This is a genomic window from Salinarimonas sp. (genome assembly GCF_046292825.1).
GTDB lineage: Bacteria > Pseudomonadota > Alphaproteobacteria > Rhizobiales > Beijerinckiaceae > Salinarimonas.
Genome location: NZ_JBKBQG010000011.1, coordinates 1 through 101,405 on the forward strand (window position 1 = coordinate 1; position 101,405 = coordinate 101,405).

A 101,405-nucleotide genomic window follows, 5' to 3' on the forward strand; every position below is an offset into this window, starting at 1 on the left:
CCCTCCCCTACGGGGAGGGATTCGCGCCCATCCCTCCCCGTAGGGGAGGGTGGACGGGCGCGCGCAGCGAGCCCGGCCGGGTGGGGCCCGGGTGGTGGATAGACTGCAGGCGTCGGGCCCCACCCGACCTCCGTCGCTTCGCTCCGGAGGCCACCCTCCCCTACGGGGAGGGATTCGCGCCCATCCCTCCCCGCAGGGGAGGGTGGACGGGCGCGCGCAGCGAGCCCGGCCGGGTGGGGCCCGGATGGTGGATAGACTGCAGGCGTCGGGCCCCACCCGACCTCCGTCGCTTCGCTCCGGAGGCCACCCTCCCCTACAGGGAGGGATCTCCCTCAGCGCGTCTTGCCAGGCACCCAGAGCACGTCGGCGCGGCCGTCGTCGTTGGCGATGCGGGCGGCGACGAAGAGGAAATCGGAGAGGCGGTTGAGATATTTCACCGCATTCTCCGAGACGCGCTCCTCGGGCCTGCCCGCGAGCGCGACCGCGAGCCGCTCGGCGCGGCGGCAGACGGTGCGGGCGAGGTGGAGGGCGGCGGCGGCGGGCGATCCGCCGGGCAGCACGAAGGAGCGCAGGGGCTCGAGCCGCTCGTTGAGCGTGTCGATCTCGGCCTCGAGGCGCGCGACCTGAGATTCGATCACGCGCAGGGGCTCGTAGGGCAGTGGCTCGCCGGTGTCGGGGGTCGCGAGATCGGCGCCGAGGTCGAACAGGTCGTTCTGGATGCGCGCGAGCATGCCGTCGAGCACGGGATCGGCGCCCGTGTGCAGGCGCGCCATGCCGATGGTCGCATTGGTCTCGTCGACCGTCCCGTAGGTCTCGATGCGCAGGTCGTTCTTCGGCCGCCGTTCGCCCGAGGCGAGCGCCGTCGTCCCCTTGTCGCCGGTGCGGGTGTAGATGCGGTTCAGGACGACCATGCGGCGCTCCTCGGTTGATCGGGCGAGCGGGAGATAGGCCGTAGCCGTGCCGAGAAAAGACCCGCTCGCGAAACAGCCCGGCTCAGAAGGAATAGCCGAGGCGCGCGCCGAAATTCGTCATGCTCGAGCGCTCGGCGCAGACGCCGGAATTGCTCAGATGCTCCACGCTGGCGACGAAGCTCCAGCTCTCGTTGAGGCGATAGCCGATCGCGGCGGCCTCGCGCAGGCTCGGCGCGCAGCCCGCGGGCACGCCGCGGCGCACCGTGTCGGGGGCGAAGGCGGAGGCGCGGGTCTGCTGGAGAGCGCCGCCGATCGAGGCCTCGACGAAGATCGCCGGCGTCAGATCGAGCGTCCAGGTCAGGCCGGCGAAGGCGTAGTTGATGCCGCCCGACAGGTTGAGCGCGCCGCCGAGATGGGGGCGGGGGACGAAATAGCTCGCGAACAGCTCCTGCGTCGTGATCGGGCGGGCGAAGAGCACCTCGCCCTGGACGGCGACGGCGTCCCAGCTGTTCTCGGCGAAGGGGGAGACGGAGAAGACGCCGAAGCGCGCCTCCGACAGGAAGCCGCCCCGCAGACCCACGGGGATCGGAGGCTTCTCGCCCTCGAAGCCGGTGCGCGCGAACGGAGCGTCGACCGCCTGGGCGGCGCCGTGGCCGGCCAGCAGGATCAAGGCGGAAGCGACGACCTGCGCAACGCGCATCGTGGTGAACTCCTCGTTAACGTTTCCTAGCGCCAACGCCGGCAAAAGGGAAGCAGCGTGGCGGTTTTCTTCACACTTTGCTGCCGCGCAGCCCGAAGGACTCCCGAAATGTGGCGACAATCCGGCAAAAGCGGAGCGGCCGTCAGACGGCCCTCCACCAGATGACGCCCATGATCACCACGATGGCGAGGAACTGGAGCAGGACGCGCCAGCGCATGAGGCGCTGCGACGTGTTGGCGCTGCCGCCCCGAACCATGTTCAAGAGGCCGAGCAGCAGCACCACGCCGACCGCGATCACCGCGATCGGCACGAGCAGCGAGACGAAGCCGTCCATCGATTCGTTCTCCTTTCAAGCCTTTTCGTTCGGCATGGAGAACGGCTCCTTGCCGTGAAGGCGGGCATTGCACCGGCGGCGCGGCGGCTCGCTCAGGCATCCGGCAGCGCGCGCGGTGCCGGATCGACCGTCGCGGTGGTGCCGCCGCGCACCTCGAGCACGGCGAGGCCGCGATCGTTGAGGCCGTCGGCCCGGAAGCGGAAGACGCCGTCGACGCCCGCGAATCCCGAGCGATTCGTGAGAACGGCCTCGGCGAATCGCTGCGTGCCCTGCGTCCGGTTCAGCGCGGCCGCGAGCGAGATCGCGTCGTAGGCGAGCGATGCGATGCGGATCGGGCTCTCGTTGAAGGCGGCCTGATAACGCTGGGCGAAGGAGGCGAAGCCGGCCTGCTCGGGCGCCGCGAACCAGCCGCCCTGGAGCGCCGGCAGAGCGAGCGCCGTGGGCTCGTTCCAGATGCCGGTGCCGAGCGGGCGCACGCGCGCGGGATCGAAGCCCGCCGCCTGCAGCGCCGCCGACAGCGCCGCGAGCCCGTCGGGCGTCTCCGGCATGAACAGGGCGTCCGCCTGCGGCGCGGCGCCGGTGATCACGGGCTGCAGGCGCGCGACCGCCGCCTGCGGCTGGCCCGCCGCGTAGCGCTCGATCTGGACGACGCGGATGCCCCGCTGCGCCGCCGCCTGCCGGAACTGCGCCTCGACCACGTTGCCGTAGGTCGTCTGCGGAATGAGCGCCGCGATCGACCGCCGCCCCTGGCGCGCGGCGTAGTCGATCACGCGGTCGACTTCCGGCTGCGGCAGGAAGCCGATGAGATAGACGCCGCGTTGGGCGACGCTCGCATCGGTCGAGAAGGCGATCACCGGCGTGCCCGAGGGCCGGGCGATCTCGCCCGCCGCCGCCACGGACGCCGCGAAGAGGGGGCCGACGACGAGCTCGGCGCCCTCCGCGATCGCGGCCGAGACGGCCTGGCGCGCGCCGTCGGCCGTGCCGCGATCGTCGTAGAGGACGACGCGCAGATCGGGATCGCGGAACTCGCGCAGGGCCAACGTCGCGGCGTTGCGCAGGTCGCGCGCGGCCGCGCCGCCCTGGCCCTGCCCCGACAGGGGCAGGACGAGGGCGATCGACACGCTGCCCTCCGAGAGCGTCTCGCCCGTCGGCAGAGCCGGCCCCGCCGGTGCGCCGAAGGGCCCGCCCGCGCCGCCGCCGCCTCCGCCTCCCGCGAAGGGGGTCACGCAGGCGGCGAGTGCGAGGGCCGCCGCACCGGCGACCGCCGCGCGCGCGATCCGCGCCGCACCGCTCCAGAGAGACCCGCATTCACCCCGCGTGCGCTCCGTCCTCGCGAAGTCTTCGTCCCGCGCGTGCATACGCCACCCTTTCCTCGATCCGCCTCCTCGGCCATTGTCCGGCCGAACCCGCCGCGCCGTGGTGACACGAGAGCGGCGTTTACGCAAACTCAACACTTTCGACGCGGCTCCTGGCAAGGGGGACCTGGGACAGGGGCCACCCGCGAGGAGCGGCGTCGCGCGGGCACCGGCGAGGTCGCGGGGCCGCGATCGCGAAGCGAGGACGCACATGGCGCAGGAACGTGGCAGCGGCAAGACCGGGGGCGCCAAGACCGGGGGGAGCAAGACCGGGGGCGGCGCGGGACGCGGCGAGCGCGGGCGATTCACCGCCTTCGGGCTCGCCGCCGAGGCCGAGCCGATCGCGGCGGGCTTCTACGTGGTCGCGACGCCGATCGGCAATCTGCGCGACATCACGCTGCGCGCGCTCTCGACGCTCGCCGCCGCCGATGCCGTCCTCGCCGAGGACACGCGCGTGACGAAGCACCTCCTCGCCCATTACGGCATCACGACGCCGCTCTATTCCTATCACGAGCATTCGGGGGAGGGGGTGCGCGCGCGGCTGATCGAGCGCGTGCGCGAGGGCCAGGCGCTGGCGCTCGTCTCGGACGCGGGCACGCCGCTCGTGTCCGACCCCGGCTACAAGCTCGTCGAGGAGGCGATCGCGGCGGGGCTGCCGGTGACGCCGATTCCCGGCCCCTCCGCCATCCTCTCCGCCCTCGTCGTATCGGGTCTGCCCTCCGACCGCTTCTTCTTCGAGGGCTTCCTGCCAGCCAAAAGCGCCGCGCGCCGCACGCGCCTCTCCGCGCTCGCCGAGATCCCCGGCACGCTTCTCGTGTTCGAGGCGCCCCATCGCCTGCCGGAAATGCTCGCCGATGCCGCCGCCGTGCTCGGCGAACGCCCCGCCGTCGTGGCGCGCGAGCTCACCAAGATGTTCGAGACGGTGCGCCGCGGCAGCCTCGCGACGCTCGCCGCGGAATTCGCGGAGGAGGGCCCGCCCAAGGGCGAGATCGTCGTCCTGATCGGCGAGGCCTCCGGCGAGACGCGCCGCGCCCGCGCCGAGAGCGATCTCGACGCCGCCCTCGTCGACGCGCTCGCCACCCATTCGGTCAAGGACGCCGCCGCCATCGTCGCCGCCCAGACCGGCTTGCCCAAGCGCGACGTCTACGCCCGGGCGCTCGAGCTGGGCAAGCGGGGAAGAGAGGGGTAGGGGAGCGGCGGGAGAGGAGAGGGGGAACCCTCACCCCGTCAGCCGCGCGACGAGCTTGCGGATGGCGGGGGCGAGGAGGAGCAGGCAGGGGAAGGCGACCGCCCAGGCGACGAGCCAGGCGGTGAGCCACATCCGCGCGAAATCGTCGACGAGCCCGACCGCTCGGAACGTCGCCACCGCCGAGACGATGAGCGACATGATCCCCGACAGGAGGAGGCTGAACAGGTAGGGGGCGGAGGCGGCGGGCAGCATCGCGGGGGGCTCTCCGGAGGGGGCGCGGCGACGCCGACCTTGCGCGGGCGCTCGCGCGGCGGCAAGAGGGGATGCGAGAACGATCGCCACGCGCCCGAGCGAGAGAGCCACCGTGTCCCGAACCCTCGTCACCCTGATCACGCCCCCAGTCGCCGAGCCGGACGCCCTCGCGCCCCTCCTCGCCGCGGCGACGGAAGCGGGGGAGGTCGCCGCCGTGATCCTGCCGCTCGTGCCCGCCGACGAACGCACTCTGGTGCGGCGCGTGAAGGCGCTCGCGCCGATCGCGCAGGCGGGCAACGCGGCGCTCGTGATCGCGCTCGCGGGTCCGCCCCCGGCCGGGCTCGACCTCGCGACCGTCGCCACCCGCGGCGGCGCCGACGGCGTCCATGCGGCGAGCCTCGCGGAGGCGCGGGACTTGCGCGAGCGGCTCGGGACGGAGCGCATCGTCGGGATCGGCGCGCTGCGCACCCGCCACGACGCGATGAGCGCGGGCGAGATCGGCGTCGACTTTCTCCTGTTCGGCGAGCCGCGCGCGGACGGATCGCTCCCGCCGCTCGCCTCGGTGATCGAGCGCGCGGGCTGGTGGGCGGAGATCTTCGAGACGCCCTGCGTCGCCTTCGCGCCGTCCCTCGACGACGTCGAGACGCTGGCGCGCACGGGTGCGGAATTCGTCGGCCTCGGCGAGGCCGTGCTCGCGGCGCCGGACGGTCCGCGCGCGGCGATGGCGCGGGCGAGCGCGAGCCTCGAGCGGATCGCCGAGGAGCGCGCGGCGGCGGAGGCGCAGGCGCGGCGGGCGGCGAGCCCCGAGAGCGGGCGATGAACCGGCCTCCTCGCCGCCGCTCGGCGCTCTGCGCGTCGGCCGCGCTCGCGCTCGCGCTCGCGGCCCCCGCCGGCACGCTTCGCGCGCAGACGTCGGACGCGCCCGAGCCGCCCGCGATCGACGGCGCCACGCCCGCGCAGCCCTCCGACGCGACGCCGGGCACCGAGACGCTCGCGCCCGGCGATGCCGACGCGCCCGCCCTCGCGCCCTCGCGCGCGTTTCGCGACACGACGCTCGCCGCGCCCCCGCCGGTCGGCGCCGAGGTCGACCCGAACGCGGATCTGCCCTACGGCGCCTATCAGCGCGGCTATTACCTCACCGCGCTCCACCGCGCGATGCAGCGGCTGGAGGAGGTGCCCGATGACACGGCGGCGATGACGCTGATCGGCGAGCTCTACAAGGAGGGGCTCGGCGTCGTGCAGGACATTCCCCGCGCGCTCGACTGGTACCGGCTCGCGAGCGAGCGCGGCGACGCCAACGCCACCTTCGCGCTCGCCATGGCGGCGGTGGAGGGGCGCGGGCGCGAGCGCGACCTCGACGAGGCGCGCCGGCTCCTCGAGCGCGCGGCCGAGGCGGGCCATCCGCGCGCGGCCTACAATTTGGCGCTGTTTCTCCTGGGCGATGGCGGGGGCGCGGCGCGGACGCGCGCGGCCGAGCTCCTCGAGGCCGCCGCCTTCGCCGAGATCCCCGCCGCCCAGCACGCCCTCGGCGTCCTCCTCGCGGAGGGCATCGACGGGACGCCCGAGCCGATGCGCGCCGTCGCCTGGCTCTCGCGCGCCGCCCGCAACGGCGAGACGGATGCGATGGTCGAACTCGGGATCGCGCTGTTCAACGGCGACGGGACGCGCCCCGACGAGGCGGCCGCCGCCGGGTGGTTCCGCCGCGCGGCCTTTCGCGGCCATCCGGTGGCCCAGAACCGCCTCGCGCGCCTCCTCGTCGCCGGCCGCGGCGTCGCGACCGATCTCGTCGAGGCCGCCTCCTGGCACATCCTCGCCGCCGCCCGCGGCGTCCCCGACGCCTGGCTCGACGAGCGCCTCGGCCGGCTCCCGGCCGAGGACGTCGCGCAGGCCGACGCCCTCGCCCGCGAGCGGGCAGCGTTCATGTGAGAAGTGTCACAACCCCTGCTGCGTCACGAACTTCGTCGTGACATAGGCCTCGAGCGCCTCCATGCCGCCCTCCGAGCCGTAGCCGGAATCCTTCATGCCGCCGAAGGGGGTCTCGGGGAGCGCGATGCCGTGGTGGTTGATCGACACCATGCCGGCCTCGATCCGCGAGGCCAGCGCCGAGGCGCGCTGGGCGGACTTCGTATAGGCGTAGGAGGCGAGGCCGTAGGGGAGGCGATTGGCTTCCGCGAAAGCCTCCTCGTCGTCCGAGAAGCGCTGGATCGCCGCGATCGGGCCGAAGGGCTCCTCGTTCATGATCCGCGCCGACATCGGCACGTCGGTGAACACCGTCGGCTCGAAGAAATAGCCCTGGTTGCCGATGCGCTTGCCGCCGGTGCGCAGGCCCGCGCCCTTCTCGACCGCGTCGGCGACGAGCGCCTCCATCGCCTCGATGCGCCGCGAATGGGCGAGCGGACCCATCTTGACGCCGTCCTCCAAGCCGTTGCCGACCTTGAGGTTCTTCGAGATGTCGACGAAGCCGTCGACGAAGCGCTCGTAGATGCTGTCGTGGACGAGGAAGCGGGTGGGCGCGACGCAGACCTGGCCGGCATTGCGGTACTTGTTGGCCGAGAGCACGGAGAGCGCCTTCTCGACGTCCGCATCCTCGAACACGATCGCCGGCGCGTGCCCGCCGAGCTCCATCGTGGCGCGCTTCATGTGCGCTCCGGCGAGCGCCGCGAGGTGCTTGCCGACGGCGGTGGAGCCGGTGAAGGAGATCTTCCGGATGACGGGATGGGGCACGAGATATTCGGAGATCTCGGAGGGCACGCCGAAGACGAGCTGCAGCGCGTCGCCCGGCACGCCGGCATCGAGGAAGCAGCGCACCATCTCCGCGCAGGAGGCGGGCGTGTCCTCGGGGCCCTTCAGGACGATCGAGCAGCCGACCGACAGCGCGGCGGCGACCTTGCGGACCGCCTGGTTGATGGGGAAGTTCCACGGCGTGAAGGCCGCGACGGGGCCCACCGGCTCCTTCATCACGATCTGCATCACGTCGCCCGCGCGCGGGGGAATGACGCGGCCGTAATTGCGCCGGCCCTCTTCCGCGAGCCAATCGCAGGTATCGGCGCCGCCGAGCGTCTCGACCCGCGCCTCGAAGAGGGGCTTGCCCTGCTCGATCGTCACGATCGTCGCGATGCGCTCGGAGCGCTCGCGCAGGAGATCGGCCGCCTTGCGCAGGATCTTGTAGCGGTCGAAGGCGCCGACCTTGCGCCAGGCGGCGAAACCGCGATCGGCGGCGGCGAGCGCCTCGTCGAGATCGGCGGTCGTCGCCTTGGGCAGATCGCCGATCGTCTCCGCGGTGGCCGGGTTCACGACCGGGATCGTGCCGCCGTCGGAGGCGCCGCGCCAGGTGCCGGCGATCTGGAGGGCGAGCTTCGGATAGGTCTTGTCGGTCATCGCGTCTTCGTCCTTCTCGGGCGGGCGTTCGTCGGGCGTCGTGACGTGATTTAGGCCACAGACCCCCCGAGCGCCAAGGGGCAGGCCCGCACATCCCCTCTGCGGGGAGGGATCGCAACACGACCTTGGCGTCCCGCCCGTCATCCGCACCTTGCGTCCGCGTGCGGGCCGGGACACAACGGGATGCGAGCGAGGGGCACGCGCATCGTGGCCCCTCTCGAAACCGCGAGGAGACGAGCATGACGCGCGACTTTCAATCTCCCGGCCGCTCGGCGGTCTACGGCACGCGCGCCATGATCGCGACCTCGCATCCGCACGCCTCGCGCATCGGCCTCGAGATCCTGGCACGCGGCGGCAGCGCGGTGGACGCGGCGCTCGCCGCGAGCGCGATGCTCTGCGTGGTCGAGCCGCACATGACCGGCATCGGCGGGGATTGCTTCGCGATCGTCGCCGCCCCCGGCGCCGCCCCGCGCGCGCTGATGGGCTCGGGACCCTCGCCGCGCGGCGTCTCGCGCGAGGCGCTCGTCGAGAGCGGCCTGACCGAGATCGCCGACGACAGCCCGCATGCGATCAATCTCCCCGGCGCGGTGGCGGCCTGGGTCGCGCTGCACCAGGCCCATGGCCGGCTGCCGCTCGCCGAGCTGATGGAGCCGGCGGCCCGCGTCGCGGAGGAGGGCTACGCCATCGCCCCGCGCGTCGCCTTCGATTTCGCGGCGAATGCCGAGCGCGTCGCCCGCCACGAGGCGACCGCGCGCCTCTTCCTGAAGGACGGCGCGCCGCTGCGCGTCGGCGACGTCCACCGCCAGCCGGCCCTCGTCGCGACGCTGCGCGCGATCGGCCGCGAGGGCCGCGCCGGCTTCTACGAGGGGGCGGTCGCGCAGGACATGGTCGAGACGCTGCGCGCGGCGGGCGGGACCCACACGCTCGACGATTTCGCCGCCGTCGCCCCCACCTGGACCGACCCGATCCACGGCCGCTTCGCCGGGCGCGAAATCCTGGAGACGCCGCCCAACGGGCAGGGCGCCACCGCGCTCCTGATCCTCGCCGCGCTCGAAGGCTTCGCTCCCTGGACGGCCGCGGGCCCTGCCGAGCGCGCGCGGCTCCTCGCGGAGGCGACGCGCGCGGCCTATCGCCTGCGCGACCGCGGCCTCACCGACCCCGCCGCGATGCCGATCACGATCGCCGATTTCCTCGGCGAGCCCTCCGTGCGCTTCGTGCGCGAGGCCTGCGCCGTGGCGCGCCCGCTCGGCGCGCCGGTCGAGGCGGCGGGGCGGGTGCCGTGGGAGACGGACACGATCTGCCTCTCCGTGGTGGACGGGGACGGGCTCGTCGTCTCGTTCATCAATTCGCTCTTCCACCCCTTCGGCGCGACGCGCGTCGCCGAGCGCTCGGGCGTTCTGTTCAATTGCCGCGGCGCCTCCTTCAGCCTCGAGGCGGACCATCCCAACCGCCTCGCGCCGGGCAAGCAGACGATGCACACGATCATCCCCGGCCTCGTGATGGAGAACGGCGCGCCGCTGATGCCCTTCGGCGTCATGGGCGGGCAGTACCAGTCCTGCGGGCACGCGCACCTGATGATCCGCCTCTTCGAGGAGGGGATGGACCTGCAGAGCGCGATCGACGCCCCGCGCCTGTTCGGCTATGGCGGGCGCACCGAGGTCGAGCGCGGCGTCGACGCCGAGACGATCGCGCATCTGCACGCGGGCGGCAGCAACCCGCAGACGGTCGCCGCGCCGATCGGCGGCGCCCAGGCAATCCTGATCGACCGCGCCCGCGGCATCCTCGTCGGCGCCTCCGACCCCCGCAAGGATGGCTGCGCGCTGGGAATGTGAGGAGCGGCGACCCGCTTCTTTCGCGGGGCGCAGAACAGACCTCTCCGTGTCATCCCCGGCCGGAGCACGCGTAGCGTGCGCAGGGGAAGGGGACCCAGCACGGAATGGTGCGTGCGGAGCACGCTCGTGCGGCGGCGTCCAGCCGCCTCGTCGGCGGCAATTGGAGCGCCTTCGGCGCAGAGTCGGGCGCTGGGTCCCCTTACCCTGCGCGCCTTCGGCGCTCCGGCCGGGGATGACACCGGCGGTCGGCTCGACTCGCTCGACGACCGGCGAGAGGACTCGGGACCCGCTCACGCGAGCAGGAACAGCCCGACGAGCCCCGCGGTGCCCACCACGATGCGCCAATAGCCGAACAGGGCGTAGCCGTGCTTCGACACGTAGTCGAGCAGCGTCTTGACGACGAACAGAGCCGCGACGAAGGCGGTGACGAAGCCGATCACGATCTTGAGCGTGTCGGAGGCGTCGAGCGTGCCGAAGCTGCGCGCCGTCTCGTAGACGAAGGCGCCCGCCATGGTCGGCATCGCGAGGAAGAACGAGAACTCGGCCGCCGAGCGCTTCGAGGCGCCCATCAGGAGCGCGCCGACGATGGTCGCGCCCGAGCGCGACACACCGGGGATCATCGCGAGGCACTGGATGAAGCCGATGCCGAGATACATCCGCATCGAGAATCGCGTCGCGTCCGTGTGCGTCTGGGCGAGATTGGCGCGGTCGATCAGGATGAGGACGATGCCACCCGTGATCAGCGTGATGCAGACGACGAGCGGGTCGAACAGCACGCCCAGGATGAAGTCGCGCGCGAGCACGCCGATCAAGGCCGCCGGCAGGAAGGCGACGAGCACGCCGATCACGAAGCGGCGCGCCTTCGGATCGTAGGGCAGCGCCTGCGCGATCGCCCACAGGCGGGTGAAATACACCGACAGGATCGCGAGGATCGCGCCGAACTGGATCAGGATCGCGAAGGTCTTGTCCGCATCCGCATCGAGGCCGAAGACCGCCTGGAGGAGAATCAGGTGGCCCGTCGAGGAGACGGGGATGAATTCGGTCGCACCTTCGAGCACGCCGAGGAAGAAGGCTTGCGCCGCCTCTGTGAGGGTCATCGAAATCCGATCCTGATCGACGGCTCGCGAATCGCCGCGAAAGGCTTCTATACGCTGGCATCGCGGGAGGCCAGTGCAGGAAGGTTACTCCGCGTTAAGTCATCGAAGCCTTAATGTCGCCTGCGTTTCGCGCGTCATGGGACAACATGTCGACCCTTCACCATTATCCGCTCTGCCCGCAATCCCGCTTCGTCCGCCTCGCGCTCGCCGAGCTCGGCCTCGCCGCCGAGCTCGTGGAGGAGCGCCCGTGGGAGCGCCGCGCGGAGTTCCTCGCCCTCGACCCGACCGGCCAGACGCCGATCCTGGTGGAGGGGGCGCTCGTGGTGCCCGGTCCCGCGACGATCGCCGAATGGCTCGACGAGACGAGCGGGGCGGGGGCCGGCGAGCGCCGGTTGATGCCGGAGGATCCGGCGGCGCGGGTCGAGGTGCGCCGGCTCATGAGCTGGTTTCTCGGCAAGTTCTACGACGAGGTGACGAGCTATCTCGTCAACGAGAAGATCTACAAGCGCTTCGTGCCCCCCGCCTCCGGCGGCGGCCCACCCGACATGGCCTCGATCCGCGCCGCGCGCGCCAATGTCCGCTACCACCTGCGCTATGTCGGCTTCCTCGCCGCGCGCCGGAATTTCCTCGCCGGCGATCGCCTCACCTATGCCGATCTCGCCGCGGCTGCCCATATCTCCTGCGTGGATTATCTGGGCGATGCGCCATGGGCCGAGGACGAGCACGCGAAGACGTGGTACGCGCGGGTGAAGAGCCGGCCCTCGATGCGCGCGCTCCTCGCCGACCGCGTGCCGGGGATGGCGCCGGCGGATTCCTACGCGGATCTGGACTTCTGACGCCCGAGCGCCTGAAGGACGCGCTCGTCGCGCGGGCGGGCGCGCTCGGCTTCGACGCCGTGCGCATCGCCCGCGTCGCGGACGTGCCCGATCTCGCGGAGCGGCTCGCGGCCTGGCTCGATGCCGGCTATGCCGGCACGATGGACTGGATGGGCCGCGAGGCCGCGCGCCGCGCCCATCCCGGTCGCCTGTGGCGCGAGGCGCGATCCGCGATCGTGCTCGCCGTCGCTTACGGCCCCGACGAGGACCCGCTCGCGGCGATCGCGCGGCGCGAGCACGCGGCGATCTCGGTCTACGCGCAGGGGCGCGACTATCACGACGTGATCAAGGGCAAGCTCAAGGAGCTCGCGGGCTTTCTCGCGACGCGCGGGGCCTGCGACGTGAAGGTGTTCGTCGACACCGCGCCGCTGATGGAAAAGCCCCTCGCGCAGGCGGCCGGGCTCGGCTGGCAGGGCAAGCACACGGTCGTCCTCTCGCGCGATCTCGGCAATTGGCTCTTCCTCGGCGCGATCCTCACCGATGCCGATCTGCCCCCGGACGCGCCCGAGAGCGACCATTGCGGATCGTGCCGCCGCTGCCTCGACATCTGCCCGACGAACGCTTTCCCCGAGCCCTACGTGCTCGACGCGCGCCGCTGCGTCTCCTACCTGACGATCGAGCACAAGGGCCATATCGACCCGGATCTGCGCGCGGGGATCGGCAACCGCGTCTTCGGCTGCGACGATTGCCTCGCGATCTGCCCCTGGAACAAGTTCGCGAAGGCGGGCCGCGAGGCGAAGCTCGTCGCGCGCCGCGATCTCGCCGCACGGCCCCTCGCCGAACTCGCCGCTTTGGACGATGCCGCCTTCCGCGCCCTGTTCGCGGGCACGCCGATCAAGCGCACGGGGCGCGATCGGTTCGTGCGCAACGTGCTGATCGCGATCGGGAATTCCGGCGCGCCCGATCTCGCGCCCGCGGCCGAGCGGCTCTTGGACGACGCCTCGCCGCTCGTGCGGGCGATGGCGGTGTGGGCGCTCGCGCGGCTCGTGTCCGCCGACCGCTTCGCGGCGTTGGCCGCCGAGCGGGCCTCGCGCGAGACGGATCCGGAGGTCGCACGGGAATGGGAGATGTCATGAGCGAGACGCGCGAGATCGTCGTCCTCGTCGATGCGGATGCTTGTCCGGTCAAGGAGGAGATCTACGCGATCGCCCATCGGCGCCGGGTGCGGGTGGTCGTCGTGGCGAACGCGCCGATCGCGGTGCCGCGCGACCCCCTGATCGAGCGGATCGTGGTGCCGGCGGGGCTCGACGTCGCCGACGACCGAATTGCGGAGGAGGCCGGGCCGGGGCGGATCGTGGTGACGGCCGACGTGCCGCTCGCGGGACGGGCGGTGAAGGCGGGCGCGGTCGCGATCGCGCCGAACGGCAGCGTCTTCGACGAGGCCTCGATCGGGATGGCGGTCGCGATGCGCGATCTGATGACCGATCTGCGCTCGGCGGGGGCGACGACGAGCGGGCCCAAGCCCTTCGCCCCGCGCGATCGCTCCCGCTTCCGCTCGGCGCTCGACCTCGCGATCGTGCGCCTCGAGCGGGCAGGGTTCGGCACGTCGGCGGGCGGCGCGCGCCCGCCGGGATGAGGTGCCCGCGTCGGCCAGCGCTCAGCGCAGGGAGGCGGTCTGCACGTTCGCCATCGTCGCCATCACCTTGCGGCCGTAGCCGGTGCAGGGCGCGGAATTGCGGTGGATGCCCATGTTGTAGGCCGAGATCGCGCCGCAGCCCTCGCCGTGGCGGGCGATCGCCTCGCGCAGATAGAGGAGGCCGGCTTCGATCCCCGTCTTGCAATCGCGCAGATTGCCGGTGACGCCGACGCTGCGCGCGGTGGCGGGCTTGACCTGCATCACGCCGAGCTCGCCGGAGCGGCCGACGGCGTTGCAGCGGAAATTGCTCTCCACCTTGGCGATCGCGAGCGCGAGGCTCGGGTCGATGCCGTGAGCGCGGGCGCGCTCGACGACGATCGCCGCGACGCTGCCGGTGGGCACGCTCGCGCCGCTCTCCGGGGTCGTGGTCGCGGCGGCCGCCGGATCGGCCGGCAGCGCGACGGGCTCGACGCTCGCCTCCGTCTCGGCCATGCGGGCGGCATCCTGCAGGATGAAGGACAAAGCATCGTTGCCGGCAAAAGCGGGCGCGGCAAGGCAGAGCGCAAACGCGCCCGCGAGAGCGATTCGCATCGTCTCGTTCTCCTCGTTCTTGTCTGGCCCGCTATTGCGGGTCCGTGGGGGCACGCGAGACCGGGGCGCGTTCGGCGGACCGGCTCGCTTCGAGGTGCGCTGGGAGTCGGGGCGCACCCGTATGTCCGCGCCGAGGGCGCGGCAGATCGCCACTTCGGCGGCGTCGGAACCTATCCTTGGGAGTCGACCGGGACGAGAATGTGGCGACGCTCGGCCCGCATCAGGAGTTCTCCTCGTTCTTTCGTAGACCGTGGAGAACGTGCAACACCTTGCGCGGCCTGACTTTCGCGCCTGGCGCGCGCGGCGGGACCGCCGATCAACGCACGGTCGCTCCGCCGATCGTCTCGAAGCCCGCCGCCGTGCGCTGCTGGCCGATCACGCCCGCGCGCGGGGTGCGCGGCGCCTCGCCGAAGCCCGAGCTCGGCTCGCGCGCGGTCTCGAACAGCGAGCCGATGCCGTTGATCACCTCGAAGGAGCGCCGCGAGAGCGCGTTGCGGTGGAGCGCGAGGACCTGCGGGTCCGTGCTCGAGGTCACCACCGGCTCGCGCGCCTCCGGCGGCAGGATCTCGCCGTCCAAGCCGGGGATCGGGCGCAGCTCGATGTCCTGGTGGGCGAAGGCCATGATCTCGTGGAAGGTCATCGCCGGGAGCGAGCCGCCGGTCATGCGGTTCGTCGAGGTGAAGTCGTCGTTGCCGAACCAGATCGCGGCCACGTAATTGCCGGTATAGCCCGCGTACCACGCGTCGCGATACGCGTTCGTCGTGCCGGTCTTGCCCGCCGAGCGGATGCCCGGCAGCGCCGCGCGCCGGCCGGTGCCGCTCTCGGGGACGGCGGCGAGCATGACGTTCATGTCCTCGACGACGCGGGTGGAGAGCACCTGCTCGGGAATGTGGTCGCGATCGCGGCTGTAGAGGACGCGTCCGAGCGGGTTCGTCACCTCGAGCGCCGCGAAGGGCCGGGCGCGCTTGCCGCCGTTCGCGAACACGGCGTAGCCGGCGGCCATGTCGAGCACGGTGATCTCGGAGGCGCCGATCGGCATCGAGGAGGAATCCGCGATCGGCGTCTCGACGCCCATGCGCTGCGTCGTCTCGATGATCTTGGCGCGACCGGCGCGGGCATTGCCCTCGCCGAGTTCGACCGAGAAGCGCACCGGGATCGTGTTGATCGAGCGCGACATCGCCGTCGTGAGGGTCATCTGGCCGGCGAAGGAGCGGTTGTAGTTGTTCGGGCACCAATTGCCGAGGCAGATCGGCCTGTCGACCACGATCGAGTTCGGCCGCAGGTTGAGATGCGACAGCGCCGCGGCATAGACGAAGGGCTTGAAGGCCGAGCCGGGCTGCCGGCGCGCGTGCGCGGCGCGGTTGAACTGGCTCTGCCCGTAATCGCGCCCGCCGACGATCGCACGCACCGCCCCGTCCGGCTCCATCAGGACGGCCGCCGCCTGGCGGACGCGGAAGCGCTCGCCGTTCTGGCGCAGCATGTCCTCGACCGCGAGCTCCGAGCGACGCTGCAGCGCCTGGTCGAGCGGCGTCTTGACGACGAGCACCCGCTCGTGGCCGAAGGTGCCCTCGCGCGACATCCGGCGGACCTGCTCGAAGGCCCAATCGAGATAATAGTTCGGCGTCGTCTCCCGGCCGCGATCGACGGCGGAGGCGGGGTTGCGGCGGGCGATCTGGACCTGCCCCTCCGAGAGGAAGCCGCCGTGCACCATCGCCGAGAGGACCTCGTTCGCGCGGGCGCGCGCGGCGGGCAGGTTGACGTGCGGCGCGAAGCGCGAGGGCGCCTTGAACAGCCCCGCGAGCATCGCCGCCTCCGCGAGCGTCACGTCCTGGATGCGCTTGCCGAAATAGAAGTCCGCCGCCGCGACCACGCCGAAATTGCCGCCGCCCATATAGGCGCGGTCGAGATAGAGCTTGAGGATCTCGTTCTTCGAGAGCTGGAACTCGAGCCAGATCGCGAGGAACGCCTCCTTGATCTTGCGGTCGATGGTGCGCTCGTTCGAGAGGAAGAGGTTCTTGGCGAGCTGCTGGGTGATCGTCGAGCCGCCCTGCACCACGCCGCCCGAGCGCGAGTTCGCCGCGATCGCGCGCAGCGTGCCGATCGGATCGATGCCCCAATGCGAGAAGAAGCGCCGGTCCTCGGTGGCGAGCGCGGCCTTGATCATCACGTCGGGAATGTCGTCGAGCGCGACGGAATCGTCGTGGCGGATGCCGCGCCGGCCGACCTCCTGGCCGTAGCGGTCGAGAAAGGTGACGGCGAGCTCCTCGGTCTGAAGCCAATCGTCGTGGGTGTGATAGAAGGCGGGGATCGCGAGCCCGAGCATCACGAAGGCGCCGACGAGGCCGAGCGTCGTCGCCTCGCTCGCGAGATCGAGCGCGACCCGCGCGGGCCCGCGGGCGCGGAACATGTCGGTGAAGGCGGTGAAGCGGCGCCAGAACGCGGACAGGTCGCGCCCGCCGTCGAAGGCGGACGCCGACAGCCAGGCGTCGAGCGCGAGCATACGGCGCTTGACGCGCGTCCACAGGCTGATCTCGCGATCGAAACGCAAGGCCCCACTCCCCCGAAGGTGCCGCACCGGACCCGCCCGTCCCGACGCCGCGAACTCGACAATTAGCAGACCGGACCCCGCGCGGCGATACCTCTCGCGCACGCGATCCCGGGATTGACCGACCCACCCACGCCTGGCAAGCCGTCGCGCGGGCATGGAGAACGCGCCGAACCGGTTTATGTTCGATAGGCAGCCGGCGCAGGATCGGCGTTCCCCGACCCTGTCCCGCAAGCCTCGTGCCGGGCTTGCCGTCGCAAATCGAGACGCGGGCTTTACGTTTCGTTCACCATGGGAGTGGGTTCTTGGCCGCGGTCGACGCAAAACGAGACGACGAGAGCGAAAGCGTGCCGTTCTGGCGCAGGAAGTCCCTCGCGCAGATGAGCGATGCCGAGTGGGAGAGCCTGTGCGACGGCTGCGCGCGCTGCTGCCTCGTCAAGCTCGAGGACGAGGATACGAGCGAGGTCGCCTACACGGACGTCGCCTGCACCCTCCTCGATGCCGGCACCTGCCGTTGCCGCGACTACGAGAGCCGCCAGGCGAAGGTGCCCGATTGCGTGCGCCTGACGCCGGAGGTGGTCGAGGGCCTCACCTGGCTGCCCCATACCTGCGCCTACCGCCTGATCGCCGAGGGCCGCGACCTCCCCGCCTGGCACCCCCTCCTCACCGGCGACCCCGACAGCGTCCACGCGGCCGGCATCTCGGTGCGCGGGCGCGTCTCCGCCTCGGAGGACGAGGTGGGGCTGGTGGAGATCGTGGCGCGGGTGGTGGAATGGCCGTGGGAGGAGTGAGGGAGCCGCTTGCCCCCGCCCGCGCGCGGCGCTAAAGGCTGCTGCGCGAGGAGCGCTTCATGGCAAACGACATCGTGGCAAACGACCCCGTCACCGCCGCCTTGCTCGTCATCGGCGACGAGATCCTCTCCGGCCGCACCAAGGACAAGAATATCGGCCATATCGCCGAATATCTGACCGGCATCGGCATCGACCTGCGCGAGGTGCGCGTCGTGCCCGACATGGCCGAAGAGATCGTCGCGGCGGTGAACGCGCTGCGCGCCCGCTACACCTACCTGTTCACGACCGGCGGCATCGGCCCCACCCACGACGACATCACCGCCGACTGCATCGCGCAGGCGCTCGGGCGCGGGATCGACATCGATCCGCGCGCGGTGGCGATGATGCGCGAGCGCTACGCGGAGGGCGAGCTCAACGAGGCGCGGCTGCGCATGGCGCGCATTCCCGAGGGCGCGGATCTCATCGAGAACCCGATCTCCAAGGCGCCGGGCTTCATGCTCGAGAACGTGATCGTCATGGCGGGCGTGCCCTCGATCATGCAGGCCATGCTCGACGCCGTCGCCCCGCGGCTGCGGGCGGGCGCGCGCATGATCGTCGAGACGATCGACGCCGCCGGTCTCGCGGAGGGGCACTACGCGAACGGGCTCGCGGCGCTCGCGAAGGCGCATGAGGGCGTCTCGCTCGGCTCCTACCCGTCCTTCACCGGCAGCGGCTTCCGCAACCAGATCGTCGTGCGCGGGCGCGACGCGCAGGCGGTTGCGGCGGCGGCCGAGGCGGTGCGCGCGCTCCTCGCGAGCCTCGCCGGCGACGCCGCCCCGATCTGACCTCGACCACCGATCCGCACTTCTGCCCACCGAGAGGCGACCCTCATGAGCCCCGTTCCGCCCAAAGCCTTCCCCGTGTCCTGGGACCAGTTCCACCGCGACGCGCGCGCCCTCGCCTGGCGGCTCGCCGAGAGCGGGCCCTTCGAGGGGATCGTCTGCATCACCCGCGGCGGCCTCGTGCCGGCGGCGATCATCGCGCGCGAGCTCGAGATCCGGCTGATCGAGACGGTCTGCGTCGCGAGCTATCACGACTACCAGAACCAGGGGCAGCTCGTCGTCCTCAAGGACATCGCCGAGAAGGTGCGCTCCCTCGGCGAGGGCGGCGGCAAGGTGCTCGTGATCGACGATTTGACGGACACCGGCAAGACCGCGCGCGTCGTGCGCGAGATGATGCCGAACGCCCATTTCGCCACCGTCTACGCCAAGCCCGCCGGCCGTCCGCTGGTCGATACCTTCGTCACCGAAGTGAGCCAGGACACCTGGATCTACTTCCCCTGGGACATGGGCCTCACCTTCCAGCCCCCGATCCGCGACGGCGCGCAAGGCTGAGGGGGGACGGGGCGGCTCTCCCTGCGCGCCGAGCGACGGTCCGGCCGGGAACGAAGCCTAACCGGTCGTCGCGTCCCCCTTCGCCGCCTGCCAGTGCCGCTCCATCTCCTCGAGCGTGGCGTCGGCGAGCGTGCGCCCCTGCGCCGCGAGCGCGTCCTCGATCGCGGCGAAGCGGCGGGTGAACTTGACGTTCGTGCCCATCAGGGCGGCTTCGGGGTCGATGCCGCTGTGGCGCGCGAGGTTCGCCACCGCAAACAGGAGATCGCCGATCTCGTCCTGAACGCGCGCGCGATCGCCGCTCGCGAGCGCCTCCTTCGTCTCGGATAGCTCCTCCTCGATCTTGGCGATCACCTGCGCCGTGTCCGGCCAATCGAAGCCGACGCTCGCGGCGCGTTTGGAGAGCTTGTCGGCGCGCGCGAGCGCCGGGGCGTGGCGCGGCACGTCGTCGAGGAGCCGCTCGGGGGCGAGGCCGCGACGGGCGGCGCGCTCGGCCTTCTCGGCGGCCTTGATCTCCCCCCACATCCGCTTGATCTCGTCGGGCGAGCGGGTGCGCGCCTCGCCGAAGACGTGCGGATGGCGCCGGATCAGCTTCTCGGTGATGGCCTGGACCACGTCGCCGAAGGCGAAGGCGCCCGCCTCCTCGGCCATGCGCGCGTGGAAGACGACCTGCAGGAGGAGATCGCCGAGCTCGTCGCGCAGATCGGCGAGATCCCCGCGCGCGATCGCGTCCGCCACCTCGTAGGCCTCCTCGATCGTGTAGGGCGCGATCGTCTCGAAGCTCTGGGCCACGTCCCAGGCGCAGCCGCTCTCGCGGTCGCGCAGGGCGGCCATGATCGCGATCAGGCGCTCGATGTCGGGGGAGGGGGTCACGGACGGCTCCGGGAGGGCGCATGGTTCACCCCCTCTTAACGCGCTCTTGCCAGGATGACGAGGATTCGTGTCGTCGAAGTAGCGTTCCATGAACCATGACAGCGCCGAGATCCTGCCCTTCGGCAAGGCCCGTTCCCACCACCGAGCCTTCGCTCCGCGCTTCCGAGAACCCTGCCAGAAGTCCCTCCTCGACGCCGCCTATGGCAGCGGCGGCCTGCCCGTCGCCGCCGCCGACGGGGCGACGAAGCGCGTCGCCGCGCGGCTGACATTGATGGGCCTCCTCGACATCGCCGAGATCGACGAGGCGGGCGGGGCGCGCCGCCTGCGGGCGTCCGAGGCGATGCTCGCCGACCTCGCGCGGCCCTGGCACCTCGCGCGCCCGCGCACGGCCTTCTAGGCACGCATGCCCCAGCGGAGGGCTTCCCCCCGCGCCTCCTCCGCGCTTTGATCGGGGCCGACCGACCCGAGAGCGCGAGGGATGCGAGCATGAGGAAGCTGACCCGAGACGAGATGGCCGCCCGCGTCGCCGCCGACATTCCGGAGGGCGCCTACGTCAATCTCGGCATCGGCCTGCCGACGCGCGTCGCCGACCATCTGCCGGCGGATCGCGAGATCGTCCTCCACACCGAGAACGGCCTTCTCGGGATGGGTCCCCGCCCGCCGGCCGGCGAGGAGGACCCGGAGCTGATCAATGCCGGCAAGCAGCCTGTGACCGCACGCACGGGGTCTGCCTATTTCCACCACGCCGACAGCTTCGCCATGATGCGCGGCGGCCATCTCGACATCTGCGTGCTCGGCGCCTTCCAGGTCTCGGTGGCGGGCGATCTCGCCAATTGGCACACGGGCGCGCCCGACGCGATCCCCGCCGTCGGCGGCGCGATGGACCTCGCCATCGGCGCCAAGCGTGTCTTCGTGATGATGGAGCACCTGACGAAGGACGGGCGCTCGAAGATCGTGCCCGACTGCACCTATCCGCTGACCGGCCGCGCCTGCGTCTCGCGCATCTACACCGACCTCGCGACGATCGAGGTCACCCCCGAGGGGCTTTTCGCACGCGACCTCGTGGAAGGGCTCGACATGGGGGCGCTGGCCGAGCTGTCGGGCGTGCCGATCCGCGGGTGAAATCCCTCCCCGTAGGGGAGGGTGGCCTCCGAGCCGAAGGCGACGGAGGTCGGGTGGGGCCCGAGGTTCGAAGGACAATCTCCACCCGGGCCCCACCCGGCCTTTCTCGCTTGCGCTCGAAAGTCCACCCTCCCCTCCGGGGAGGGAGGGGGCGGCGAATCGCTCCCCGTAGGGGAGGGTGGCCTCCGAGCCGAAGGCGACGGAGGTCGGGTGGGGCCCGAGGTTCGAAGCACGATCTCCACCCGGGCCCCACCCGGCCTGTCTCGCTGACGCCAGTCCACCCTCCCCTCCGGGGAGGGAGGCCCATTGCACCGACGCGCGCAGCGCCTATGTCGGCTCGATGCGATCCCTCTTCCCCGCCGCGCTCCTCCTCGCTGCCCTCGCCCTGCCCGCCGCAGCGTCCGCGCCGCCGGAGCCGGTCCTGCCGGCCGCGCATCCCCTCTCGGGCACGATCCTCGACGCGCGCACCGGCGCCGCGATCGAGCCGGCGGAGGTCGCGGCGCGGATCGGCGCGGCCGATCTCGTCCTCCTCGGCGAGCGCCACGGCAATCCGGATCATCACGCGCTCCAGGCCTGGGCGACCGGCATCGCGGCGGCTGCCGCGCCGGAGGGCAGGGTGGTGCTCGAGATGGTGGCGCGCGCCGACGACGCCCCGCTCGTTCGCGCGCGCGCGCCGGAGGACGTCGCCGGCCTCGGCGAAGCGCTGGCCTGGGAGGCGCGGGGCTGGCCCGAATTCGCGCTCTACGCGCCGATCCTCGACGCGGCGCTCGGCGCCGGCTGGCGGCTGTCCGGCGGGGACGTCTCGCGCGAGCCGCTGATGGCGGTCGCCCGCGACGGCCTCGCCGCGCTCGATTCCGAGATGCGCGCGGCGCTCTCCCTCGACGCGCCGCTCGCCGCGCAGGAGCAGGCGCGGCTGTCGCGCGCGATCGCGCTCGGCCATTGCGATCTCCTGCCGGCCGAGCGCATCCCGCCCATGGCGGACGCGCAGCGTCTGCGCGATGCGACCCTCGCCGACGCGCTCCTCGCGGAGGACGGCCCGGCCGTGCTGATCGCGGGAGCGCTGAACGTCGATCGCGGGATGGGGGTGCCTGCCTACCTCGCGCGGCGCGCGCCCGAGCGGAGCGTGCTGGCGATCGCCTTCGTGGAGATCGGCGCGGACGGGCCCCTGCCGGAGGAGAGCGTCGCCGGCTTCGGCTCGCCGCAGGCCGCCTTCGACATCGTCTGGCTGACGGGCGCGCCCGCGCGCGAGGATCCGTGCCTCGCGCTCGCCGAGCGATTCGGCCGAAGCGGCGCGTCGTCGCGGGAACCCTGAGCTCTGCCTCTCGCGTTCGCCACCCGGAGCCCCGAGGGGGCACGATGGAGACGAACGAGCGATGAGCGATCACCCCATTCCGCCTCAGGACATCGACGCGCGGCGGCTCGCGGAGACCCGCTCCCGCCTCGCCGAGGAGGCCCGCCGCCACGAGCGGGATCGCCCCGCGATCGACGCCCCGGGCCGCGACGATGCGCCGAGAGGCGGCGGGGACATCGTTCGCGAGGGCAGCGAGCGCGCCGATTCCGTCGCGCAGACCGGCAAGCCGATCCCCTGAGGCGTGCCGGCGGCCCGCGCGCCACCGATCGCTTGAGCGAAATGCCGCCTCAGGCGAATTTCCGCGCCGCCGCCGAATGCGCCTCGACGAGGGCGCGCAGGTCGAGGCCCGGCGGCACGCCGTCGACGACGCGCCAGGTGCCCGCGACCATCACCCGGTCGGCCCGGTTCGCCCCGCACAGGACGAGGGCGGCGATCGGGTCGTGCGCGCCCGAGTAGCGCAGCTCGTCGAGGGTGAAGAGCGCGAGATCGGCCTGCAGCCCCACCGCGATGCGCCCGATGTCCTTGCGCCCGAGGCAGCGCGCCGAGCCTTCCGTCGCCCAGCGCAAAGCGTCGCGATGCGTCACCGCCGAGGCCGAGCCGTAATGCAGGCGGTTGACGAGGACGGCGTGGCGCACCTCCTCCATCAGGTTCGAGCTGTCGTTCGAGGCCGAGCCGTCGACGCCGAGACCCACGGGGCTGCCGGCGGCCTCCAATTCCCGCGTCTTGCAGAAGCCCGAGGCGAGCGTCGCGTTCGAGGTCGGGCAATGGCAGACGCCGACGCCCGCGCGCCCGAGCCGCTCGCATTCCTCGCAGGTGAAGTGGACGCCGTGGGCGAGCCAGGTGCGCGGCCCCATCCAGCCCGCCTCCTCCAGCCAATCGAGCGGGCGCAGGCCGAAGCGCTCGAGGCAATAGGCCTCCTCGTCCTTGGTCTCGGCGAGATGCGTGTGCAGGCGGCAATCGTGCTTCTCCGCGAGGCGCGCCGATTGACGCATCAGCGGCAGGCCGACGACGAAGGGCGCGCAGGGGGCGAGCGCGATCTGCGTCATCGCGCCCTCCGAGCGGTCGTGGTAGCGGTTCAGGAGGCGCTCGGAATCGGCGAGGATCGTGTCCTCGTCCTGCACGCAATGGTCGGGCGGCGCGGCGCCGTCGCTCACGCCGAGCGAGAGCGAGCCGCGGGTCATCACCGCGCGGATGCCGATGGCGCGCGCCTCCTCCACCTCGATGTCGATCGCGTCCTCGAGCCCGCGCGCGAACAGGTAATGGTGGTCCATCGCCGTCGTGCAGCCCGACATCAGGAGCTCGGCGAGCGCGAGCCGCACCGCGAGGCGGAACATCTCCGGGTCGATCCGGCCCCAGATCGGATAGAGGCTCATGAGCCAGGGGAAGAGCTCGCGGTCCATGCCCTTGGGATGAGCGCGCGCGAGCGTCTGGAAGAAATGGTGGTGGGTGTTGATCAGCCCGGGGATCACCACATGGCGCGAGGCGTCGAACGCCTCGTCGACCGGCGCGGACGGCGCCCGCCCGCTCGCGACGAGTTCGACGATGCGGGTGTCCTCCACGACGATCCCGCCCCCCGCGTCCTCGGCGAGGATCGCGAGCGGGTTCTTGATCCACAGACGCATGACGGTCCCTCCGAGCGGCGACGACGACGCCTGCTCAGCAAGACTCGCGCCAGCGCGCCGGCACGGGGGGCTCTTCGAGGAGAGGATGGATGCCCTTTGCGGGCACGGTCGTCGCGTCGCCCTCGGAAACGGGCGGGAAAAGCGCCGCCCTACACCGCGAGCGCGCGCTCGGGGACGTCGTCGCAGGCCGGGAGGCGGAAGGTGCAGACGAGACCCTCGCGCGCGAAATCGAGGCGCACGTCGGCGACGTCGCGGGAGAGCTCGCTCGCGATGAGCCGAAGGCCGAAACCCCGGCGCGTCGGCTCGCTGACGGGCGGGCCGCCCTCCTCGCGCCATTCGACCCGCAGATGCGCCCCCTCGCTCCACCAGGCGATCCGGACCCGGCCGCCGGGCGCGGAGAGCGACCCGTGCCGGATGGCGTTCGTGGCGAGCTCGTGCAGCGCGAGCGACAGGCCGAGCGCCGTGCGCGGGGCGAGCAGCCGGTCCGGCCCTTCGATCGCGAAGGCTCCGCCCGCGCCGCCGCCGAAAGGCTCGACGGCCGCGCCGACGATCTCGCCCAGCGGCGCCGCCGACCAGAAGCCGCGGGTGACCACGTCGTGCGCGCGGGAGAGCGCGAGGAGGCGCCCTTCGAAGACGCGGCGCGCAGCCGCGACGTCGTCCCCGCGCAGGCTCTGCTGGGCGATGCCCTGGATCGTGGCGAGCGTGTTCTTCACCCGGTGGTTCAGCTCCGCGATCAGCACCGTGCGGTGCCCTTCCGCGTCCTTGAGGCTCTGGATGTTGGTGCTCGCGCCGAACCAGCCGGTCAGGCGGCCCTCGCCGTCGAAGACGGGCTCGGCGCGCGCGAGGAACCACTCGTATTCCCCGTCCGCGCGGCGGAAACGGAACTGCCCCTCGTAGGGCGTCCGCCCCGCGATCGCCGCGCGCCAGGCGGCGACGGTGAGCTCGCGGTCCTGCGGGTGCAGCAGCGCGGCGATGTCGCCCGGCGCGATCGGCGATCGCGTGCCGGTGAAGGCGAAGAAGCGCTCGTTGGCGTATTCGAAGGTGCCGTCCGGCCGCGCGAGCCAGACGATCGACGGCACGAGCTCGGAGAGGGTGCGGAAGCGCTCCTCGCTCGCGGCGAGCGCGAGGCTGCGCGCCTCGATCTCGGCGGCCATCCCGTCGAAGGCGTCGCGCAGGCGGCCGAACTCGTCCGTGCGGGCGATCCCGCCCCCGACGCGCGCCGCGTAATCGCCCGCGCGCCAGCGTCGCGCGGCGGTCTCCAGCGCGGCGACCGGCGCGCCGACGAAGCGCCGCCCGCCCCACCACGCCGCCCCGAGCGCGAGGCCGATGCTGCCGACGAGGAGGACGAGCGCCTGCCGGTCGGCGGCGTCGATCGGCGCCATCACCCGGTCGCGCCGGACGCCCGTGCCGATATAGACGTCGAATCCGGCGCCCGGCTCGCCGAAGGCGAGGCCGTTGATCGCGCCGATCCGCCGCACGCCCTCCTGGTCGACGCCCTCGATGGCGCCCTGCTCGGCGAGGGTCGCGAAGGCCCGCTGCGCGGCGCTCGCCTCCTGCCCCACGACCGTGCCCGGCCCCGGCACGCGCAGGAGATAGACGAAGTTGCGATCGGCGACGGAGACGACCGTGTCGTCGTCGGCGAAGCGGCTCGAGAGCCGCTCGGCGAGCCAGTCGAGCCGGATGCCCACGAGGACGGAGCCGATCGGCTCTCCCCCGGAGGCGCGCGTCAGCGGGTAGGCGGCGGTGAGGAACGTCGCCCCGCTCGGCGCGCGACCGTAGCCGCCGAGAGCGAAGCGTCCCGTCGCCATCGCGCGCGCGTGATGGTCGCCCGTCACGCGCACGCCTTCGGGCATCGGCGCCTCCGAGCAGACGATCGTGCCGTCCCGGGCGGCGACCGCGAGGCCGATGCCGACGGGGTAATTGCCGGCGAGTTCGGCGAGGACGCGCGTGCAGGCGGTGGCGTCGGCCTGCGGGCTCGACACCGCGCTCGCGACCGCCGGCACGCGGGCGAGGGTGATCGCGAGGCGCTCGACGCCCTCGACGATCTGGCGCAGCTCCCCGGCGACGCTCGCGCCGAGGCGCGCCGCGGAATCGTAGACTTCCGCCTCGCGCAGCTCGCGCACGGTCCATTGGCCGTGGACGGCGACCGCGAGGCCGGGCAGGAGCGCGACGAGGACGATCAGGAGGAGGCGGGCGAAGATCGGCATCAGGAGGCCCGCAGCGGAAAGACGCCGGGGCGCGCGACCGCTTCCGAAACGGCGCGGGCGAAGGCTTCGGCACTGAACGGCTTCTCCACGACGATCGGATCGCGGAGGCGCGCGCGCACCTTCTCGCCGTTCCCGGTGACGAAGACAATCGGAATCTTCTTCTCGCGGCAGAGTTCGAGCGCGGCGTCGATGCCGCAGCCCTCGGCGAGGCGCGCGTCGGCGGTGATGAGATCGGGCTCGAACCGCCCGCCGACCGAAACGGCCTCGGAGAACGTCGCGGCGGTCGCGAAGACGCTATAGCCGAGTTCCCGCAACGCGTCCTCGATCATGAACGCGATCAGGACTTCGTCCTCGATGATCAACGCGCGCAAGAGACCGACCCCCGTCATCCGCTCTCGTCTCGGCCAGCACGACAGGCCGAACCGTCCGAGAGGCGGAGCGGCGCGGGCTTCGAATACGGCCGCGGTTCATACTCTCGGCGAGTATGAACGCGCCTGAATGCGAATTGGTTCCGCTTTTCGCGCTCGCCGATGTCGTCGGCGGCGTTGCGATGCACTACGCTCGCGCGGAGCGGGCGGATTCGCGCGCCCGATGGAGCCGATCCGTGACGACCATCGCACTCGCCGCCATCGCCATCCTCTGCGCCGGGGCGCTCGGGGGAATGGCGCGCGTGTGGGTCGCGAGCGCGGTCGCGGCGCGGTGGGGGGAGGGCTTCCCGTTGGGGACGCTCCTCGTCAACGTATCGGGCGCCGCCGCGCTCGGCCTGTTCGCGGGCGCGCACGGGCTCGGCGGGAGCGGCGGCCTCGTGGCGGCGGTCGTCGCCGTGGGCTTCCTCGGCAGCTACACGACGGTCTCCTCCTTCGCGTTGCAGACGCTCGCCCTGGCGCGGGCCGGCGATCGCGCCCGCGCGGCCCTGAACGTCGTCGCGACGCTCGGTCTCGGGCTCGCGGCCGCGGCGGCGGGATTCCTCCTCGGCGGGCTCGTCTGAGATGGGGGCGGTGCGCCCGCCGGCCTTGCGGGAGCTGGCGATGGTGGGGCTCGGCGCCGGCCTCGGATCGCTCGCGCGCGCAGGCGTCGCCTGGCTCCACCTCGCGACGCTCGGTCCGGGCTTCCCCTTCGCGACGCTCGCGGTGAACGTGGTCGGCTCGTTCCTGATCGGCCTCGCCGCGGCGACGACGGCGCCGGGCGGACGGTTCGCGGCGAGCGCGGACGTGCGCAATCTCCTCCTCGCCGGCTTCTGCGGCGGCTTCACCACGTTCTCGATCTTCGGGCTCGAGACGATCCTCCTCGTCGCGGCGGGGGAGGGGGTGCGGGCGGGCCTCTATGTCGGCGGCTCGATCCTCGGCTGGCTCGCCGCCGCCTGGTTCGGCACGCGCGCGGGGGAGGCGCTCAACGCGCGGCCGCCGTCGCGGCGGGAGCGGGGGCGGGACGCAGCCTCGTGAGGGCGCGCTCGGTCGCGCGGCGCGCGAGGAGCGCCCAGCGCGCGCCCTCGCCCAAATCGCCGACGCCGAGCGCCAGCGCGGTGCCGGCGAGCGTGCCGACGAAGCGGCCCGTGGCGAGCGCGTCCTCGTCCGGGCTCGCGCCGAACCAGGCATAGCCCGAGCGCACGAGCTCGGTCCCGCCGAGACTGCCGAGACCCGCGCAGGCGCCCGTCGCGAGCCCCGCGACGAGCGGCCCACCGGGCGAGGCGATCGCGCCGCAGGCATAGGCCGCGGTGCCGACCGTCGTGCCGATGCCCATCCCCGCGATCGCGGCGTCCGTCCACCAGCCGATATCCTCCGGCATCAGAGCCGCCCCGCGCGCGAGCGCCGCCTCCACCCAGCCGATCTCGGGCTCGGGAGCGGCGATCGGCTCTGGGGCGATGGGCTCGGGGGCGATCGGCTCGGGAGTGCCTGCGGGGGCGGGCGAGGCGAACGCGGCGCCGACGACGAGCAGCGTCGCGGCGGCGAGGAAGAGGCGTCTCATCGTGGTCTCCCGTCGAGGCGTCGGGCGCGAGCGTGCCATGCGCGCGCGGCCACGCTCAATAGAGCGGGCGCAGGGCGATGCCCGGCAGCGCCACCGGCCCGACGAAGACCCGCCCGTCCTGGAGGCGGACCGGGGGGAGCGGCGTGAGGGGCGCCTCGGCCTGCGCGTCAGGCGCCGCGGCCCCGCCGAGCGCGGCGACGAGGGCGGCGCCGGCAAAGCCCGGATTGTCGCCGACGAGCCGTGCCGCGGCGGGCCCGAGACCGCGCGCGCTCGCCTCGATCTGGCCGAGCGGCCGGCGCTCCTCGTCGAGGGCGATCGTCCCCGTCGTGCGCACCCGCGTCCCGCCTGCATCGAGTTCGAGCACCTCCACATCGACCGAGCCGCCGAGGCCGCGCCACGTCTCCAGATAGTCGAAGAGGCTCGATCCGCTCGCGGCCCGCACGCCGTGCGCGCGCAGCTGCAGCTCGATCGCGGCCGGGCTCGTCAAGGCGAGCGCCTCGGCGAGCGCCGGCGCGTCGAGCCCGTCGGCGCGCAGGACGACGTCGACCGTCCCGTTCGTGCTGCCGGGCATCGGGCGGGCGTAGAGCTCGACGCGGTCGGCGCGCGCCTCGACCGGTCCGACGGGGCTCTGCGATGTCTCGGCCACGAGGCGCGTGCCGCTCGCGACGAGGGCGAGCTGCTCGGTGCCGCGGCCGAGATCGCGGATCGAGGCTTCGAGGCTCTGCCATTCCCCTTCGAGCCGCCCGTCGCCGCCCTGCGCGCGCACGGGCCCGGCCGATTGCACGATGACGTGGCGCGGGTTGTAGATCTGCGCGACGGCGCGGGTGGGGCCGAGCTCGATCGCGGTCCCCCGCGCGTCGGCGACGCCGAGGCTCGCGCAGGAAATGTCGATCCGGAAGGGAAAGCCGCCGACGCGGCGATCCGCGCAGGTCCATTCGCGGCCGAGCGTCGCCTCGACGCCGAGCGCGCGGTCCATCTCCGTGACGACGCGGTCGCGCACGAGCACCCAGCCGATCGACCAGCCGATCGTCACGAGGGCGACGAGCGCGAAGGGCGCGATCCGCCAAGCCCGTCCGCTGCCCCGTCCGCTGGGGCGCGTGCGCCCCTCGTCCCCCGTCCCGCCGTCTTCCGCCATCGCTCGTCGCTCCGTTGCTGCCCCGCGCGAAACCTGTTAGGAGCCCCGCCGACCGAACCGGCCCGCCGGACGGGTCGTTTCGTCGCTTCGCCGCCGCGCGGCGGCGATGCTCCGGAGCGCTCCCCGAACCGATGCGGTCGGGTCGCGCGCCTCGGGTCTTCGCCGTCGAGCACCCGTGTTCCACCGCCCGGCATCGACGCGGTGGGACGATGGTCTAGCGGCATAATCGTGCCTCGGCAAATTGGCGCGCCTGTGGCGGAAGGCGAGGGGCGGCGGGCGACGCGGGCCGTGCGCGACGCACGAGCGGCGACGCCTTGACGCGCGGCGCGCGACCGGCGGGATCGCGCAGCGCGGCGAGCGCGGAGCGCGGGGAGGCGCGGAGCGGCGGGACCGTCGGGCGCGGCTCGTCGCGAGGGGGCGTCGACATGCGACGAGAGCGGAGCGCGAGGGGGCATGCGGATCGCGGATTGGGGTAGCGACGATCTCTGGGTATTCGGCTACGGCTCCCTGATGTGGCGCCCCGGCTTCGCCTTCGTCGAGCGGCAGCCCGCGCGGGTGCGGGGCTATCACCGCGCCTTGTGCGTCTATTCCCACGTCCATCGCGGCACGCCGGACCGGCCGGGCCTCGTGCTCGGGCTCGATCGCGGCGGCTCCTGCCGCGGCATCGCCTTCCGCGTCGAGGCGGCGATCGCCGCCGACACGATCGCCTATCTGCGCGCTCGCGAACAGGCGACGAGCGTCTACCACGAGCGGCGGCTCGAGGCGCGGCTCGCCGACGGGCGCACCGTCCACGCGCTCGCCTACGTGGTCGACCGCGCGCATCTGCAATATGCCGGGCGCCTCGACGAGGACGAGCTCCTGCGTCTCGTCCGCCAGGGCGTCGGCGTCTCCGGCGCGAACCCCGATTACGTGATCTCGACGCATGCCCATCTCGTCGAGATCGGCGTGAGCGATCCGCGCCTCGCCCGCCTCGCCGGCGCCCTCGCCGAGACCGGCGGCAGCGCCACCGCCGAGGCGCTCGCGCTCTCAGGCGCGGCGCAGGACGGGCTCGACCCGGTCGCCGACGCGGTCCGGGAGGCGGGATCGCGCAACCGCTCCGCCCGCTTCTGACCCGCTCGCCGTGGGCCCGGTTGCCGCCGCCCGGCTCGCAGTAGGCCCGCTCCCCGTGGGCCCGCTCGTTTTTAGCCCATTCTCTGTGGACCCGTTCTCTGCAACCTCCGGCGCATCCGCCCCGCGCTGACGAATCCCCCGCGCGTCGCCGCCGCGTCGGCGCGCCGCCTCGCGCGCGCGCTCCCGACGCGGCGCGAGATCGGCGGCGATGGCGCGCCGCTCGGCCTCGCTCGCGGCGAGCCGGTGCAGGTGGAGCTCGACCGCCCCGCGATCCGCGAGCGCCGTGAGCCAGGCCCGGCGGCGGCCTCGCGCGAGGAGCCGACCGGCGCTCGCAACCGCCACCACGTGGCCGGCGCCGTCCTGCCCGCGGGCGACCGCGATCAGGACCGCGTCCCCGAGATCCGCGTCCGCGAGATCGGCGTCCGTCGGATCGGCGCCCCCGAGATCGGCTTTCCCGACATCGGCGCGGCCGCGATCGGCCCCGTCGAGCTGCCGGACGCAGACCACGTAGCGCCGCCCGGAGCGGCCGCGCCAGGCGCCCAGCGTGCGGGCGAAAGCGAGGCCCGCGACCGCGCGCAGCGGCTCTTCCCGCACGCGGGCGTCGGAGCCGAGGGAGAAGGGAATCGGTTGCTCGTTCTTCATATGTTCATTATGGCAGACGGGTCTCCCGCGTCAAGATGTTCGCGCCCCGTTCTCGTGGCGCGCTACCCGCCCGGCGTGGCGTGCGGCGGTTCCCAGAAGCGCTCGCGCGACCCGGTGAGCAGGAAGGCGAGCTCGTCGATATTGGCGACGATCTGGTCCGCCCCCGCCCGCGCGAGCGAGCGCCGCGGCATCGCCTCCGCCGCCCGCACGAGCGCGTTGCGCGCCTGCGCGAGGCTCTCGATGAGCCGCGCCTGTTCCGCCTCGTCGAAGACCCGCTTGCGCACCACCATGACCGGCTCCGTAGAACTGTTTCTGGTTTGTTCTATGCAGCGGATCGGGGCGGGAGGCAAGGCCCTCCCCGCCGGCGCCTCACCCGATCGGCGTGCCCCGATAATACCTCTTGGGTGGGGCGCGGGTCGTCTCGAGATGGGCGACGAGGTTCTCCATGCAGGTCGAGGGGCGGTGGATCAGGTAGCCCTGGGCGAGGTCGCAGCCGTGCAGCCGCAGGAAGACGAGCTGGTCGTGCGTCTCGATGCCCTCGGCCACCACGCTCATGCCGAGGGAGTGGGCGAGGTTGACGATCGTGCGCGCGATCACCGCGTCCTCCGGATCGAGCCCGATGTCGCGCACGAAGCTCTGGTCGATCTTGAGCCGGTCGACAGGGAAGCGCTTGAGGTGGGTGAGCGAGGCGTAGCCGGTGCCGAAATCGTCGAGCGCGATGGCGAGCCCCTGGGCGTGGAGCGCGGCGAGGGTGGCGCCGATCTTGTCGCTCGAGCGGTCGAGGAGCACGGTCTCGGTCACCTCGATCTCGAGGCGCTCGGGCGGCAGGCGGTAGAGCGCGAGGAGCTCGCGGACGGTCTCCGGGAAGGCGGGGTCCTTGAGCTGCCCGGCCGAGACGTTGACGGCGACGTAGCCCGGCTCGTGGCCGGCATCGACGAGCGTGCGCATGCGGGCGAGCGCGCGGGCGATCACCTGGCGGCCGAGCTGGGGCGCGAGCCCGGTCTCGTCCGCGAGCGGCACGAATTCCGCCGGCGAGACGGGGCAGCCGTCGAGGTTCCAGCGCACCAGCGCCTCGAAGCCCGCATGCCGCCCGCTGCCGGTCTCGACCTGCGCCTGGAAGGCGACGTCGATCGCGTCCTCCTCCGCGAGCGCCCGTCGCAGCGCCTCGGCGAGCGCGTGGCGCCGCTCGACGCGCAGGCGCAGCGAGGGGTCGAAGAAGCTCCAGCCGTTGCGACCGCGCGCCTTGGCCTGGTAGAGCGCGATGTCGGCGTTCTTGATGAGGTCGCCGGCATGCACGCCGTCGGCGGGAAACAGCGTCACGCCGATCGAGACGCCGGGGCGCAGCGTGTGCCCCGCGATCGTCATTTCCGCGTTCACCGCCCGATGCAGTGCCGCGATGTGCCCCTGAGCGATGCGCGGATCGCTGAGCCCGGGCAGCAGGATCGCGAACTCGTCGCCGCCGAGCCGCGCCACCACGTCGCTCCCGCGCACGCCCTGGCGCAGCCGATCGGCGACGCCCTTCAGGAGCTCGTCGCCGATGTCGTGGCCGAGCGTGTCGTTGACGTCCTTGAAATGGTCGAGGTCGAGGAGCGCGAGCGCGCCCGCGCCGTCCTCCGCGCGCTTGCCCGCCAGGCGCCGCTCGAGGCTGTCGAGGAGCACCCGGCGATTGGCGAGGCCGGTGAGCGCGTCCTGCTCGGCGCTGCGCTTGATCGCGGCCTCGGCGAGCTTCAGGGAGGTGATGTCGGTGCGCACGCCGACCACGTTGCCCGAGCGCGAGCGCCGCTCGCGCACCTGCAGCCAGCGGCCGTCGTCGAGCTCCTGGATCAGGCGGCCGTTGCGGCAGGTCCGGTGCGCCTCGAGCCGCTCGGCGATCCACGCCTCGCGCGTCTCCGGCGTCTCGCCGGCGTCGCGATACTGCCCCCGCTCGACGCCGTAGCGGAGCATCTCGCCGAAGGTCGCGCCGAGGCGGATCGCGGGGGCGGAACTCGCGTAGAAGTCCTTGTAGGCCTCGTTGAAGAGGATCAGGCGGTCGTTCCGGTCGAAGGCGGCGACCGCGTCGGGGATGGTGTCGAGCACGTCGCGCAGGAGGAGTTCCGCGTCCGCGCGCCGCGTCATCTCCGCCTCGACGGCGGCCTGGGCGCGCTTGCGCTCGCTGATGTCGTAGCAGATCGCGACCGCACGGGCGCCGAGGCTGCCCGCTTTCGCGTCGCCCATCGGCACGAGCGTGGTGTCCACCCACAGACAGGTCCCGTCCGCGCCCCGCGCGCACAATTCGCCGCGCCAGGAATCGCCGCGTGCGAGGCTGCGCAGGGCGTCGGCGAGCGTCCCGCGGGGCTTCGTGCGGGCGACGAGGCGCGGCCGGCGCCCGACGAGCGCCGCGCGATCGTGGCCGGTCGTCGCGCACAGGAGATCGTTGACGTAGGCCACGCGCCCGCGCGCGTCGAGCACGGCCACCATCGAGTGGCGATCGAGCGCCGCGCGATAGGCGTCGAGCTCGGCGAGGGCCCGCTCCGTCTCCTCCTTGGCGGCGGCGAGCGAACGGCTGTGGTTGCGGTCGGCGGTGACGTCGGTGAAGCTCGAGAGGATCGTGGTCTTGCCCTCGAGGTCGGTCAGGAGCTTGGCGTTGACGCGCAGCCAGCGCAAGCTGCCGTCGGGCGTGTGCACGCCGATCGTCGCGTCGCGCACGTCCGCGCGCAGGCGCAGCGCCCGCATGCCGGGATGGTCGTCGCCGGGGCAGGGGCTGCCGTCCTCGTAGACCGTGCGCCAGCGCGGATCGACCGAGGTGCGCCCGGTCGCCTCCTCGCGGGTGAGGCCGAGGAGGCGCGCGGCCTCGGCGTTGCAGTCGATCACGGTGCCGGTCTCGTCCTGCAGTACGATGCCCGCGGCGACGTTGTCGACGATCGCCGCGATGCGGGCCTGCGCCGCCAGCAGCGCGGTGACGTCGGTCTCGACCGCGACGAAGCCCTCGACCAGTCCCGCATCCGAGAGGATCGGGCGCAGGTCGAGCTCGGCGCAATAGGAGCGGCCGTCCTTCGTCCGGTTGACCACCTGCGTGCGCACGCCCTCGCCGCGCGCGAGCGCCTCGCGGATGAGGCGCGTCGTGGCGGGGTCGCTCTCGGGGCCGTCGAGCAATTCATCCGGCCGCTTGCCGAGCGCCTCGACGAGCGTGTAGCCCGTCAGCTCCTCGAAGGCGGGATTGACCCAAACGATCCGCGCCTGCGCGTCCGCGACGATGACGGGGTTGCGGGTCAGCTGCGCGACGAGGTCCGAGCGGCGCAGGCGTTCGGCGATGCGCTCGCGATCGGTCACGTCCCGCGTCGCGCCGCGATAGCCGGCGAAGGCGCCGGCCTCGTCGTGGATGGGGCGGGCCGTCAGCTCGACGAAGCGGCGCGTCCCGTCCACGTCGACGATCGGCAGGACGTGGCCGCGCAGGGGCTCGCGCGCCTCGACGAGACGGCGGTACCGCGCCCAGGCGGGGTCGGCGTCGCAATCGACGCCCCAGACGTCCCAGCGCGTGCGGCCGATCCAGTGCTTGTAGCCGCCGCCGCGCCGGCCGGCATCGGCATAGACCGCGGTGAAGCGGTGCTCGGCATCGGTCTCCCAGAGCCAGTCGCTCGTGCTCGCGAGGAAGTCGCGCAGGCGCGCTTCGCTGCGGCGCAGCTCCTCTTCGGCGCGCACGCGCTCGGTCTGGTCGATCGAGAGCCCGACGAGGCCCACCACCTCCTCGCCGATGCGGATCGGCGCCATGACCGTCTCGCCGACGATGGTGCCCGAAGCGGTCTCCTTGACCATGTCGATCCGCAGGGTCTCGCCGGCGAGCACGCGATCGTACGTCTCCTGCCATTGCGCGACCATCTCGGGGGCGAGGTCGACCTGCGCGAGCGTGCGCCCGACGAGATCGCCAAAGGCCTCGCGGTCGTGCCGGTTCTGGACGGCGTAGGCGTGGCTCGGGTCGAGGATCCAGAACGGATGCGGGAGGCCGTCGAGGGCGGCGACGAGGCGCGCCTCGCTGCGGGCGAGGGCGGCGCTGTGCGAGGCGAGGCGGGCGAGCGCGGCGATCGCGGGCAGCGCCGCCTCGAGAGCGGCCTCGATCGGGGCGCGGGCGACGCCCTCGCGGGGGAGCAGGTGGAGGACGCAGGCGGTCTCGGGCAGAGCCCGCTCGATCCGACGCGGATCGCGCGCGATCGCGTCGGGCGCATCGGCGGAGGCGGCGATCGTGCGCGGCACCCCCTCGCGCGCCGATTCGCGGCACACGAGCGCGAAGGCCGCCTCGCCCATGCCGAGCGCGGCGAGGCTCGCCCCGAGCGCCTGCGCGATCTCGGTCGCGCCCGCGGTCGCGGCGACGGATCCGGATCTCGAGGCATCCCGGGGAGGGTGCATGGCGTCCCGCGTTCTTGAGCCGACGCTCGGACTTAACACAGGAGAGATAACGAAATGTTGCGGCTCACTCGAACCGCTCGCCGGGATAAACCCCGAACAGCGCGTCCTGCGGCAGCACGCCGTTGATCTGGGTGCGGCCCGGGCCGTCGACGACGACCCGGCAGGTCTCGCCGCCGCAACCGCGCACGCCCACGACGACCCCCGGCTCGATGCGCGCGACGATCCGCGCGTCGCCGCGCTCGCTCTCGCGCAGCTCGAGCGGCTCGCCGCCGCGATACCAGGGCGCGACGATCGCCGTGCGCCGGCCCGACAGGAGCGAATGCCAGACCCAGCCGTCGGTGCCGTCCGCATCGCGCACGCGCCGCCAATTGTCGAACTCGGCGATCACCTCGACGGGCAGCCCCGAGCGGGCATAGACGAAGCGGGTGGCGTGGTCCTTCGAGGGGCCCTCGCGCAGATTGACCTTGTCGGTCTTGAGGCTCACGAAGCGCGGCAGCGGCAGGCGCGTCTCTGGTCCGACCGTCGTCTGCGCCGCCGCCTGCGCGGCGAAGGCGAGGCCGAAGAGGAGGGCGAGGGGGGCCGCGGCCGCGCGCGCCGGCAGGGCACCCGGGGCGAGCCGCAGTCGCGTCGAGCGCTTCGTCAAGGTGGTCTCCCGTCGGATTGTGTTTGCCTGCGCCTCTGTTAGAGAAGCTACAGGTGCGGCGCCGCGCTCGTGCGCGGAGCCCGCCCACAATCTGTCGCCGGATCTCGGTTAACGCGCGGTATACCCGCTCGCCGGGATCGGGGCCGGCCCGAGATTCGAGGATTGCGATGCCCACGCGCAAGAAGCCACTCGTCGTCGTGACCCGCAAGCTCCCAGGCGTCGTCGAGACGCGGATGCGCGAGCTCTTCGAGACGCGCCTCAACCACGACGATGCGCCGATGAGCCAGGCCGACCTCGTTGCCGCCGTGCGCGAGGCGGACGTGCTCGTGCCGACCATCACCGACGAGATCGACGCGGCGCTCCTCGCCCAGGCCGGCGAGAACCTGAAGCTCATCGCGAATTTCGGCAACGGCGTCGACAATATCGACGTCGGCGCGGCGCTCTCGCGCGGCATCACGGTGACGAACACGCCCGGCGTCCTCACCGAGGACACCGCCGACATGACGATGGCGCTCATCCTCGCGGTGGCGCGCCGCGTCGCGGAGGGCGCGCGCGTGATCCCCGAGGAGCGCTTCGACGGCTGGTCTCCGACCTGGATGCTCGGCCACCGCATCACCGGCAAGCGGCTCGGCATCATCGGCATGGGCCGCATCGGCACCGCGCTCGCGCGCCGCGCCAAGGCCTTCGGCCTGTCGATCCACTACCACAACCGCCGCCGGGTGCCCTCGGCGGTGGAGGAGGAGCTCGAAGCGACCTATTGGGATTCGCTCGACCAGATGCTCGCGCGCATGGACATCGTGTCCGTCAATTGCCCGCACACGCCCGCGACCTATCACCTCCTGTCGGCCCGCCATCTGCGGCTGATGCGGCCCGAGGCGATCATCGTCAACACGGCGCGCGGCGAGATCATCGACGAGAACGCCATGGCGCGGCTCATCGAGCAGGGCGCCATCGCCGGCGCGGGGCTCGACGTGTTCGAGCACGAGCCCGCCGTGAACCCGCGCCTCGTCAAGCTCGCGCGCCAGGGCAAGGTCGTGCTCCTGCCGCATATGGGCTCGGCCACCCACGAGGGCCGCGTCGACATGGGCGAGAAGGTCATCGTCAACATCAAGACCTTCATGGACGGCCACCGCCCGCCGGACAGGGTGCTGCCGTCGATGTTGTGAGGCATCAAGGCTAAGGCCCTGCGCCCCTCCCGGGCTCGTAGAACAAGCCGTCGTAGAGAAAAGCGCCCGCGATCGTGGCACAGTCCGCGTCGCTCACGCCCACGCGGCGCATCGCGGCATGCCACGAGCCGCGCACCACGTCGACGATCCGGTCGAAGATCGCCTGCCCATCCGTGCGGCTCAGCAGGAACCGACCCGCGCCGGAGACGATGTTGGCCCTGTTCGCAAATCGCCCTTGCGGACCGCAGGCCATGGCGAGGTCCCTCCGGTCGATCGCGATGGTCGGCATCGGCGTGAGGTCGTAGGCCGGGCTCAAGCGCCAGGCCCGACCTCTCGCGAGGAGGGCGTGATTGCGCGGATGGTCGTCCAGGTTCGAGACGGCGGCGTTGAAGCACATGCGCGCGAACAGCTCGCGCAGGTCGCGCTCCGGGCTGGCGCTCGCCCGGCGAACCTCGTCCGCCAAGGACAGGTAGGACCACCGGTCGCGTGCGGTCGGGCTCTCCTCCGCCTGGAGCAGGGTGAGCGCGCTGACCATCCGGTGTCGATGATAGCCGGAGCCGGCGAAGTCGCGGTCGAACCTCCGGACGAGCAGGACGTCGCGTCCGCCGATCGTGTCGATGCGGCTGTCGGCCACCTCGATCCCGCATTCCCGCGCGAGGAGAAGCAGCGCGTGCTCCACGCGAGGGTGGTTCCAACGATCGTCGCGGCGGCCGAGCTTGGCGAGCCACAAGGCATCGTCGTCCTGGACCACCGCTTTCGGGCGGGCGCCGCCCATGGACGTGCCGTCCAGCAGAAGCTCCGCCACCTGATCGCGCGCGGAGCCGGCGCGAGCCGGTTCGTCGGCGAGGATGGCATCGGCGGCGGCCTGGAGCCGCGGGAGGTCGAGGGTGCGGTTGAAGCGACGTCGCGGGGCCGGCGGCTCGACCCCGAGGCCGAACCCGAGAGCGCCGGCCCGGTCGTCCGGGCCGTCGAGCAGATAGTGGAATTCGGCGGTCTCGCCGCGGCCGCCGTGCTTCTCGATCACGCGACGACCCCAATAATCCGGCATGGAATCGCGAATCGCGCCGAAGAAGCCGCCCATGCGCGCCGTCTCGTAGGAGCCGGCCGCGAGGCGCAGCTCGACGGGATCGAGCTCGACCGCGTCGGCTCTGGCCAGATAGCGGCGGCCGTAGACGAACGCTCCGACGGGCGCGCCGTCGCGCGGGTCCGACACTCGAAAGCGCCCGGCCGTCACGAACTCGGTCGCGCCCGGCAGCACGATGTAGACGAAGCACTCAGAAGTCATCGTCCAGCACCCTCGCGCGGCGGGCGCTCCGCGGTCGGCGCGCGCTCTCGAGGGCCTTGCCCTCCTCGTCGCGATCGGGGTCGCCGAGCGCGTGCGCCGCGTCGAGCAGGCCGAGCGCCCAGAGCGCTCCGAAATACGCCGCGACCGAAGTGCCCGGCTTGCCCTTTTCGAGATCGGCCACCGTGTAGCGCGAGGTCCCGATGCGCGCTGCGAGATCCTCGATCCTGAGCTTTCTGCGCAGGCGTGCGGTGCGAATGTTCCGGCCGAGCCGCCTCAGCGCGTCCTCGACCGCCGCCGGCGGCGCCTCGACGATGCGGCTCGTGTTCGCCATGATGCCTTGAACCCTCTCGAGCGGCGCGAAAGTGGCCTCAATCCAACATCACGGATAGAGGGCGCCGCGTCAAGCCTGAGCGCGGCGACCCTTCACCGCCCCATCCCGAAATACTCCCCGTTCGGCCGCATGCCCGTGGCGGAAGCCAGCCGGTTCGACATGGCGAAGAAGGACGCGACCGCCGCGACGTCCCAGATGTCGACGTCGGAGAAGCCGGCAAGCCGCAGGGCCTCGCGGTCGGGCTCGCCGATGGCGAAGGAGCCGTAGGCGACCTTCTCCGCGAAGGCGAGCATCGCCGCATGGCGCGGGGAGAGGTGGGCCGCGCGCCAATTCACCGCGAGCGTGTCGCCGAGCACCGGGTCGCCCGACAGGGCGCGCACCGCCGCCCCGTGCGCGCTCACGCAGTAGAAGCAGTGGTTCGCCGCCGACACGACGACCGCGATCATCTCCCGCTCGAGCTTCGAGAGGCCGGACGGCGCGAGCATCAGGCCGTTGTAGAAGGCGGCGAAGGCGGAGAGCTTGGCGTCGTCGTGGGCATAGGCCGACAGCACGTTCGGCACGAAGCCGATCTTCTCGCGGCACTTGTCGAGATAGGCGGCCATCTCGGGGGAGAGGGGCGGGCTCGGCAGGTCGAGCGCGGTCGGGCGATCGGACCCCTCGTCCTGCCGCAACGGCACTTCCCCGCTCTCCGGCCGCCTCTCTCGCGATTCCTTCATCGACATGTGCTTTTCCTCGTGTCCGTGAGCGTTTCCCGTGCCGGGATGGTTGCAGCGGCCCGCGGGCTGTGCCAACCCTCCCGCACCGATCCTAGACGAAGGACTAATGGGGGGATCCCTGAAATGAACCGGATCGAGACCGACGCCGCTCTCGGCGCCATCGCCGCCGCCACAGCCGCCCTCGCCGAGGAGCAGAGCCGTCAGGCGCCCCCGCGCATGGTCGACGATCTGTTCGGGCAGACCCCCGCCGAGGATCTCGGCCGCTACGAGCCGGCCGAGCTCGCGACGCTCGCCGCCTCCGCCTACGATCACCTGCGCGCGCCCCGGTCCGCGGGCGGCGACGGCCCGCGCCACGACGTGCGCGTGGTCGACGTCGAGTTCCGCCGCGACGGGCGCTCGCGCGAGATCACGGTCGTCGAGATCGTCAACGACGACATGCCCTTCCTCCTCGATTCGACGCTGGCCGAGCTCGTCGAGCAGGGCCACGAGCCGCGCCTCGTCGCCCACCCGATCCTCGCCGTGCGCCGCGACGCGGAGGGGCGCCTCGTCGAGCTGCTCGGCCCCGCTCGTGCGGACACGCCCGCGGACGCGACGCGCGAGAGCCTGATCCACATCCACATCGAGCGCCTCGACGACGAGGCTCGCGAGCGCCTGCGCGCCGCGCTCGGGCGCATCTACGTCGACGTCGCCGTCGCGGTCGCCGATTGGCAGCCGATGCGCGGGCGCCTCGTCGAGCTGATCGCGCAATATCGCGACGCGCCGCCCGCTCTCCCGGCGGAGGAGCTCGCGGAGGCGCTCGCCTTCCTCGACTGGATCGCGGCGGACAATTTCACGCTTCTCGGCATGCGCGAATATTGCTTCCCGGACGGGGACGTCGCCGCCGAGCCGGTCCAGGCGTCGGGGCTCGGCATCCTGCGCGACCCCTCGGTGAAGGTGCTGCGCCGCGGGCGCGAGCTCGTGGTGATGACGCCCGAGATCCGCGCCTTCCTGCTCCGCAAGGAGCCGCTCATCATCACCAAGGCGAACGTCAAGTCGCGCGTCCACCGCCGCGTCCATCTCGATTACGTCGGCGTGAAGCTGTTCTCCGAGGCCGGCGAGCTCGTCGGCGAATTGCGGATCATCGGCCTGTTCACCTCGAGCGCCTATACGGGCTCGACCGTGCAGGTGCCGGTCCTGCGCCACAAGGTGGCGAAGACGGTCGCGCGCGCGGGCTTCGACCCGAAGACCCATGCGGGCCGCGCGCTCATCAACGTGCTCGAGAGCTATCCCCGCGACGAGCTGTTCCAGATCGACGAGGAGACGCTCTACGCCTTCGCCCGCGAGATCATGAACCTCGCCGACCGGCCGCGCGTGCGCGTGCTCGCCCGGCCCGACGAGTTCGACCGTTTCGTCTCGGTGCTCACCTACATCCCGCGCGATCGCTACGACACGCTCGCGCGCCGACGCGTCGGCGACTTCCTCGCCGGCGTCTATGGCGGGCGCGTCTCGGCGGCCTACCCGGCCTATATCGAAGGCCCGCTCGTGCGTACCCATTACATCATCGGGCGCGAGGAGGGCACGACGCCGATCATCTCCCGCGAGAGCCTCGAGGAGGGCGTCTCGGCGATCGTGCGCACCTGGGGCGACGCGCTTCGCGACACGCTCGTCGAGGAGGTCGGCGGCCCGCGTGCCCGCACGCTCGCCGCGCGCTACGCGACCGCCTTCAACGCCGCCTATCGCGAGGCCTTCTCGGCCAGGGACGCGATCCGCGACCTCACCAATATCGAGCGGCTCTCGGATCTGCGCCCGCGCGCCGTCGATCTCTACCGCCGCGAGGGGGAGCCGGAGACGCGGGTTCACCTCAAGGTGTTCTCGCGCGGGGGCGGGCTGCCGCTCTCGGTGCGCGTGCCGATGCTCGAGAACATGGGCTTCCACGTCGTCAACGAGCGGACCTACCGCGTCGCCCCGGCGGAGGGCGCCGAGGCCGATCGCGTCTGGCTGCACGACATGACGCTCGAGCGCGCGACCGGCGGCGCCATCGACATCGAGACGATCGAACGGCCGATCGAGGCGGCGCTGCTCGCGCTCTTCCGCGGGCTCGCCGAATCGGACGGCTTCAACACGCTCGTGCTCGAGGCGGGGCTCGGCTGGCGCGACGTCGCCATGCTGCGCGCGCTCGGCCGTTACCTGCGCCAATTGCGCATCGCCTACGGGCAGGACTACATCGCCGACACGCTCGCCCGCCACCCGGACGTCGCGCGCGCCCTCGTCGATCTGTTCTATGCCCGCTTCGACCCGCGCGTGGGCGACACCCGTCCCCGCGAGGAGGCGGAGGCGCAGGCGCGCGCGCGCATCGAGAGCCTGTTGTCCGACGTCACGAGCCTCGACGACGATCGCATCCTGCGCCGCTTCGCCAACCTGATCGAGGCGACCTGGCGCACGAACTATTTCCAGATCGGCGAGAACGGCCTGCCGCGCCAGACGATCGCCTTCAAGCTCGATTGTGCCCGCGTCGAGGGCATGCCGCTGCCGCGGCCGCATACCGAGATCTTCGTCTACGCGCCGCGCGTCGAGGGCGTGCATCTGCGCTACGGCAAGGTCGCGCGCGGGGGCCTGCGCTGGTCGGACCGGCCGCAGGACTTCCGCACCGAGGTGCTGGGTCTCGTCAAGGCGCAGCAGGTCAAGAACGCGGTCATCGTACCGGTCGGCGCGAAGGGCGGCTTCGTGCCCAAGCAATTGCCGCCCATGAGCGACCGCCAGGCCTGGTTCGAGGAGGGGCAGGAGAGCTACCGCATCTTCATCCGCACGCTCCTGCAGCTCACCGACAACATCGACGGCGACGCCATCCGCCCGCCGCCGGACACCGTCCGCCACGACGGCGACGATCCCTATCTCGTGGTCGCCGCCGACAAGGGCACCGCGACCTTCTCCGATACCGCGAACGCCCTCTCGCTCGAGAGCGGCCATTGGCTCGGCGACGCCTTCGCGTCGGGCGGCTCGAACGGCTACGACCACAAGAAGATGGGCATCACCGCGCGCGGCGCCTGGGAGGCCGTCAAGCGCCATTTCCGCGAGCTCGACGTCGACGTCCAGACGCAATCGGTCACGGTCGCCGGCGTCGGCGACATGTCGGGCGACGTGTTCGGCAACGGCATGCTGCTCTCGCGCGCGGTCAAGCTCGTCGCCGCCTTCGACCATCGCGACATCTTCATCGACCCCGATCCCGATCCGGCGACCTCGTTCGCCGAGCGCGAGCGCCTGTTCGCGCTGCCGCGCTCGAGCTGGCAGGATTACGATCGCGCGAAGATCTCGGAAGGCGGGGGCGTCTTCTCGCGGGGCGCGAAGTCGATCCCGCTCTCCCCGCAGATCCGCGCGCTGCTGGGCCTCGACAAGGCGAGCGCGACGCCGCCCGAGGTGATGCAGGCGATCCTCAAGGCGCAGGTCGATCTCCTCTGGTTCGGCGGCATCGGCACCTATATTCGCGCCACGAACGAGACCGACGACCAGGTCGGCGACCGCGCCAACGACACGATCCGCATCACCGGGGCCGATCTGCGCGCGAAGGTGATCGGCGAGGGCGCCAATCTCGGCGCGACCCAGCTCGGCCGCATCGAGGCAGCCCGGCGCGGGGTGAAGCTCAACACGGACGCGATCGACAATTCGGCGGGCGTGAACACGTCGGACGTCGAGGTCAACATCAAGATCGCCCTCGCCACGCCCGAGCGCGAGGGCCGGCTCTCGGCGCAGGATCGCAACGTCCTCCTCGCCGACATGACCGAGGAGGTCGCCGGCCTCGTCCTGCGCAACAACTATCTCCAGTCGCTCGCGCTGTCGCTGGCCGAGCGGCGGGGGCCCGGCGACATCGGCTTCGTGCGGCGCCTGATGCAGGATCTCGAGCACGAGGGCCGGCTCGACCGTGCGGTGGAATATCTCCCCGACGAGGCGGCGCTCACCGAGCGGGCGCTCGCCGGCGAGGGCCTTACGCGCCCCGAGCTCGCCGTGCTCCTCGCTTATGCCAAGCTCCAGCTCTACGATCGCCTGCTCGAGAGCACGGTGCCGGACGATCCCTATCTCGGCCGCGAGCTCGACCGCTATTTCCCGGCCGAATTGCGCGAGCGCTTCCCCGACGCCATCGCGAGCCATCGCCTGCGCCGTGAGATCATCGCGACGCAGCTCTCGAACGCGATCGTCAACAGGGGCGGCCCGACCGTGATCGCCCGCCTCGCCGACGCGACCGGGGCGGACGCGCCGACGATCGCCGCGGCCTATGCGGCGGTGCGCGACAGTTTCGGCCTCGTCGATCTCAACGCCGCGGTGGATGCGCTCGACACCACGATCCCCGGCGCGCTCCAGCTGCGGCTCTACGCGGAGGCGCAGGACCTCGCGACCGACCGGATGGCCTGGTTCATCCGCAACGTCGACTTCGCGGACGCCCCGCTCGAGAGCGTCGTCGGGCGCTTCCGGGACGGGATCGCCGAGGTCGAGGCCGCGCTCGAGTCGTGCCTGCCGCAGGCGGTGCTCGCCTCCTGGCGCGAGCGCGCGACGACCCTCGCCGCCCAGGGGGTGCCGGAGGCGCTCGCGAGCCGGCTCGCCGCCCTGCCGATCCTGCGCTCGGCGCCCGACATCGTCGCCATCGCCCAGGAGAGCGGCCGCCCGATCCGCGACGTGACGGCGACCTATTTCGCCGTCGACGAGACCTTCCGCCTCGGCGCGCTGACCGCGCAGGGCAGCGAGGTCGCGGTGGCGGATTATTACGACCGCCTCGCCCTCGAGCGCGCGCTCGGCGGCGTCGCCGACGCCCAGCGCCGCCTCACCGCCGAGATCGCGCAGGCGCCCGAGAGCGGTCGCGAGGCCGTCGACGCCTGGTGCACCACGCGCCCCGACGTCGCGCGCATCCGCTCCGCAGTCGACGGCATCGTGTCGTCCGGGCTGACGCTCTCGAAGCTGACGGTCGCCGCGAGCCTGTTGGGGGATCTGGCGCGGGATTGAGACTCCCGGCGCCGGCGCACCCTCTGCCGCCGGAAAAGCGGCTCGTCGCCGCAGCGGACGCTTGCTGCGCAAGCATCTTTACGTGCTGGGTCCCCTTTCCCTCCGGTCGCAAGCGACCTCCGGCCGGGGATGACACCGTGAGGCCCCCAAAGGGTGTCATCCCCGGCCGAAGCACGCAAAGCGTGCGCAGGGGAAGGGGACCCAGCACAAGATTGGCGCCGCAGGCGCTCCTCATGCCGCCGACCAGGCGGCACCCCGCTATCACCCCCCCGCGCGCTCGGCGACGAGGGCGTGGATCAGGCGTGCCGCTTGCACCTCGCCGCCTTCGGGGCGGCCGGGGCGGGTGGAGGGGTTCCAGGCGAAGACGTCGAAATGGACCCACGCCTTCGCCGCGGAGACGAAGCGGCGCAGGAAGAGCGCCGCCGTGATGGCGCCGGCATGCGGGCCGCCGGAGATGTGGTTGACGTCCGCGATCTTCGAGTCGAGCAGCCTGTCGTAAGGCCCCCAGAGCGGCAGCCGCCAGACCGGATCGTGGACGCGCGCGGACAGCCGCGCGAGATCGGCGGCGAGCGCCTCGTCGTCGGTCATGAAGGGCGGCAGATCGGGGCCGAGCGCCACGCGCGCGGCGCCCGTCAGCGTCGCGAAGTCGACGAGGAGATCGGGCGCCTCCTCGTCGGCGAGCGCGAGCGCGTCGGCGAGGATGAGGCGCCCCTCCGCGTCCGTGTTGCCGATCTCGACACTGATCCCCTTGCGGCTCGGCAGGACGTCGCCCGGGCGGAAGCTCGCGCCCGAGATCGCGTTCTCGACGGCGGGCACGATCAGCCGTAGGCGCACGTTCAGGCCCGATCCCATGATCATGTCCGCGCAGGCGATCGCGGCGGCGGCCCCGCCCATGTCCTTCTTCATCAGCGCCATGGCCGAGGACGGCTTGATGTCGAGGCCGCCGGTGTCGAAGGCGACGCCCTTGCCGACGAGCGTCACCTTGAGCCCGTCCGCCGGCCCCCAGACGAGATCGGCGAGGCGCGGCGCCCGGTCCGCCGCCCGCCCGACGGCGTGAACCATGGGAAAGCCGCGCGCGATGAGATCCTCGCCCGCGATCACCGACACCTCGGCCTGATGGCGGCTCGCGAGCGCCACGACGGCGTCCGCGATGCCGTCCGGCCCGAGATCGTTGGCGGGCGTGTTGACGAGGTCGCGGCCATGCGCCACCGCGTCGATCGTGCGCGCTAGAGCCGCGACGTCGGTCCCGACCGGCGCCACGAGCCGCGCGCGGCGCATGCTCGCGCTGCGGTAGCGCGTGAAGGCATAGGCCGAGAGGGCGAAGGAGAGGAGCGCGAGATCCGCGCGCTCGGGCGTCGGCTCCAGCCGATAGGTGCCCTCCGGCAGCACGCTCGCGAGGCGACCGAGCGCGAAGGCCTCCTCCTCCGGCGAGCCCGTCTCGCGGCCGACGAGCACCCGCGCGACCCCTCCCTCGGCATCCGGGAGGATCGCGTGCCGGCCGGGCTTGGGCGAAAAGCCGAGGGCGTCGGCGAAGCGGCGCTCGCTCGCCGACAGGCGCTCGCGCAAGGCCTCCCAGCCGCTCGCCTCGACGATCTCTACGGGAATGGCGGGCGCGGCGGCGTCGGCCTCGATCAGCGGGTGCGTCATGGTCCCTCCGGTGCGTGACGCGAGAAGGTATCGGGCGCGAGGAGCGCTTTGGCAAGGCGAGGAGACGCCGTTAACGCGGCGTTAGGGTTAAGAGATTACTTCGTTTTCCAGTGAACGAGCGGAGTTCCCCCCGATGCACCTCGCGGCTGCCGACGCGCAACAAGGCGCCCCCCGTCTCGCGATGCTCGGGCTCGTCGCGGCCCTGGCGCTCGCGACGAGCGGTTGTCTCACGCGCGGCCCCGCGACGACCGGCTCCATCGACCCGACGCGCGTCGCGGCCATGAGCGAGCGCGACCTGCGCGCGAGCGCCGATTCGCTCGCCCGCCGCAACGCCGCCAATCCGACCGAGCCGCGCACCGCGATCGCCTATGCCGCGGTGCTGCGCCGGCTCGATCAGCGCGCGCAGGCGGTGGCGGTTCTTCAGCAGGCGGCCGTCCGCAATCCGAGCGACCGCGCGCTGATGGGCGCCTATGGCCGCGCGCTCGCCGATTCGGGCCGGCTGCGCGAGGCGCAGGAGGTGCTCGCCCGCGCCCATTCGCCCCAGCAGCCCGATTGGCGCATCCTCTCGGCGCAGGGCACCGTCGCCGACCAGCTCGGCGACCAGGCGCGCGCGCAGGAGCTGTATCAGGCGGCCCTCAACCTCGCCCCGGGCGAGCCGTCGGTCCTGTCGAATTTCGGCCTCTCCCTCGCGCTCTCGCGCAAGCTGCCGGAGGCGGAGGCGAAGCTGCGGACGGCCGCCGCCGATCCCAGGGCCGACCAGCGCGTGCGCCAGAACCTCGCCCTCGTGCTCGGCCTCCAGGGCAAGTTCGACGAGGCGGAGGGCGTGCTCGCGCGCGACCTCTCGCCGAACGAGGTCGCCGACAGCATCGCCGCGATCCGATCGATGATCACCCAGGAGGATTCCTGGGCGCGGCTGCGCGCGTCGGACGCGAGCCGCCCGCGCCGCTGAGCGCCCTCACGCGATCACGATCTGCGTCCCCCAGCCCTCGCAGAGCGTCCGCACGGGCTCGGGCGGTTCGGCGTCGGTGAAGAACACGTCGATGTCCGACAGGGAGGCGATCCGCACCGGGGCGTTGCGCTGGAACTTCGTCGCGTCGGCGACGAGCATCGTGCGCCGCGCCTGCTCGATGATCGCCTGGCTGACGCGCACCTCGCGGAAGTCGAAATCGAGGAGGTCGCCGTCGACGTCGAGCGCGGAGGCGCCGATCACGGCGAAGTCGACCTTGAAATGGCGCACGATCTCGAGCGTGACGTCGCCGACGAGGCCGCCGTCGGGCCGCCGCATCACCCCGCCCGCGACGACGATCTCGATCTCCGGGTTGACGGAGAGGATGCTCGCCACGTTGATGTTGTTCGTCACCACCATCAGGTTGCGGTGGCCGATCAGCGCGCGCGCGACCGCCTCCGTCGTCGTGCCGATATTGAGGAAGAGCGAGGCCTCGTCGGGGATCGCCTCCGCGCAGAGCCGCGCGATGCGCTCCTTCTCCTCCGCCATGAGGGCGCGACGGTCCTCGTAGCCGATCGGCGTCGTGCCCGAGCGCAGGATCGCGCCGCCATAGACGCGCGTGAGCCGGCCGGCTTCCGTGAGCTCGGTCAGGTCGCGGCGGATCGTCTGGACGGTGACGTCGAAGCGTGCGGCGAGCTCCTCGACGACGACCTTGCCGTCGCGCTTGGCGAGATCGAGGATCTCCTGTTGGCGGAAATTCTGCGGCATCGCGCGGTCGTCTTCGATTCTCGTTCGCTCGGGCGCGGAGAGTGGCAGCCCCGGCCGCGTTTGTCGATCCGCGCGGTACAGGCGTGAAAGGCGGGTTCGATTTAACAGAAACCGAACGAAGTCGAACCTCTGTCCTTGACGCAACGAACATCAGCGCGCATATCCGGCCCATGATCGGGAGCAAGCCGGTGCCGCACGTGACGACGAATCCCCTCGAGCCGGACGCGCCGATCGTCGATCTCCTCGTGATCGGCGGCGGGATCAACGGTTGCGGTATCGCGCGCGACGCGGCGGGGCGCGGACTGAGCGTCCTCCTCGCCGAGAAGGGGGATCTCGCGAGCGCGACCTCGTCGGCCTCCACGAAGCTCTTCCACGGCGGCTTGCGCTACCTCGAATATTACGAATTTCGGCTCGTGCGCGAGGCGCTGATCGAGCGCGAGACGCTGCTTTCCGCGATGCCGCACATCTCCTGGCCGCTGCGTTTCGTGCTGCCGCACGCGCCCGGCATGCGCCCGGCCTGGCTCCTGCGGCTCGGCCTCTTCCTCTACGACCATCTCGGCGGGCGCAAGATCCTGCCGGGCACGGCGAGCCTCGACCTGCGCCGCGACGCGGCGGGCGCGCCGCTGCGCGGGGATTTCGTCCGCGGCTTCGAATATTCCGATTGCTGGGTGGACGACGCGCGCCTCGTCGTCCTCAACGCGCGCGACGCGCAGGCGCGCGGCGCCGAGATCCTGACGCGCGCGGAGGTGGTGCGCGCCGCGCGCGAGGGCGATCTCTGGCGCGTCGAGATCGCGCAGGCCGAGGGCGGCAGGCGCGTCGTGCGCGCCCGCGCTCTCGTCAATGCGGGCGGCCCCTTCGTGGGCGAGATCATCGCCGGGCGCCTCGGCATCGCCTCGCGGGAGCGCGTGCGCCTCGTGCGCGGCTCGCACGTGGTCACGAGGAAGCTCTTCGACCACGATCGCGCCTACATCTTCCAGGGCGCGGACGGGCGCGTCGTCTTCGCGATCCCCTACGAGGGCGACTTCACGCTGATCGGCACCACCGACGTCGATCACGAGGGGGGCCCGGACGCGGTGCGCTGCACGGATGCCGAGATCGACTATCTGTGCGGGTTCGTCTCGCGCTATCTCGCGCGCGACGTGACCCGCGAGGACGTCGTCTGGACCTATTCCGGCGTGCGCCCGCTCTACGACGACGGCGCGAAGTCGGCGACGGCGGCGACGCGCGACTACGTGCTCTCGCTCGACGCGGACGGCGCGCCGCTGCTCAACGTCTTCGGCGGCAAGATCACGACCTACCGTCGTCTCGCCGAGGCCGCCATGGCGAAGCTCGGCCGCTTCTTCCCGGCCGCGGGCGGGGCCTGGACGGCCGGCGTGCCGCTACCGGGGGGCGATTTCCCGGTGGACGGCGTCGAGGCTCTGGTCGCCGACCTTTCGCGCGCCTACCCGTTCCTCGAGGCCGCGACCGCGCGGCGGCTCGTCCGCGCCTACGGGACGCAGGCCCGCGACGTCTTGGGCGACGCGCGCGCCGCCGCGGATCTGGGCGAGGCTTTCGGCGCCGGCTTGTTCGCGCGAGAGGTGCGCTGGCTGATGGCCGAGGAATTCGCCCGCAGCGCCGAGGACGTCGTCTGGCGCCGCTCGAAGCTCGGCCTGCGGATGAGCGCCGAGGAGATCGCTCGCCTCGACGCCTGGATGCGCGCCGCCGCCCGCGAGAGCGGCACCGTCGCGCGCGCGGCGGAATAGGGGCGGGACGAGGCGATCACCCGTTGCGCGCGAGCACGCCGTCGAGCCAGGCGAATGCGCGCTCGTCGAAGATCTCGCGCCCCATCCCCTCGCAATGACCACCTGCGCCCTCCGCGCGCGTGAAGCGCAGGAAGGTCACCCGCGCCCCCGTCATCGCCGCGGCGAGGCGCTCGCCCTGGCCGGTCGAGACAGGATCGAGCTCGTTGTCGCAGATCAGGCTGGGGCAGAGGATGCGGGGGGCTGCGTCCCGGTTGTGGAAGTCGCGCAGCATGCGGCAATAATCCTGCACGCTGCGAGCCCCGTGCGCGGCCATGCGCGGGCGGAACATCAGGGCGCCGTCGCGGCTCTGCGCGAGCGCCTCGAACATCGCCTGCGCCTCCTCGCTCTCGTCGTCGAGGCGCGCGGCCATATTCGGCGGCAGCCGCGCGAGGAGCGCCGCTCCCATGTCGTACTGGCCCGGATCGGCGATCATCGCGCAAAGCCGGGTCTCTTCGGCGGCGCCGCGCGGCACCAGATAGCCCGCGAAGCTGCAGCCGATCGCGGCCATGCGCCGCTCGTCGATCTCGGGTTGTGCCTGGGCGAAGTCGAGAACGGCGCGCATCACGGTCTCGTAATCGGGGCGCATGAAGGCGCGGGTCTCGCGATCGTAGAGCGTCTTGCCCTGGCCGGGGCCGTCGACGGAGAGCACCGCATAGCCGCGCGCGAGCGCCGGAAAACCCGCCAGCAGCATGGTCTCCTCGGCCGACGAATCGTAGCCTGAGGGCGCGATCAGGGTGGGGCAGGGGGTCTCGGCGGCCTCGGGGAGGCTCAACCACCCATGGAGGAAGCGGCCTTCGAACGGTATGCGCACCGCGCGCGAGCGCCACGGGCCCAGTGCCATCGCCGCCGCAAACGCGCTCTCGCTGGCCCGCCAGGCCGCCTGCAGCTCGGCGCTGTCGAGCGCGGCGCGGTGGAAGAAGCCCGATTGGCGGAAGGCCTCGCAGGCGCGCAACCAGAGAGCGCGCGCGGAGGCGCGCCCCCCGTCCGCCTCGACCTGCTGCGCCCGCGCCGCGAGCCGCTCACCGAGCCCGCTCCACGCCGCGTGCCAGCTCGCCGCGCTGCCGTCCTCGATCGTCTCCGCGAGCGCGAGGACCTCGCCGAGGCAGGCGGCGCCCAGATACACCTTCCCCAGCGTCCGCTGCAGCTGCCCGTTGAAGTCCTTCACGGAAAATGGGCTGATCGTCATCGCTTCGTCCCCGCGCTTTCATGATTGTCGTCAGGACCTTAGGGCGGCGAGCGTGGGCGTTTCCTTAACGGAATGGGCGGGTGTCGAGGCGATCGAACGGCGCTCGTAGGGGCGGGGGTGCTGCCCCTGCGGACGCGACCACGCTCATTTCGCCCCGCGTGGTCGAGGGGCGCGGCCGCCGCTCCCCCCCATCCCCTCGCCGCCCTCCCTTGACATCCACACCCGCGCATGAATGGTGCGCGCGACGTCACATCCGCTCCGTCTCGAGGCCGCTTCCCATGTCCGACCATCGCCACCGTTACCGCACCCATACCTGCGGCGCGCTCCGGGAGAGCGACGTCGGCGCGGCCGTGCGGCTGTCGGGCTGGTGCCATCGCATCCGCGACCATGGCGGCGTCCTGTTCATCGATCTGCGCGACCATTACGGGATCACGCAGATCGTCGCCGACCCCGACAGCCCGGCCTTCGCGGCGGCCGAGGGCGTGCGCTCGGAATGGGTGATCCGTATCGACGGGACGGTGAAGAAGCGCCCCGAGGGCACGCACAATGCGGACCTGCCGACCGGCGCGATCGAGGTCTTCGTCACCGATCTCGAGGTGCTCGGGCCGGCGGCCGAATTGCCGATGCCGGTCTTCGGCGATCACGACTACCCGGAAGACATCCGCCTCAAGCACCGCTTCCTCGACCTGCGCCGCGAGAAGCTGCACGCCAACATCATGAAGCGCGGCGCGATCATCGATTCGATCCGCGCGCGCATGAAGAAGCAGGGCTTCTTCGAGTTCCAGACGCCGATCCTCACCGCCTCCTCTCCGGAAGGCGCGCGCGACTTCCTGGTGCCCTCGCGTCTGCACCCGGGCAAGTTCTACGCGCTGCCGCAGGCGCCGCAGCAATTCAAGCAGCTGATCATGATCTCGGGCTTCGATCGCTATTTCCAGATCGCGCCCTGCTTCCGCGACGAGGACGCCCGCGCCGACCGCTCGCCGGGCGAGTTCTACCAGCTCGACGTCGAGATGAGCTTCGTCACGCAGGAGGACGTGTTCCAGGCGGTCGAGCCGGTGCTGCGGGGCCTGTTCGTGGAATTCGCCGAGGGCCGCAGCGTCACCGACGTCTTCCCGCGCATTCCCTATGCGGAAGCGATGCTGAAATACGGCGTCGACAAGCCCGATCTGCGCAACCCGATCGTCATCGCCGACGTTTCCGAGGTGTTCGCGCGCGAGGACGTGACCTTCAACGCCTTCAAGAACGTGGTCAAGAACGGCGGCATCGTGCGCGCGATCCCCGCCCCGGGCGCGGCCGCGCAGCCGCGCTCCTTCTTCGACAAGCTCAACGACTGGGCGCGCACGGAAGGCGCGCCGGGGCTCGGCTACATCGTGCTCGAAGCGGGCGAGGGCGGGCTTCTCCACGGCAAGGGGCCGATCGCCAAGTTCGTGCCCGACGAGGCGCTGGCGCAGATCGTCGCGGCGGCGGGCCTCTCTGCCGGCGACGCGGTGTTCTTCTCCGCCGGCGACAAGACCAAGGCCGTGGCGCTCGCCGGCAAGGCGCGCATCCGCATCGGCCACGAGCTGAAGCTCATCGACGAGAACACGTTCGCGTTCTGCTGGATCACCGATTTCCCCATGTACGAATGGGACGAGGACAACAAGAAGATCGAGTTCTCGCACAACCCGTTCTCGATGCCGAACTACGACCACGAGAAGTTCCTGGCGCTCAACCCGGCCGATGCCGACGAGATCCTGTCGATCACGGCGTTCCAGTACGACATCGTCTGCAACGGCATCGAGCTCTCCTCGGGCGCGATCCGCAACCACAAGCCCGAGATCATGAAGAAGGCCTTCGGCCTTGCGGGCTACGGCGAGGACGTGCTGGAAGCCAAGTTCGGCGGCATGCTGCGCGCGCTCTCCTACGGCGCCCCGCCCCACGGCGGCATCGCGCCGGGCATCGACCGCATCGTGATGCTGTTGTGCGGCGAGGAGAACCTGCGCGAGGTCACCCTCTTCCCCATGAACCAGAAGGCGGAAGACCTCCTCATGAGCGCCCCCTCCGAGGTCACCGCCAAGCAGCTGCGCGAGCTCCACATCCGGCTGAACCTGCCGGAATGAGGGGAGGGCGCCGCGACGCGTGCGGCGCCCGTCCCTCCCCGTAGGGGAGGGTGGCCCCTGAGCGAAGCGAAGGGGTCGGGTGGGGCCCTTCGCTCGAAGAAGAATCTCCACCCGGGCCCCACCCGGCCTTTCTCGGCTTCGCCTCGCAAGTCCACCCTCCCCTCCGGGGAGGGATGGGCGCCCGACTTCCCTCCCCGTAGGGGAGGGTGGCCCCTGGAGCGCAGCGACAGGGGTCGGGTGGGGCCCTTCGCTCGAAGAACAATCTCCACCCGGGCCCCACCCGGCGTTTCTCGGCTTCGCCTCGCAAGTCCACCCTCCCCTCCGGGGAGGGATGGGCGCCCGCCTCACTCCGCCGCTTGTCTCTGCGCGCGCCATTGGGCGAGGAGCGCGCGCAGGGCGGCGGGTTTGAGGGGCTTGTTGAGGACGTGGATGTTCTTCGCCGTCGCCTCGTCGCGCACGGGCAGGGTGCGGTCGGCGGTGAGGAGGACGGCGGGGAGGTCGCGCGAGAGCTTCCAGCGCAGGGCCGCGATCGCCTCGATGCCGGTGCCCTCGTCGAGGTGATAATCGGCGATGATCACCTCGACCGGGGCGCCCATCGTCTTGATCCGCTCCTGCGCCTCCTTGAGCGAGGCGGCGGTCGCGACCTGACAGCCCCAGCCGCCGAGCAGCGTGCGCATGCCCTCGAGGATCGCGGGCTCGTTGTCGATCGCGAGCACGCGCAGGCCCGCGAGCGGGGTCATGGGCAGGTTGGGGCTCTCCGCCGGTTGCGCCATCGCCGGCAGCGGCGCCACGACGGGGACGAGGACGCTGAAGCGCGAGCCGCGGCCGGATTCGGAGCGCAGGTCGAGCTTGTGGTCGAGGACGCGCGCGATCCGCTCGACGATCGACAGGCCGAGCCCGAGCCCGCGCGCGACCTTCGCGCCCTGGTCGAGCCGCTGGAATTCGCGGAAGACGATCCGCTGCTTGGAGGCGGGGATGCCGAGGCCGGTGTCGATGACGTCGATGCGCAGCCGCCCCGGCCGCCGCCGCGCGCCCACGAGCACCGTGCCCGACGGCGTGTACTTGACCGCGTTCGAGACGAGGTTCTGCAGGAGGCGGCGCAGGAGCCGCCGATCGGAGCGGATCGTCAGCGAGGAGGGTACGAAGCGCAGGTCGAGACCCTTCTCCGCCGCCACCGGCTCGAACTCGCGGGCGAGCTGCTTCATCATCTCGTCGAGCCGGAAGCTCGACCATTGCGGCTTCATCGCCCCCGTGTCGAGGCGGGAGATGTCGAGGAGCGCCGTGAGGATCTCCTCCACCGCGTCGAGCGAGGCATCGACGTTCTCCGCGAGCGTCGCATCGCCGCCGACGCGGTCTCGCTCGACGAGGGAGGTCGCGTAGAGGCGTGCGGCGTTGAGCGGCTGGAGGATGTCGTGGCTCGCAGCCGCGAGGAAGCGCGTCTTCGAGACGTTCGCCTCCTCCGCCTCCGCCTTCGCGCGGATCAGGGCCTCGTTGAGGCGCGTGAGCTCCTCCGTGCGCTCGGCGACGCGCCGCTCGAGCTCCTCGGCGACGCGCGCGCGCGCCTCCTCCGCCGCCACCGTGTCGGTGACGTCCGTGTAGGTGGTGACGAAACCGCCGCCGGGCAGCGGGTTGGTGCGGATCTCGATGACGCGCTCGCGCGGGTAGAGCCGCAGCCGCACCGGCTCCCGCTCGTGCATGAAGCTGTTGATGCGCGCGGCGATCTGCTCCTCCATCACGCCCGGCCCGTAGGAGCCGCGCTGGGCGTTGAAGCGCACGATCTCGTCGAGGCTGATGCCCACCCGCACGAAATCGGGCGGCAGCTCGTAGAGCGCGACGAAGGCGCGGTTCCAGCACAGGATGTGCAGCCCCGCATCGAGCACGGTGATGCCCTGCTCGGCATGGTCCAGCGCGTGCTGGAGGAGATCGCGGTTCTGCTGGATCGCGGCGGAGGCGTCGTCGAGGAGCTGCAGCGCGTCGCGCGTCGAGACGTTGCGCCGCTTCAGGACGAGCGAGAGCGCGAGGCGGGCCGAGGCCGTGCCGATGGCGGAGGCGAGGAGATGCTCCGCGTAGCGCAGGAGGTGGATGTCGGCCTGCGCCTTCTGGTCGAGCCCCCCGCCCCGCGCGCGCGCGAAGCCCTCGAAGGAGCGGTGCGCGCGCTCCTCGCCGAGATAGCGGGCGACGCTCGCGCGCAGCTCCTCGACCGTCACGGTCGCGCGGAAGAAGCGGAAGGAGGGCGTCGTCGGAAGGTCGGTGCTCGGGATGTAGGCGGCCGCCTGGACGCGCTCGAGGGCGGTGAGCGGGCGCATGTACGAGACGCCGACGTAAGCGAGGATGTTGAGGCCGAGCGACCAGATCACGCCGTGGGTGAGCTCGGGCAGGTCGAGCCCGAAGAGCGCGGTGGGGCGCAGGGCTTCGATGCCGAAGGGGCCTATCGCGAGGATGCCGTCGACCCCGCCCGAGCCCCAGGAGATCGAGGGCAGGAGGAGCGTGTAGCCCCACACCGCGAAGCCGACCGCGAGCCCGGCCGCCGCCCCCGTCGACGTGCCCCGCCGCCAGACGAGGGCCCCGATGAAGGCGGGCGCGATCTGGGCGAGGGCCGCGAAGGCGAGGAGCCCGATCGCCGCCAGCGCCGCGTCCCCGCCCACCCGGTAATAGAGGTAGCCGAGCATGATCACGCTCACGATCGCCACTCGGCGCACGTTGAGCACGAAGCCGCCGAGATCGTCGGCCGCGCGGCCCTTCCCCGGCTTCGCCTCGTCGGGCTCGTTCGAGCGCCGGCGCAGGACGAGCGGCATCACGAGGTGGTTCGAGATCATGATCGCGAGCGCGACCGATTCGACGATCACCATCGCGGTGGCCGCCGAGAGGCCGCCGATGAAGGCGACGAGCGCCATCGCGCTCGCGCCCTGCGCAAGGGGGAGCGCGAGCACGTACATGTCCGGCTCGACCGCGCCGGGCGCGAGCACGTCGCCGCCGACGAGCGCGAGGGGGATGACGAAGATGTTGATGAGGACGAGATAGAGCGGAAACAGCCAGGCCGCGCGGCGCAGGTCCTCGGGCGCGCGGTTCTCGACGACGGCCATGTGAAATTGCCGCGGCAGCATCACGATGGCGAAGGCGGAGAGGAGGGTGAGCGTCGCGACGTAGCCGAGCCCGGACGTCTCCCCGACGAGCGCGCCGAGGGTCTCGAGGCCCTCGGCGGGTCGCGTCAGACGTTCGACGAGGCCGGGCAGCCCGCCGAGATAGACCGCGACGACGAAGAAGCCGACCATGAGGAAGGCGACGAGCTTGACCACGCTCTCGAGCGAGATGGCGAGCACGAGCCCGTTCTGGTGCTCGGTCGCGTCGGCGTGGCGCGTGCCGAAGCCGACCGCGAAGAAGGCGAGCACCACCGAGACGACGAAGGCGAGATCGCCGAAGATCGGGAAGGCGTCGCGCGCATAGGCCATGTTCTCGTCGTTGGCCAGGAACACGTCGAGCGAGGAGGAGACGGCTTTCAGCTGGAGCGCGATGTAGGGGATCGAGCCGACGACCGCGATGACGCAGACGAGCGCCGCGACGCGCTCCGACTTGCCGTAGCGCGCGGCGACGAAATCCGCCACCGAGGTGATGTTCTGGTCCTTGGCGATGGCGACGATGCGCGCGAGCATGCGATAGCCGAGCGCGAAGACCAGGATCGGCCCGACATAGATCGCGAGGAAGTCGAGCCCCGTATTGGTGGCGAGCCCGACCGAGCCGTAGAACGTCCAGGAGGTGCAATAGACCGCGAGCGCGAGCGCATAGATCCACGGCCGCGCCGGCCCCCGCACGAGCGCGCCGCCGGAGCGGTCGCCCCAATGCGCGACCGCGAACAACAGCGAGAGGTAGAAGAGGGCCGTGACGACGACAGCCCAGCCCGGCACCATGACGCACGTTCCATAAGCTCGTGCGCCATTCTAGAGCATGTTCGCGCGACGGAGGAAAGGAATTCCCTCGCCCGCCGCGGACACGGGCCCGATCAGCGCCGCTCGCGGCCGAACAGGACGGCGTCGAGGCCGAGCAGGATGAGGCTCAGCGCGATGAACAGCCCCGCGATGGGGAATGCGCCGACGAGCCCGACCGGGATCGAGGCGAAGAGCAGCATCGGCGCGACCGCGAGCCCGAGCCCGCGCATCAGTCCGCCATTGCCGCGCTCGGCGTCGTCGCGGCGCTCGGCGGACAGAGGCATGGCGGGCAGCGCGGCATGGCGGGCCGGCCGGATCGGCGTGGACGTCTCGTACGCGGACATGGGCGAGAACCCTCCCCGAAGGATCACCGACCCGAGCTTGACGGCTCGAACCTGAATGGCGGCCGAACGAAAGGTTACCGGCCTCTTGCCGTTCGAGGAAGCCAGAAGTCGGTTAACGAAAGCTTGCCGGGATCCGCGGCATTTCGCGCGTCCGGGGGGCGCCGGCGCTCTCCGTTCCCCTTGCGGAAGGTGGTGGCTCGGAGATGTGCGAGGCGGATCGTTGCCAACGGAAGGGTGGCTCGTTGCGGTGTCATCCCGGACGCCGAAGGCGATCCGGGACCCATATCCACAACGTTTCAGTCGCAGCCTGTAGGCTGCGTTTCTCAAACGAAAGCTCCGCAAAGGTCGCGGAACGAGCGCGGCATGCGCGCTCGAATGGTCGTCGAGGTTATGGGTCCCGGGTCCGCTTCGCGGCCCGGGATGACAACCTCCGAAAGAATCACAGGCTTTCAGGAGAAGGAGCGACGCGCGGCCCTCGGGTCTCGACCTCGAGCGCTGCTCCCGACGCTCGAATCCCTTAGCCCTACGGAGCCGGATCCTCCGCGACCCGTCTCCCCCGCATGCGCTCGCGCAGCCGCGCGACCCGCTCCGACGCCCGGGCGCCGAGGACGAGCATCGCTGGGGTGAGGACGAGGGTCAGCACGGTCGCGAAGAACAGCCCGCCCGCGATCGCGCTCGCGAGCTCCGTCCACCATTGCGTCGAGGGGGCGCCGAAGAGGAGCTCGCGCCCGACGATGTCGATGTTGACGCCGATCACCATGGGCATCAGGCCGAGCACCGTCGTCGCGGAGGTGAGCACGACCGGCCGCAGGCGCTGCGCCCCCGTGCGCAGGACGGCCTCCACCGGATCGAGCCCGCGCGTGCGCAGCTGGTTATAGGTGTCGATGAGGACGATGTTGTTGTTCACGACGATGCCGGCGAGCGCGATCACGCCGAGCCCGCCCATCACGACCCCGAAGGGCCGCCCCGTCACCAGGAGCCCGATCAGCACGCCCGCGGTCGAGAACACGATCGCGCTCATCACGAGGAGCGCCTGGTAGATCGAGTTGAACTGCGTGACGAGGATGATCAGCATCAAGAGGATCGCCGCCGCGAAGGCGGTGGTGAGGAATTGCGCGGCCTCGCGCTGGTCCTCGTCCTGGCCGGCGAAGACCACCTCCACGAAGGGCGGCAGCTCGGCCTGCGCGAGCGCGGCGCGCAAGGCGTCGATCCGCTCGCTCGCCAGCAATCCCGTTTCCACGTCCGCGGAGACGTTCATCACGCGCCGCCCGTCGATCCGCTCGATCGTGCCGGTGCGCGGGGCGGGGCGGAAGGTCACGAAATTGCGGATCGGCACGAGGCCCTGGGCGGTCGGCACGCGCAATTGCTCGAGCCTCGCGAGGCTCCGGTCGGTCGCGGGGAAACGGACGCGGATCTCGACCTCGTCGGCGGCGTCCTCGGGGCGGTAGGTCGCGACTTCGAGGCCCGCCGTGAAGAGCTGCACCGCCTGGCCGAGCAGCGTCACGTCGGCGCCGAACCGAGCCGCTTCGGTGCGGTCGACGGCGAGCTCCCACTCGACGCCGGGGAGCGGGCGGTCGTCGGTGACGTCGACGAAGCCGCCGAGCCGGTCCATCACCCGGCGCACCTCCTCGACCGCGGGGCCGAGCGGCGCGCCTTGGCGCTGGGCGACGAGCCGCACCTCGACCGGCTTGCCGGTGCCCGGCCCCTGCTCCTGCTCGCGGATCTCGAGCTGGATCCCGGGAATGTCGGCCGTGCGGGCGCGCACCTCGTCGAGGATCTCGCGCGCAGGCGGGCGGCGGCGCCAATCGACGAGATCGAGCTGGATGATGCCGACGACGTCCTCCGCGAGCGTGCGCGAGCCGCCGACGCCGACCGTGCGGGCATAGACGTGGGCGACGTTCGGATCGTCGAGGAGCCGCGCCTCGACGCGGCGCACGAGCGCGTCGCGCTCCCAGATCGACAGATTGCCGCGCGCCTGGACCTGGACCTGCGCGAATTCCGGCTCGATCGTCGGGAAGAAGGTCACGCCGCGGCCGAACTGGGCATAGGCGAAGCCCGCCCCGATCAGCACCGCGACCGCGATCGCGAGCGTCGTGCCGGGCCAGGCGACCGCTTTGCGCAAGAGGCGCAGATAGGCGCCCGTGGCGCCGGGGATCGCGTCGAGATCGCCGGTCTCGGCGGCGCGGATCGTCTCCGCCTGCGCGCGCGAGCGGGCGCTCGGGCGTCCGAACAGGCCGCCGAGGACGGGGATGAAGACGAGCGCCATCAGGAGCGAGGCGCCGAGGGTCAGCATCACGGTGATCGGCAGGAACTTCATGAACTCGCCGACCACCCCGCCCCAGAACAGCAGGGGCAGGAACACCGCGAGCGTCGTCGCGGTCGCCGCCACGATCGGCCAGGCCATGCGCTTGGCCGCGTAGGCATAGGCCTCGTGCGGACGCACGCCCTCGCTCATGCGCCGGTCGGCGAGCTCCGTCGTCACGATCGCCCCGTCGACGAGCATGCCGACGACGAGGATGAGCGAGAACAGCACGACGATGTTGAGCGTGAAGCCGAGCCCCCAGATGCCGAGGATGCCCGCCAGGAACGCGCCGGGGATCGCGAGGCCGACGAGGAGCCCCGTGCGGATGCCCAGCGTCGCGACGATGACGATCATGACGATCGCGATCGCCGCGAGCACGTTGTTCTCGAGATCGCCGAGCATGGTCTCGACCTGCTCGGATTCGTCCTGGAGGTAGGAGACCGTGAGCGAATCCGGCCAGTCGACGGAGGCCTCCTCGACGAGGGCACGCACCCCCGCCACCGTCTCGATGATGTTGGCGCCGATGCGCTTGCGCACTTCGAGCGCGACCGCCGGCTCGCCGTCGATGCGCGCGAAGCCGTCCGGATCGCGGAAGGTGCGCCGCGGCACCGCGACGTCGGCGAAGGTCACGACCGTGTCGCCGACGACGCGCACCGGCATCGAGAGCACGTCCTCCACGGATTCGATGACGCCCGGCACCTTGAGGACGAGCCGCCCCGCGCCGGTCTCGAGCGCGCCCGCGGCGATCAGCCGGTTGTTGCGCTGGATCTGCTGGACGAGCTCCTCGAAGGAGATGCCGTAGGTCTCGAAGGCGACGGGGTCGATGAGGACTTCGAGCACCTCCTCGCGGTCGCCCCCGATCTCGACCTCGAGCACGCCCGCGAGCGCCTCGATCCGGTCGGAGAGGTCGCGCGCGGTGTTGACGAGGGCGCGCTCGGGGAGCGAGCCCGACAGCACGATCGTGAGCACGGGGAAGAGCGCGATGTTGAGCTCCTGCACCACCGGCTCCTCGGCGCCGGCGGGCAGATCGGGCTGCGCGCGGTCGACCGCCTCGCGGGTGTTCTGGCGCGCGAGCTCGGGCGAGAAACCCGCCTCGAATTCGAGCGTCAGCGAGGCGAAGCCTTCCGCCGCCGTCGCGCGCATCTCGCGCAGACCCTCGAGCGCCTGCAGCTCGCCCTCGAGCGGGCGGATCAGGAGCCGCTCGGCATCCTCGGGCGCGATGCCCTCGTAGGCGACCGAGACGAAGACGATCGGGATCGCGACGTCCGGCGCCGATTCCTTCGGGACCGCGCGATAGCCGACGATGCCGAGCGCCAGGATGAAGACGAACAGGAGCACCACGCTGCGCGTGCGCGAGAAGGCCGCGTCGACGAGCGCCCTCATCGCGTCGCCCCGAGCGCGCCCGTCGGGACCGCGTCGCCCGGCGCGCCGTCGGCCTCGGTCGGCGTCCCCGGTGCGCCCTCGACGACGCGCACGACCTCGCCCTCCTGGACGAAGCCCTGGCCGACGGTGATCAGCAGGATCTCCTCGGGCACGTTCGCGACCCACAGCCCCATCGCCTGCGCCTGGACGATCTCGACCTCGTGGAAGGCGACCGTGCCGTCGGGCTCGACGGTCTTGACGCCCAGGAGCCCCTCGGTCGAGAGCGAAAGGAGGGCAGGGGAGATGAAATGGGCGGGCACGGTCTCGACGGGGATCCGCGTCTCGGCGCTGATGCCGGCGGGGATCGCGCCGTGGGGATTGGGCACGCGGATCTCGACGCGGAACGTGCGCGTCTGCGGGTCGGCGCGGGCGGAGACGAAGGCGACCTCGCCCTCCGCCTGCCGCCCGTCGACGAAGGTGACCTGCGCCGGCAGCCCGATCGCGACCTCGCCGATGCTCTGCTGCGGCACGGCGATCCGCACGACGAGCGGGTCGATGTCGATGAGGCGGGCCACCTCGGAATTCATGGTGACGAAGGCCCCCTCGTCGAAGGCGAATTCGTCCACGATGCCGACGAACGGCGCGAGGATCGTCGCGTTCTCGATCTCGCGCTCGATGCGCGTGCGGGTCGCGACCGCCGAGCTGAGCGCGGTGCGCCGCTCGCGCAGCGTCTGCTCGGCGGCGAAACCGCGCTCGCCGAGCTGGACGGCGGCCTCGTAGGCGGCTTCGCGCTCCTCGACGAGCGCCTGCGCCTCCTCGAGCCGCGAGGGCAGATCGCCGAGGCCGATCCGCGCGACGACGTCGCCCTGCGCGACGCGGCTGCCCTGGGGCGCGACGATCTCCTCGAGCGGCCCCGCGAGTTCGGCGACGAGGCTCGCCTCGCGGCTCGGATGCGCCTCGCCCTGGCTGACGATGTGACGGGTCACCGGCTCGGCCACGAGGCGCCGCGCCTCGACCGCGAAGGGCGCGCGCCCCTCGGCCGCGCGCGGCGCCGCTTGCGGCTCGGGCTCGGCGAAGAGATAGCCGCTCGCGATCCAGGCGACGAGCCCGGCCGCGATCAGGCCGGCGATGAGATAGGAGCGATCCATGGAATCCCACGCTGACGACAGGGCGCGGGTGCGCAAGTCGGGGGCACCCGGCGCCGACTGGGCCAATGCGGGGTAGGGGAGGGTGGTTCCGTCGGGGCTCGTACGGGACGGTACGGCCGGCGGGTCAGATCCGGTAGCCGTTCGAGAGCGCGTCGTCGCGGGCGTTTCAAGCGGCTGTCATCCCGGGCCGCGAAGCGGACCCGGGACCCATATCCTCCGAGGACCGTCCGAGCGCGCATGCCGCGCTCGGTGCACGACCGTGCGGCAGCATCGATCGTCGGAGATACGCAGCCTACAGGCTGCGACCGAGACGTGGTGGTTATGGGTCCCGGATCGCGTTCGGCGTCCGGGATGACACCACTGAGCGAGAGTCCCATGAAAAAACCCGGGACGCGCTCTCCACGCGTCCCGGGCCGATCACGCTTCCCGTCGCTCTCGCGACGGCGTGTTTCACGCCGCGTCGGCGGCGACCTTCATGGAGACGATGCGGTCCGGGTCGCGGACGGGCTCGCCGCGCTTGATCTGGTCGACGTTCTCCATGCCCTCGGTCACCTTGCCCCAGACCGTGTATTGGCGGTCGAGGAAGCGGGCGTCGGTGAAGCAGATGAAGAACTGGCTGTTGGCCGAATGCGGGGCGGAGGTGCGCGCCATCGAGCAGGTGCCGCGTACATGCGGCTCCGCGTTGAACTCGGCCTTCAGGTCCGGATAGGACGAGCCGCCGGTGCCGGTGCCGTTCGGGCAGCCGGTCTGGGCCATGAAGCCCTCGATGACGCGGTGGAAGGCGATGCCGTCGTAGAAGCCTTCGCGGGCGAGCTTCTTGATGCGCTCGACATGGCCCGGCGCGAGATCGGGCCGCAGCTCGATGACGACCTTGCCCTTGGTGGTCTCCATGACGAGGGTGTTCTCGGGATCGGCCATGGCGCGGCCTCCTTTTCTCTCTCTGGCGATTAGTCGGCGATGCGCATCTCGAGGACGCGATCGGGATTGCGCACCATGCCGCTCTGGCCCGAGCCGCGCTCGAGCGCGTCCACCACCTCCATGCCGGAGACGACGTCGCCGACATAGGTGTATTGCCCGTCGAGCCAGGGGCCGCGGTCGAACATGATGAAGAACTGGCTGTTGGCCGAATTCGGGCTCTGCGCGCGCGCCATGCCGATCGAGCCGCGCACGAAGGGCGTGTCCGTGAACTCGGCCTGCAGGTTCGGCAGCTGCGAGCCGCCCGTGCCGGTGCCCGTCGGATCGCCGGTCTGGGCCATGAAGCCGTCGATGACGCGGTGGAAGGGCACGCCGTCGTAGAAGCCCTCGCGGGTGAGCGTGCGCAGGCGCTCCGCATGGGCGGGCGCGAGATCGGGGCGCAGCTCGAGCACCACCTCGCCCTTCGTCGTCGTCATCACGATTCGGTTCTCGTCGGCGGACGCGCCGAGCGCGGGCACGGCGAGAGCGGCGGCGAAGGCGAGTGCGGCGAGCGTTTTCTTCATTGCGATCTCCTCGGGGGCCGCGCGCGGCGGCGTCACGAAAGCTTGGCCTTCAGCGCCGCGACGACGGAGGGCGGCACGAAGGGGGCGACGTCGCCGCCCATCTTGGCGATCTGGCGCACGAGCGTGCCGGTAATGTGGCGCACGCCCGGCGAGGCGGGGAGGAAGACGGTCTGCACGTCGGGGGCCATCGCCGCGTTCATGCCCGCCATCTGCATCTCGTAATCGAGATCGGTGCCGTCGCGCAGGCCGCGCAGGATCACGCTCGCCCCCTCCCGCCGCGCGGCCTCGACCGCGAGCCCGTCGAAGGTCGCGACGTCGATGACGACGGGCAGCGCGAGATCGGCCGCGACCGCGCGGATCATGTCCGCCTTCTCGTCCGGCGAGAACAGAGGCGCCTTGCCGGGATGCACGCCGATGCCGACCACGATGCGGTCGACGAGGCGCGCGCCCTGGACGAGCACGTCGACATGCCCGTTCGTCACGGGGTCGAAGGAGCCTGTATAGAGGGCGGTGCGGCGCATCACGAGAGCTTGGTTAGCCGCTCGCGCGCGCCTCCGCAAGCGCTCAGGGAGCGGGGACCGGCGTCGGCGTTCCCGTCGGGGTCGGCAGGAGCGGAAGGGCGGTCGGCGAGGGGGCCGGTCCGAGGCCCGGCACGAGCGGCGGGACGAAGGGCGCCGGGGCGCGGGCGCGCTCGGCCTCCGCGCGCATCGTCTCGAGGCCGCGATCGATCGCCGCCAACCCGGCACCCGCGGCATGGGCGAGGCCGGCGGCCGCACCGATCGCGAGCGGGTTGCCGATGCCGCTCTCCGCGGCCGCACGACCCGCGAGCGTCCCGACGCGCCAGGCGTCGCCGAGATCCCGGTCGAAGTCGCGCAGCTCGGCGCGGATCGGGGCGGGCACGGCGCCGCCCATCTGGGTGAAGGTCGGCAACCCGCGCTGCGCCATCGCGCCGTCGGCGAAGTGGAGGGCGGTGCGTGCGGCGAGGCTCGCGCGCGGATCGGAATTGCGCAGAAGCGGGCTCGCGTCTTCCGCGGCGACGATGTCGCTCGCGAAACCGATCCGCCGCTCGCCCTTGTAGACGCCGTCGAAGCCGGGACCCTCCGGGTGCTCGGGCAGGCGGTGGCGGACCGAGAGCGTGTAGGCCGCACCGACCGTCGGCGTGCCGACGTGCTCGCGCAGCACGGTATCGTCGAAATGGCCGAGCGCGCGCGAGGCGCCCGCCAGGACCGCTCCGGCGATCGCGACTTGCGGGAGGGGGGCGCGCATCATCGGGACGGACACGGCCTGCCCGAGCGCCGAGGCGGCGGAGAGAACGCCGACGGAACCGGCGATCGTGACGCTCTGGTGGCTCGTCTGCGTCTCGAAATCGACGCCACGGCGCAGCATCGCCGTCAGCGTCGCGGACGGCAGGCGCCCCCGGAACGCGGTGGGGGTCGAGAACGCCATCGCGTTGCTGAAACCGCTCTCCGTCTTCTGGAACAGGCCGCCTTCCCCAACGAGCGGCGCCTCGCCCGCGAGGACGTCGGCGATCGCGCCGCGGTCGACCGTCATCGTGGTGACGACGCTGCGCCGATCGACGGGGACGGTGCTGGTCCAATCGGTCGGCCCCTGGCGGAGCACGGCGGTGACGGAATTGGCGGGCGTGCCGTCCCTCGTCGTGAAGTCGAAGGGACCGTTCACGCCGTGCGCGCCGACCGGCATCGAGACGCCGATCGAGCCGTTGATCGGTGCGCGCCGCGGCAGATCGATTCCGTAGGTGAGGGCGTCCGGCGCGAGGAAGGCGAGAGTCTCGAGCGCGCGGTCGAGGGGACCGGGACCCGGCGCGGCCGCGTTCGGCGCGGGCGTCGGGGCGCTCTCGCTCCGGGCGGGGGGCGTCGGGGTCGGCCTCGGATCGGGGATCGCCGGCGTCGCTCCCGTCTGTGCAGGCACGGGTGCGGTCGCCGTCGGGGTGGGAGTGGCCGTCGAGGGCGTCGGGACCGTCGGAGCCGGCGCGGCGGACAAGGGTGGGGCGCTGCTCGCGGCGGGCGGTCGGCCGGCTGCCGACCCGTTCGACGGGCGCTGCGCGGGGCCGAGATCCTCCGGCGCCTCCCGAGCAGGGCCGGTCGGGCGCGGCGTCGGCCGCCCCGGCCGCTCGACCGGCTCGCCGTCCTGCGGACGCGGCCGGCTGCCGGCCCCTTGGATCGCTCGGGAGAAATCCTTGCCGTCGCGCGCCTCGCGGCGCCCGCTTGCGGCCGAACCGGCGGTGCCGGCATCCTCGATCTTCATGGCGCGCACCTCGCGTCCGAATTGACCGGCGAAGGTTACGCGCCAAGCGGCATAATATCAATCTATATTAGATAATTGAAAGTAATTTAACTATACATAAACTATGTGTCTGACGGTACGGAACCGGGGCGCGTCGGCGGGCATTGGCTCCGACCCTACGGGCCAAGGAGGCAGCCATGGCGGAATTCGGCGGCAAGGTCGCGCTGGTGACGGGCGCAGGGTCGGGAATCGGCAAGGCCTCGGCCGTCCTGCTCGCCCGCGAAGGCGCCGCCGTCGGGGTCCTCTCGGACACGCAAAGCGAGATCGAAGAGACCGCCCGCGAGATCGCGGAGGCCGGCGGGCGGGCGCTGCCGCTCTGCGCCGACGTCTCGGACGCCGCCGCGATGCGCGCGGCGATCGATCGGCTTGCGTCGGAATACGGCCGGCTCGACGTCGTGTTCGCCAATGCCGGCATCAACGGCGTCTGGGCGCCGATCGACGAGCTCGAGCCCGAGGATTGGGACCGGACGATCGCGGTGAACCAGCGCGGGACCTTCCTGACGATCCGCTATGCCGTGCCGCATCTGAAGGCGGCGGGCGGGGGCGCGATCGTCGTGTGCTCGTCGATCAACGGGACCCGCAGCTTCTCCAATGCGGGCACGACGGCCTACAGCGCCACCAAGGCCGCGCAGGTCGCGATGATGCGGGTGCTCGCCCTCGAACTCGCGCCGCACGCCATCCGCGTGAACGCGGTGTGCCCGGGCTGGATCGACACGCAGATCGACGACAACACGCGGCCGCGCAACCTGGAACGGGCGGAATACCCGGTCGAGTTCCCCAAGGGCGAGATCCCGCTCACCGGCGGCCGGCCCGGCTCGAGCTTCGACGTCGCCGAGCTCGTCGCCTTCTTGGCGAGCGAGCGCGCCCGCCACATCACCGGCTCGCCGGTGTGGATCGACGCCGGGGAGTCGATCCTCGTTTGATCCCGCCTCGTTTGATCCCGCCTCGTTTGATCCCGCCTCGTGTGACCCGGCTCAGAGCGCCACGATCGCGATCGAGGCGATGAGCGCGGCGGTTCCGACGAAACCGGCGAGGGCGGCGAGGGCGCTGCCGGCGAGCACGGCGCGGACGACGATCTGCATGGGACCTCCCATCTCGATCCAGCGAAGCCGACCCCCGCCTGAGCGCGGGCCGACTAACCAAAGGTAAGCTTCATTCCGCACCGGCAGGCTTGCGCGAAGCCGTTCGGAAGAGCGCGACCCCCGGAGCCTCGCCCCGGATTGGTTAACGAGAGGTAAAAAACAAAACGATTGAGAGTGCAAGCGCAGCCGGGCGCTCAGCGCGTCTCGCGCGAAAGAAGCCGTTCCAAGAGGGGAACGAGCCGGTCCGGCAGGTAGGGCTTGGCGACGAAATGGGCGCCGTCCGGCAGCGCGCCGCTCGTCTCGTCCGAATGACCGGAGATCATCACGGCGGCGATTCGCGGCCAGCGCGCCCGGGTCGTCGCGACGACGGCGTTCCCGTCGATGGAGCCCGGCACGTGCGCGTCCGCGACGAGGGCGTCGATCGGCTCCTCGCCCTCGAGGAGGCGCAGCGCCGCGTCCGAATCCTCCACGCGCAACACCCGAAAACCGTGATGGCGCAGGAGCGCGCCGATATAGTCGCGCTCGTGCTTCTCCTCCTCGAGCACGAGGACGGTTACCTTGCGATCCGTGTGCTCGCCGCGCATCGTCTCCATGGCCGCCACCTCCCTGAGCGAGACAACGCTCCTGCGCGCGGACGCGTTCGCTAGGGGGAGGGCGCGCCGAAAAAAACCGGTTGCCAGCGTCCGCGGCCCCGGCTAAAAGCACCCCACCAACGCCGAGACGCGCCTTCCCGCGCCTCCGGTGCTCCGCCCAGGTAGCTCAGTTGGTAGAGCATGCGACTGAAAATCGCAGTGTCGGTGGTTCGATTCCGCCCCTGGGCACCATCTTCCTCGTTCTTCCGTCCGGGCCACTTCGATCGGCGCGCATCCGCGCCCGCCGCGCCCCCTCGCGCGTCCTCCGCACGGAACTTCCTGCCGCTTTCCTCTTTGCCCCTCGAAGCCCTGCCCCATCAGTCCGCCGACGCGCCGGCCCGGCTCGTGGGCGGCGAACCGCGAGGTGATCAGGAATGGCAAAGACCGTCGGCGACTTCTTCTGGGAACGCATCTCGGCCTGGGGGGTGAAGCGAATCTTCGGCTATCCGGGCGATGGGATCAACGGGCTCATCGGCGCGCTCGACCGCGCGCAGGATCGGCTGGAATTCGTGCAGTCGCGCCACGAGGAGATGTCGGCCTTCATGGCCTGCGCGCACGCGAAATTCACCGGAGAGGTCGGCGTCTGCCTCGCGACCTCGGGGCCGGGCGCGATCCATCTCCTCAACGGTCTCTACGATGCGCAGCTCGACCATCAGCCCGTCGTCGCGATCGTCGGCCAGCAATCGCGCGCGGCGCTCGGCGGCAACTATCAGCAGGAGGTCGATCTCCTCACCCTGTTCAAGGACGTCGCCGGCGAGTACGTGCACATGGCGTCCTCCCCCGTCCAGATCCGCCACCTCGTCGACCGCGCGATGCGCATCGCCAAGGCCGAGCGGGCCGTGACGTGCATCATCATCCCCAACGACATCCAGGAGATGAACGCCGTCGAGGAGCCGCCGCAGAAGCACGGCACGATCCATTCGGGCGTCGGCTATTCGCCGCCGGTCGTGCTCCCGGCCGACGAGGATCTGAAGCGCGCGGCCGACGTGATCAATGCGGGGAAGAAGGTCGCGATCCTGATCGGCGCGGGCGCGCTGCATGCCGGCGACGAGGTGACGGAGCTCGCCGAGAAGCTCGGCGCGGGCGTCGCCAAGGCGCTCTTGGGCAAGGCGGCGCTCCCCGACGATCTGCCCTTCGTGACGGGCTCGATCGGTCTTCTCGGCACACGGCCGAGCTACGACATGATGATGGGCTGCGACACGCTCCTCATGATCGGCTCGCGCTTCCCCTATTCGGAGTTCCTGCCCCCCGTCGGCCAGGCGCGCGGCGTCCAGATCGACCTCGATCCGAAGATGGTCTCGATCCGCTACCCGATGGAGGTGAACCTCATCGGCGACAGCGCCGGGACCATCCGCAAGCTCCTCCCGCTGCTCGACGCCAAGACGGATCGCTCCTGGCGCGAGGGCATCGAGAAGGGGATCGAGGATTGGTGGAGCGTGCTCGAGGGCCGCGCCATGACGAGCGCCGACCCGATCAACCCGCAGCGCGTGTTCTGGGAATTGTCGCCGCGCCTGCCGGACCGCTGCATCATCACCGCCGATTCGGGCTCGGGCACGAACTGGTTCGCGCGCGACGTGAAGATGCGCAAGGGCATGATGTCCTCGCTCTCCGGCACGCTCGCGACGATGGGGCCGGCGGTGCCCTACGCGATCGCGGCGAAGTTCGCCTACCCGGATCGCCCCGTGGTCGCGATGGTGGGCGACGGGGCGATGCAGATGAACGGCCTCGCCGAGCTGATCACGGTGGGCAAGTACTGGAAGAAATGGGCGAACCCGCAGATGATCTTCCTCGTGCTCGCCAACGGGGATCTCAACCAGGTCACCTGGGAGATGCGCGCTCAAGCCGGCGATCCGAAATTCGAGGCCTCCCAGGAGGTGCCCCGCTTCCCCTTCGCCCGCTATGCCGAGCTCCTCGGCTTCAAGGGCATCTATGTCGACGATCCCGAATCGATCGGGCCCGCTTGGGACGAGGCTTTCGCGGCGAAGGTGCCGGTGGTGCTCGAGGTCGTCACCGATCCGAACGTCCCCCCGCTGCCGCCGCACATCACCTTCGAGAACGCCAAAGCGCTCACCTCGACCCTGCTCACCGGCGACCCGGACGAGGTGAAGATCGTCACGCAGACGGTCAAGGAGATGGTCAACGACTACCTGCCGGGCGGCAAGTCGCGCTGACGCGCCGCGCCGCGGGGCCGGACACGCAGACGAACGGGGCGGACCGCGATCCGCCCCGTTTTCGTGCGGGCGGTCGCGGATCGAAGCCGGGCGCTCGCGCGTTCGAACTGCCGAGCACGATGCACGGACACGGTTCGGAGTACCCCATGAACGCCACGGCCCTTCCCTTCGCCCTCGCCGCAGGCCTCCTTCTCGCCGCCCCCGCCGCCGCGCAGCCGAGCGCGACGGTTCCCGCCTGCGAGACGCAGGCCGAGCTCGAGCAGCTCCTCGGCAGCGACGGCGCCTTCACCCCCGACGGCTGCCGCGAGATCGCCGTCACCCGCATCGAAATCGACGGCGCCGAGCCCGTCTGCGTCATCGACCTGAGCCCGCAGACCGACCCCGGCATCCTCGACCGCCTCACCGAGGCGGCCGTGTCGATGCAATGGTGGGTGCCCTGCGCCGCGCTGGCGGTGCCGTGAGCGATGAAGGGCCAAGTGAAGGGCCAAGTGCGACGAGATCCGAGAATCGCGACCTGCCTCGAGAGGCTTCCTCCTCCTCCCCCCGAGAGCTGGAAATCTGTCGCCTGGTACCCTCGTCGCCGTCATTCCGGGGCGCGAAGCGAGCCCGGAACCTAGACTCCCGACGATGGACGAGCAGCCTATAGGCTGCGTCGCTCGACCTATTCTCGGTATTTTGGTTGTGGAACGAGCGCGCATGCGCGCTCGGACTTGCGTCGGGGTTCTGGGTTCCGGGCTCGCTTCGCGCCCCGGAATGACGACGTTGAGGTTCTGGCAGACGGATTCTCAAAACTCGGTCGAAGGAGAGGGGGCGACGTTACAGTCGCACGCGGGTTGCCCCGCATGGTCGCCCGCCCCGGACACCCCTTGTCATCCCCCCGGGCGATCGCTACATCGGATCTGTCGGGGAAACCCGACTATGATCGTAGAGGCAGGACGGAATAGACGTTCAGGACGCGGGTTCAATTCCCGCCGCCTCCACCAGGAGCGCAGATCGGCGGCGTTCTCCGCGCGGGCTGCGCTCCTGATGGGGGCGACATGGGTTCGACTGGGCGTGGTAAAGGTCAGGCTGCGATCGGGCTGAGCTACGGCCCTGACAGTGCAAATCACAAGTGCCAACGACAACGTTGCCACTTCGGAGCTCCGCATCGCTGCGTGAGTCACCGGGGGCTCGGGAAAGCCTAGCAACAGAAACGGCGCCTTACGGCGCCGTTCCCATTTCCGCTTCATGCGGAGGCGGTCACGCGGACGTGCCCGCTCAGTTCTGGCCCCACTGGCCGCCGGTCTGGCCGGTCTGGCCGGTCTGACCCGTCTGACCCCAGCGCTGCTGGTCCTGATCCTGCCCGAACTGGCCGGTCTGGCCGAAGCCCTGCTGACCCTGCTGGCCGAACTGACCGCCCTGGCCGCCGCCGAGCGCGCCGGTCGCCATCTGGTCGTGCACGTGGATGTAGATCATCTGGCCGTCCTGCGTGCGGGCCTGGAGCAGGTTCTGGTCCATGCGCTGCACGCTCTGGAAGCCGGCCTGGCGAAGCTGCTGCTCGACCTGCTGGATGCCCTGCTGGCCCTGCTGACCCATCTGGCCCGCCTGACCGAACTGCTGGCCCTGCTGGCCCTGGCCGAATTGACCCGTCTGGCCGGTCTGGCCGAACTGCTGACCCTGCTGGCCCTGGCCGAACTGACCCGTCTGGCCCGTCTGACCCCACTGCTGCTGGCCGGTCTGGCCGGTCTGGCCCGTCTGACCCCACTGACCCGTCTGGCCGGTCTGGCCGAACTGCTGACCCGTCTGGCCCGTCTGGCCCGTCTGGCCGGTCTGACCCCAGCGCTGCTGGTCCTGCTGGCCGAACTGGCCCGTCTGCTGCTGGCCGGTCTGGCCCCAACGCTGCTGATCCTGGTCCTGCTGGCCCCATTGCTGAGCCGCGGCGGAGCCGCCGGCGAGCATCAAGGCGGCGGTCATCGCGGCAACCGTGGTGCGCTTGAGCATGTTTCTCCCTCCCGGGTTTGCGGTTCGAAAAGGCCACGCGACGGACGCCGCGCGGCCGTGTCCTCGCTTCGGACACGGCGACCGCAAAAGTCTTCCCACGGGGAGGGGTTCCGATTTTTCGGGCGCGTGCGGCTCACTTTCGCCGATCTCAGGAGTCCTGTCCTGAGCTTTCGCGCGAATCCTAACGCGGCAGGAGCGCGGGCGTTCCGGGCTCGCTCGTGGACCCCTCGGCTGGACCCCTCGGCGCGGCTTCGCCGTTCTCCCCCGCGATGGACACGGCTCTCGCGAACCTTCTCGAATGGATCGGAGCGGCGCTCGCCGCGCTCGCGCGGGCGGCACTCGCCTATCTCGGCGAGCCGACGGTGCTCGCCGAACTCGTCGCGCTCGCAGCCCTCGCGCTCGCCGGGCTCGCCCTCGGGCGGCGCGCGGAGGCGCGGCTCGAGCCGCGGGTGCGGGAGATCCGCGGCGATCCGCGGCTCATCCGCATCGCCGCGATCCTCCTGCGGCGCACGCCGGCGATGATCGCCGCGGCCTGCCTCTGGGCGGGATCGATCGCAGCGCGCCTCCTCGTCCCGCCGCCGACCGGAGACCTCCTCCTCGTGGCCGCCTGGCTGACGACCGCCTGGGTCGCGATCTCCGTCCTCGCGCGGCTCGTGCGCAACCGCACGCTGGGGCGTCTCCTCGCCTATGCCGCCTGGACGCTGATCGCGCTGCAGATCACCGGGCTCTGGGGCGGCGTGCGGGCGGGGCTTGCGCGCGCGGCGATCGATGTCGGCGAGACGCGGGTCTCCGCCCTGTTCATCCTGGAGGGCCTCCTCGTCGCGGCGATCGCGATCTGGCTCGCCTTGATGGCGGGGCGGGTGCTCGAGGCCTGGCTCGCGCGCAATCGCGACGTGACGCCGGGCCTGCGGGTGCTCCTCGGCAAGGTCGCGCGCATCGTCCTCGTCGCGATCGCCGGCCTCGTCGCGCTCACCGCGATGGGCATCGACGTCACCGCGCTGACCGTGTTCACCGGCGCGCTCGGGGTGGGCCTCGGCTTCGGCCTGCAGAAGGTCGTCTCGAACTATCTCAGCGGCATCATCATCCTCGCCGACCGGTCGATCAAACCCGGCGACATCGTCTCGCTCGGCGAGAAGATCGGTCTCGTGCGCTCGATCCGGGCGCGCTTCGTCTCGATCGTGACGCGAGACGGCGTCGAATATCTGATCCCCAACGAGGACTTCGTCACGAACCGGGTCGTGAACTGGTCCTTCACCGACAACCTCGTGCGCATCGACGTGACCTTCGGCGTCTCCTACGACAGCGATCCGCATCTCGTGCGGCGCATCGCCGTCGAGATCGCGCGGGCGACGCCGCGGGTCGAGGCGAGCCCGGCGCCCGTCTGCCACATCGAGGCCTTCGGCTCGTCCTCGCTCGATTTCCTCCTGCGCTTCTGGATCCACGATCCGCACGAGGGCCTCGCCAATGTGCGCGGGGCGGTGCTGATCGGGCTGTGGGACGCGTTCAAGGAGGCGGGAATCAAGATCCCCTACCCGCATCGCGAGGTCATCCTGCGCGCGAGCGAGGGCGAGGGGAGGCCGCGCCTCTGACCGGCGCGCGATGCGCATTTTCCCCTGTGGCAGACGGTCGCGCCCCGCTGTATCGTGCCCGTACGGAACGTCCGCGTCTCGGAACGACGATCGGCGCGGGCGTGACCGTGGTCGCGTGCCCGGACCGGATGTCCGGGCCGCTTTCTTCGGGGGCAGACATGAACCGCGTCGGTATCCTCGCGGCCATCCTCGGCGTGACGTGCCTCGTCGCGTTGCCGGGAAGCGCGCAGAACTTCAACCGCAATCCCGCTTTCGGGACGCACGATCTCGCAGCCGGCTTCGAGCCGGATCCCTACCGCATCGACGTCCGCGCCGGCGGCAGCCGCGACGCGTCGACCCTCGGGTCTGCCTGCAGCGGATCGATCGCGGATGCGCCGGACGTGCGCATCAATTACCGCGCGGGCGATTTCCCGCTCAGCTTCACCGTCCGCTCGCGGGTCGACACGACGCTCGTCGTGAACGATCCGAACGGGCGCTGGTATTGCGACGACGACAGCGCGGGCGATCTCGACCCGATGCTGCGCTTCGAGAAGCCGCTCTCGGGTCAGTACGACGTCTGGATCGGCCATTTCGACGGCGGCAGCGGGCGGCCCGCGCAGCTGATCGTCACCGAGTATTGACCCCGCCGGTGCCGTTGCGCCCGCTCGTTTGCGGGCGCGCGGCGCCGATCGCGCGCGGGCGCTCGGGCAGCGCGCGGGTCCCGCAATCGGAGCGGCGGCCGATGCGCGGCTCGCCCGTGCGCACCCGCCGCACGGCGAGATTGTGGAGAAGGTAATAGCCGACGAGGCGCACGCCCGCGGCGGCCGCCCGCATGTCGAACCCCGGCAGCGCCCGGCTCGGTTCCGCGATGCGCCCGCGATAGAGCCACGCATCGCCGAGGAAAGCCGGCACCGCGCGATCCTCGGGGACCGCGCAGACGAGATCCGGCATGTCCTCGCGCGAGAACAGGTTGTAGACGACGCCGCAAGGGCGTCTCGCCTGCGCGCTCGTGCGCGCCGGTAAGCGATGTCTCAAGGCCCGTCTCCCTGATCGGCGAAGGTCGTCGCCCCGCCATGGGACGCGCCTCCGATCTCGTTGTCGTTGTGTCTCGCCGATCCGCTCGGCATTCGGATCGTCCCGGGGACGGTGCCCGTGGACGGCGTCGCCTGCGTTGACGCAGATCATGGCGCGGCGCGCGGGACGGTGCGCGAGGGCGCGGGTCGCGAAAGTAAGGCGGCTGCGGGCGCCGCGCGCCCGCGATCAGCAGAGCGATCAGCTCCCCGTCGCGATCAGCGCGAGCATGCCGATCATCGTGACGAACACGCCGAGCGAGGCGATCTCGGCGGCGGCTTCGAGGAGCGGGCGCAGGAGGGTTGCAAGCATGGCGGAGAACTCCCGGAACGGCTTCGACGACGCCCCGATCGGGACGATCCCGACTCAGCGGCGATGAGCCCTCGTCGAGACCGTTCTAGTTTGTTCCATATTCGTTCGGAACAAAAGTTCTCTTTTCGTGCTCGCTTCCGTCAAGGTTAATGGACAGGCCGGAGGAGCCGAGCGGCCCGTCTTTCCGGGGCCCGGACCGCCGGCGTCTCGGAAAAGGGAGAAGTATCGGCCCCTCAGACGAGCCGCGATTGTTCGAGCGCGGCGCGCACGAAGCTCTGGAAGAGCGGGTGGGGCTCGAAGGGGCGCGATTTCAGTTCCGGGTGGAACTGCACGCCGACGAACCAGGGATGGTCCGTGCGCTCGACGATCTCGGGCAGGAGGCCGTCCGGGGAGAGGCCGCAGAAGCGCAGGCCCGCCTCCTCCAGCCGCTCGCGATAGCCCATATTGACCTCGTAGCGGTGGCGGTGGCGCTCCTCGATCTCGCGGGCGCCGTAGATCTCCGCGACGCGGCAGCCCTCGACCAGCATCGCCGGATAGGCGCCGAGCCGCATCGTCCCGCCGAGATCGCCCGCGGCCGCGCGCCGCTCGAGCTCGTTGCCGCGCATCCATTCGGTCATGAGGCCGACGATCGGCTCGGGCGTCGGGCCGAACTCGGTCGAGCCCGCCTTCTCGATGCCAGCGAGCGAGCGCGCGCTCTCGATCACCGCCATCTGCATGCCGAAGCAGATGCCGAAATAGGGGATGTTGCGCTCGCGCGCGAAGCGCACCGCGGCGATCTTGCCCTCGGCGCCGCGCTGGCCGAAGCCGCCCGGCACGAGGATGCCGTTGACGCCCTCGAGATAGGGCGCGGGGTCGGAGCGCTCGAAGATCTCGCTCTCGATCCAGTCGAGATTGACCTTCACACGGTTGGCGATGCCACCGTGGGTCAGCGCCTCGATGAGCGACTTGTAGGCGTCCTTGAGGCCCGTGTACTTGCCGACGATCGCGATCGTGACCTCGCCCTCGGGGTTCTTCACGCGCTCGACGATGTCCGTCCAGCGCGAGAGATCGGGCTCCCCGCCCTCGTCGAGGCCGAAGGCCGCGAGCACTTCGCGGTCGAGGCCCTCCGCGTGGTAGGAGAGCGGCACCTCGTAGATCGTGTCGACGTCGCGCGCCTCGATCACGGCGGTCTCGCGCACGTTGCAGAAGAGCGCGAGCTTGCGGCGCTCGTCGGCGGGGATCGGGCGGTCGCAGCGGCACAGGAGGATGTCGGGCTGGATGCCGATCGAGCGCAGCTCGGCGACCGAGTGCTGAGTGGGCTTCGTCTTCAGCTCGCCGGCGGAGGGGATGTAGGGCAGCAGCGTCAGGTGGATGTAGATCGCCTGGCCGCGCGGCAGATCGTTGCCGAGCTGGCGGATCGCCTCGAAGAAGGGCAGGCCCTCGATGTCGCCCACCGTGCCGCCGATCTCGACGAGCACGAAATCGTAGCCCTCATTGCCGGAGACGACGAAATCCTTGATCGCGTTCGTGACGTGCGGGATCACCTGGATCGTCGCGCCGAGATAATCGCCGCGGCGCTCCTTGGTGATGATGTCGAGATAGATGCGGCCCGTGGTGATGTTGTCCTGACGGGTCGCCGGCACGCCGGTGAAGCGCTCGTAATGGCCGAGATCGAGGTCGGTCTCCGCGCCGTCGTCCGTGACGAAGACCTCGCCGTGCTGATACGGGCTCATCGTGCCCGGATCGACGTTGAGATAGGGATCGAGCTTGCGCAGGCGGACCTTGTAGCCGCGCGCCTGCAGGACGGCCGCGAGCGCCGCCGAAGCGAGGCCCTTGCCGAGAGACGACACCACGCCGCCGGTGATGAAAACGTACCGCGTCATGGACCTTGATCCCTAATGCGCGCCGCGCGATTCGCAAGAGGGAATCGCGTTCGGGCGTGTCGTTCCACAGGATGAGGGGCTCGCCTGCGCACGCAAGCGAGAAGGGCCGGTCTCCCGGCCCTTCGAGACGTCTCGATGCGGCCCGTCGCTCAGCGCGATTGCGGGACCTGGGGAGCGCCGTTGTTCTGCGCCGGGCCCTGCATCTGCTGGAGCTGCTCGAGCACGCCCGGCCCGGTCGGCGGCGCCACCGGATCGGCGCCCGGCTGCACCGGCGGCGAGGAGAGCGGCATCGTGTCGAACACGGAGGTCGGCGCCCGCGCCGAGCCCGCCATGATCGCGAGCCCGAGGCTCGTCGCGAAGAACAGAGCGGCGAGGATCGCCGTCGTGCGCGTCAGCGCGCTCGCCTGGCCGCGACCGGTCATGAAGCCGCCGGCCGCCGACGACCCGCCCCCCATGCCGAGCCCGCCGCCCTCCGAGCGCTGCAGGAGCACCACGCCGACGAGCGCGAGCACGATGACCAGATGGATGATGATCAGGATGGTCTGCATCACAAAAGCCCAGAGCGGCCCGCGCCGCTCGCGTTCCACGTTGGCCAGAGCTCTAGCACGAGCCCCGCGGCTATTCCAAGGCGAAAAGCCGAAGCGACGGATGTGGGGGCGGGGAGGGGGGCGGGCAAGGGGTCAATGAAAGCGCGCACCTGCGATCATCGCTATAGCGAGGATCAACATCACACCAGCCAGGCGGGCGACCGTGCGCCTGCGGCTGGCGCTAGTCACCCATCGTTTACTCCCGGCATGCGCAGACAGGCCGGCGGCGCAGTAGATCACGAGGCACAGGAAGCTCGTCGTGGAGCCGAGTATCAACGCCTGCCGCCACAGCGCGCCCCCGGCCGGAACGATGAATTGCGGCAAGATCGAAAAGTAGAAGAGAATTCCCTTCGGGTTAAGTGCGCTTGTCGCCACGCCGAAAAGGAAATCGCCGCTTTTCGACGCGGTCGAGTTGGGCGCTCCCTCCGGCATCATCCCGTCCGCCCGGAACAGCCGCCACGCTAGATAAGTCAAATAGGCGAGGCCGCAAATCTGAACGACGCGGAAAACGGTCTCATCGAGCGCGAAGAGAACTCCAACGCCGACCGCGACAAGGCCCGTGAACAGCAAGTAACCCGCTGCGATACCCGCTGATGCATATAGTGCGCCCGACCTGCCGTGCACGAGCGATCGTCCGACGACGTAAAGCATATCCGGTCCAGGAACAACGATCAGGCTGATGACGAGAACTAAGAAGACAAAGAATTCCGGCTGCATTTGAGAACCCTCGTTCTAGATCACGCGTAGGAGTAAGTGCCGGTCTTCATGCCGAAGGTCACGGCAGGGTCGATCGATCTCACCGCAGCCAACCGTCTATCGAATAGTTGCATCGCTGTTAGACTGTGACCGTCATAGATCGGAAAATAGAAATTCCACCCTTCAGGAAACTCATCGACGTGGAAGTTTGTTTTCATGCCACGAAAAAAAGCAATAGGAATTAAGTGGAAAATCGAGTATCGAGCTTTTGTGTGATATCTTCCGACAATAGCCTTTATCTCCTTGTACCCCTTCTCTATAGAGATGAAGCTATCCTCGGTAGCGTCAGGTCCAAGTACGACGCCGAAGTTGATCTCTCTCAGGCCCTGTCCTAGAATAGCATTGATGATCCTATTTGTAATTTCTTGTGACTTAAGTTTCTTGTATTTGTCTCTATGCTCGAAGCTCTCTAGTGGAACAAAGAGTCTGTAGGCACCAACGTGGGTGCCTTTGCGTTCATCATAGTTGCTTTGGAAAAGGGCGCGTATCATCCCGTAGTCGATTTCGTCGCCTTTAGCGAAGCGTCCGATTTCAAGTCCGTTCGGAAATTCCCAAGCGAATCCGCGTTCGTACAATATTGAAAACAATTTCTCGATGTAATCACGTTTTAGTAATAGCAGGTTATCATCTGAAAAGTTCAGTGTCTTGATCCCATGCCTCTCGTAGTGATCAATCATTGACAGTGCAAGTTCGAAGTTCATCGACTCGAACTTCGTGCGCCTGCTTTCACAAAAATCGCACTCTCGAGGGCATCCGCGTGTGAAGTAGATGAAGCCCACTGGAGTGCTAACACCTTTCGGAACCGGGCCATCATGACTGTTAATGTACCGGTCCAGAGGCTCTAGTTTATTGAAGGCCGGTTTCGCGATATCTTCAAAGCTATGACGATGCTCATTGACGACTCTTGGCGTCGTCCAATCGTTGTTTGAAAACTCAGAGGGGTTCACATCGCCGCGGAAGACAAGATTGGCACCGCACCCGATGTAAAATTGTGGGCGCACTTTTGCATCTGCTCCCCCAACTATTATCTTGATTTCCGGCTTCACCTCGCGGCAGTAAGATATCAGATCGCGGACAATTCCAGATTCGTAAGTGAAGTGGTTGGAAAAACCGACAAGGTCCGAGTTCTCAATCGCCTGCCGGGCAAATTCGAAGGGGGCGCCGACACGCTTGATCAGTACATATCGGTCGCCGAGATCAACAGTCTTGTATTCGAACTCATATTCTGAATCTTGTGCTCTCAGATCAACGATTTGAACATGATGGTCTGTCGTACTTTCGATGATTGCAGCCACTCGGGCCAAGCTCACTGGCATCGTGTTGCGATACACGTTGCCGAGAATGATCCGCTCTTGTGGAGCGCCATGAGGAATGAGGCTGAACGAGGGGGTGGGATGATTAATCAACGTCATCAACATGAAGAGCTCCGTTCGTTGTCTAACGTGATCGCTATTCCACACGCGCGGTGAAGCTGGATCCCCACACAAGATTGCATTACAGCTGAATTGCTGCGCTGATGCACGCGAATGATTGTCGATGAGGAGCGGGGATCAATGCGCCTGGACCGAAAGGATTTCGAGATTCTGCGCATTCTGCAGGAGGATGGGAGGACACCTAACAAGGTGATCGCTGCAGCAGTCGAGCTAGCGGGCTCGACGGTGCACGAGCGAATCAAGCGCCTCGAAGGAGCCGGCATCATCGGCCCCGGTGGCATCGAGCCGCATCCGGCGGCCTACGGCGTCGGGCTCGAGGCACTATTCCTCGTGACCTTGACCAAACACGATCGGCAGGTCGTGGAGAGATTCATGTCAGAGGTCGCGCAGATCAACGAGGTGCGAGCGCTGTTCCTGATCTCCGGGCGCTACGATATCGTGGCCCACGTCGTCGTTCGCGATGTGGCGCACCTGCGCGATTTGGCTCTCGACGAGTTCACGAGCCGAGAAGGCGTCGAGCAGATCGAGACGGCGATCGTTTTCGAGAAGCGCCGGAATCGAGTGTTGTCGCCGTTGGTTCCCTCGGAGGGCTGCTGAGCCGCGCTTCCGGATCGGATGCGGGTATCAAAGGTTCGGGGGGTACGGCTGGCGGTCTTGCCGCGGACGTCGCGCCGCTGCCCAGCAGCCAGTCCTGACGCCGTATTCCCTCACCCCTGCCCCTCTCCCTCCCGGGAGAGGGGTTCTCGCGCGGAGCACATCCCTCCCCGTAGGGGAGGGTGGCCCCTGAGCGCAGCGAAGGGGTCGGGTGGGGCCCGACGCATGCAAGATATTCTCCACCCGGGCCCCGCCCGGCCCTTCTCGCTCCGCTCGAAGGTCCACCCTCCCCTCCGGGGAGGGATGGGTGCGCGTCTCCCCTTTCCCGGATGGGAGAGGGGCCGGGGGTGAGGGGGTACGGCTGGCGGTCTTGCCGCGGACGTCGCGCCGCTGCCCATTGGCCAGTCCTGACGCCGTATTCCCTCACCCCTGCCCCTCTCCCTTCCGGGAGAGGGGTTCTCGCGCGGAGCACATCCCTCCCCGTAGGGGAGGGTGGCCCCTGAGCGCAGCGAAGGGGTCGGGTGGGGCCCGACGCATGCAAGATATTCTCCACCCGGGCCCCGCCCGGCCCTTCTCGCTCCGCTCGAAGGTCCACCCTCCCCTCCGGGGAGGGATGGGTGCCACTGATCCGCCGCAGCTCCCCGCGCACCGCTCCCAGCTCGCGCAACACGATCTCCCCGATCCGCCCGAGCGCATCCCGCTCCGACCCCTCGCCGAGCCCCTCGATCGCGAGCGCGAGCCCCTCGGCGAGGCGCGAGGCCGCGTTGAGCGCGTCCTCGAGATCGAGGAGGTCGCGGGCGAGGGGAGGGGGGGCGCGCAGCGGCGGCTCCTCGTCGAAGAGAACCGATGCCAGAGCCTGCGCGCCGCGCACGAGCCGCTCGGCCTGCGCCGCCGATCGCCCGTGGAGAAGCGCGCGCACGAGCTCCTCCACGCGCGCGCGATCGCACGCGGATGTGGTATCCGTCGTCTCGGCCATGTCCGTCTCCGATGGGGGTGGTCGTGGGCGTGCGTGAAAGGCTATCCTGTCGCCCTCGCCATTTCTCTGTTAACAGAGTTTATCCGACGTGTCAAACCCTGATAACAGAAAAAAGCGCGGCCCCGCCCCGACCGAGATCGGCACCCTCATCGGCGTGCGCCTGCGCTCCGACCTCTTGCGCCAGCTCGACGACGCCATCGCCAAGGAGCCCGACCCGAAGCCGGGGCGGCCGGAGATGATAAGGCGGGCGTTGCAGGAATGGCTCGCGGAGAGAGATCGCACACACGAGTAAAGCAAGTTCGATTCCCGTGACACCGAAAAAGCGCGGCCGCCCCGCCACCGGCACCGACCCCCACCTCTCCTTCCGCTCTCCCCCCGAGGTCACGGAAGCGATCGAGCGCGCCGCCAAGGCTCAGACCGACACGCCGAGCCGTTCGGAGATGATCCGGCGGATCGTGACGGAATGGCTGCGGGAGCGGGGGCATTTGGGGTGATGTCCGAGTTGTAAAATGCAATTATTCTTGGTAGCATTTGGGATGGAACGAGGGGGGCTGGGCAATGGTAGCGCTAATCGCGGCTATACTCGCTATACTGGTATCGACAACGACGCTGGCTACATTTGCCTACGTGAACTTGCCCGAAATCAGAAAGGTTCTCTGCTGTAACGAGCCTATAATACGTGCGCAGCCAACGGGTTCTAGCATCCCTCAAGGTGGCTTTGAGGTTCGTGACGTCGTTTTCGCAAACTTTGGATTGCGGCCTGCAATTATAGATGCGAAGTACATGTGCAGGTTTAGGGGTGAAGATGGTCGCTTTATGACCTATGAAGGCGGTAGCGAAATCGTAGAATTCTTCACAACAGGATCAACGGAGCTACTGATCTATGGTGAGCAGGCTAGATCGATAAGGTTTGTCTCTAGTGGTGGTGCCGCCATACCCGATAATGCAACGTCGGTTGAGCAAGTTTGTAGCCCGAGATTTGTCGATCTCAGCCTCGTGCCCGAGCGCGATGGCCGTTTGACCTTCAAGTCAATAGAATACGTTATTAGGTTGCGCTGAAGACGGAGCGCTTGAGGTGTGCAAGAAATAAATGGGGACCGAGCATAGAATCCGGCTGCGCAGCAAGCGCTTGCGGCGGCGACGATCCGCCTCGTCGGCTGGATTCCGAGCGTCTGCGGCGCGATTAACATGCTGGGTCCCCTTCTCCTGCGCACGCTTTGCGTGCTTTGGCCGGGGAATGACACCCTTCCGCCTTTGGCGGGCACCGACCCTCACCCCGCCCCCAGCGTCCGCACCGCCGCATCCCGCGAGAACAAATACAACAGCACCCGCAGCGCCTCCCCCCGCTCCCCGCGCAAATCCGGATCGCGCAAGACCACCAGCCGCGCGTCGTCGCGCGCCGTCGCCAGCAGATCCCCGTCGATCTCCGGCCGCAGCAGCTTGAACCCCGGAAGCCCCGATTGGCGCGTCCCCAGAACCTCGCCCTCGCCGCGCAGCCTCAAATCCTCCTCCGCGATGCGAAAACCGTCCTCCGTCTCGCGCATGATCTCAAGGCGCGCGCGGGCGGTCTCGCCCAAGGGCCCCTTGTAGAGGAGGAGGCAGGTGGAGGCGCCGGTGCCGCGGCCGACGCGGCCGCGCAGCTGGTGGAGCTGGGCGAGGCCGAAGCGCTCGGCGTGCTCGATCACCATGATGGTGGCCTCCGGCACGTCGACGCCGACCTCGACGACGGTGGTGGAGACCAGCAGCGTCGTCTCTCCGGCCTGGAAGGCGGCCATCGCGGCGTCCTTGTCGCGGCCCGCCATGCGCCCATGGACGAGCCCGACCTTCGCGCCGAAATGCTTCGCGAGATCCTCCGCGCGCTCTTCCGCCGCGGCGAGGTCGATGACCTCGCTCTCCTCGACGAGCGGGCAGATCCAATAGACCCGCGCGCCCCCCGCCATCGCCCGCCCGATCCCGGCGACGACCTCGCCGATGCGCTCGGTCGAGACGAGGCGGGTCGCGATCGGCTGGCGGCCGGGCGGCTTCTCGTCGAGGACCGAGACGTCCATGTCGCCGAAGAAGGTGAGCGCGAGCGTGCGCGGGATCGGGGTCGCGGTCATCACGAGGAAGTCCACCGCCTCGCCCTTGGCGCCGAGCGCGAGGCGCTGGTGGACGCCGAAGCGGTGCTGCTCGTCGACGATGGCGAGCCCGAGATCGTGGAAGACGACGTCGTCCTGGAAGAGCGCGTGGGTGCCGACGAGAATCGAGGTCGCGCCCTCGGCGAGCGCGGCGAGGATCGCGCGGCGCTCGAGCCCCTTCTCGCGGCCGGTGAGGAGGCCGATCGAGAGGCCGTTCGCCTCCGCCAGAGGCCGCAGCCGCTCGTAATGCTGGCGGGCGAGGATCTCGGTCGGCGCCATCAAGGCCGCCTGCCGCCCGGCCTCGATCGCGCTCGCCATGGCGAGGAGCGCGACCGCGGTCTTGCCCGAGCCGACATCGCCCTGGAGGAGGCGCAGCATGCGGGTCGGCGCGACGAGATCGGCGCGGATCTCGGCGATCGCCCGCGTCTGCGCGCCCGTGAGCGCGAAAGGCAGCGACGCCTCGACCTTCCGCGCGAGCGCCCCGTCGCCGGCATTCGCGCGCCCGGGCTTGCGGCGCATCTTGGCGCGCACGAGGGCGAGCGCGAGCTGCGAGGACAGGGCCTCGTCGTAGGCGAGGCGGCGCCGGGCGGGGTTCTTCGCAAAGCCCTCCTCGGAGAGGGCGGCGGCGTCCGGGGGCTCGTGGAGCGCGCGCAAGGCCTCGCGGAAGGCGGGGAAGCGCTCGCGGGCGCGGTGCGCCGCATCGAGCCATTCGGGCATCTCGGGCACGCGCTCGAGGGCGGCACTCGCGAGGCGGTGGATCATGCGCGAGGTGAGCCCCTCGGTCTGCCCGTAGACGGGCTCGACCGCAGGCAGCTTGCCGAGCTCGCTTTCGTCGATGACGCGATCGGGATGCACCATCTGCCGGCGCCCGTCCCAGACCTCGAGCTTGCCCGAGACGACCTTGCGCGCGCCGATCGGCAGGAGCCGCTCGATGCGCGCGCGCGGCAGGCCGAAGAAGACGAGGGCGACGTCGCCGGTGTCGTCCTCCACCACGACCCGATAGGGCGCCTTCGAGCGGTTGAGGGCGGCGGGCTGGTGGTGGACGACGGTGACGAGGAGGGTCACGGTCTCGCCGACGGGCGCGTCCACGATCCGCCCCGCGAGCGCGCGCGAGACGCCGCCGACGGGGACGTGGAAGAGGAGATCGACGACGCGCGCCGGCTCCCCCGGCGGCCCGACGAGCCGATCGACATTGGCCGCCACCTTCGGCCCCACGCCCGGCAGCGTGCTCGCCGGGGCGAACAGCGGATCGAGGATCGAGGGGCGCAGCGACATTGGGATACTTCGCGAACGGAACGTGGCGCGACGATGGACCGGCGCGCGCGGCGAGGCAAGCGCGAGGCGCGCCCGCACGATCGCGCGGGGGAGGGCCGTTCAACCCTCGCGTGGGTCTTCCGCGCCCGGCGCATAGTCGACGCCGACGAAATAGAGCCCGTGCGGGGGCGCGAGCGCGCCGCAGCGGGTGCGGTCGCGGGCCTCGAGCGCGGCGCGGACCTCCGCGACGCTCCAGCGGCCGATGCCGGCGAGCAGGATCGTGCCGACCATCGAGCGCACCTGGTTGTGGAGGAAGGAGCGCGAGGCGGCCTCGACATGCACCTCCTCGCCATGGGCCGAGACCGCGAGCCGCTCGAGCGTCTTCATCGGCGTGCGACCCTGGCATTGGCTCGCGCGGAAGGTGGTGAAGTCGTGATGGCCGAGGAGCTGATCGGCGGCCTCCTGCATCAGCGCGACGTCGATCCTCTGGCGCACGTGCCAGACGCGGGTCCGGTCGAGGGTCGCGGGCGCGCCGCGGTTGAGGATGCGGTAGCGATAATGCCGGCGCACGGCCGAGAGGCGCGCGTTGAAGGTCTCGCTCACCGCCTGCGCGCGCACCACCGCGATCAGATCGTCGCGCATGTGGGCGTTGGCGGCGTCGCGAATCGTGTCGAGCCGGAAGGGGCGGTCGAGGTCGACATGGGCGACCTGGTGGGTCGCGTGCACGCCCGCATCGGTGCGCCCGGCGCAATGGAGCCGCACGGGATGGCCGCAGAAGGCCTCGATCGCCTCCTCGAGCACCTGCTGGACCGAGCGGCCGTTCGCCTGGCGCTGCCAGCCGGAATAGGGCGTGCCGTCATATTCGACGACGAGCTTGTAGCGGGGCATGTCAATCGGCGACGAGGCGCGTGCCCGGCGCGATCCGCGCGCCGCGCAGCCACTCGCCCGCGCTCATCGCCGCCTTGCCGGCGCGCTGGACCGTGACGAGGCGCAGCGCGCCCTGCCCGCACGCGACGGTGCCCTCGCCGTCGAGGAGCGTGCCGGGGAGCGCGCCGCCGGATTCCGCATCCTCGACGACGCGCGTCTCGAGGACCTTCACCCGCTCGGGGCCGCGCCCGGCATCGAGGCGGAAGAAGGCGCCGGGGAAGGGGGCGAGGCCGCGGACCTGGTCGTGCGCGCGCCGCGCCGGCAGGCTCCAGCCGAGCTCGGCATCGCCCGCATTGATCTTGGCGGCGTAGGTGACGCCCTCCTCGGGCTGCGGCGTGAAGGTCAGCGCCCCGCGCGAGAGGGCGGCGAGCGCGCGCACCATGAGATCGGCGCCGAGCCCCATCAGGGCGTCGTGGAGCTGGCCGGCATTCATGTCGGGGGAGATCGCGACCCGCTCGACCATGGCGACGGGGCCGGTGTCGAGCCCCGCCTCCATCTTCATCACGGCGACGCCCGTCTCGCGATCGCCCGCCATGATCGCGCGCTGGATCGGCGCCGCGCCGCGCCAGCGCGGCAGGAGGGAGGCGTGGAGGTTGAGACAGCCGAGCTCGGGCGCGTCGAGGATCGCTTGGGGCAGGATCATGCCGTAGGCGACGACGACGGCGACGTCGGCCCCGTGCGAGCGGAAGATCTCGGCGGCGTCCTGCGTGCGGAGGCTCTTGGGCGTCAGCACCGGAATGCCGAAGCCGTCGGCGAGCTTGTGGACGGGGGAGGGGCGCTCGGCCATGCCGCGGCCGGCGGGGGCGGGGGCGCGCGTGTAGCAGGCGACGACCTCGTGTCCCTGGCCGACGATCTCCGCGAGGGTCGGCACCGCGAAATCGGGGGTGCCCATGAAGACGACGCGCAGGCTCATCGCGTCACGCGGTCTCGTTTTCGCGGCGCGCCGCCTTGGCGAACTTGCGCATCACCCGCTCGCGCTTGAGCCGCGAGAGGTGATCGATGAAGAGCCGGCCGTCGCAATGGTCGATCTCGTGCTGGATGCAGGTCGCGAGCAGCCCCTCGGCCTCGCGCTCGTGCACCGCGCCGGAGAGATCCTGGAAGCGCACGCGGATGCGGGCGGGGCGCTCGACCTCCTCGGTATAATCGGGGATCGACAGGCAGCCCTCCTCGTAGACGCGCTTGTCCTCGCTCGACCAGAGGATTTCCGGGTTGATCAGCACCATCGGATCGGGCTCGCGCTCGCGCTCCTCGTCGTCGAGATCGGCGCCCTCGACCTCGCGGCCGAGATCGCAGACGACGACGCGCTTCGCCACCCCGATCTGGATCGCCGCGAGCCCGATGCCGCGGGCGGCGTACATCGCCTCGAACATCTCCTCGACGAGCGCGCGCGTGTCCGCGTCGGTCGCGGAGACGGGCTCGGAGACGAGGCGCAGGCGGGGGTCGGGCAGCTTGACGATCGGTCTCACGGGGCGGGCCTTTTCCATTGCTCTGCCGAGATAAGCGCGCGCGCGGGCGCGGTCAACGCCGCAAGGCCGGTGGGCTTTCACCCGGCTTCGAAGGGGATCTCGTGGTCGATGACGATCTCCTCGGGCGAGACCCGGCAGACGAAGGCGTGGAGGGCGACGCCCGCCGCGCGGGCGCGGGCGACGGCGGCGGCGTAAGCCGGGTCGATGTCGGCGGCGGGACGGAAGCGCTCGGCGCGCATCTGGACGATGGTGACGAGCGCCGCGCGGGCGCCGGCCGCGACCATCGCGGAGAGCTCGTCGAGATGACGGGCGGAGCGCGCGGCCTTGCAATCGGGGAACTCGGCGAGCCCCTCCCGGCGCATCAGATGGCAGTTCTTCACCTCGAGATAAAGCGGCGGCAGGCCGTCGCCCTCGAGCAGGAAGTCGACCCGGCTCGCCCGGCCATAGGCGACCTCCGGCCGGACGCGGCCATACTCGGCGAAGGGCGCGAGCGTGCCCGCCGCGAGCGCCTCGGCGACGAGGCGGTTGGGATTGGCGGTGTTGACGCCGACCCATTGCGGCACCCCGGCGATCGGCGCCGCCTCCACCGCCTCCCAGGAGAGCGGCAGCTTGCGCTTGGGGTTGTCCGAGCGCGACAGGAGCACCCGCGCGCCCGGCGCGTCGAGCCCGAGCATGGCGCCGGGATTGGCCACGTGGACGGTCTCCTCGCGGCCGTCGGCGAAGGCGACGTCGGCGAGGAAGCGCTTGTAGCGGCGCAGGAGCCGCGCCTCGACGAGGGGAGAGGGGAATCGCATGGACGGATTCTAGGGGACGACGCCCCCCGGTGGACAGCGCGCCGATCAAGACCGAGCGCGATTTCCACGCCCAAACGTCGCATCGCGCGATCGCCCGCTTGCGAGACGACCCGAAAGCCTGCTTGACTTGCACGCAGACGACAGGAGCCGCCCCCCGAGGGCGCGGCCTCGGCATTCGGAGGTGGGGCATGCAGGCGTGGTCTGGGGACGCTCGCGCGAGCGTCGGGGCGACGGGGGCCATCCCGTGAGCGCGCCCGTCAGCCTGCCGCGCTGGGCGGACGTCGCGCTCGTGCCCGCGGTGAGCGTCGCGGCGGCCTTCCTCGTCGCGGGGATCGTCGTCCTGTTCATCGGCGAGGATCCGCTCACCGTCACGCGGGTCCTGATCTTCGGCAGCCTCGGGACGGGCGAGAGCCTCGGCTTCACGCTGTTCTACGCGACGAACTTCATCTTCACCGGGCTCGCGGTGGCGGTGGCCTTCCATGCCGGGCTCTTCAACATCGGCGGCGAGGGGCAGGCGATGCTCGGCGGGATCGGGCTCGCCCTCGCGGTCCTGTTCCTGCCGCTGCCGGGCTTTCTCGTGATCCCGATCGGCGTTCTCGCCGCGGCCGCCTTCGGGGCGCTCTGGGCGGTGGTGCCGGGCTATCTGCAGGCCTATCGCGGCAGCCACATCGTCATCACGACGATCATGTTCAACTGGCTCGCGGCGATCCTGTCGGTCTATCTCCTCGTCAACCACCTGCGCCCGCCGGGCTCGATGAGCCCGGAGACGGTGCTCTTCCCGCGCGAGGCCTGGCTGCCGTCGATGCACGAGATCGGCGCGCTGTTCGGCCTCTCGCTGCCGCGCTCGCAGCTCAACGCCTCGCTCTTCATCGCGCTGATCTCGGCCTTCCTCGTCTGGCTCCTGATCTTCCGCTCGCGGCTCGGCTACGCGATCCGGACGGTGGGGGCGAACCCGACGGCCGCGGTCTATGCCGGCATCTCGCCGCAGCGGGTCACGGTGGTCGCGATGGCGATCTCGGGCGCGCTCGCCGCCGGGCTCGCGGTGAACGAGCTGATGGGCTTCCACAATCGGCTCATCCTCGAATTCACCTCCGGCTACGGCTTCGTCGGCATCGCGGTCGCGCTGATGGGGCGCGGGCATCCCGTCGGCATCATCCTCGCCTCGCTCCTGTTCGGCATGCTCTATCAGGGCGGCGCCGAGCTCGCGTTCGAGGTGCCGGCGATCACGCGCGACATGATCGTGGTGATCGGCGGCGTCCTGATCCTGTTCGCGGGGGCGCTCGACGGGCTGTTCAAGCGCATCGTGCGGGCGGGCTTCCTCCTCGGCGCGCGGGTCGGCGCGCCGCAGACGAAGGAGGCCTGAGCCATGGAAGGCCTCCTTCCACTCCTCGATTCCTCCCTGCGGCTCTCGATCCCGCTGCTCTGCGCCTGCCTCGCGGGGCTCTGGTCGGAGCGCTCGGGCGTCGTGGACATCGGCCTCGAAGGCAAGCTCCTGATCGCGGCCTTCGCGGCCGCCACCGCGAGCTTCTCGACCGGCAACGCTTATGTGGGCCTCATCGCCGGCATCGGCGCCTCGACCCTGTTCGCGCTGATCCACGGCTTCGCCGCGATCTCGCAGCGGGGCAATCAGATCGTCTCGGGCGTGGCCATCAACATGCTGGCCGCGGGCCTCACGGCGGTGCTCGGAAACGCCTGGTACGGGCAGGGCGGGCGCACGCCCGCGCTCGAGGGGGATGCGCGCTTCACGCCGATCCTGTTCGGCCATTCCGTGCTCGTCTATCTCGCGCTCCTCCTCGTGCCGCTGACCTGGTTCGTGCTCGCCAAGACCCGCTTCGGCCTGCGGCTGCGCGCGGTCGGCGAGAAGCCGGCGGCGGTCGACACCGCGGGCATCTCGGTCACGGGGCTGCGCTACGTGGCGGTGATGATCGCGGGCGTGTTCTGCGGCATCGGCGGCGCCTTCATCGGGACCGCGCTCTCGGCGGGCTTCCTGCCGGGAATGACGGCGGGCAAGGGCTTCATCGCGCTCGCCGCGCTGATCTTCGCCAAGTGGCGGGCCTGGCCCGCGCTCGGCGCCTGCCTCCTGTTCGGCTTCCTCGAGGCGCTCGGCATCCGTCTGCAGGGCGCCGTGATTCCGGGCGTCGGCGAGGTGCCGGTCCAGGCGATCCAGGCGCTGCCCTACGTGATGACGGTCGTCATCCTCGCGGGCTTCGTCGGCCGCGCCATCCCCCCGCGCGCGGCGGGCGTGCCCTACGTGAAGGAGCGATGAGGTGCAAGGACGGGTCGCATTGGACGAGCTCTTCGAGGCGGCATCGGCCGCGATGGCCCGCGCCTACGCGCCCTATTCGCGCTTCCCCGTCGGCGCCGCGATCCGCGACGAGGCGGGGCGCGTGCATGCCGGCTGCAACGTCGAGAACGCCGCCTATCCGGTGGGCGCCTGCGCGGAGGCGGGGGCGATCTCGCGGATGATCTGCGAGGGCGGCACGCGCATTGCCGAGATGCTGGTGATCGGGCAGGGGGCGGTGCTCTGCACGCCCTGCGGCGGCTGTCGGCAGCGCATTCGCGAATTCGCCGCGCCCGGCGTCGCGATCCACATCGCCGGCCCCGAGGGCGTGCGCCGCACCTTCACCCTCGACGAGCTCCTGCCCGCCTCCTTCGGCCCCGACAATCTCGACGGCGGAACCCCGCGATGACCGACAGCCCCGATTATCCGACCCGCATCGCCCACGCGCTCGACGCCATCCGCGCCGGGGGCATCGAGGGGCCCTTCGCGCTCGCGATCGTGCTCGGCACCGGGCTCGGCCCGCTCGCGGACGCGCTCGAGGACGCGGTCGCGATCCGCTTCTCCGAGATCCCGCATTTCCCGAGAAGCGGCGTCTCCGGCCATGCCGGGCGGCTCGTCGCGGGATCGCTCGAGGGCAAGCGCGTGCTCGCGCTGCAGGGGAGGGCGCATTTCTACGAGCACGGCGACCCGGCGGTGATGCGCGTCGCGATCGGCGCCATCGCGGGATTGGGCGCGCCGCCGCTCCTCCTCACCAACGCCGCGGGCTCCACGCGCGCCGAGATCCGCCCCGGCCGCCTCGTCGCGATCGCCGACCACATCGCCCTCTTCTGCCCGAACCCGCTCGTGGGGGAGGCCGACGAGCGCCGCTTCGTGCCGATGACCGACGCCTACGACGAAGCCCTGCGCGCCCGCCTCGCCGCCGCGGCGGAAGAGATCGGCGTGCCCTTCGGCGAGGGCGTCTACATGTGGTGCTCGGGCCCCTCCTTCGAGACGCCGGCCGAGATCCGGCTCGCGCAGGCGGTCGGCGCCGATCTCGTGGGCATGTCGACGGTACCCGAGGTGATCCTCGCGCGTTATCACGGGCTCGCCGTCGCCGGCATCTCGACGGTGACGAACCTCGCCGCCGGCATCGAGGGCGCCAATCCGAGCCATGCCGAGACGAAGGAGGTCGGCGCGCATGCCAGCGCCGATCTGCAGCGCCTGGTACGCGCCTTCGTCGCGAAACTCGATTAGGGTCTGCCCATGACCGATTCCGGAAACCGTGACGTCCCCGCCCGCACCGAGCCCGAGGCCGAGCTCGCCCGCCGGCTCGTGGCGCATCTCGACCTCACCAATCTCGACGAGACCTGCACCGAGAGCGCGGTGGAGGCGCTCTGCATGAAGGCTCTGGGCGGCGAGGGCGTGCCGCCGGTCGCGGCCGTTTGCATCTGGCCGGCCTTCGTGAAGATCGCCGCGCGCAGGCTCTCGGGCTTCCCCGTCAAGGTCGCGACCGTCGTCAATTTCCCCTCGGGCGCCGAGAACGTGGAGCGCGTGGTCGAGGCGGCGGCGGAGGCGGTGCGCGACGGCGCCGACGAGATCGATCTCGTGATGCCCTACGCCGCCTGCCTCGCCGGAGACGAGGCCGCCGCGCGCGCCATGATCGAGGCGGTGCGCGAGCGGCTCGACGGCGAGGCGCGTCTCAAGGTGATCCTCGAGACCGGCGCGCTCGGCTCGGACGCGGCGATCGCCCGCGCGAGCCGGCTCGCGATCGAGGCCGGCGCCGATTTCATCAAGACCTCGACGGGCAAGATCCCGGTCTCGGCGACGCCGCAGGCCGCCCGTCTCATGCTCGATGCGATCCGCGAGAGCACGCGCCCCGTCGGACTGAAGCCCTCCGGCGGCATCCGCACGCTCGAGGACGCGCGCACCTATCTCGCGCTCGCCGAGGAGGTGATGGGCGCCGATTGGCCGACGCCCGACACGTTCCGCATCGGCGCGAGCGGGCTGCACGCCGCCCTCGTCGCGGCGATCGCCGGCGAGGCGGCGTCCGCGCCCTCCCGCGCCGCGTCCGCCCCGCAATCCCCCGAAGGCGGGAGCTATTGAGATGACGACGCCGATCCTTCCCCAGGAGATCATCCGCAAGAAACGCGACGGCGGGCGCCTCGCCGATGCCGAGATCGAGGCGATGATCGAGGGCCTCACCGCGGGCCGGGTCGGCGAGGGCCAGGCGGCCGCCTTCGCGATGGCGATCTTCTTCCGGGGCCTCGCGGTCGAGGAGCGCGTCGCGCTCACCCGCGCGATGATGCGCTCGGGCGCGGTCCTGACCTGGGACCTGCCCGGCCCCGTGCTCGACAAGCATTCGACCGGTGGCGTCGGCGATTGCGTCTCGCTCGCGCTCGGACCGCTGGTCGCGGCCTGCGGCGGCTACGTGCCGATGATCTCCGGGCGCGGCCTCGGGCACACCGGCGGGACGCTCGACAAGCTCGATTCGATCCCCGGCTACACGACCCAGCCGGACATCGACACCTTCCGTAAGGTCACGCGCGAGACCGGCTGCGCCATCATCGGCCAGACCGCCGATCTCGCGCCCGCCGACAAGCGCCTCTACGCGATCCGCGACGTGACCGGCACGGTCGAATCGCTCGACCTGATCACCGCCTCGATCCTCTCGAAGAAGCTCGCCGCCGGGCTCCAGGGCCTCGCGATGGACGTCAAGGTGGGCTCCGGCGCCTTCATGAGCCGGGCGGAGGACGCGCGCGCGCTCGCCGAGAGCCTCGTCCTCGTCGCGAACGGGGCGGGCCTGCCGACGAACGCGCTCGTCACCGACATGGACGAGCCCCTCGCGAGCGCCGCCGGCAACGCCGTCGAGGTCGCCTATTCGATCGATTATCTCACGGGCGCGCGCCGCGAGGAGCGCTTCCACGCGGTGACGATCGCGCTCGCCGCGGAGATGCTGGTGCTCGGGCGCCTCGCCGACACGCGCGAGGCCGGTGCCGTGATGGCCGAGGAGGCGATCGCGTCGGGGCGGGCGGCGGAATGCTTCGCGCGCATGGTCGCGGCGCTCGGCGGTCCCGCCGACATCCTGGAGCGCGCAGCCGACCATCTGCCCCGCGCGGGCGTCGTCCGCGCCGTCCATGCGGAGGGGGCGGGCGTGGTGACGGGGATCGCGACGCGCGACGTCGGCGTGGCGGTCGTCGCGCTCGGCGGCGGGCGCACCCGGGCGGAGGACGCGATCGACCATTCGGTCGGCCTCGTCGACCTCGCCGGCATCGGCGCGCGCGTCGATGCCGAGCGCCCGCTCGCCATCGTCCATGCCCGCGACGAGGCGGGCGCGGACGCGGCCGCGGCGGCCCTGCGCGCCGCCTACCGGATCGGGGAGGCGGCACCCGCGCCCCGGCCCGTGATCCACGATCGCCTGGAGGGGTGACCATGACCGTGCTCGTCGCGATCTCCGGTTGGGAGGTGGACGATTGGGTGGCGCGCCTGTCGAAGCTCTTGCCGGACCGCAAGGTGGTCGCGCTCGGCGAGCCCTTCGACCGGCGCGACGTGCATTACGTCGTCACCTGGAAGCACCCGCCCGGCGCCCTCGCCGGCCTGCCGAACCTCGCCGCGATCTTCTCGCTGGGTGCTGGCGTCGACCACATCATGTCCGACCCGCGCCTGCCGGACGTTCCGGTCGCACGCGTGGTCGATCCGGACCTGACGAACCGCATGAGCGAGTACGTCGTCCTGCACGCGCTCGCGCATCTGCGCCAATTGCCGCGCTATCTCGGCCAGCAGGCCGCGCGCGTCTGGGAGGACGACCGCTTCCAGCCGGCGGCGGGGGACGTCCGCGTCGGCGTGATGGGGCTTGGCGTGCTCGGCGAGGACGCCGCGCGCAAGCTGTCCACGATGGGCTTTCGCGTCGCGGGCTGGTCGCGGCGGCGTAAGGAGATCGCCGGGCTCGAGACCTATGCCGGCGCGGAGGCCCTGTTCGCCTTCCTCGCGCGCACCGACATCCTGGTGTCGCTCCTGCCGCTGACGCCGGACACGCGCGGCCTCATCGACCGCACGCTGCTCGCGGGGCTCGCGAAGGACGGCCCGCTCGGCGGCCCCGTCCTGATCAATGCCGGCCGCGGCGGCCTCCAGGTCGAGGCCGACATCCTCGCCGCGCTCGAGGACGGCACCTTGAAGGCGGCGAGCCTCGACGTCTTCGAGACCGAGCCGCTCCCCCCCGACAGCCCGCTCTGGACCCACCCGCGCGTCATCGTCACCCCCCACAACGCGGCCATGAGCCACCCGGATGCGATCGGCAGGCTGATCGCGGAGCAGATCCGGGCTTACGAGGAGCGGGGGGAGTTGGCGAACGTGGTGGACCCGGCGGTGGGGTATTGAGTAGGGTGCCGCAATCGCGCCGGGCTCGCGGTGGCGGGCGGCCGCAGATGTGGGAGTGACGAGGTGGACCCGCTCTGGTCTCTCGAAGTCGAAGGTTTCGGCCGCATCGCCCACGCCCGCATCGAGCAGGCGCCGCTGATCGTGCTCGTGGGAAAGAACAACAGCGGGAAGAGCTATATGGCTTCGCTGTTGTGGGGGTTGATGAATATCCCTTCATCAGCACGAGCCGCGGCGCGGCGCACCCAGGCGCTCGAATGGATTTTAGCTGATTTGCAGAAGGTCCGGACAAGTCGTGGGTCTGTGCATCATGCAGTTTCTCAGTCTGATTCCGAACACATCTCCGGTTCTCTCAATCGAATTATTGAGGATCCTGCGTTCATTGCAGAGATATTTTCAGACGATCAATTAGTCGCAAAAAAGATAGTGGTGAAGATCAAAAGAATGGCCTTTAAGCAGATTGGCATATCTTCATCGGAATATGGCGATTCCTACATATCCTTCGACGGCGCCCCGTTCCTCCAGGGCGACAAACTTTCGTTTTCATTGGGATCTGGAATAGAATCAGGGGAAGAGTCTCACTTCGCGCAGATGATTAGTGATTTCGTTGTTCATAAGGCTCTTGGTCTTGCGGGCTGGCCAATGCTCTTTAGGCCGATCTACCTACCTGCGGCGAGAACCGGCATTCTGATGTCTTTGAAATCTTTGATGTCGTCGCTTGTAGACAATATGCGCCCGCTTCACAATCCCCAGAATATACGATTTACGCTTCCAGCGGTACAATTTCTTCAAATGATGGTAATGGCGGAAGAAGACAAGCGATCGGAATCCCGTGAAATCGCCGAACATCTAGAGAGTTCGGTTTTGGCCGGACGTGTTCGCTCAAAAATAGATGGATTGGGAGGGGTAGCCTACAAGCCGAGGAATACGGACCGGGAGCTCCCTTTATTTTTGAGTTCATCGATGGTCGCGGAACTCGCGCCGTTCTTAATCTTGTTGCGGTCGCACTTTAAGATGTCGGCATTTATCATCGAAGAACCCGAAGCCCACCTCCACCTCTCCGCCCAGCGGGAGATGGCGCGTGCGCTCGTCAAGATCGTCAATCTCGGCATTCCCGTCGTCATCACGACGCACAGCGACACCTTCGTGCAACAGATCAACCTCCTCATGCATCTGCACGGGCACAAGCGCCGCGACGAGCTGATGGCGAAGTTCGGCTACGAGGCGAACGAGACCCTCGATCCGGAAAAGGCGCGCGCTTACGAGTTCGTCGACGACGGGAGCGGGCGTACCGTCGCGAGAGAGCTGACGAAGGAAGAAGAGGGCTTCGTCGTGCCGTCGCTGAACGAGACGCTCGCCGATCTGGCGAAAGAGCTCTACGAATTCGACAAGTCGTGAGGCCCCGCGATGCTCGCAGTATTCCACTCGAATCGTGCCTCGCGTCTCAACCCTGACTACATAACCCTGTGCAATGGGCAGGCCCAGATCAGCGAAAAGGCGGCCGCAGGGGCGGGGACGCTGAGCGTCGCCCTGCAAACCGATGCGCTTCTGCTGATCGGTCGCGAGAAGAAAGGGCAGATCGCTTGGCTGAAGGGGAAGAGCTGCGCCGATGCGGCTCTGCTTACGATCTGCCCCCGCGGAACGACGATCCACGTCTTCGAAATGAAGAAGACCGTCAGCGTCGGTGATCTCGAGTCGATCCTGCTTCAGATCGAAGGCATGGTTCAGAACGTATACGCGCTGATCGGCGTCCTCGGCCTCCCATCCGCGACGCACGTGTGTATCTATCTGGCGCTTCAAACCGAGAAGATTTCCCCGGCCGGCAACCCTTCGCTGATCGGGTTCAAGGGACAATTGGGCAAGCCGCCCACCAAACGCGAGCGCCTCCTCGCCGAGCTCCTCGACAACCGAATGACCATCCTCGATCTCGGCCCCGTCCCAGTCACCATCATCCAGCGCGACCAAGCCGGCAACGCCGCCCACACCCTCTAACCCTCCCCCTCCCGACACACGTCCACCCACACCGCCCCCGTCAATTCCGCCATCCGCTCCGGCGCAATCCGCACGGCCGCGTCGATGGCGCCGGCGGCGGGGATGACCTCGTCGAAGGCGCGCAAGCTGACGTCGCAATAGATGTCCAACGGGCGCGCGAGGCCGAAGGGGCAGACGCCGCCGACGGGGTGGCCGGTCAGCGCGGCGACCTCGTCGGGGGGCAGCATCTTGCCTTTCGCGCCGAACGCGTCCTTCAGCTTGCGATTGTCGAGCCGCGCATCGCCGCGCGCGACGATCAGCACCACGCGCTCTCCGAAGGCGAGAGCGAGCGTCTTGGCGATCTGCGCGGGGGCGACGCCGTGCGCCGCGGCCGCCTGGGCGACGGTCGCGCTCGGCTCGGGGGTGACGATCACGGCGATGTCGGGGGCTTCCCGTGCGAAGAAGGCGCGCACGCTGTCGAGGCTCATCGGGTCCTGTGCTCCACCGGTTCTCGGTCGCAGGCGAGGGGACGCCACGGCCGCGTTGACGATTCGCAATGCGGCGGGCGGGGGCGAGCCTATCCTCCGGGCCCGCCGCCGTCTCGCTCGGCGCGCGCGCAACCGCATTCGAGGAGGTGCACCATGCGCAGCCTGTTTCCCGTGATCCGCCGGGAGGATCGCGACCCCTTCGAGAGCCTCCAGAACGAGATGAACCGGATGTTCGGTCGCTTCGGCATCCCGGTCGCGATCGGCGAGGCGCGCTTTCCCGCCCTCGACGTGACCGAGGCGGCGGACGCCGTCGAGATCTCCGCCGAGCTGCCGGGCGTGTCGCGCGACGACGTGTCGATCGAGCTCACCCGCTCGGGCCTCGTGATCCGCGGCGAGAAGAAGCGCGAAGAGGAGCGCAAGGACGAGGGCGCCTACCTGCTCGAGCGCAGCTACGGCAGCTTCGTGCGCACCGTCCCGCTGCCCTTCGAGGCCGAGCCCGACCGCGTCGAGGCGAAGTTCAAGGACGGCGTCCTGAAGATCCGCGTGCCCAAGCCCGAAGAGGCGAAGGCGGCGCCGAAGACGATCCACATCGCGGAAGGCTGACGATCGGCGACCGCGACACGGCCGCTGCGACCTTCGTCGCGTCGTCGGGCGGGCGCCCCGCGAGACGCCTGTCGACGGGGCGGCGAGATCGCGTCCTCGCGCTTGAAACCGGCTACCGAACGCGCCACCTTACCTCTTGCGCGGGGGGCGCGCACGCTCCTGCCGAGGTGACGCCCCTCGCGTCCCGCAACGCCGCTTCTCGAAGCGGGAGCGCGGTGCTCTCCTGCTCGTCACGGCCTGCTTCTTGCAAGAGGCTCGTCCGAGCGCCTAAGCCCGAGGATTTCATCGCATGACCCAGTCCAAGACGCGTCAGCCCGTCGTTCCGGGGACGGAGGGCACCTATCCGGTGCTCCCCCTGCGCGATATCGTCGTCTTCCCGCACATGATCGTGCCGCTCTTCGTCGGCCGGGAGAAGTCGATTCGCGCCCTCGAAGAGGTGGTGCGCACCGATCGCCACATCCTGCTCGCGACGCAGAAGAACGCGGCCGACGACGATCCGGAGGCGGAGGCCATCTACGCGGTGGGCACCGTCGCCAACGTGCTCCAGCTCCTGAAGCTGCCCGACGGCACCGTGAAGGTGCTGGTCGAGGGCGCCGGGCGCGCGCAGATCGGCACCTTCCTGCGCACGCAGGATTATTACGAGGCGACCGCGACCGTCCTCGAAGACCAGCTCGGCGACAAGATCGAGGCGCAGGCGCTCGCCCGCTCGGTCGTGGCCGAGTTCGAGAACTACGTGAAGCTCAACAAGAAGGTCTCGCCGGAGATCGTGGCGGCGGTCACGCAGATCGAGGACCCGGCGAAGCTCGCCGACACGGTCGCCTCGCATCTCGCGGTCAAGATCGCCGACAAGCAGGACATCCTGGAGACGCCGACCGTCGCCGAGCGGCTCGAGAAGGTGCTCGGCATGATGGAGAGCGAGATCTCCGTCCTGCAGGTCGAGAAGCGCATCCGCACCCGCGTCAAGCGGCAGATGGAGAAGACGCAGCGCGAGTACTACCTCAACGAGCAGATGAAGGCGATCCAGAAGGAGCTCGGCGACGAAGAGGGCCGGGACGAGATCGCCGAGATCGAGCAGAAGATCGAGAAGACGAAGCTCTCCAAGGAGGCCCGCGACAAGGCCACCGCCGAGGTCCGCAAGCTGCGCCAGATGTCGCCGATGTCGGCCGAGGCGACCGTCGTGCGCAATTATCTCGACTGGATGCTCTCGATCCCGTGGAACAAGCGCTCCAAGGTCAAGAAGGATCTCGCCGCCGCGCAGGGCATTCTCGACGCCGATCATTTCGGCCTCGACAAGGTCAAGGAGCGCATCGTCGAGTATCTCGCCGTGCAGAGCCGTGCCAACAAGCTCACGGGTCCGATCCTCTGCCTCGTCGGCCCGCCCGGCGTCGGCAAGACCTCGCTCGGCAAGTCGATCGCCCGCGCCACGGGTCGCGAGTTCGTGCGCATGTCGCTCGGCGGCGTCCGTGACGAGGCGGAGATCCGCGGGCACCGGCGCACCTATATCGGCTCGATGCCCGGCAAGATCATCCAGTCGATGCGCAAGGCCAAGACCTCGAACCCGCTCATCCTGCTCGACGAGATCGACAAGATGGGCCAGGACTTCCGCGGCGATCCGTCCGCGGCGCTCCTCGAGGTGCTGGATCCCGAGCAGAACTCGACCTTCAACGACCATTACCTCGAGGTGGACTACGACCTCTCGAACGTGATGTTCGTGACGACGGCGAACACGCTCAACATCCCCGCGCCGCTGCTCGACCGCATGGAGACGATCCGCATCGCGGGCTATACCGAGGACGAGAAGGCCGAGATCGCGCGTCGCCACCTGATCCCGAACGCGATCGCCAAGCACGGCCTCAAGTCCGAGGAATGGGCGATCGACGCCGACGCGCTCATGCTCCTCATCCGCCGCTACACGCGGGAGGCGGGCGTGCGCAATCTCGAGCGCGAGATCTCCAACCTCGCCCGCAAGGCGGTCAAGGAGATCCTGCTCGAGAAGGTGGAGAAGGTCGTCGTCGACGAGCGCAAGCTGCAGGATTATCTCGGCGCGCCGAAGTACCGCTTCGGCGAGGCGGAGGCCGAGGACATGGTGGGCGTCGTCACCGGCCTCGCCTGGACCGAGGTCGGCGGCGAGCTGCTCACGATCGAAGGCGTCATGATGCCCGGCAAGGGCAAGATGACGGTCACCGGCAACCTGCGCGACGTGATGAAGGAATCGATCTCGGCGGCGGCGTCCTACGTGCGCTCGCGGGCGGTCGATTTCGGCCTCGAGCCGCCGCTCTTCGACCGCAAGGACATCCACGTCCACGTGCCGGAGGGCGCCACCCCGAAGGACGGCCCCTCGGCCGGCATCGCGATGGCGACGGCGATCGTGTCGATCATGACGGGCATCCCCGTCCGCAAGGACATCGCCATGACCGGCGAGGTCACCCTGCGCGGGCGGGTGCTGCCGATCGGCGGCCTCAAGGAGAAGCTGCTCGCGGCGCTCCGCGGCGGCCTCAAGAAGGTGCTGATCCCCGAGGAGAACGTGAAGGACCTGGCCGACGTGCCGGAGAACCTCAAGTCCGGCCTCGAGATCGTGCCGGTCACGCGCATGGAGCAGGTGCTCGAGCACGCCCTCCTGCGCATGCCCGAGGCGATCGAGTGGGACGAATCGAGCCTGCCGGCGCCGCGCCGCGCCAGCGCCGAGGAGGACCAGGCGGGCTTCGTCGCCCACTGATCCAGTCCGGAACCGTTCGCGACTGGCGTCGCACGGATGCAACAGCGGCCCTCGGAGCGTGCTCCGGGGGCCTTTTCGTGCCGGAAAAACTCCTATCCACAGGCAAACTCGCTTTTTCCGTCTTGCGGGAGCCAAGCTTCTCGCTTAGTCCGGACGGACACGAAACGACGGCGGACAAAGGCTTTGCGGCCGTCGTAACCTTTGGAGGACGATGCGATGAACAAAGGCGAGCTCGTCAGCGCGATCGCCGAGAAGGCGGGTCTGAGCAAGGCGCAGGCCGGTGATGCTCTCGACGCCGCGCTCGGTGCGATCCAGGACGCTCTGAAGTCCGGCGACGAGGTCAAGATCGTCGGGTTCGGCACCTTCCTGGTCGCCGATCGCCCCGCGGGCGAGGCGCGCAACCCGCGCACCGGCGAGAAGGTGCAGGTGCCTGCCTCCAAGACGCCGAAGTTCAAGGCCGGCGCCGGCCTCAAGGACGCCGTCAACGGCTGATCCCGAACCGGCGACGCGAACGCGTCACGAAGACACCAGGAGGCCGGCGGCGCTTGCGCTGCCGGCCTTCGGCTTTTATGTGAGAGACGTCCGAGCGTGCCTGTGGGCGCGCCTTGGCGCGGGGCGGTTAGCTCAGCCGGTAGAGCATCTCGTTTACACCGAGAGGGTCGGGGGTTCGAGCCCCTCACCGCCCACCAGAACGCTGAAAATCCTGTCTTTTTCGGCTTTCTCGAAAAATCCGCGCGGTTTCGCGTCGGGTCGCTTGACAGGGGTCTCGTGGGGCCGTAAACCCCCACCACCGCCGCGGACGACGCGGCGCCGAGCGCGGGCGTAGCTCAGTCGGTTAGAGTGCCGGCCTGTCACGCCGGAGGTCGCGGGTTCGAGCCCCGTCGCCCGCGCCATCGTCTTCCCCAGCGAAAGTAGCGACGAAGCGGTCCGACAAGGCCGCGCGACGGCTCGCGAGGACGACGCCATGCCCCCCGTCACTATGCGCGACGCCACGCGCGCCGATCTCCCCGACCTCGTCCGCATGCTCGCCGACGATCCCCTCGGCGCGTCCCGCGAGGGCTCGGCCGAGCCGCTCGACCCCGCCTACGAGGCCGCCTTCGCCGCGATCGCGGCCGCGCCCGGCGAGCGGCTCCTCGTCGCCGAGCGCGAGGGGAGGGCAATCGGCATGCTGCAGCTCTCGCTGATCCCCGGCCTCTCCCGCCGCGGCATGACGCGCGCCCAGATCGAGGGCGTGCGCGTCGCAGCCGAGCATCGCGGCGCCGGCATCGGGGAGGCGCTCGTGCGTCACGCCATCGCCATCGCCCGCGCGGCCGGCTGCGGCCTCGTCCAGCTCACCACCGACAAATCCCGCACCGACGCCCACCGCTTCTACGCCCGCCTCGGCTTCGTCGCGAGCCACGAGGGCATGAAGCTCGGGCTGTGAGGGCGAGAGAACCCCTCTCCCGAACGGGAGAGGGGCAGGGGTGAGGGGGTACGGCTGGCAATCGAGCACGGCGCTGCATGAGAGCCGCCCGATTGTCCTTCCCCCTTGGGGGAAGGTGGCTCCGGGCGGCGTCAGCCGACCGGAGACGGATGGGGGTCGTGCAGGATGAGGCGTAGCGGTGCCTCCTGCACGACCCCCACCGCCGACCCCTCCTTCAAGGGCCAGGGAGTGCACACATCGCTGTCTTTGCCTGCGATCGACGTCGACGAAGGCCGCTCTTGTCCTTCCCCCTTGGGGGAAGGTGGCTCCGGGCGGCGTCAGCCGACCGGAGACGGATGGGGGTCGTGCAGGATGAGGCGTAACGGTGCCTCCTGCACGGGGGCCGCCCCCC

General features: G+C 70.6%; 88 protein-coding genes, 3 tRNA genes, 1 other RNA gene and 1 pseudogene. 47 read left to right on the top strand and 46 right to left on the bottom strand.

The window, feature by feature from the left end:
• Positions 1–332: 332 nt before the first annotated feature.
• The 4 genes from ACK4UM_RS07680 to ACK4UM_RS07695 all read right to left on the bottom strand — a co-directional run bounded on the left by ACK4UM_RS07680 (position 333) and on the right by ACK4UM_RS07695 (position 3,303).
• Complete coding sequence (locus ACK4UM_RS07680) at positions 333–911, bottom strand: cob(I)yrinic acid a,c-diamide adenosyltransferase (protein WP_409797461.1); 579 nt, start codon at positions 909–911, stop codon at positions 333–335.
• A gap of 82 nt (positions 912–993) precedes the next feature.
• Positions 994–1,611: an acyloxyacyl hydrolase gene (locus tag ACK4UM_RS07685; RefSeq protein WP_409797463.1), complete on the bottom strand. Its 618-nt coding sequence runs from the start codon at positions 1,609–1,611 to the stop codon at positions 994–996.
• Positions 1,612–1,753: 142 nt separating this feature from the next.
• Positions 1,754–1,945 (bottom strand): twin transmembrane helix small protein, encoded by a 192-nt coding sequence (locus ACK4UM_RS07690; protein ID WP_409797465.1) that lies wholly within the window; start codon positions 1,943–1,945, stop codon positions 1,754–1,756.
• Between the two features lie 92 nt (positions 1,946–2,037).
• Positions 2,038–3,303, bottom strand: a complete 1,266-nt coding sequence (locus ACK4UM_RS07695) for a penicillin-binding protein activator (protein WP_409797467.1) — start codon at positions 3,301–3,303, stop codon at positions 2,038–2,040.
• Positions 3,304–3,511: 208 nt separating this feature from the next.
• On the opposite strand from ACK4UM_RS07695, the gene rsmI reads away from it, so the two are divergent.
• The gene (gene rsmI / locus ACK4UM_RS07700; RefSeq protein WP_409797469.1) at positions 3,512–4,489 is read left to right on the top strand and encodes a 16S rRNA (cytidine(1402)-2'-O)-methyltransferase; all 978 of its coding nucleotides are present in this window, start codon (positions 3,512–3,514) and stop codon (positions 4,487–4,489) included.
• 30 nt (positions 4,490–4,519) lie between these two features.
• Here the strand turns inward: rsmI and ACK4UM_RS07705 are convergent, their stop codons facing one another.
• Positions 4,520–4,741, bottom strand: coding sequence for a DUF2798 domain-containing protein (locus ACK4UM_RS07705; RefSeq protein WP_409797471.1), 222 nt, complete (start codon positions 4,739–4,741; stop codon positions 4,520–4,522).
• A gap of 112 nt (positions 4,742–4,853) precedes the next feature.
• Between ACK4UM_RS07705 and ACK4UM_RS07710 the strand changes: the two genes are divergently transcribed.
• Complete coding sequence (locus ACK4UM_RS07710; RefSeq protein WP_409797473.1) at positions 4,854–5,561, top strand: thiamine phosphate synthase; 708 nt, start codon at positions 4,854–4,856, stop codon at positions 5,559–5,561.
• Positions 5,558–6,667, top strand: a complete 1,110-nt coding sequence (locus tag ACK4UM_RS07715) for a tetratricopeptide repeat protein (protein ID WP_409797475.1) — start codon at positions 5,558–5,560, stop codon at positions 6,665–6,667. Before ACK4UM_RS07710 ends, ACK4UM_RS07715 begins: the two co-directional genes overlap by 4 nt.
• A 6-nt stretch (positions 6,668–6,673) precedes the next feature.
• Here the strand turns inward: ACK4UM_RS07715 and ACK4UM_RS07720 are convergent, their stop codons facing one another.
• Positions 6,674–8,119, bottom strand: coding sequence for an NAD-dependent succinate-semialdehyde dehydrogenase (locus tag ACK4UM_RS07720; protein WP_409797477.1), 1,446 nt, complete (start codon positions 8,117–8,119; stop codon positions 6,674–6,676).
• A 239-nt stretch (positions 8,120–8,358) separates the two neighbouring features.
• On the opposite strand from ACK4UM_RS07720, the gene ACK4UM_RS07725 reads away from it, so the two are divergent.
• Positions 8,359–9,951 carry a gamma-glutamyltransferase family protein gene (locus tag ACK4UM_RS07725; protein ID WP_409797479.1) on the top strand — a complete coding sequence of 531 codons (1,593 nt, stop codon included), beginning with the start codon at positions 8,359–8,361 and terminating at the stop codon, positions 9,949–9,951.
• Positions 9,952–10,241: 290 nt separating this feature from the next.
• On the opposite strand, the gene ACK4UM_RS07730 is transcribed toward ACK4UM_RS07725, so the two are convergent.
• Positions 10,242–11,048 carry an undecaprenyl-diphosphate phosphatase gene (locus ACK4UM_RS07730; protein ID WP_409797481.1) on the bottom strand — a complete coding sequence of 269 codons (807 nt, stop codon included), beginning with the start codon at positions 11,046–11,048 and terminating at the stop codon, positions 10,242–10,244.
• Between the two features lie 146 nt (positions 11,049–11,194).
• On the opposite strand from ACK4UM_RS07730, the gene ACK4UM_RS07735 reads away from it, so the two are divergent.
• From ACK4UM_RS07735 to ACK4UM_RS07745, 3 genes are read left to right on the top strand one after another with little or no spacing between them, the layout of a single operon-like run.
• The gene (locus ACK4UM_RS07735) at positions 11,195–11,884 is read left to right on the top strand and encodes a glutathione S-transferase family protein (RefSeq protein ID WP_409797483.1); all 690 of its coding nucleotides are present in this window, start codon (positions 11,195–11,197) and stop codon (positions 11,882–11,884) included.
• A complete protein-coding gene (gene queG / locus ACK4UM_RS07740; protein ID WP_409797630.1) occupies positions 11,881–12,999 on the top strand; it encodes a tRNA epoxyqueuosine(34) reductase QueG in 1,119 nt (372 codons plus the stop codon). The genes ACK4UM_RS07735 and queG overlap by 4 nt, the downstream gene beginning before the upstream one ends.
• Positions 12,996–13,499, top strand: coding sequence for a YaiI/YqxD family protein (locus ACK4UM_RS07745; protein WP_409797485.1), 504 nt, complete (start codon positions 12,996–12,998; stop codon positions 13,497–13,499). Before queG ends, ACK4UM_RS07745 begins: the two co-directional genes overlap by 4 nt.
• Positions 13,500–13,520: 21 nt before the next feature.
• Here ACK4UM_RS07745 and ACK4UM_RS07750 read toward each other — a convergent pair whose 3' ends face one another.
• Both ACK4UM_RS07750 and ACK4UM_RS07755 read right to left on the bottom strand, forming a co-directional pair.
• Positions 13,521–14,090 (bottom strand): lytic transglycosylase domain-containing protein, encoded by a 570-nt coding sequence (locus ACK4UM_RS07750; RefSeq protein WP_409797487.1) that lies wholly within the window; start codon positions 14,088–14,090, stop codon positions 13,521–13,523.
• A 316-nt stretch (positions 14,091–14,406) separates the two neighbouring features.
• The gene (locus tag ACK4UM_RS07755; protein ID WP_409797489.1) at positions 14,407–16,638 is read right to left on the bottom strand and encodes a transglycosylase domain-containing protein; all 2,232 of its coding nucleotides are present in this window, start codon (positions 16,636–16,638) and stop codon (positions 14,407–14,409) included.
• Positions 16,639–16,940: 302 nt separating this feature from the next.
• Here ACK4UM_RS07755 and ACK4UM_RS07760 point away from each other — a divergent pair, with 302 nt between their 5' ends.
• From ACK4UM_RS07760 to gpt, 3 genes are read left to right on the top strand one after another with little or no spacing between them, the layout of a single operon-like run.
• Positions 16,941–17,426 (top strand): YcgN family cysteine cluster protein, encoded by a 486-nt coding sequence (locus ACK4UM_RS07760; protein ID WP_409797491.1) that lies wholly within the window; start codon positions 16,941–16,943, stop codon positions 17,424–17,426.
• Positions 17,427–17,485: 59 nt separating this feature from the next.
• Complete coding sequence (locus ACK4UM_RS07765; RefSeq protein WP_409797493.1) at positions 17,486–18,250, top strand: competence/damage-inducible protein A; 765 nt, start codon at positions 17,486–17,488, stop codon at positions 18,248–18,250.
• Between the two features lie 45 nt (positions 18,251–18,295).
• Positions 18,296–18,799, top strand: coding sequence for a xanthine phosphoribosyltransferase (gene gpt / locus ACK4UM_RS07770; RefSeq protein WP_409797495.1), 504 nt, complete (start codon positions 18,296–18,298; stop codon positions 18,797–18,799).
• 57 nt (positions 18,800–18,856) lie between these two features.
• Here gpt and mazG read toward each other — a convergent pair whose 3' ends face one another.
• The gene (mazG, locus tag ACK4UM_RS07775; protein ID WP_409797497.1) at positions 18,857–19,669 is read right to left on the bottom strand and encodes a nucleoside triphosphate pyrophosphohydrolase; all 813 of its coding nucleotides are present in this window, start codon (positions 19,667–19,669) and stop codon (positions 18,857–18,859) included.
• A gap of 88 nt (positions 19,670–19,757) precedes the next feature.
• Between mazG and ACK4UM_RS07780 the strand changes: the two genes are divergently transcribed.
• The 4 genes from ACK4UM_RS07780 to ACK4UM_RS07795 all read left to right on the top strand — a co-directional run bounded on the left by ACK4UM_RS07780 (position 19,758) and on the right by ACK4UM_RS07795 (position 22,380).
• Positions 19,758–20,066 carry a hypothetical protein gene (locus ACK4UM_RS07780; protein WP_409797499.1) on the top strand — a complete coding sequence of 103 codons (309 nt, stop codon included), beginning with the start codon at positions 19,758–19,760 and terminating at the stop codon, positions 20,064–20,066.
• 89 nt (positions 20,067–20,155) lie between these two features.
• Positions 20,156–20,791, top strand: a complete 636-nt coding sequence (locus ACK4UM_RS07785) for a 3-oxoacid CoA-transferase subunit B (protein ID WP_409797501.1) — start codon at positions 20,156–20,158, stop codon at positions 20,789–20,791.
• Between the two features lie 340 nt (positions 20,792–21,131).
• Complete coding sequence (locus tag ACK4UM_RS07790; RefSeq protein WP_409797502.1) at positions 21,132–22,103, top strand: ChaN family lipoprotein; 972 nt, start codon at positions 21,132–21,134, stop codon at positions 22,101–22,103.
• 61 nt (positions 22,104–22,164) lie between these two features.
• A complete protein-coding gene (locus ACK4UM_RS07795) occupies positions 22,165–22,380 on the top strand; it encodes a hypothetical protein (protein ID WP_409797504.1) in 216 nt (71 codons plus the stop codon).
• A gap of 49 nt (positions 22,381–22,429) precedes the next feature.
• On the opposite strand, the gene ACK4UM_RS07800 is transcribed toward ACK4UM_RS07795, so the two are convergent.
• The 3 genes from ACK4UM_RS07800 to ACK4UM_RS07810 form a co-directional block, all read right to left on the bottom strand.
• The gene (locus tag ACK4UM_RS07800; RefSeq protein ID WP_409797505.1) at positions 22,430–23,764 is read right to left on the bottom strand and encodes an 8-oxoguanine deaminase; all 1,335 of its coding nucleotides are present in this window, start codon (positions 23,762–23,764) and stop codon (positions 22,430–22,432) included.
• A gap of 149 nt (positions 23,765–23,913) precedes the next feature.
• On the bottom strand, positions 23,914–25,971 hold the full coding sequence (locus ACK4UM_RS07805) for a sensor histidine kinase (RefSeq protein ID WP_409797507.1): 2,058 nt from the start codon (positions 25,969–25,971) through the stop codon (positions 23,914–23,916).
• On the bottom strand, positions 25,971–26,360 hold the full coding sequence (locus ACK4UM_RS07810; RefSeq protein WP_409797509.1) for a response regulator: 390 nt from the start codon (positions 26,358–26,360) through the stop codon (positions 25,971–25,973). Before ACK4UM_RS07810 ends, ACK4UM_RS07805 begins: the two co-directional genes overlap by 1 nt.
• A 215-nt stretch (positions 26,361–26,575) precedes the next feature.
• On the opposite strand from ACK4UM_RS07810, the gene ACK4UM_RS07815 reads away from it, so the two are divergent.
• Both ACK4UM_RS07815 and ACK4UM_RS07820 read left to right on the top strand, forming a co-directional pair.
• Entirely contained in the window at positions 26,576–26,959 is a 384-nt protein-coding gene (locus ACK4UM_RS07815) for a CrcB family protein (protein WP_409797511.1), read from the top strand.
• Between the two features lie 10 nt (positions 26,960–26,969).
• Positions 26,970–27,413, top strand: a complete 444-nt coding sequence (locus tag ACK4UM_RS07820) for a fluoride efflux transporter FluC (RefSeq protein ID WP_409797513.1) — start codon at positions 26,970–26,972, stop codon at positions 27,411–27,413.
• Here ACK4UM_RS07820 and ACK4UM_RS07825 read toward each other — a convergent pair.
• Together ACK4UM_RS07825 and ACK4UM_RS07830 are read right to left on the bottom strand one after the other, a co-directional pair.
• The gene (locus ACK4UM_RS07825; protein ID WP_409797515.1) at positions 27,361–27,936 is read right to left on the bottom strand and encodes a hypothetical protein; all 576 of its coding nucleotides are present in this window, start codon (positions 27,934–27,936) and stop codon (positions 27,361–27,363) included. The genes ACK4UM_RS07820 and ACK4UM_RS07825 overlap by 53 nt on opposite strands.
• A 55-nt stretch (positions 27,937–27,991) precedes the next feature.
• Positions 27,992–29,071, bottom strand: a complete 1,080-nt coding sequence (locus tag ACK4UM_RS07830) for a DUF2125 domain-containing protein (protein ID WP_409797517.1) — start codon at positions 29,069–29,071, stop codon at positions 27,992–27,994.
• 453 nt (positions 29,072–29,524) lie between these two features.
• Here ACK4UM_RS07830 and ACK4UM_RS07835 point away from each other — a divergent pair.
• Positions 29,525–30,058: pseudogene (locus ACK4UM_RS07835) on the top strand (gamma-glutamylcyclotransferase); the annotation flags it as partial.
• A 39-nt stretch (positions 30,059–30,097) separates the two neighbouring features.
• Here the strand turns inward: ACK4UM_RS07835 and ACK4UM_RS07840 are convergent.
• From ACK4UM_RS07840 to ACK4UM_RS07855, 4 genes are all read right to left on the bottom strand, one after another.
• Positions 30,098–30,823 (bottom strand): hypothetical protein, encoded by a 726-nt coding sequence (locus ACK4UM_RS07840; RefSeq protein WP_409797519.1) that lies wholly within the window; start codon positions 30,821–30,823, stop codon positions 30,098–30,100.
• A 62-nt stretch (positions 30,824–30,885) separates the two neighbouring features.
• Entirely contained in the window at positions 30,886–31,113 is a 228-nt protein-coding gene (locus tag ACK4UM_RS07845; RefSeq protein ID WP_409797521.1) for a hypothetical protein, read from the bottom strand.
• A 79-nt stretch (positions 31,114–31,192) separates the two neighbouring features.
• A complete protein-coding gene (locus tag ACK4UM_RS07850) occupies positions 31,193–35,203 on the bottom strand; it encodes an EAL domain-containing protein (protein WP_409797523.1) in 4,011 nt (1,336 codons plus the stop codon).
• Positions 35,204–35,267: 64 nt separating this feature from the next.
• The gene (locus ACK4UM_RS07855; protein WP_409797525.1) at positions 35,268–35,846 is read right to left on the bottom strand and encodes an SH3 domain-containing protein; all 579 of its coding nucleotides are present in this window, start codon (positions 35,844–35,846) and stop codon (positions 35,268–35,270) included.
• A gap of 167 nt (positions 35,847–36,013) precedes the next feature.
• Between ACK4UM_RS07855 and ACK4UM_RS07860 the strand changes: the two genes are divergently transcribed.
• Entirely contained in the window at positions 36,014–37,012 is a 999-nt protein-coding gene (locus ACK4UM_RS07860; RefSeq protein ID WP_409797527.1) for a 2-hydroxyacid dehydrogenase, read from the top strand.
• Positions 37,013–37,022: 10 nt separating this feature from the next.
• Here the strand turns inward: ACK4UM_RS07860 and ACK4UM_RS07865 are convergent, their stop codons facing one another.
• The 3 genes from ACK4UM_RS07865 to ACK4UM_RS07875 all read right to left on the bottom strand — a co-directional run bounded on the left by ACK4UM_RS07865 (position 37,023) and on the right by ACK4UM_RS07875 (position 39,344).
• Complete coding sequence (locus ACK4UM_RS07865) at positions 37,023–38,297, bottom strand: type II toxin-antitoxin system HipA family toxin (protein ID WP_409797529.1); 1,275 nt, start codon at positions 38,295–38,297, stop codon at positions 37,023–37,025.
• On the bottom strand, positions 38,287–38,628 hold the full coding sequence (locus ACK4UM_RS07870) for a helix-turn-helix domain-containing protein (RefSeq protein WP_409797531.1): 342 nt from the start codon (positions 38,626–38,628) through the stop codon (positions 38,287–38,289). Before ACK4UM_RS07870 ends, ACK4UM_RS07865 begins: the two co-directional genes overlap by 11 nt.
• 92 nt (positions 38,629–38,720) lie before the next feature.
• The gene (locus tag ACK4UM_RS07875) at positions 38,721–39,344 is read right to left on the bottom strand and encodes a peroxidase-related enzyme (RefSeq protein WP_409797533.1); all 624 of its coding nucleotides are present in this window, start codon (positions 39,342–39,344) and stop codon (positions 38,721–38,723) included.
• Between the two features lie 123 nt (positions 39,345–39,467).
• Here ACK4UM_RS07875 and ACK4UM_RS07880 point away from each other — a divergent pair, with 123 nt between their 5' ends.
• Entirely contained in the window at positions 39,468–44,312 is a 4,845-nt protein-coding gene (locus tag ACK4UM_RS07880; protein WP_409797535.1) for an NAD-glutamate dehydrogenase, read from the top strand.
• A gap of 261 nt (positions 44,313–44,573) precedes the next feature.
• Here the strand turns inward: ACK4UM_RS07880 and ACK4UM_RS07885 are convergent, their stop codons facing one another.
• The gene (locus ACK4UM_RS07885) at positions 44,574–45,959 is read right to left on the bottom strand and encodes a leucyl aminopeptidase family protein (protein ID WP_409797537.1); all 1,386 of its coding nucleotides are present in this window, start codon (positions 45,957–45,959) and stop codon (positions 44,574–44,576) included.
• A 133-nt stretch (positions 45,960–46,092) separates the two neighbouring features.
• Here ACK4UM_RS07885 and ACK4UM_RS07890 point away from each other — a divergent pair, with 133 nt between their 5' ends.
• Positions 46,093–46,908: a hypothetical protein gene (locus ACK4UM_RS07890; RefSeq protein ID WP_409797539.1), complete on the top strand. Its 816-nt coding sequence runs from the start codon at positions 46,093–46,095 to the stop codon at positions 46,906–46,908.
• 6 nt (positions 46,909–46,914) lie between these two features.
• On the opposite strand, the gene ACK4UM_RS07895 is transcribed toward ACK4UM_RS07890, so the two are convergent.
• Positions 46,915–47,673: a DeoR/GlpR family DNA-binding transcription regulator gene (locus ACK4UM_RS07895; RefSeq protein WP_409797541.1), complete on the bottom strand. Its 759-nt coding sequence runs from the start codon at positions 47,671–47,673 to the stop codon at positions 46,915–46,917.
• A gap of 170 nt (positions 47,674–47,843) precedes the next feature.
• Between ACK4UM_RS07895 and glpD the strand changes: the two genes are divergently transcribed.
• Complete coding sequence (gene glpD, locus ACK4UM_RS07900) at positions 47,844–49,415, top strand: glycerol-3-phosphate dehydrogenase (protein WP_409797543.1); 1,572 nt, start codon at positions 47,844–47,846, stop codon at positions 49,413–49,415.
• Between the two features lie 16 nt (positions 49,416–49,431).
• Here the strand turns inward: glpD and ACK4UM_RS07905 are convergent, their stop codons facing one another.
• Positions 49,432–50,640 (bottom strand): alpha/beta hydrolase family protein, encoded by a 1,209-nt coding sequence (locus ACK4UM_RS07905; RefSeq protein WP_409797545.1) that lies wholly within the window; start codon positions 50,638–50,640, stop codon positions 49,432–49,434.
• 278 nt (positions 50,641–50,918) lie between these two features.
• Here ACK4UM_RS07905 and aspS point away from each other — a divergent pair, with 278 nt between their 5' ends.
• Positions 50,919–52,739, top strand: a complete 1,821-nt coding sequence (gene aspS, locus ACK4UM_RS07910) for an aspartate--tRNA ligase (RefSeq protein ID WP_409797547.1) — start codon at positions 50,919–50,921, stop codon at positions 52,737–52,739.
• Positions 52,740–53,083: 344 nt separating this feature from the next.
• On the opposite strand, the gene ACK4UM_RS07915 is transcribed toward aspS, so the two are convergent.
• The 8 genes from ACK4UM_RS07915 to ACK4UM_RS07950 all read right to left on the bottom strand — a co-directional run bounded on the left by ACK4UM_RS07915 (position 53,084) and on the right by ACK4UM_RS07950 (position 65,561).
• Positions 53,084–56,644: a NahK/ErcS family hybrid sensor histidine kinase/response regulator gene (locus tag ACK4UM_RS07915; RefSeq protein ID WP_409797549.1), complete on the bottom strand. Its 3,561-nt coding sequence runs from the start codon at positions 56,642–56,644 to the stop codon at positions 53,084–53,086.
• Between the two features lie 92 nt (positions 56,645–56,736).
• Positions 56,737–57,006 carry a hypothetical protein gene (locus ACK4UM_RS07920; RefSeq protein WP_409797551.1) on the bottom strand — a complete coding sequence of 90 codons (270 nt, stop codon included), beginning with the start codon at positions 57,004–57,006 and terminating at the stop codon, positions 56,737–56,739.
• A 523-nt stretch (positions 57,007–57,529) separates the two neighbouring features.
• Positions 57,530–60,691 (bottom strand): efflux RND transporter permease subunit, encoded by a 3,162-nt coding sequence (locus ACK4UM_RS07925; protein ID WP_409797553.1) that lies wholly within the window; start codon positions 60,689–60,691, stop codon positions 57,530–57,532.
• Positions 60,688–61,818: an efflux RND transporter periplasmic adaptor subunit gene (locus ACK4UM_RS07930; RefSeq protein WP_409797555.1), complete on the bottom strand. Its 1,131-nt coding sequence runs from the start codon at positions 61,816–61,818 to the stop codon at positions 60,688–60,690. Before ACK4UM_RS07930 ends, ACK4UM_RS07925 begins: the two co-directional genes overlap by 4 nt.
• Before the next feature lie 450 nt (positions 61,819–62,268).
• A complete protein-coding gene (locus ACK4UM_RS07935; RefSeq protein ID WP_409797556.1) occupies positions 62,269–62,736 on the bottom strand; it encodes a peptidylprolyl isomerase in 468 nt (155 codons plus the stop codon).
• A 29-nt stretch (positions 62,737–62,765) separates the two neighbouring features.
• Positions 62,766–63,296, bottom strand: a complete 531-nt coding sequence (locus ACK4UM_RS07940; protein ID WP_409797558.1) for a peptidylprolyl isomerase — start codon at positions 63,294–63,296, stop codon at positions 62,766–62,768.
• Positions 63,297–63,328: 32 nt separating this feature from the next.
• Positions 63,329–63,817, bottom strand: a complete 489-nt coding sequence (gene coaD, locus ACK4UM_RS07945; protein ID WP_409797560.1) for a pantetheine-phosphate adenylyltransferase — start codon at positions 63,815–63,817, stop codon at positions 63,329–63,331.
• A gap of 43 nt (positions 63,818–63,860) precedes the next feature.
• Complete coding sequence (locus tag ACK4UM_RS07950; RefSeq protein ID WP_409797562.1) at positions 63,861–65,561, bottom strand: hypothetical protein; 1,701 nt, start codon at positions 65,559–65,561, stop codon at positions 63,861–63,863.
• 176 nt (positions 65,562–65,737) lie between these two features.
• On the opposite strand from ACK4UM_RS07950, the gene ACK4UM_RS07955 reads away from it, so the two are divergent.
• Complete coding sequence (locus tag ACK4UM_RS07955; protein WP_409797564.1) at positions 65,738–66,523, top strand: SDR family oxidoreductase; 786 nt, start codon at positions 65,738–65,740, stop codon at positions 66,521–66,523.
• Between the two features lie 353 nt (positions 66,524–66,876).
• On the opposite strand, the gene ACK4UM_RS07960 is transcribed toward ACK4UM_RS07955, so the two are convergent.
• Complete coding sequence (locus ACK4UM_RS07960; RefSeq protein WP_409797566.1) at positions 66,877–67,275, bottom strand: response regulator; 399 nt, start codon at positions 67,273–67,275, stop codon at positions 66,877–66,879.
• 155 nt (positions 67,276–67,430) lie between these two features.
• Here ACK4UM_RS07960 and ACK4UM_RS07965 point away from each other — a divergent pair.
• From ACK4UM_RS07965 to ssrA, 4 genes are all read left to right on the top strand, one after another.
• Positions 67,431–67,506 (top strand) — tRNA-Phe (locus ACK4UM_RS07965).
• Between the two features lie 182 nt (positions 67,507–67,688).
• Positions 67,689–69,485, top strand: a complete 1,797-nt coding sequence (locus tag ACK4UM_RS07970; RefSeq protein ID WP_409797568.1) for a thiamine pyrophosphate-requiring protein — start codon at positions 67,689–67,691, stop codon at positions 69,483–69,485.
• A gap of 146 nt (positions 69,486–69,631) precedes the next feature.
• Entirely contained in the window at positions 69,632–69,946 is a 315-nt protein-coding gene (locus ACK4UM_RS07975) for a hypothetical protein (RefSeq protein WP_409797570.1), read from the top strand.
• 401 nt (positions 69,947–70,347) lie between these two features.
• Positions 70,348–70,687, top strand: a transfer-messenger RNA (tmRNA) gene (gene ssrA / locus ACK4UM_RS07980).
• Positions 70,688–70,742: 55 nt separating this feature from the next.
• Here ssrA and ACK4UM_RS07985 read toward each other — a convergent pair.
• Positions 70,743–71,465: a hypothetical protein gene (locus tag ACK4UM_RS07985; protein WP_409797572.1), complete on the bottom strand. Its 723-nt coding sequence runs from the start codon at positions 71,463–71,465 to the stop codon at positions 70,743–70,745.
• Positions 71,466–71,734: 269 nt separating this feature from the next.
• Between ACK4UM_RS07985 and ACK4UM_RS07990 the strand changes: the two genes are divergently transcribed.
• Positions 71,735–73,054, top strand: a complete 1,320-nt coding sequence (locus ACK4UM_RS07990) for a mechanosensitive ion channel family protein (protein WP_409797574.1) — start codon at positions 71,735–71,737, stop codon at positions 73,052–73,054.
• A gap of 158 nt (positions 73,055–73,212) precedes the next feature.
• Positions 73,213–73,674, top strand: coding sequence for a hypothetical protein (locus tag ACK4UM_RS07995; protein ID WP_409797576.1), 462 nt, complete (start codon positions 73,213–73,215; stop codon positions 73,672–73,674).
• Here ACK4UM_RS07995 and ACK4UM_RS08000 read toward each other — a convergent pair.
• From ACK4UM_RS08000 to ACK4UM_RS08020, 5 genes are all read right to left on the bottom strand, one after another.
• Positions 73,661–74,068: a hypothetical protein gene (locus tag ACK4UM_RS08000; protein WP_409797578.1), complete on the bottom strand. Its 408-nt coding sequence runs from the start codon at positions 74,066–74,068 to the stop codon at positions 73,661–73,663. The genes ACK4UM_RS07995 and ACK4UM_RS08000 overlap by 14 nt on opposite strands.
• 581 nt (positions 74,069–74,649) lie before the next feature.
• The gene (locus ACK4UM_RS08005; RefSeq protein WP_409797580.1) at positions 74,650–76,278 is read right to left on the bottom strand and encodes a CTP synthase; all 1,629 of its coding nucleotides are present in this window, start codon (positions 76,276–76,278) and stop codon (positions 74,650–74,652) included.
• A 149-nt stretch (positions 76,279–76,427) separates the two neighbouring features.
• A complete protein-coding gene (gene secG, locus ACK4UM_RS08010) occupies positions 76,428–76,826 on the bottom strand; it encodes a preprotein translocase subunit SecG (protein WP_409797582.1) in 399 nt (132 codons plus the stop codon).
• Positions 76,827–76,958: 132 nt separating this feature from the next.
• The gene (locus ACK4UM_RS08015; protein WP_409797584.1) at positions 76,959–77,582 is read right to left on the bottom strand and encodes a LysE family translocator; all 624 of its coding nucleotides are present in this window, start codon (positions 77,580–77,582) and stop codon (positions 76,959–76,961) included.
• A 20-nt stretch (positions 77,583–77,602) separates the two neighbouring features.
• On the bottom strand, positions 77,603–79,039 hold the full coding sequence (locus tag ACK4UM_RS08020; protein ID WP_409797586.1) for a hypothetical protein: 1,437 nt from the start codon (positions 79,037–79,039) through the stop codon (positions 77,603–77,605).
• Positions 79,040–79,174: 135 nt separating this feature from the next.
• Here ACK4UM_RS08020 and ACK4UM_RS08025 point away from each other — a divergent pair, with 135 nt between their 5' ends.
• The 3 genes from ACK4UM_RS08025 (at position 79,175) to ACK4UM_RS08035 (ending at position 81,118) form a co-directional block, all read left to right on the top strand.
• A complete protein-coding gene (locus tag ACK4UM_RS08025) occupies positions 79,175–79,651 on the top strand; it encodes an Lrp/AsnC family transcriptional regulator (protein WP_409797588.1) in 477 nt (158 codons plus the stop codon).
• Positions 79,652–80,712: 1,061 nt separating this feature from the next.
• Entirely contained in the window at positions 80,713–80,916 is a 204-nt protein-coding gene (locus ACK4UM_RS08030; RefSeq protein WP_409797590.1) for a hypothetical protein, read from the top strand.
• Positions 80,917–80,932: 16 nt separating this feature from the next.
• On the top strand, positions 80,933–81,118 hold the full coding sequence (locus ACK4UM_RS08035; protein WP_409797592.1) for a ribbon-helix-helix protein, CopG family: 186 nt from the start codon (positions 80,933–80,935) through the stop codon (positions 81,116–81,118).
• Between the two features lie 777 nt (positions 81,119–81,895).
• Here the strand turns inward: ACK4UM_RS08035 and recG are convergent.
• The 5 genes from recG to sfsA all read right to left on the bottom strand — a co-directional run bounded on the left by recG (position 81,896) and on the right by sfsA (position 87,182).
• Positions 81,896–84,016, bottom strand: coding sequence for an ATP-dependent DNA helicase RecG (gene recG, locus ACK4UM_RS08040; RefSeq protein ID WP_409797594.1), 2,121 nt, complete (start codon positions 84,014–84,016; stop codon positions 81,896–81,898).
• A gap of 99 nt (positions 84,017–84,115) precedes the next feature.
• Positions 84,116–84,883, bottom strand: a complete 768-nt coding sequence (gene truA / locus ACK4UM_RS08045) for a tRNA pseudouridine(38-40) synthase TruA (protein WP_409797596.1) — start codon at positions 84,881–84,883, stop codon at positions 84,116–84,118.
• A 1-nt stretch (position 84,884) separates the two neighbouring features.
• On the bottom strand, positions 84,885–85,835 hold the full coding sequence (fmt, locus tag ACK4UM_RS08050) for a methionyl-tRNA formyltransferase (RefSeq protein ID WP_409797598.1): 951 nt from the start codon (positions 85,833–85,835) through the stop codon (positions 84,885–84,887).
• Positions 85,836–85,839: 4 nt separating this feature from the next.
• Positions 85,840–86,406 (bottom strand): peptide deformylase, encoded by a 567-nt coding sequence (def, locus tag ACK4UM_RS08055; protein ID WP_409797600.1) that lies wholly within the window; start codon positions 86,404–86,406, stop codon positions 85,840–85,842.
• A gap of 59 nt (positions 86,407–86,465) precedes the next feature.
• Positions 86,466–87,182 (bottom strand): DNA/RNA nuclease SfsA, encoded by a 717-nt coding sequence (sfsA, locus tag ACK4UM_RS08060; RefSeq protein ID WP_409797602.1) that lies wholly within the window; start codon positions 87,180–87,182, stop codon positions 86,466–86,468.
• 244 nt (positions 87,183–87,426) lie between these two features.
• Here sfsA and ACK4UM_RS08065 point away from each other — a divergent pair, with 244 nt between their 5' ends.
• The 9 genes from ACK4UM_RS08065 (at position 87,427) to ACK4UM_RS08105 (ending at position 95,805) form a co-directional block, all read left to right on the top strand.
• Positions 87,427–88,545 carry an ABC transporter permease gene (locus ACK4UM_RS08065; RefSeq protein WP_409797604.1) on the top strand — a complete coding sequence of 373 codons (1,119 nt, stop codon included), beginning with the start codon at positions 87,427–87,429 and terminating at the stop codon, positions 88,543–88,545.
• Positions 88,546–88,548: 3 nt separating this feature from the next.
• Positions 88,549–89,448 carry an ABC transporter permease gene (locus ACK4UM_RS08070; protein WP_409797606.1) on the top strand — a complete coding sequence of 300 codons (900 nt, stop codon included), beginning with the start codon at positions 88,549–88,551 and terminating at the stop codon, positions 89,446–89,448.
• A gap of 19 nt (positions 89,449–89,467) precedes the next feature.
• Complete coding sequence (locus tag ACK4UM_RS08075; protein WP_409797608.1) at positions 89,468–89,872, top strand: cytidine deaminase; 405 nt, start codon at positions 89,468–89,470, stop codon at positions 89,870–89,872.
• Complete coding sequence (locus ACK4UM_RS08080) at positions 89,869–90,696, top strand: purine-nucleoside phosphorylase (protein WP_409797610.1); 828 nt, start codon at positions 89,869–89,871, stop codon at positions 90,694–90,696. The genes ACK4UM_RS08075 and ACK4UM_RS08080 overlap by 4 nt, the downstream gene beginning before the upstream one ends.
• A 9-nt stretch (positions 90,697–90,705) precedes the next feature.
• Complete coding sequence (deoC, locus tag ACK4UM_RS08085) at positions 90,706–91,545, top strand: deoxyribose-phosphate aldolase (RefSeq protein WP_409797612.1); 840 nt, start codon at positions 90,706–90,708, stop codon at positions 91,543–91,545.
• Between the two features lies 1 nt (position 91,546).
• Positions 91,547–92,869 (top strand): thymidine phosphorylase, encoded by a 1,323-nt coding sequence (deoA, locus tag ACK4UM_RS08090; protein ID WP_409797614.1) that lies wholly within the window; start codon positions 91,547–91,549, stop codon positions 92,867–92,869.
• Between the two features lie 2 nt (positions 92,870–92,871).
• A complete protein-coding gene (locus ACK4UM_RS08095; RefSeq protein WP_409797615.1) occupies positions 92,872–93,816 on the top strand; it encodes a 2-hydroxyacid dehydrogenase in 945 nt (314 codons plus the stop codon).
• A gap of 63 nt (positions 93,817–93,879) precedes the next feature.
• Positions 93,880–95,211: an AAA family ATPase gene (locus tag ACK4UM_RS08100; protein WP_409797617.1), complete on the top strand. Its 1,332-nt coding sequence runs from the start codon at positions 93,880–93,882 to the stop codon at positions 95,209–95,211.
• A 9-nt stretch (positions 95,212–95,220) separates the two neighbouring features.
• Positions 95,221–95,805: a hypothetical protein gene (locus ACK4UM_RS08105; RefSeq protein WP_409797618.1), complete on the top strand. Its 585-nt coding sequence runs from the start codon at positions 95,221–95,223 to the stop codon at positions 95,803–95,805.
• Here the strand turns inward: ACK4UM_RS08105 and ACK4UM_RS08110 are convergent.
• On the bottom strand, positions 95,802–96,272 hold the full coding sequence (locus ACK4UM_RS08110) for a YbaK/EbsC family protein (RefSeq protein WP_409797619.1): 471 nt from the start codon (positions 96,270–96,272) through the stop codon (positions 95,802–95,804). The two genes, ACK4UM_RS08105 and ACK4UM_RS08110, sit on opposite strands and share 4 nt — an antisense overlap.
• A gap of 153 nt (positions 96,273–96,425) precedes the next feature.
• Between ACK4UM_RS08110 and ACK4UM_RS08115 the strand changes: the two genes are divergently transcribed.
• The 6 genes from ACK4UM_RS08115 to ACK4UM_RS08140 all read left to right on the top strand — a co-directional run bounded on the left by ACK4UM_RS08115 (position 96,426) and on the right by ACK4UM_RS08140 (position 101,014).
• The gene (locus tag ACK4UM_RS08115; RefSeq protein WP_409797621.1) at positions 96,426–96,875 is read left to right on the top strand and encodes an Hsp20/alpha crystallin family protein; all 450 of its coding nucleotides are present in this window, start codon (positions 96,426–96,428) and stop codon (positions 96,873–96,875) included.
• A gap of 289 nt (positions 96,876–97,164) precedes the next feature.
• Positions 97,165–99,591 carry an endopeptidase La gene (gene lon, locus ACK4UM_RS08120; RefSeq protein ID WP_409797624.1) on the top strand — a complete coding sequence of 809 codons (2,427 nt, stop codon included), beginning with the start codon at positions 97,165–97,167 and terminating at the stop codon, positions 99,589–99,591.
• 216 nt (positions 99,592–99,807) lie between these two features.
• On the top strand, positions 99,808–100,083 hold the full coding sequence (locus tag ACK4UM_RS08125; protein ID WP_409797626.1) for an HU family DNA-binding protein: 276 nt from the start codon (positions 99,808–99,810) through the stop codon (positions 100,081–100,083).
• Positions 100,084–100,204: 121 nt separating this feature from the next.
• Positions 100,205–100,280: transfer RNA gene (locus ACK4UM_RS08130), tRNA-Val, on the top strand.
• 127 nt (positions 100,281–100,407) lie between these two features.
• Positions 100,408–100,484, top strand: a tRNA-Asp gene (locus ACK4UM_RS08135).
• A gap of 71 nt (positions 100,485–100,555) precedes the next feature.
• Positions 100,556–101,014 carry an N-acetyltransferase family protein gene (locus ACK4UM_RS08140; RefSeq protein ID WP_409797628.1) on the top strand — a complete coding sequence of 153 codons (459 nt, stop codon included), beginning with the start codon at positions 100,556–100,558 and terminating at the stop codon, positions 101,012–101,014.
• Positions 101,015–101,405 lie beyond the last annotated feature (391 nt).

Bases quoted from the DNA above. Each gene is read 5' to 3' on its own strand.
- ACK4UM_RS07680 (WP_409797461.1), bottom strand. From the start codon at position 911: ATGGTCGTCCTGAACCGCATCTACACCCGCACCGGCGACAAGGGGACG.
- ACK4UM_RS07685 (WP_409797463.1), bottom strand. From the start codon at position 1,611: ATGCGCGTTGCGCAGGTCGTCGCTTCCGCCTTGATCCTGCTGGCCGGC.
- ACK4UM_RS07690 (WP_409797465.1), bottom strand. From the start codon at position 1,945: ATGGACGGCTTCGTCTCGCTGCTCGTGCCGATCGCGGTGATCGCGGTC.
- ACK4UM_RS07695 (WP_409797467.1), bottom strand. From the start codon at position 3,303: ATGCACGCGCGGGACGAAGACTTCGCGAGGACGGAGCGCACGCGGGGT.
- rsmI (WP_409797469.1), top strand. From the start codon at position 3,512: ATGGCGCAGGAACGTGGCAGCGGCAAGACCGGGGGCGCCAAGACCGGG.
- ACK4UM_RS07705 (WP_409797471.1), bottom strand. From the start codon at position 4,741: ATGCTGCCCGCCGCCTCCGCCCCCTACCTGTTCAGCCTCCTCCTGTCG.
- ACK4UM_RS07715 (WP_409797475.1), top strand. From the start codon at position 5,558: ATGAACCGGCCTCCTCGCCGCCGCTCGGCGCTCTGCGCGTCGGCCGCG.
- ACK4UM_RS07720 (WP_409797477.1), bottom strand. From the start codon at position 8,119: ATGACCGACAAGACCTATCCGAAGCTCGCCCTCCAGATCGCCGGCACC.
- ACK4UM_RS07725 (WP_409797479.1), top strand. From the start codon at position 8,359: ATGACGCGCGACTTTCAATCTCCCGGCCGCTCGGCGGTCTACGGCACG.
- ACK4UM_RS07730 (WP_409797481.1), bottom strand. From the start codon at position 11,048: ATGACCCTCACAGAGGCGGCGCAAGCCTTCTTCCTCGGCGTGCTCGAA.
- ACK4UM_RS07735 (WP_409797483.1), top strand. From the start codon at position 11,195: ATGTCGACCCTTCACCATTATCCGCTCTGCCCGCAATCCCGCTTCGTC.
- ACK4UM_RS07745 (WP_409797485.1), top strand. From the start codon at position 12,996: ATGAGCGAGACGCGCGAGATCGTCGTCCTCGTCGATGCGGATGCTTGT.
- ACK4UM_RS07750 (WP_409797487.1), bottom strand. From the start codon at position 14,090: ATGCGAATCGCTCTCGCGGGCGCGTTTGCGCTCTGCCTTGCCGCGCCC.
- ACK4UM_RS07765 (WP_409797493.1), top strand. From the start codon at position 17,486: ATGGCAAACGACATCGTGGCAAACGACCCCGTCACCGCCGCCTTGCTC.
- gpt (WP_409797495.1), top strand. From the start codon at position 18,296: ATGAGCCCCGTTCCGCCCAAAGCCTTCCCCGTGTCCTGGGACCAGTTC.
- ACK4UM_RS07780 (WP_409797499.1), top strand. From the start codon at position 19,758: ATGAACCATGACAGCGCCGAGATCCTGCCCTTCGGCAAGGCCCGTTCC.
- ACK4UM_RS07785 (WP_409797501.1), top strand. From the start codon at position 20,156: ATGAGGAAGCTGACCCGAGACGAGATGGCCGCCCGCGTCGCCGCCGAC.
- ACK4UM_RS07790 (WP_409797502.1), top strand. From the start codon at position 21,132: ATGCGATCCCTCTTCCCCGCCGCGCTCCTCCTCGCTGCCCTCGCCCTG.
- ACK4UM_RS07795 (WP_409797504.1), top strand. From the start codon at position 22,165: ATGAGCGATCACCCCATTCCGCCTCAGGACATCGACGCGCGGCGGCTC.
- ACK4UM_RS07800 (WP_409797505.1), bottom strand. From the start codon at position 23,764: ATGCGTCTGTGGATCAAGAACCCGCTCGCGATCCTCGCCGAGGACGCG.
- ACK4UM_RS07805 (WP_409797507.1), bottom strand. From the start codon at position 25,971: ATGCCGATCTTCGCCCGCCTCCTCCTGATCGTCCTCGTCGCGCTCCTG.
- ACK4UM_RS07810 (WP_409797509.1), bottom strand. From the start codon at position 26,360: ATGACGGGGGTCGGTCTCTTGCGCGCGTTGATCATCGAGGACGAAGTC.
- ACK4UM_RS07825 (WP_409797515.1), bottom strand. From the start codon at position 27,936: ATGAGACGCCTCTTCCTCGCCGCCGCGACGCTGCTCGTCGTCGGCGCC.
- ACK4UM_RS07830 (WP_409797517.1), bottom strand. From the start codon at position 29,071: ATGGCGGAAGACGGCGGGACGGGGGACGAGGGGCGCACGCGCCCCAGC.
- ACK4UM_RS07840 (WP_409797519.1), bottom strand. From the start codon at position 30,823: ATGAAGAACGAGCAACCGATTCCCTTCTCCCTCGGCTCCGACGCCCGC.
- ACK4UM_RS07845 (WP_409797521.1), bottom strand. From the start codon at position 31,113: ATGGTGGTGCGCAAGCGGGTCTTCGACGAGGCGGAACAGGCGCGGCTC.
- ACK4UM_RS07850 (WP_409797523.1), bottom strand. From the start codon at position 35,203: ATGCACCCTCCCCGGGATGCCTCGAGATCCGGATCCGTCGCCGCGACC.
- ACK4UM_RS07860 (WP_409797527.1), top strand. From the start codon at position 36,014: ATGCCCACGCGCAAGAAGCCACTCGTCGTCGTGACCCGCAAGCTCCCA.
- ACK4UM_RS07865 (WP_409797529.1), bottom strand. From the start codon at position 38,297: ATGACTTCTGAGTGCTTCGTCTACATCGTGCTGCCGGGCGCGACCGAG.
- ACK4UM_RS07870 (WP_409797531.1), bottom strand. From the start codon at position 38,628: ATGGCGAACACGAGCCGCATCGTCGAGGCGCCGCCGGCGGCGGTCGAG.
- ACK4UM_RS07875 (WP_409797533.1), bottom strand. From the start codon at position 39,344: ATGAAGGAATCGCGAGAGAGGCGGCCGGAGAGCGGGGAAGTGCCGTTG.
- ACK4UM_RS07880 (WP_409797535.1), top strand. From the start codon at position 39,468: ATGAACCGGATCGAGACCGACGCCGCTCTCGGCGCCATCGCCGCCGCC.
- ACK4UM_RS07885 (WP_409797537.1), bottom strand. From the start codon at position 45,959: ATGACGCACCCGCTGATCGAGGCCGACGCCGCCGCGCCCGCCATTCCC.
- ACK4UM_RS07890 (WP_409797539.1), top strand. From the start codon at position 46,093: ATGCACCTCGCGGCTGCCGACGCGCAACAAGGCGCCCCCCGTCTCGCG.
- ACK4UM_RS07895 (WP_409797541.1), bottom strand. From the start codon at position 47,673: ATGCCGCAGAATTTCCGCCAACAGGAGATCCTCGATCTCGCCAAGCGC.
- glpD (WP_409797543.1), top strand. From the start codon at position 47,844: ATGATCGGGAGCAAGCCGGTGCCGCACGTGACGACGAATCCCCTCGAG.
- ACK4UM_RS07905 (WP_409797545.1), bottom strand. From the start codon at position 50,640: ATGACGATCAGCCCATTTTCCGTGAAGGACTTCAACGGGCAGCTGCAG.
- aspS (WP_409797547.1), top strand. From the start codon at position 50,919: ATGTCCGACCATCGCCACCGTTACCGCACCCATACCTGCGGCGCGCTC.
- ACK4UM_RS07915 (WP_409797549.1), bottom strand. From the start codon at position 56,644: ATGGTGCCGGGCTGGGCTGTCGTCGTCACGGCCCTCTTCTACCTCTCG.
- ACK4UM_RS07920 (WP_409797551.1), bottom strand. From the start codon at position 57,006: ATGTCCGCGTACGAGACGTCCACGCCGATCCGGCCGGCCCGCCATGCC.
- ACK4UM_RS07925 (WP_409797553.1), bottom strand. From the start codon at position 60,691: ATGAGGGCGCTCGTCGACGCGGCCTTCTCGCGCACGCGCAGCGTGGTG.
- ACK4UM_RS07930 (WP_409797555.1), bottom strand. From the start codon at position 61,818: ATGGATCGCTCCTATCTCATCGCCGGCCTGATCGCGGCCGGGCTCGTC.
- ACK4UM_RS07935 (WP_409797556.1), bottom strand. From the start codon at position 62,736: ATGGCCGATCCCGAGAACACCCTCGTCATGGAGACCACCAAGGGCAAG.
- ACK4UM_RS07940 (WP_409797558.1), bottom strand. From the start codon at position 63,296: ATGAAGAAAACGCTCGCCGCACTCGCCTTCGCCGCCGCTCTCGCCGTG.
- coaD (WP_409797560.1), bottom strand. From the start codon at position 63,817: ATGCGCCGCACCGCCCTCTATACAGGCTCCTTCGACCCCGTGACGAAC.
- ACK4UM_RS07950 (WP_409797562.1), bottom strand. From the start codon at position 65,561: ATGAAGATCGAGGATGCCGGCACCGCCGGTTCGGCCGCAAGCGGGCGC.
- ACK4UM_RS07955 (WP_409797564.1), top strand. From the start codon at position 65,738: ATGGCGGAATTCGGCGGCAAGGTCGCGCTGGTGACGGGCGCAGGGTCG.
- ACK4UM_RS07960 (WP_409797566.1), bottom strand. From the start codon at position 67,275: ATGGAGACGATGCGCGGCGAGCACACGGATCGCAAGGTAACCGTCCTC.
- ACK4UM_RS07970 (WP_409797568.1), top strand. From the start codon at position 67,689: ATGGCAAAGACCGTCGGCGACTTCTTCTGGGAACGCATCTCGGCCTGG.
- ACK4UM_RS07975 (WP_409797570.1), top strand. From the start codon at position 69,632: ATGAACGCCACGGCCCTTCCCTTCGCCCTCGCCGCAGGCCTCCTTCTC.
- ACK4UM_RS07985 (WP_409797572.1), bottom strand. From the start codon at position 71,465: ATGCTCAAGCGCACCACGGTTGCCGCGATGACCGCCGCCTTGATGCTC.
- ACK4UM_RS07990 (WP_409797574.1), top strand. From the start codon at position 71,735: ATGGACACGGCTCTCGCGAACCTTCTCGAATGGATCGGAGCGGCGCTC.
- ACK4UM_RS07995 (WP_409797576.1), top strand. From the start codon at position 73,213: ATGAACCGCGTCGGTATCCTCGCGGCCATCCTCGGCGTGACGTGCCTC.
- ACK4UM_RS08005 (WP_409797580.1), bottom strand. From the start codon at position 76,278: ATGACGCGGTACGTTTTCATCACCGGCGGCGTGGTGTCGTCTCTCGGC.
- secG (WP_409797582.1), bottom strand. From the start codon at position 76,826: ATGCAGACCATCCTGATCATCATCCATCTGGTCATCGTGCTCGCGCTC.
- ACK4UM_RS08015 (WP_409797584.1), bottom strand. From the start codon at position 77,582: ATGCAGCCGGAATTCTTTGTCTTCTTAGTTCTCGTCATCAGCCTGATC.
- ACK4UM_RS08020 (WP_409797586.1), bottom strand. From the start codon at position 79,039: ATGTTGATGACGTTGATTAATCATCCCACCCCCTCGTTCAGCCTCATT.
- ACK4UM_RS08025 (WP_409797588.1), top strand. From the start codon at position 79,175: ATGCGCCTGGACCGAAAGGATTTCGAGATTCTGCGCATTCTGCAGGAG.
- recG (WP_409797594.1), bottom strand. From the start codon at position 84,016: ATGTCGCTGCGCCCCTCGATCCTCGATCCGCTGTTCGCCCCGGCGAGC.
- truA (WP_409797596.1), bottom strand. From the start codon at position 84,883: ATGCCCCGCTACAAGCTCGTCGTCGAATATGACGGCACGCCCTATTCC.
- fmt (WP_409797598.1), bottom strand. From the start codon at position 85,835: ATGAGCCTGCGCGTCGTCTTCATGGGCACCCCCGATTTCGCGGTGCCG.
- def (WP_409797600.1), bottom strand. From the start codon at position 86,406: ATGGAAAAGGCCCGCCCCGTGAGACCGATCGTCAAGCTGCCCGACCCC.
- sfsA (WP_409797602.1), bottom strand. From the start codon at position 87,182: ATGCGATTCCCCTCTCCCCTCGTCGAGGCGCGGCTCCTGCGCCGCTAC.
- ACK4UM_RS08070 (WP_409797606.1), top strand. From the start codon at position 88,549: ATGGAAGGCCTCCTTCCACTCCTCGATTCCTCCCTGCGGCTCTCGATC.
- ACK4UM_RS08080 (WP_409797610.1), top strand. From the start codon at position 89,869: ATGACCGACAGCCCCGATTATCCGACCCGCATCGCCCACGCGCTCGAC.
- deoC (WP_409797612.1), top strand. From the start codon at position 90,706: ATGACCGATTCCGGAAACCGTGACGTCCCCGCCCGCACCGAGCCCGAG.
- deoA (WP_409797614.1), top strand. From the start codon at position 91,547: ATGACGACGCCGATCCTTCCCCAGGAGATCATCCGCAAGAAACGCGAC.
- ACK4UM_RS08095 (WP_409797615.1), top strand. From the start codon at position 92,872: ATGACCGTGCTCGTCGCGATCTCCGGTTGGGAGGTGGACGATTGGGTG.
- ACK4UM_RS08105 (WP_409797618.1), top strand. From the start codon at position 95,221: ATGCTCGCAGTATTCCACTCGAATCGTGCCTCGCGTCTCAACCCTGAC.
- ACK4UM_RS08110 (WP_409797619.1), bottom strand. From the start codon at position 96,272: ATGAGCCTCGACAGCGTGCGCGCCTTCTTCGCACGGGAAGCCCCCGAC.
- ACK4UM_RS08115 (WP_409797621.1), top strand. From the start codon at position 96,426: ATGCGCAGCCTGTTTCCCGTGATCCGCCGGGAGGATCGCGACCCCTTC.
- lon (WP_409797624.1), top strand. From the start codon at position 97,165: ATGACCCAGTCCAAGACGCGTCAGCCCGTCGTTCCGGGGACGGAGGGC.
- ACK4UM_RS08125 (WP_409797626.1), top strand. From the start codon at position 99,808: ATGAACAAAGGCGAGCTCGTCAGCGCGATCGCCGAGAAGGCGGGTCTG.
- ACK4UM_RS08140 (WP_409797628.1), top strand. From the start codon at position 100,556: ATGCCCCCCGTCACTATGCGCGACGCCACGCGCGCCGATCTCCCCGAC.